At 33.5% G+C, this 115343-nt stretch carries 118 protein-coding genes and 1 tRNA gene (2 of these 119 cut by a window edge); 76 read left to right on the forward strand and 43 right to left on the reverse strand.

Annotated elements, in window-relative coordinates; translation table 11 throughout:
* The 4 genes in view from OLM57_RS16885 to OLM57_RS16900 are tightly spaced (at most 43 nt apart) and all read left to right on the forward strand, a layout consistent with a single transcriptional unit that may run on beyond the window.
* Positions 1-90, forward strand: the 3' portion of a protein-coding gene (locus OLM57_RS16885) for an EVE domain-containing protein (protein ID WP_264564856.1). It extends 366 nt beyond the left edge of the window; 90 of the gene's 456 nt are visible here — the last part of the coding sequence; the start codon falls outside the window, past its left edge; it ends in the stop codon at positions 88-90.
* A 6-nt stretch (positions 91-96) separates the two neighbouring features.
* On the forward strand, positions 97-552 hold the full coding sequence (locus tag OLM57_RS16890; protein ID WP_264564857.1) for a MarR family winged helix-turn-helix transcriptional regulator: 456 nt from the start codon (positions 97-99) through the stop codon (positions 550-552).
* A 43-nt stretch (positions 553-595) separates the two neighbouring features.
* Positions 596-1639 carry an MBL fold metallo-hydrolase gene (locus OLM57_RS16895; RefSeq protein WP_264564858.1) on the forward strand — a complete coding sequence of 348 codons (1044 nt, stop codon included), beginning with the start codon at positions 596-598 and terminating at the stop codon, positions 1637-1639.
* Between the two features lie 5 nt (positions 1640-1644).
* Positions 1645-2574 carry a polysaccharide deacetylase family protein gene (locus OLM57_RS16900; RefSeq protein WP_264564859.1) on the forward strand — a complete coding sequence of 310 codons (930 nt, stop codon included), beginning with the start codon at positions 1645-1647 and terminating at the stop codon, positions 2572-2574.
* 82 nt (positions 2575-2656) lie between these two features.
* On the opposite strand, the gene OLM57_RS16905 is transcribed toward OLM57_RS16900, so the two are convergent.
* The 4 genes from OLM57_RS16905 to rocD all read right to left on the reverse strand — a co-directional run bounded on the left by OLM57_RS16905 (position 2657) and on the right by rocD (position 7300).
* Positions 2657-3967: a M28 family peptidase gene (locus OLM57_RS16905; protein WP_264564860.1), complete on the reverse strand. Its 1311-nt coding sequence runs from the start codon at positions 3965-3967 to the stop codon at positions 2657-2659.
* An 81-nt stretch (positions 3968-4048) separates the two neighbouring features.
* Positions 4049-4864 (reverse strand): uroporphyrinogen-III C-methyltransferase, encoded by an 816-nt coding sequence (gene cobA, locus OLM57_RS16910; protein WP_264564861.1) that lies wholly within the window; start codon positions 4862-4864, stop codon positions 4049-4051.
* A 180-nt stretch (positions 4865-5044) separates the two neighbouring features.
* On the reverse strand, positions 5045-6007 hold the full coding sequence (rocF, locus tag OLM57_RS16915) for an arginase (protein WP_264564862.1): 963 nt from the start codon (positions 6005-6007) through the stop codon (positions 5045-5047).
* A 42-nt stretch (positions 6008-6049) separates the two neighbouring features.
* Positions 6050-7300, reverse strand: coding sequence for an ornithine--oxo-acid transaminase (gene rocD / locus OLM57_RS16920; protein ID WP_264564864.1), 1251 nt, complete (start codon positions 7298-7300; stop codon positions 6050-6052).
* A 239-nt stretch (positions 7301-7539) separates the two neighbouring features.
* Between rocD and OLM57_RS16925 the strand changes: the two genes are divergently transcribed.
* From OLM57_RS16925 to OLM57_RS16940, 4 genes are all read left to right on the forward strand, one after another.
* Positions 7540-7992, forward strand: coding sequence for an Lrp/AsnC family transcriptional regulator (locus tag OLM57_RS16925; RefSeq protein WP_264564865.1), 453 nt, complete (start codon positions 7540-7542; stop codon positions 7990-7992).
* A gap of 131 nt (positions 7993-8123) precedes the next feature.
* Entirely contained in the window at positions 8124-8897 is a 774-nt protein-coding gene (locus OLM57_RS16930) for a dienelactone hydrolase family protein (protein ID WP_264564866.1), read from the forward strand.
* Between the two features lie 22 nt (positions 8898-8919).
* On the forward strand, positions 8920-9936 hold the full coding sequence (locus OLM57_RS16935; protein ID WP_264564867.1) for a M28 family peptidase: 1017 nt from the start codon (positions 8920-8922) through the stop codon (positions 9934-9936).
* A 245-nt stretch (positions 9937-10181) separates the two neighbouring features.
* Positions 10182-11297, forward strand: a complete 1116-nt coding sequence (locus tag OLM57_RS16940) for a PAS domain-containing sensor histidine kinase (RefSeq protein WP_264564868.1) — start codon at positions 10182-10184, stop codon at positions 11295-11297.
* A gap of 41 nt (positions 11298-11338) precedes the next feature.
* On the opposite strand, the gene OLM57_RS16945 is transcribed toward OLM57_RS16940, so the two are convergent.
* The 5 genes from OLM57_RS16945 to OLM57_RS16965 all read right to left on the reverse strand — a co-directional run bounded on the left by OLM57_RS16945 (position 11339) and on the right by OLM57_RS16965 (position 14231).
* Positions 11339-11668 (reverse strand): YegP family protein, encoded by a 330-nt coding sequence (locus OLM57_RS16945; protein WP_264564869.1) that lies wholly within the window; start codon positions 11666-11668, stop codon positions 11339-11341.
* 145 nt (positions 11669-11813) lie between these two features.
* Positions 11814-11889 (reverse strand) — tRNA-His (locus tag OLM57_RS16950).
* A 76-nt stretch (positions 11890-11965) separates the two neighbouring features.
* Positions 11966-12682 (reverse strand): bacillithiol biosynthesis deacetylase BshB1, encoded by a 717-nt coding sequence (bshB1, locus tag OLM57_RS16955; RefSeq protein ID WP_264564870.1) that lies wholly within the window; start codon positions 12680-12682, stop codon positions 11966-11968.
* Positions 12683-12726: 44 nt separating this feature from the next.
* Entirely contained in the window at positions 12727-13845 is a 1119-nt protein-coding gene (locus OLM57_RS16960; RefSeq protein ID WP_319800254.1) for a chorismate-binding protein, read from the reverse strand.
* On the reverse strand, positions 13803-14231 hold the full coding sequence (locus tag OLM57_RS16965) for a PaaI family thioesterase (protein ID WP_264564871.1): 429 nt from the start codon (positions 14229-14231) through the stop codon (positions 13803-13805). Before OLM57_RS16965 ends, OLM57_RS16960 begins: the two co-directional genes overlap by 43 nt.
* 136 nt (positions 14232-14367) lie before the next feature.
* Between OLM57_RS16965 and OLM57_RS16970 the strand changes: the two genes are divergently transcribed.
* The 7 genes from OLM57_RS16970 to OLM57_RS17000 all read left to right on the forward strand — a co-directional run bounded on the left by OLM57_RS16970 (position 14368) and on the right by OLM57_RS17000 (position 26396).
* On the forward strand, positions 14368-15879 hold the full coding sequence (locus tag OLM57_RS16970; RefSeq protein ID WP_264564872.1) for a right-handed parallel beta-helix repeat-containing protein: 1512 nt from the start codon (positions 14368-14370) through the stop codon (positions 15877-15879).
* 187 nt (positions 15880-16066) lie between these two features.
* Positions 16067-19726 (forward strand): phosphoribosylformylglycinamidine synthase, encoded by a 3660-nt coding sequence (gene purL, locus OLM57_RS16975; RefSeq protein ID WP_264564873.1) that lies wholly within the window; start codon positions 16067-16069, stop codon positions 19724-19726.
* Between the two features lie 111 nt (positions 19727-19837).
* Entirely contained in the window at positions 19838-20707 is an 870-nt protein-coding gene (locus OLM57_RS16980) for a hypothetical protein (protein WP_264564874.1), read from the forward strand.
* A 116-nt stretch (positions 20708-20823) separates the two neighbouring features.
* Positions 20824-21264: a hypothetical protein gene (locus OLM57_RS16985; RefSeq protein WP_264564875.1), complete on the forward strand. Its 441-nt coding sequence runs from the start codon at positions 20824-20826 to the stop codon at positions 21262-21264.
* 292 nt (positions 21265-21556) lie between these two features.
* A complete protein-coding gene (locus tag OLM57_RS16990; protein ID WP_264564876.1) occupies positions 21557-23314 on the forward strand; it encodes a patatin-like phospholipase family protein in 1758 nt (585 codons plus the stop codon).
* Positions 23315-23466: 152 nt separating this feature from the next.
* Positions 23467-25248, forward strand: a complete 1782-nt coding sequence (locus tag OLM57_RS16995) for an AMP-dependent synthetase/ligase (RefSeq protein ID WP_264564877.1) — start codon at positions 23467-23469, stop codon at positions 25246-25248.
* A gap of 98 nt (positions 25249-25346) precedes the next feature.
* Positions 25347-26396: a proline iminopeptidase-family hydrolase gene (locus OLM57_RS17000; RefSeq protein ID WP_264564878.1), complete on the forward strand. Its 1050-nt coding sequence runs from the start codon at positions 25347-25349 to the stop codon at positions 26394-26396.
* A gap of 56 nt (positions 26397-26452) precedes the next feature.
* Here OLM57_RS17000 and OLM57_RS17005 read toward each other — a convergent pair whose 3' ends face one another.
* Positions 26453-28444 carry an AAA family ATPase gene (locus OLM57_RS17005; RefSeq protein WP_264564879.1) on the reverse strand — a complete coding sequence of 664 codons (1992 nt, stop codon included), beginning with the start codon at positions 28442-28444 and terminating at the stop codon, positions 26453-26455.
* Positions 28445-28846: 402 nt separating this feature from the next.
* On the opposite strand from OLM57_RS17005, the gene OLM57_RS17010 reads away from it, so the two are divergent.
* The 4 genes from OLM57_RS17010 to OLM57_RS17025 all read left to right on the forward strand — a co-directional run bounded on the left by OLM57_RS17010 (position 28847) and on the right by OLM57_RS17025 (position 34772).
* Positions 28847-29314, forward strand: a complete 468-nt coding sequence (locus OLM57_RS17010) for a MarR family winged helix-turn-helix transcriptional regulator (RefSeq protein ID WP_264564880.1) — start codon at positions 28847-28849, stop codon at positions 29312-29314.
* Complete coding sequence (locus OLM57_RS17015) at positions 29298-31688, forward strand: 3-hydroxyacyl-CoA dehydrogenase/enoyl-CoA hydratase family protein (RefSeq protein ID WP_264566922.1); 2391 nt, start codon at positions 29298-29300, stop codon at positions 31686-31688. Before OLM57_RS17010 ends, OLM57_RS17015 begins: the two co-directional genes overlap by 17 nt.
* 79 nt (positions 31689-31767) lie before the next feature.
* Complete coding sequence (locus OLM57_RS17020) at positions 31768-32949, forward strand: acetyl-CoA C-acyltransferase (protein ID WP_264564881.1); 1182 nt, start codon at positions 31768-31770, stop codon at positions 32947-32949.
* Between the two features lie 32 nt (positions 32950-32981).
* Positions 32982-34772: an acyl-CoA dehydrogenase family protein gene (locus OLM57_RS17025; protein WP_264564882.1), complete on the forward strand. Its 1791-nt coding sequence runs from the start codon at positions 32982-32984 to the stop codon at positions 34770-34772.
* A gap of 110 nt (positions 34773-34882) precedes the next feature.
* Here OLM57_RS17025 and OLM57_RS17030 read toward each other — a convergent pair whose 3' ends face one another.
* Positions 34883-35515 carry a CatB-related O-acetyltransferase gene (locus OLM57_RS17030; RefSeq protein ID WP_264564883.1) on the reverse strand — a complete coding sequence of 211 codons (633 nt, stop codon included), beginning with the start codon at positions 35513-35515 and terminating at the stop codon, positions 34883-34885.
* A gap of 467 nt (positions 35516-35982) precedes the next feature.
* Between OLM57_RS17030 and OLM57_RS17035 the strand changes: the two genes are divergently transcribed.
* The gene (locus OLM57_RS17035) at positions 35983-36435 is read left to right on the forward strand and encodes a DUF202 domain-containing protein (RefSeq protein ID WP_264564884.1); all 453 of its coding nucleotides are present in this window, start codon (positions 35983-35985) and stop codon (positions 36433-36435) included.
* A gap of 93 nt (positions 36436-36528) precedes the next feature.
* Here OLM57_RS17035 and OLM57_RS17040 read toward each other — a convergent pair whose 3' ends face one another.
* The 13 genes from OLM57_RS17040 to OLM57_RS17100 all read right to left on the reverse strand — a co-directional run bounded on the left by OLM57_RS17040 (position 36529) and on the right by OLM57_RS17100 (position 46649).
* The gene (locus OLM57_RS17040; RefSeq protein WP_264564885.1) at positions 36529-37389 is read right to left on the reverse strand and encodes a transporter; all 861 of its coding nucleotides are present in this window, start codon (positions 37387-37389) and stop codon (positions 36529-36531) included.
* 90 nt (positions 37390-37479) lie between these two features.
* Positions 37480-38499 carry a phospholipase D-like domain-containing protein gene (locus OLM57_RS17045; protein ID WP_264564886.1) on the reverse strand — a complete coding sequence of 340 codons (1020 nt, stop codon included), beginning with the start codon at positions 38497-38499 and terminating at the stop codon, positions 37480-37482.
* 156 nt (positions 38500-38655) lie between these two features.
* Positions 38656-39417 (reverse strand): hypothetical protein, encoded by a 762-nt coding sequence (locus tag OLM57_RS17050; protein WP_264564887.1) that lies wholly within the window; start codon positions 39415-39417, stop codon positions 38656-38658.
* 266 nt (positions 39418-39683) lie between these two features.
* Positions 39684-40172, reverse strand: coding sequence for a hypothetical protein (locus tag OLM57_RS17055; RefSeq protein ID WP_264564888.1), 489 nt, complete (start codon positions 40170-40172; stop codon positions 39684-39686).
* Between the two features lie 102 nt (positions 40173-40274).
* Positions 40275-41429, reverse strand: coding sequence for a BamA/TamA family outer membrane protein (locus OLM57_RS17060; RefSeq protein WP_264564889.1), 1155 nt, complete (start codon positions 41427-41429; stop codon positions 40275-40277).
* A gap of 162 nt (positions 41430-41591) precedes the next feature.
* Positions 41592-42167 (reverse strand): DUF4136 domain-containing protein, encoded by a 576-nt coding sequence (locus tag OLM57_RS17065; RefSeq protein WP_264564890.1) that lies wholly within the window; start codon positions 42165-42167, stop codon positions 41592-41594.
* A gap of 117 nt (positions 42168-42284) precedes the next feature.
* Positions 42285-43517, reverse strand: a complete 1233-nt coding sequence (locus OLM57_RS17070; protein WP_264564891.1) for a BamA/TamA family outer membrane protein — start codon at positions 43515-43517, stop codon at positions 42285-42287.
* 63 nt (positions 43518-43580) lie between these two features.
* Entirely contained in the window at positions 43581-43955 is a 375-nt protein-coding gene (locus OLM57_RS17075; protein WP_264564892.1) for a hypothetical protein, read from the reverse strand.
* Positions 43956-44027: 72 nt separating this feature from the next.
* Positions 44028-44807, reverse strand: a complete 780-nt coding sequence (locus OLM57_RS17080) for a hypothetical protein (RefSeq protein WP_264564893.1) — start codon at positions 44805-44807, stop codon at positions 44028-44030.
* A gap of 25 nt (positions 44808-44832) precedes the next feature.
* Positions 44833-45279 carry a copper resistance protein NlpE gene (locus tag OLM57_RS17085; RefSeq protein ID WP_264564894.1) on the reverse strand — a complete coding sequence of 149 codons (447 nt, stop codon included), beginning with the start codon at positions 45277-45279 and terminating at the stop codon, positions 44833-44835.
* Entirely contained in the window at positions 45269-45616 is a 348-nt protein-coding gene (locus tag OLM57_RS17090; RefSeq protein WP_264564895.1) for a DUF1622 domain-containing protein, read from the reverse strand. The genes OLM57_RS17085 and OLM57_RS17090 overlap by 11 nt, the downstream gene beginning before the upstream one ends.
* Before the next feature lie 73 nt (positions 45617-45689).
* On the reverse strand, positions 45690-46202 hold the full coding sequence (locus OLM57_RS17095; RefSeq protein ID WP_264564896.1) for a DUF4251 domain-containing protein: 513 nt from the start codon (positions 46200-46202) through the stop codon (positions 45690-45692).
* A gap of 57 nt (positions 46203-46259) precedes the next feature.
* The gene (locus OLM57_RS17100; protein ID WP_264564897.1) at positions 46260-46649 is read right to left on the reverse strand and encodes an META domain-containing protein; all 390 of its coding nucleotides are present in this window, start codon (positions 46647-46649) and stop codon (positions 46260-46262) included.
* 129 nt (positions 46650-46778) lie between these two features.
* Here OLM57_RS17100 and OLM57_RS17105 point away from each other — a divergent pair, with 129 nt between their 5' ends.
* The 4 genes from OLM57_RS17105 to OLM57_RS17120 all read left to right on the forward strand — a co-directional run bounded on the left by OLM57_RS17105 (position 46779) and on the right by OLM57_RS17120 (position 49767).
* Positions 46779-47303, forward strand: a complete 525-nt coding sequence (locus OLM57_RS17105) for a hypothetical protein (RefSeq protein WP_264564898.1) — start codon at positions 46779-46781, stop codon at positions 47301-47303.
* 72 nt (positions 47304-47375) lie between these two features.
* A complete protein-coding gene (locus OLM57_RS17110) occupies positions 47376-47903 on the forward strand; it encodes a superoxide dismutase family protein (RefSeq protein ID WP_264564899.1) in 528 nt (175 codons plus the stop codon).
* A 24-nt stretch (positions 47904-47927) separates the two neighbouring features.
* Complete coding sequence (locus OLM57_RS17115; RefSeq protein ID WP_264564900.1) at positions 47928-48497, forward strand: YdeI/OmpD-associated family protein; 570 nt, start codon at positions 47928-47930, stop codon at positions 48495-48497.
* Positions 48498-48564: 67 nt separating this feature from the next.
* The gene (locus OLM57_RS17120) at positions 48565-49767 is read left to right on the forward strand and encodes an LETM1-related biofilm-associated protein (RefSeq protein WP_264564901.1); all 1203 of its coding nucleotides are present in this window, start codon (positions 48565-48567) and stop codon (positions 49765-49767) included.
* Positions 49768-49852: 85 nt separating this feature from the next.
* Here OLM57_RS17120 and can read toward each other — a convergent pair whose 3' ends face one another.
* The 4 genes from can to OLM57_RS17140 all read right to left on the reverse strand — a co-directional run bounded on the left by can (position 49853) and on the right by OLM57_RS17140 (position 53342).
* The gene (gene can / locus OLM57_RS17125) at positions 49853-50494 is read right to left on the reverse strand and encodes a carbonate dehydratase (RefSeq protein ID WP_264564902.1); all 642 of its coding nucleotides are present in this window, start codon (positions 50492-50494) and stop codon (positions 49853-49855) included.
* 88 nt (positions 50495-50582) lie between these two features.
* Positions 50583-52238 (reverse strand): SulP family inorganic anion transporter, encoded by a 1656-nt coding sequence (locus tag OLM57_RS17130; protein ID WP_264564903.1) that lies wholly within the window; start codon positions 52236-52238, stop codon positions 50583-50585.
* Between the two features lie 212 nt (positions 52239-52450).
* Complete coding sequence (locus OLM57_RS17135; protein ID WP_264564904.1) at positions 52451-52759, reverse strand: hypothetical protein; 309 nt, start codon at positions 52757-52759, stop codon at positions 52451-52453.
* A 103-nt stretch (positions 52760-52862) separates the two neighbouring features.
* Positions 52863-53342, reverse strand: coding sequence for a Dps family protein (locus OLM57_RS17140; RefSeq protein ID WP_264564905.1), 480 nt, complete (start codon positions 53340-53342; stop codon positions 52863-52865).
* A 95-nt stretch (positions 53343-53437) separates the two neighbouring features.
* On the opposite strand from OLM57_RS17140, the gene OLM57_RS17145 reads away from it, so the two are divergent.
* On the forward strand, positions 53438-54379 hold the full coding sequence (locus tag OLM57_RS17145; protein ID WP_264564906.1) for a LysR substrate-binding domain-containing protein: 942 nt from the start codon (positions 53438-53440) through the stop codon (positions 54377-54379).
* Positions 54380-54441: 62 nt separating this feature from the next.
* On the opposite strand, the gene OLM57_RS17150 is transcribed toward OLM57_RS17145, so the two are convergent.
* From OLM57_RS17150 to mnmD, 3 genes are all read right to left on the reverse strand, one after another.
* A complete protein-coding gene (locus tag OLM57_RS17150) occupies positions 54442-54633 on the reverse strand; it encodes a hypothetical protein (protein ID WP_264564907.1) in 192 nt (63 codons plus the stop codon).
* A 212-nt stretch (positions 54634-54845) separates the two neighbouring features.
* On the reverse strand, positions 54846-55043 hold the full coding sequence (locus OLM57_RS17155) for a hypothetical protein (protein ID WP_264564908.1): 198 nt from the start codon (positions 55041-55043) through the stop codon (positions 54846-54848).
* A gap of 129 nt (positions 55044-55172) precedes the next feature.
* Positions 55173-55841, reverse strand: a complete 669-nt coding sequence (gene mnmD / locus OLM57_RS17160) for a tRNA (5-methylaminomethyl-2-thiouridine)(34)-methyltransferase MnmD (RefSeq protein ID WP_264564909.1) — start codon at positions 55839-55841, stop codon at positions 55173-55175.
* Positions 55842-56140: 299 nt separating this feature from the next.
* Between mnmD and OLM57_RS17165 the strand changes: the two genes are divergently transcribed.
* Entirely contained in the window at positions 56141-57208 is a 1068-nt protein-coding gene (locus OLM57_RS17165) for a branched-chain amino acid aminotransferase (protein ID WP_264564910.1), read from the forward strand.
* 75 nt (positions 57209-57283) lie between these two features.
* On the opposite strand, the gene OLM57_RS17170 is transcribed toward OLM57_RS17165, so the two are convergent.
* A complete protein-coding gene (locus tag OLM57_RS17170) occupies positions 57284-57664 on the reverse strand; it encodes a nucleoside triphosphate pyrophosphohydrolase family protein (RefSeq protein ID WP_264564911.1) in 381 nt (126 codons plus the stop codon).
* 81 nt (positions 57665-57745) lie between these two features.
* On the opposite strand from OLM57_RS17170, the gene OLM57_RS17175 reads away from it, so the two are divergent.
* Complete coding sequence (locus tag OLM57_RS17175; RefSeq protein WP_264566923.1) at positions 57746-57934, forward strand: hypothetical protein; 189 nt, start codon at positions 57746-57748, stop codon at positions 57932-57934.
* Between the two features lie 72 nt (positions 57935-58006).
* On the opposite strand, the gene OLM57_RS17180 is transcribed toward OLM57_RS17175, so the two are convergent.
* Positions 58007-60043 carry a dipeptidyl peptidase 3 gene (locus OLM57_RS17180; protein WP_264564912.1) on the reverse strand — a complete coding sequence of 679 codons (2037 nt, stop codon included), beginning with the start codon at positions 60041-60043 and terminating at the stop codon, positions 58007-58009.
* A gap of 284 nt (positions 60044-60327) precedes the next feature.
* On the opposite strand from OLM57_RS17180, the gene OLM57_RS17185 reads away from it, so the two are divergent.
* The 4 genes from OLM57_RS17185 to OLM57_RS17200 are packed head-to-tail and all read left to right on the forward strand — an operon-like array spanning position 60328 to position 63005.
* Positions 60328-61440, forward strand: a complete 1113-nt coding sequence (locus OLM57_RS17185) for an SRPBCC family protein (RefSeq protein WP_264564913.1) — start codon at positions 60328-60330, stop codon at positions 61438-61440.
* 60 nt (positions 61441-61500) lie between these two features.
* The gene (locus tag OLM57_RS17190; RefSeq protein ID WP_264564914.1) at positions 61501-62043 is read left to right on the forward strand and encodes an RNA polymerase sigma factor; all 543 of its coding nucleotides are present in this window, start codon (positions 61501-61503) and stop codon (positions 62041-62043) included.
* A gap of 33 nt (positions 62044-62076) precedes the next feature.
* Positions 62077-62493 (forward strand): hypothetical protein, encoded by a 417-nt coding sequence (locus OLM57_RS17195; RefSeq protein ID WP_264564915.1) that lies wholly within the window; start codon positions 62077-62079, stop codon positions 62491-62493.
* A gap of 53 nt (positions 62494-62546) precedes the next feature.
* Positions 62547-63005 (forward strand): sensor of ECF-type sigma factor, encoded by a 459-nt coding sequence (locus OLM57_RS17200; RefSeq protein ID WP_264564916.1) that lies wholly within the window; start codon positions 62547-62549, stop codon positions 63003-63005.
* Between the two features lie 59 nt (positions 63006-63064).
* Here OLM57_RS17200 and OLM57_RS17205 read toward each other — a convergent pair whose 3' ends face one another.
* The gene (locus OLM57_RS17205; RefSeq protein ID WP_264564917.1) at positions 63065-64129 is read right to left on the reverse strand and encodes a WD40/YVTN/BNR-like repeat-containing protein; all 1065 of its coding nucleotides are present in this window, start codon (positions 64127-64129) and stop codon (positions 63065-63067) included.
* 116 nt (positions 64130-64245) lie between these two features.
* On the opposite strand from OLM57_RS17205, the gene OLM57_RS17210 reads away from it, so the two are divergent.
* The 3 genes from OLM57_RS17210 to OLM57_RS17220 all read left to right on the forward strand — a co-directional run bounded on the left by OLM57_RS17210 (position 64246) and on the right by OLM57_RS17220 (position 68925).
* On the forward strand, positions 64246-65508 hold the full coding sequence (locus tag OLM57_RS17210; protein ID WP_264564918.1) for a hypothetical protein: 1263 nt from the start codon (positions 64246-64248) through the stop codon (positions 65506-65508).
* Between the two features lie 124 nt (positions 65509-65632).
* Positions 65633-67603 (forward strand): KUP/HAK/KT family potassium transporter, encoded by a 1971-nt coding sequence (locus OLM57_RS17215; protein ID WP_264564919.1) that lies wholly within the window; start codon positions 65633-65635, stop codon positions 67601-67603.
* A 104-nt stretch (positions 67604-67707) separates the two neighbouring features.
* A complete protein-coding gene (locus OLM57_RS17220; RefSeq protein WP_264564920.1) occupies positions 67708-68925 on the forward strand; it encodes an RsmB/NOP family class I SAM-dependent RNA methyltransferase in 1218 nt (405 codons plus the stop codon).
* 122 nt (positions 68926-69047) lie between these two features.
* Here the strand turns inward: OLM57_RS17220 and rho are convergent, their stop codons facing one another.
* On the reverse strand, positions 69048-70877 hold the full coding sequence (gene rho / locus OLM57_RS17225) for a transcription termination factor Rho (RefSeq protein WP_264564921.1): 1830 nt from the start codon (positions 70875-70877) through the stop codon (positions 69048-69050).
* A 183-nt stretch (positions 70878-71060) separates the two neighbouring features.
* On the opposite strand from rho, the gene OLM57_RS17230 reads away from it, so the two are divergent.
* The 3 genes from OLM57_RS17230 to OLM57_RS17240 all read left to right on the forward strand — a co-directional run bounded on the left by OLM57_RS17230 (position 71061) and on the right by OLM57_RS17240 (position 74044).
* Positions 71061-71474, forward strand: a complete 414-nt coding sequence (locus OLM57_RS17230) for a DUF4293 domain-containing protein (protein ID WP_264564922.1) — start codon at positions 71061-71063, stop codon at positions 71472-71474.
* Between the two features lie 157 nt (positions 71475-71631).
* Complete coding sequence (locus OLM57_RS17235; protein ID WP_264564923.1) at positions 71632-72294, forward strand: response regulator transcription factor; 663 nt, start codon at positions 71632-71634, stop codon at positions 72292-72294.
* Positions 72295-72355: 61 nt separating this feature from the next.
* Positions 72356-74044 (forward strand): tetratricopeptide repeat-containing sensor histidine kinase, encoded by a 1689-nt coding sequence (locus OLM57_RS17240; protein WP_264564924.1) that lies wholly within the window; start codon positions 72356-72358, stop codon positions 74042-74044.
* 6 nt (positions 74045-74050) lie between these two features.
* Here the strand turns inward: OLM57_RS17240 and OLM57_RS17245 are convergent, their stop codons facing one another.
* Positions 74051-74548 (reverse strand): metallophosphoesterase family protein, encoded by a 498-nt coding sequence (locus OLM57_RS17245; protein WP_264564925.1) that lies wholly within the window; start codon positions 74546-74548, stop codon positions 74051-74053.
* A gap of 238 nt (positions 74549-74786) precedes the next feature.
* Between OLM57_RS17245 and truA the strand changes: the two genes are divergently transcribed.
* The 6 genes from truA to OLM57_RS17275 all read left to right on the forward strand — a co-directional run bounded on the left by truA (position 74787) and on the right by OLM57_RS17275 (position 81741).
* Complete coding sequence (gene truA, locus OLM57_RS17250) at positions 74787-75521, forward strand: tRNA pseudouridine(38-40) synthase TruA (RefSeq protein ID WP_264564926.1); 735 nt, start codon at positions 74787-74789, stop codon at positions 75519-75521.
* A 42-nt stretch (positions 75522-75563) separates the two neighbouring features.
* Positions 75564-77318, forward strand: coding sequence for an ABC transporter ATP-binding protein (locus OLM57_RS17255; protein ID WP_264564927.1), 1755 nt, complete (start codon positions 75564-75566; stop codon positions 77316-77318).
* Between the two features lie 134 nt (positions 77319-77452).
* Positions 77453-78037 carry an NUMOD4 domain-containing protein gene (locus tag OLM57_RS17260; RefSeq protein WP_264564928.1) on the forward strand — a complete coding sequence of 195 codons (585 nt, stop codon included), beginning with the start codon at positions 77453-77455 and terminating at the stop codon, positions 78035-78037.
* 409 nt (positions 78038-78446) lie between these two features.
* Positions 78447-79835: a dihydrolipoyl dehydrogenase gene (gene lpdA, locus OLM57_RS17265; RefSeq protein ID WP_264564929.1), complete on the forward strand. Its 1389-nt coding sequence runs from the start codon at positions 78447-78449 to the stop codon at positions 79833-79835.
* 206 nt (positions 79836-80041) lie between these two features.
* On the forward strand, positions 80042-80956 hold the full coding sequence (gene cysK / locus OLM57_RS17270) for a cysteine synthase A (RefSeq protein ID WP_264564930.1): 915 nt from the start codon (positions 80042-80044) through the stop codon (positions 80954-80956).
* 257 nt (positions 80957-81213) lie between these two features.
* A complete protein-coding gene (locus OLM57_RS17275; RefSeq protein WP_264564931.1) occupies positions 81214-81741 on the forward strand; it encodes a hypothetical protein in 528 nt (175 codons plus the stop codon).
* Positions 81742-81745: 4 nt separating this feature from the next.
* On the opposite strand, the gene OLM57_RS17280 is transcribed toward OLM57_RS17275, so the two are convergent.
* Positions 81746-83017 (reverse strand): NRAMP family divalent metal transporter, encoded by a 1272-nt coding sequence (locus OLM57_RS17280; RefSeq protein ID WP_264564932.1) that lies wholly within the window; start codon positions 83015-83017, stop codon positions 81746-81748.
* A gap of 173 nt (positions 83018-83190) precedes the next feature.
* Here OLM57_RS17280 and OLM57_RS17285 point away from each other — a divergent pair, with 173 nt between their 5' ends.
* The 7 genes from OLM57_RS17285 to OLM57_RS17315 all read left to right on the forward strand — a co-directional run bounded on the left by OLM57_RS17285 (position 83191) and on the right by OLM57_RS17315 (position 88308).
* The gene (locus tag OLM57_RS17285; protein WP_264564933.1) at positions 83191-83649 is read left to right on the forward strand and encodes a hypothetical protein; all 459 of its coding nucleotides are present in this window, start codon (positions 83191-83193) and stop codon (positions 83647-83649) included.
* A gap of 55 nt (positions 83650-83704) precedes the next feature.
* On the forward strand, positions 83705-84337 hold the full coding sequence (locus OLM57_RS17290; protein ID WP_264564934.1) for an SGNH/GDSL hydrolase family protein: 633 nt from the start codon (positions 83705-83707) through the stop codon (positions 84335-84337).
* 160 nt (positions 84338-84497) lie between these two features.
* Complete coding sequence (gene epsC, locus OLM57_RS17295; protein ID WP_264564935.1) at positions 84498-85304, forward strand: serine O-acetyltransferase EpsC; 807 nt, start codon at positions 84498-84500, stop codon at positions 85302-85304.
* Positions 85291-86178 (forward strand): cysteine synthase CysM, encoded by an 888-nt coding sequence (cysM, locus tag OLM57_RS17300; RefSeq protein ID WP_264564936.1) that lies wholly within the window; start codon positions 85291-85293, stop codon positions 86176-86178. The genes epsC and cysM overlap by 14 nt, the downstream gene beginning before the upstream one ends.
* 97 nt (positions 86179-86275) lie before the next feature.
* Positions 86276-87262, forward strand: a complete 987-nt coding sequence (locus OLM57_RS17305) for an aldo/keto reductase (protein WP_264564937.1) — start codon at positions 86276-86278, stop codon at positions 87260-87262.
* 16 nt (positions 87263-87278) lie between these two features.
* The gene (locus OLM57_RS17310; protein WP_264564938.1) at positions 87279-87833 is read left to right on the forward strand and encodes a hypothetical protein; all 555 of its coding nucleotides are present in this window, start codon (positions 87279-87281) and stop codon (positions 87831-87833) included.
* Positions 87834-87876: 43 nt separating this feature from the next.
* Positions 87877-88308 carry a hypothetical protein gene (locus OLM57_RS17315; protein ID WP_264564939.1) on the forward strand — a complete coding sequence of 144 codons (432 nt, stop codon included), beginning with the start codon at positions 87877-87879 and terminating at the stop codon, positions 88306-88308.
* A gap of 67 nt (positions 88309-88375) precedes the next feature.
* On the opposite strand, the gene OLM57_RS17320 is transcribed toward OLM57_RS17315, so the two are convergent.
* Positions 88376-88786, reverse strand: coding sequence for an OsmC family peroxiredoxin (locus OLM57_RS17320; RefSeq protein ID WP_264564940.1), 411 nt, complete (start codon positions 88784-88786; stop codon positions 88376-88378).
* A 197-nt stretch (positions 88787-88983) separates the two neighbouring features.
* On the opposite strand from OLM57_RS17320, the gene OLM57_RS17325 reads away from it, so the two are divergent.
* From OLM57_RS17325 to OLM57_RS17360, 8 genes are all read left to right on the forward strand, one after another.
* Entirely contained in the window at positions 88984-90048 is a 1065-nt protein-coding gene (locus OLM57_RS17325; RefSeq protein ID WP_264564941.1) for an AI-2E family transporter, read from the forward strand.
* Positions 90049-90127: 79 nt separating this feature from the next.
* Positions 90128-90325 carry a hypothetical protein gene (locus OLM57_RS17330; RefSeq protein WP_264564942.1) on the forward strand — a complete coding sequence of 66 codons (198 nt, stop codon included), beginning with the start codon at positions 90128-90130 and terminating at the stop codon, positions 90323-90325.
* A 36-nt stretch (positions 90326-90361) separates the two neighbouring features.
* Positions 90362-90697, forward strand: a complete 336-nt coding sequence (locus OLM57_RS17335; RefSeq protein ID WP_264564943.1) for a hypothetical protein — start codon at positions 90362-90364, stop codon at positions 90695-90697.
* Positions 90698-90734: 37 nt separating this feature from the next.
* Positions 90735-91136, forward strand: a complete 402-nt coding sequence (locus tag OLM57_RS17340) for a hypothetical protein (protein WP_264564944.1) — start codon at positions 90735-90737, stop codon at positions 91134-91136.
* A 223-nt stretch (positions 91137-91359) separates the two neighbouring features.
* Entirely contained in the window at positions 91360-91824 is a 465-nt protein-coding gene (locus tag OLM57_RS17345; protein ID WP_264564945.1) for a hypothetical protein, read from the forward strand.
* A gap of 79 nt (positions 91825-91903) precedes the next feature.
* Positions 91904-93316 (forward strand): 23S rRNA (uracil(1939)-C(5))-methyltransferase RlmD, encoded by a 1413-nt coding sequence (gene rlmD, locus OLM57_RS17350; protein ID WP_264564946.1) that lies wholly within the window; start codon positions 91904-91906, stop codon positions 93314-93316.
* 12 nt (positions 93317-93328) lie between these two features.
* Complete coding sequence (locus OLM57_RS17355) at positions 93329-93868, forward strand: DUF6452 family protein (protein WP_264564947.1); 540 nt, start codon at positions 93329-93331, stop codon at positions 93866-93868.
* Entirely contained in the window at positions 93840-94652 is an 813-nt protein-coding gene (locus OLM57_RS17360) for a DUF6048 family protein (protein WP_264564948.1), read from the forward strand. Before OLM57_RS17355 ends, OLM57_RS17360 begins: the two co-directional genes overlap by 29 nt.
* An 86-nt stretch (positions 94653-94738) precedes the next feature.
* On the opposite strand, the gene OLM57_RS17365 is transcribed toward OLM57_RS17360, so the two are convergent.
* Positions 94739-94975, reverse strand: a complete 237-nt coding sequence (locus OLM57_RS17365) for a hypothetical protein (RefSeq protein ID WP_264564949.1) — start codon at positions 94973-94975, stop codon at positions 94739-94741.
* Positions 94976-95303: 328 nt separating this feature from the next.
* Between OLM57_RS17365 and OLM57_RS17370 the strand changes: the two genes are divergently transcribed.
* The 4 genes from OLM57_RS17370 to OLM57_RS17385 all read left to right on the forward strand — a co-directional run bounded on the left by OLM57_RS17370 (position 95304) and on the right by OLM57_RS17385 (position 99193).
* Positions 95304-96197: a hypothetical protein gene (locus OLM57_RS17370; RefSeq protein ID WP_264564950.1), complete on the forward strand. Its 894-nt coding sequence runs from the start codon at positions 95304-95306 to the stop codon at positions 96195-96197.
* 50 nt (positions 96198-96247) lie between these two features.
* The gene (locus tag OLM57_RS17375) at positions 96248-96655 is read left to right on the forward strand and encodes a hypothetical protein (RefSeq protein WP_264564951.1); all 408 of its coding nucleotides are present in this window, start codon (positions 96248-96250) and stop codon (positions 96653-96655) included.
* 100 nt (positions 96656-96755) lie between these two features.
* On the forward strand, positions 96756-98012 hold the full coding sequence (locus OLM57_RS17380) for a hypothetical protein (RefSeq protein WP_264564952.1): 1257 nt from the start codon (positions 96756-96758) through the stop codon (positions 98010-98012).
* Positions 98013-98083: 71 nt separating this feature from the next.
* Positions 98084-99193 (forward strand): hypothetical protein, encoded by a 1110-nt coding sequence (locus OLM57_RS17385; protein WP_264564953.1) that lies wholly within the window; start codon positions 98084-98086, stop codon positions 99191-99193.
* Between the two features lie 97 nt (positions 99194-99290).
* On the opposite strand, the gene OLM57_RS17390 is transcribed toward OLM57_RS17385, so the two are convergent.
* On the reverse strand, positions 99291-100463 hold the full coding sequence (locus tag OLM57_RS17390) for a THUMP domain-containing class I SAM-dependent RNA methyltransferase (RefSeq protein WP_264564954.1): 1173 nt from the start codon (positions 100461-100463) through the stop codon (positions 99291-99293).
* 122 nt (positions 100464-100585) lie between these two features.
* On the opposite strand from OLM57_RS17390, the gene OLM57_RS17395 reads away from it, so the two are divergent.
* The 14 genes from OLM57_RS17395 to OLM57_RS17460 all read left to right on the forward strand — a co-directional run bounded on the left by OLM57_RS17395 (position 100586) and on the right by OLM57_RS17460 (position 110308).
* The gene (locus OLM57_RS17395) at positions 100586-101350 is read left to right on the forward strand and encodes a class I SAM-dependent methyltransferase (protein ID WP_264564955.1); all 765 of its coding nucleotides are present in this window, start codon (positions 100586-100588) and stop codon (positions 101348-101350) included.
* 82 nt (positions 101351-101432) lie between these two features.
* Positions 101433-102101 carry a ZIP family metal transporter gene (locus tag OLM57_RS17400; RefSeq protein ID WP_264564956.1) on the forward strand — a complete coding sequence of 223 codons (669 nt, stop codon included), beginning with the start codon at positions 101433-101435 and terminating at the stop codon, positions 102099-102101.
* 271 nt (positions 102102-102372) lie between these two features.
* Positions 102373-102816 carry a hypothetical protein gene (locus OLM57_RS17405; RefSeq protein WP_264564957.1) on the forward strand — a complete coding sequence of 148 codons (444 nt, stop codon included), beginning with the start codon at positions 102373-102375 and terminating at the stop codon, positions 102814-102816.
* Positions 102817-102892: 76 nt separating this feature from the next.
* The gene (locus OLM57_RS17410; protein ID WP_264564958.1) at positions 102893-103342 is read left to right on the forward strand and encodes a GNAT family N-acetyltransferase; all 450 of its coding nucleotides are present in this window, start codon (positions 102893-102895) and stop codon (positions 103340-103342) included.
* A 156-nt stretch (positions 103343-103498) separates the two neighbouring features.
* Positions 103499-104314 (forward strand): N-acetylmuramic acid 6-phosphate etherase, encoded by an 816-nt coding sequence (gene murQ, locus OLM57_RS17415; protein WP_264564959.1) that lies wholly within the window; start codon positions 103499-103501, stop codon positions 104312-104314.
* Positions 104315-104348: 34 nt separating this feature from the next.
* Positions 104349-104567: a DUF6095 family protein gene (locus tag OLM57_RS17420; protein ID WP_264564960.1), complete on the forward strand. Its 219-nt coding sequence runs from the start codon at positions 104349-104351 to the stop codon at positions 104565-104567.
* Positions 104568-104593: 26 nt separating this feature from the next.
* A complete protein-coding gene (locus tag OLM57_RS17425) occupies positions 104594-104824 on the forward strand; it encodes a hypothetical protein (RefSeq protein WP_264564961.1) in 231 nt (76 codons plus the stop codon).
* A complete protein-coding gene (locus OLM57_RS17430) occupies positions 104809-105123 on the forward strand; it encodes a type II toxin-antitoxin system RelE/ParE family toxin (RefSeq protein ID WP_264564962.1) in 315 nt (104 codons plus the stop codon). Before OLM57_RS17425 ends, OLM57_RS17430 begins: the two co-directional genes overlap by 16 nt.
* The gene (locus OLM57_RS17435) at positions 105111-105683 is read left to right on the forward strand and encodes a pentapeptide repeat-containing protein (protein WP_264564963.1); all 573 of its coding nucleotides are present in this window, start codon (positions 105111-105113) and stop codon (positions 105681-105683) included. Before OLM57_RS17430 ends, OLM57_RS17435 begins: the two co-directional genes overlap by 13 nt.
* 2 nt (positions 105684-105685) lie before the next feature.
* Positions 105686-106261 carry a DUF1572 domain-containing protein gene (locus OLM57_RS17440; RefSeq protein ID WP_264564964.1) on the forward strand — a complete coding sequence of 192 codons (576 nt, stop codon included), beginning with the start codon at positions 105686-105688 and terminating at the stop codon, positions 106259-106261.
* A gap of 183 nt (positions 106262-106444) precedes the next feature.
* Entirely contained in the window at positions 106445-106819 is a 375-nt protein-coding gene (locus OLM57_RS17445; protein WP_264564965.1) for a DNA topoisomerase IV, read from the forward strand.
* Between the two features lie 49 nt (positions 106820-106868).
* Positions 106869-107645 carry a TerC family protein gene (locus OLM57_RS17450; RefSeq protein WP_264564966.1) on the forward strand — a complete coding sequence of 259 codons (777 nt, stop codon included), beginning with the start codon at positions 106869-106871 and terminating at the stop codon, positions 107643-107645.
* A 76-nt stretch (positions 107646-107721) separates the two neighbouring features.
* A complete protein-coding gene (locus tag OLM57_RS17455; RefSeq protein WP_264564967.1) occupies positions 107722-109641 on the forward strand; it encodes a DUF294 nucleotidyltransferase-like domain-containing protein in 1920 nt (639 codons plus the stop codon).
* 43 nt (positions 109642-109684) lie between these two features.
* Positions 109685-110308, forward strand: coding sequence for a PolC-type DNA polymerase III (locus OLM57_RS17460; RefSeq protein ID WP_264564968.1), 624 nt, complete (start codon positions 109685-109687; stop codon positions 110306-110308).
* 33 nt (positions 110309-110341) lie between these two features.
* Here OLM57_RS17460 and OLM57_RS17465 read toward each other — a convergent pair whose 3' ends face one another.
* The 3 genes in view from OLM57_RS17465 to OLM57_RS17475 are tightly spaced (at most 13 nt apart) and all read right to left on the reverse strand, a layout consistent with a single transcriptional unit that may run on beyond the window.
* The gene (locus OLM57_RS17465) at positions 110342-113065 is read right to left on the reverse strand and encodes a DNA gyrase/topoisomerase IV subunit A (protein WP_264564969.1); all 2724 of its coding nucleotides are present in this window, start codon (positions 113063-113065) and stop codon (positions 110342-110344) included.
* Positions 113066-114172, reverse strand: a complete 1107-nt coding sequence (locus OLM57_RS17470) for a PDDEXK nuclease domain-containing protein (protein ID WP_264564970.1) — start codon at positions 114170-114172, stop codon at positions 113066-113068.
* A gap of 13 nt (positions 114173-114185) precedes the next feature.
* Positions 114186-115343: the 3' portion of a DNA topoisomerase IV subunit B gene (locus tag OLM57_RS17475; RefSeq protein ID WP_264564971.1), read on the reverse strand. Its footprint extends 708 nt past the window's final position; the window shows 1158 of its 1866 coding nt (coding positions 709-1866); the start codon falls outside the window, past its right edge — the gene reads right to left on this strand; the stop codon is at positions 114186-114188.

A 115343-nucleotide genomic window follows, 5' to 3' on the forward strand; every position in this document is an offset into this window, starting at 1 on the left:
TTCTTTGAAATTAACGAAAATGATTTTAACTTTATAACTTCCAGAATGCTTCAAAATCAAGTAACTTTCCAGATTCCTTTAAATCAATAAATACAAATGAGTAAATCCACAGACAACACATTTAGTGTAGAAAAACCAGAAGAAAGTTCAGGCTTTTTATTATGGCAGGTTACCAACCTTTGGCAAAGACAAATAAAAAAAGCATTGGAACCTTATGGACTTACACATTCACAATTTGTATTATTGGCCAGCATTCATTGGCTATCCCTCCATCAACAGGAAGTAACACAAATAGTGCTATCCAACCACACCAAAATTGACCCAATGACAACTTCAACTGTTTTGAGAACTTTACAACAAAAAGGTTTTGTTCAAAGACAGGAACATTTGACTGACACAAGAGCGAAAACAGTTGGATTGACTGGAGAGGGAAAAGAAATCATCAAAAAAGCTGTGATAGCGATAGAAAAATTTGACACCGAATTTTTCTCCATACTCGGTTCTAAAACAACTGAATTGAATAAAAATCTAATAACGTTACTTGGAGAGTAATAGAAAATTAGGAATACAATAATAATGAGTCAATTTAGATAAGATGAGAAAACAATTTGGTGCAAAAGCGAAAAAATCCGACATTGAAAAATATTCCAAATCAAAGTATTGGAATGGAAAAATCTTCGAAAATTTAGAAGTAACCAAAATGAATATCAGTATTCAAACCTTACCAAAGTTGTTATACAAACAGTTTTGTAAAAAAGAATCTAGAGAGCCTCAAAAACCATTATCTATTATTCCATTCGATAAAGAACAATTTATTGAACCACATCAATCGATGAGAAGCATTTGGTACGGCCACTCGGCAATACTAATGCGATTGGACAATAAAACAATTCTAATCGACCCTATGTTGGGGTCAAATGCGGCACCTATTGCTCCTTTTGCTGTTCAAAGATTTAGTCAAAATACATTAGACCTCATAAATGAATTTCCAGAAATTGATTTAGTGTTAATTTCCCACGATCATTATGATCATTTGGATTATGAAAGTATTCTAAAACTTAAAAGCAAAACCAAACAATTTTATGTAGCCCTGGGAGTCAAAAGACATTTGGTCTCTTGGGGAATTCCAGAAGACACAATCACCGAATTCGATTGGTGGGACGAAATTCCATTTGGTGGAATCCAAATCACCTTTACTCCTACTAGACATTTTTCGGGCAGAGGATTAGCCGACAGAGCCAAATCACTTTGGGGTGGCTGGGCTTTAAAAACCGCAAAAGAAAATATTTGGTTCAGCGGTGATAGCGGTTATGGAGAACATTTCAAAGAAATAGGCACACGCTTAGGTCCATTTGATTTTGCATTTATGGAATGCGGTCAGTACAATGAAAACTGGCACCAAATTCATATGTATCCTGAGGAAAGTATACAAGCCTCAATAGACGCTAATGTAAAAAACATGATGCCGGTGCATTGGGCAGGTTTTGCCTTGGCTCAACACACTTGGACAGAACCGGTAGAACGTTTTATTCAAGAAGCAATTAACAAAAACAGCAACTATTCTTTACCTCAAATAGGTGAATTATTCGGTTCTAATCATTCACTAACTTCAACTTGGTGGGTAAATCTAAATAAGTAATACAAATGAAAACATCTTTATTATCCATTATTCTAATTGCCTTCCTCAACTCAGCCCACGCTCAAGTCAATCCTGAAATTACCAAAATCGGAATTCCAATAGAGATGCTTTTTCCGGAAGGAAAATCCAAAGCATTAATTCTAAGCTATGACGATGGTCGTTCCGAAGACAGACGATTGGTAAAACTAATGAACAAATACAATCTCATAGGAACTTTTCATTTGAATTCAAATAAATTGGGACTTACAAATTACCTCAACAAAGCCGAAATCAAAGAACTTTTTACTGGACACGAAGTTTCTGTTCATTCCGCCAATCATCCCTTTTTAACCACTTTATCCAAAATTGATATTGTGTACGAAATCGTCGAAGACAGAAAAGAATTGGAGCGACTGGTTAATATTCCCGTTAGGGGAATGGCATATCCCTTTGGCAATTACAACGATTATCTAATTGAGACGATCAAAGGCTTGGGTATCGAATATGCCAGAACGGTTTCTGACACTTATGCTTTTAAAATTCCGAAAAATTTTCTTCAATGGGATCCAACCATGCACCAATTTGGAAAAGCTTATTCTGAACCGAATAAACCTGAAAATGACAAAAAGGAATTGGATCTTTTTTATCAAACGATCAATAATTTTATTCAAACCAAAGAATTGGCTTTACTGGATGTTTGGGGACACAGTTATGAAATTGGTAATGATGAGAAAAAATGGAATGAAACCGAAAAATTTTTTAAAATGATTTCCAATAACCCTAATATCTATTATGCTAAACAAATTGACATAGTCGATTACATTAATGCTTTTAATAATCTCAAATTTTCTGTAGATAAGAGTATTGTTTTGAATCCTAGTTCATTAACGATATTTTTTAAAAAGGATGGAAAAACCTATTCCGTTTTATCAGGGAAGACTATTTTGGTAAATTAAAAAAAGTAGTTAATAGAAACGTTTGCAAACAAAAAAAGTCTCAAATTTTTAATTTTGAGACTTTTGCATTACTATTCTGGATTTACCTCAACTGAGAACTATCAACTCTTGATGGTGTATCTTTTCCGCTTATAATCGAAGAGGAACTTAAAGCAATAGCCTTGATTATTTCGGTCATGTTGTCAATATCTAAGGTCTCAATTTCGTCATCGGCTGTATGATAATTGGGTTCACTATCCATTTTTGATGTCGAAATGGTATGTGCTGGAACTCCTAATTTGGCCAAAGTAGCGTTGTCTGAACGGTAAAATAATTGTTGTTCCGGATACGGATCGGGATAAAATTTGAAAGCAGTACCAGTCAAATTCTTTTGCAAAATTTCTCCCATATTCGACTTTTCATATCCCGTAATATAAGCAGAGTTCTTTCCCCATTTTGATTCGGTTCCAATCATTTCCAAATTGAACATGGCTATCACTTTATCCGCAGGAAGTTGTTTAGAGAAATATTTGGCGCCAAAACCACCCAATTCTTCTGCTACAAATGTGGTAAAAATGATAGTACGTTCGTTATTATTCTGTTTTTTGAAATAGTTGGCCAAAATAATTACTGCTGTACTTCCTGCAGCATCATCATTGGCACCATTATAAATAGAATCGGTTGCTGGATGAGGCGCACCTTCTTCTGGAGAACCAACGCCAAGGTGATCATAATGACCAGAAAAAATCACATATTCATCCGGTTTGCTTTTTCCAGGCAACACTCCTACTACATTATTTAATGATTTTTTGGAGATTGTATTGGTTAATTCAACTGAAAAAGTAGTTGCTTCTGCAACCCCAAAAACAAATAAAATAGTATTATTACCAGGATTGGACGTGATTCTATCAATATGTTGAATATTGGGCAACACATTATCAAATGAAGCATCAACAAGTACCAAATAACTTTTGTCACTTTTGTAATACTCATTAAATTTTTGTCCCAAATTATCTCCTTTGTTGATTCTTACAACGGCTATATCACTTTTCTCCGTCAACGAAACTTGCGGCTGATAAGAGAAAGTAACCACTTTCGCATTATCAATTTCTTTCCCGTCAATAGTAATTTTTGAAGACTTTGCTTTAGACTCCGTCATAGTAAACTCTTGTCTAAAATTGGGTGCTCCCATAAAGGTTTGCAATCCCGCTTTTTTAAACTCAGATTCGATAAAAGCCGATGCTTTGTCAATACCGGGAGTGAAAGTTCTTCTCCCCTGCATATCGTCTGCAGAAAGTACTTTCTCTATTCGGGTAACTTCTTTGGTAGTTATTATTTTATCAATCGATTGCCCTTCAACAGCGCAACAAAAAACTAAACTTAAGGCAAAAAGACCTAAAACTTTTTTTTCCATACTAAATTTCTATTATATTCGATAGTATGACAGAAATTATAACACTTTGTTACACTTTAAACTAAAATATTATTTTTAAAATCAAAATCCCAAACTATCAAGATTTTGCAAAACAAATTCCTCTTCCAAAAACAGATCCTTTGACAATTTATTTTTCACGTAAGATTTTACTGCTGAAGCATTTTTCACCACTTCGCCAATTATGATAATAGCTGGAGAGGCAATTTCATTCTCTTTGACCAAAGTAGTAATAGAGCTAATGGTTCCAATCACTTTCTTTTCAGTTGTTTTTGTGCCGTTTTGGATAATTGCAATTGGTAAATCATCGGTTCTATTGTTTTGGTATAAAACAACAATCTCCTCCAGTTTATTCATTCCCATCAAAATAACAACTGTAGCCGAAGATTGTGAAGCCAAAGCCACATCTTTAGAAAGTTTGTGATCGGAAGTGGTTCCGGTAATTACCCAAAAACTCTCGGCGACCTTTCTTTGCGTCAGACTAATTCCGTTGCAAGCCGGCACACCCAATGCAGATGATATTCCGGGAACAATGGCAGTTTCTATTCCAAATTGCTGAGCAAAATCTATTTCCTCACTTCCTCTTCCAAAAACAAAAGGATCTCCGCCTTTTAAACGAACAACGTGCCCATATTTTTGAGCCATAGAAACAATAAGATCATTAATTTGATCTTGACTGTATGCATGACAACCAAAACGTTTTCCAACAAATATAATTTCAGCCTGTTTGGCGTACTGCAATAACTCTTCGTTAACCAAGGCGTCATACAAGACAACATCGGCATTTTCCAATGCTTTTATTGCTTTAAGGGTAATCAATTCAGCATCACCCGGTCCAGCTCCTACAATTGTCAACTTTGGTTTATTAATTTGTATCATGATATAATGTATGAAGCGTTTTTTTACAACTAAGTAAAAATACTTATGCAAATGTAAGTATTTAAAAGATTGAGTAAACAAAATTTCCTTATTATTTGTTCTGGAAAAAATACTTTTGACTATTAGACAAAAAAAAGCCCAAAACTTGAGATTTTGGGCAAATTATTATTCTTAAACTAATTATTCAATAGGCAAAATAAGTGTTGCCGTTATGGCTTCCAAAACCTCAAAAGCAGTTTCGGCCATTTTGTTTCCTTTGGTATCCAAAAGCGGATTTACCTCAACAACTTCAATACATACCACTTTTTTGGATTGAATGATTTGATTTATAATGTCAATAATCTCATATTGATCAAATCCTCTTGAAACAGGAGTTCCTGTTCCAAACGAAATCAAATCACAATCCATCGAATCTACATCAAATGAAACATACAAAACATCGCAATGTGCTAATTTAGCCAATGCTTCGTCGACACAAGTTTCTAGACCTCTATAGCGAATCTCATCAACTTTATAATTCCGAATTTGGAGTTTTTCTATTTGTTTGTTTTCTGCTTCTTCGGTATCCCGGACTCCAAAATAGACTAAATATTCAGCCAATACTTTTGGGCCATTAACACCAATATTTTTCATTTCGTTCCAATGAGCCTGAGTATCCTTGGCTACGTCATTGACTTGGCAATCTAAATTATCATTACCAAGAACAGCCGCCAATGGCATTCCGTGAATATTTCCGGATGGCGTAGTGTAAGGCGAATGCAAATCGGCATGGGCATCAATCCATATAACGCCAACTGTCTGGTCAGGATATGCCGCTTTAATACCGCTAATAGTCCCCAATGCAGATGAATGGTCACCTGATAAAACTATGGGAAAATAATTATTGCTTAAATTCTTCTTTACGCTGTTACACACGCGAGAACATTGTTCAACCACATGTTCAATCCTTTTGGCAACCGAACTACGGTATTTATCATAAATGGACTCGTTATGCGTTTTTACATCTTCAAATTCATATTCATTAAAATACTCACTATTCTTGTTTATGGCCGCAATTTCTATAGCATCAATACCCATATCAGATCCGCGAGTACCAGCCCCAATATCCGAACGGTTTTTTATTATTTTAATAGACTTTTGCATGAACAGATTATTAGATTACTAGACTCTTAGAAACTTAGATTCTTATTTAAAATCATTTAATGCTCTTTCGATAATAGCCAAACACTCTTGGATTTGAGCTTCTGTGATTACCAATGGTGGTGCAAAACGGATTTTGTTACCATGAGTAGGTTTTGCCAATAATCCGTAATCTCTAAAACGGAGACAGATATCCCAAGCCAAATCAGATTCCTCCCCACTGTTGATTACAATAGCATTCAACAAACCTTTTCCACGAACCAATTCGATTAACGGGTTTCTTTCTGCAATTTCATTAAGCCCTTTTCTTAATTGAATTCCTAATTTCTCTGCATTTTCAGATAAGTTTTCCTCACGCACCACTTCTAGCGCAGCAATAGCGACAGCAGCAGCAATAGGATTTCCACCAAAAGTAGATCCGTGTTGCCCTGGTTTGATCACATTCATGATTTCATTGTTGGCTAATACTGCTGATACTGGGTAAACACCACCTGAAATTGCTTTTCCCAAAATCAAAATATCCGGTTGAACATTTTCATGATGCACAGCCAATAATTTACCAGTTCTCGCAATTCCTGTTTGTACCTCATCGGCTATAAATAATACATTATGCGCTTCGCAAAGCACCTTGGCTTTGGCCAAATAACCTTCGCTAGGTACATAAACTCCTGCTTCACCCTGAATGGGTTCTACCAAAAATCCCGCAATGTTTTTTGAAGATTTCAAAACATTTTCTAAAGCCTCGGTATCATCGTAAGGAATTTTTACAAATCCTTCAGTGAAAGGACCAAAACTTTTTCTAGCACTTTCATCATTGGAAAATGAAATAATAGTGGTCGTTCTTCCATGAAAATTATTCTCACAAACAATAATTTGTGCTTGATTTTCCGGAATTCCTTTTACTTCATACGCCCATTTTCTACACAATTTCAAAGCCGTTTCTACAGCCTCTGCTCCTGTGTTCATTGGCAACACTTTATCAAAACCAAAATAATTAGTTATATATTCTTCATATACTCCCAATTGATCGTTATGAAAAGCACGTGATGTCAATGTCAATGTTTGAGCCTGTTTTACCATTGCACCTACAATTTTTGGATGACAATGTCCTTGATTTACAGCCGAATAAGCCGATAAGAAATCGAAATATTTTTTCCCGTCAACATCCCATACAAAAACACCTTCACCTCTTTCCAAAACAACCGGCAACGGATGGTAATTATGAGCTCCATATTTGTTTTCTTTTTCAATTAAAACTTCCGATTTGGAAGAAAGTTCTTGTGTTGTATGTGACATGATTAGTTCTTATTTAAAATTTGAAAAACAAAAGTAATTAAAATTTTTATTTTTAAGCTAAAAAAACTTATTTTTGACTTAAATATAACAATTTTAAATAAAAATATTTTTATTTAAACAAAAATTAAGTCATATTTTTAATTTAACATTTAAGCATCTTTATACTGAAAAATATCAATAAAAAAAGAATTACTTTTATAACTCCAAAAAAAGTGATTTTAACTTTAAAAAACGTAAAAATGGAAATATTAGATGAATTTGATATTAATATAATAAAAGAACTTGAAAAAGACGGAAGAATGGCGTTTTCGGCTATTGCATCCAACTTAAAAATATCAAATACAATGGTGCATCAACGCATCAATCGCTTGATGGAAAATGGAATTATTACTGGAATTAAACCCACTTTGAACGAAAAAAAAATAGGCTACGATTGGGGAGCTTTTACAGGAATTACATTAAAAAAAGACCAAGATTCGAGTAAAGTGATTGAGGCCCTAAAAAACATTCCCGAAGTAACAGAATGCTATTTTATAACTGGCTCTTACACGCTGTATATAAAAATGATTGCAAAAGATCATGAACATATGAGAAAACTACTTTATGAACAAATTGACAATATTCCCGGCATCGCTAAAACCGATTCTTTAATAGAACTGGGTTGCGCTTTTAAACGAAACATAAGTTTTTAACATATTTTTACTTGAAAAAATACTATTTCAAAAAAAAGCCTTTTTACAAACAAAATACAACCTCAAAAGATATCACTTTCGAGGTTTTTTTTATATCATTATTATTCAGATATTTGTAAAAACAGAAAGCCATGAAAAACTTAAAATTTATAATTTTCGGAATGGTATTAATTACAAATCAGCTACTTGCACAATTAAAACCGGTACAATACAAAGATGGAAGTCAGATTCTAAATGGTTTCAAGATAGCTCCTGTAAAGAAGAGTATCGAGAAACCCGGTGTTTTAATATTGCCCGCTTGGAAAGGTATTGATAACCTCTCTAAAGATACTGCTGACAAACTTTCAAAAATGGGATATTATGCTTTTATAGCTGATATTTACGGTGAAGGAAATTATCCCAAAGACAATAACGAAGCAGGAAATAATGCTGGGTATTACAAAAAAAACTTCGAAGCTTATCAAAAAAGAATCTCCTTAGCCTTACAACAACTAATTGCAGCAGGAGCCAATCCAGATAATATTGTTGTTATTGGGTATTGCTTTGGAGGAACTGGAGCACTTGAAGCAGCCCGCGGTCATCTCAATGTAAAAGGTGCTGTATCCTTTCATGGTGGTTTAGGGAAAGACGAGTTTCGTACAACAGAACCCATTACGGCAAAAATACTAGTCTGTCATGGTGCAGATGATCCATACGAATCTACCGAAGAAATTTTGAATTTCCAAAAAGAAATGCGGGACTCAAAGGCCGACTGGCAAATGATTTATTATTCTAATGCTGTGCATTCCTTCACCAATCCAGAATCGGGAACAGACAATTCCAAAGGGGCAGCTTATAATGAAAAAGCGGCCAAACGTTCTTGGGAACATTTAAAATTATTCCTTAACGAAACACTAAAAAAATAAACCCTAATATTTTAATTTATCAATGAAAAAAGTCTTAACCTTACTTGTAATTTTTACAACACTTTCTTGTATTGCCCAAAAGAAAGCCGTCAATAACGACGACCCAACAAAATTCATGAACTCCATTACGGCGGAGAAACTAAAAACCAAACTCACCATCGTTGCTTCTGATGAAATGGAAGGTCGCGATACTGGATCCAAAGGGCAAAAAAAAGCAGGCAAATACCTTATCAGTCAGTATAAAAAGAGTAAAATTTCTTTTCCTACAGGGGCGAAAAATTACTACCAACCCATTCCCGCAGCTTATCTTAATGCGAAACGCAATGAAAACCTACCTGATTCTGAAAATATTTGGGCTTTTATTAAAGGTTCTGAAAAACCAGATGAAATACTCGTAATTTCGGCACATTATGATCATGTTGGAATCAAAAATGGAGAAATTTATAATGGTGCAGATGATGATGGCTCCGGTACAGTTGCAGTTCTTCAAATTGCTGAAGCCTTTCAAAAGGCAAAAAAAGCGGGTCATGGCCCGAAACGTTCTATATTATTTCTTCATGTAACCGGCGAAGAACATGGCTTGCATGGTTCCCGTTTTTACTCAGAAAACCCTTTGTTCCCTATTGCCAATACAATTGCTGACATAAACATAGACATGATAGGCCGTCGTGATGTAGAACATGCCAATACCAATAATTACGTTTATGTAATTGGTGCAGACAGATTGTCTAGTGATTTGCATAACATTACAGTCGCTCAAAACGATAAATACACAAAAATAGATTTAGATTTTAAATTTAATGACCCCAAAGATCCAAACCATTTTTACGAGCGTTCCGATCATTATAATTTTGCTAAACACGGGATTCCTGCCGTATTCCTTTTCAATGGAGTACACGCAGATTATCATCAAAAAACAGACGAAGTTGACAAAATTGAATTTGATGCTTTAGCCAAAAGAGCGCAACTCGCATTTGTAATTGCATGGGATTTGGCCAACAGACCTGACAGAATTGTGGTTGACAAACCAATTCTGTAATTCGGTTGATACAATTCCATTAATTACCGTTTACCTCGTAAACAATAAAGAGCTTTGAAAAATTCAAAGCTCTTTGTTGTTTTAGTCTAAAGCCAAAAATATCTGCTTAAACAAAATTTTAATTTGCGCAAAAAAACTTCAAATTTTTACAGTATTTTTTTTTATTGTTTAACTTGCAATGGTTTTCAAAACAAAAGTGATTTTTTTTTAATTGAAATAAAAGAACACTACCAATCTTATTGACAATGACAGAAAAACACAATTCAGTTCCAAATTTGGAGAACAACTATATATTCGAACATTTCTTCGAATTATCAGCTGACTTGTTATGCATAGCAGGATTTGATGGTTTTTTCAAAAAAATAAATCCAGCCGTTTCACAATTATTAGGCTATACCAATGAAGAATTATTTTCAAAACCCATAAACTGGTTTGTTCATAATGATGACCAAGATTATACAGCAAAAGTTCGAAAAGAACTCCTTAATAATAAACCGTTGTTAAATTTTGAAAACCGATACTTGACAAAGAACGGCGATATTGTATGGCTATCCTGGACATCTATGCCAATAGCTAATGAAAAATTAGTCTATGCCGTCGCTAAAGATATAACACACAATAAAAAACTAGAAGAGGAAAGAAATTTACTTCTCGCGAAATTCACACAAACAAATAAAGAGCTCAAAAAATTAAGCTACACCAGTTCCCATGATTTGAGATCACCTGTAAATAATCTACTTTCCATTTTTAGCCTTTTAGATATTTCTAAAATTGAAGATACCGAAACATTACAATTTATTGAAATGCTGAAAACAACCAGCGAAAGTTTGAAACAAGCTTTAAACGATTATATAGACATTTTAATACTTAAGGACAATGCCATTATTCACGCTGAGGAATTAGACTTACATGCCTCTCTAGACATTGTAATACGTTCGATAGGCACCTTGATACAAAAGTCGAAAGCCACCATTAATATCAATGTTTCCGAATTAGAAAAAATCAACTTTAATAAAGAATACTTAGAAAGCATTTTCCTGAATTTAATAACCAATTCGATTAAATATTCCAAACCGGGTTGTGCACCAATTATTACCATTTATTCAAGAAAAAAAGATGGAATTGATCAGTTAATTTTTTCGGATAATGGCCTAGGTTTTGATATGGAAATTGTAAAGGACAAAATTTTCGGCTTGCATCAAAAATTTCACAACCATATTGACAGTAAAGGCATCGGACTTTATTTAGTAAACAATCATATTACCAGTTTAGGAGGCAAAATTGAAGTCGAAAGCAAAATTAATGAAGGAACAAAATTTATCATATCCTTCAAAAACGAATTAGTTTATAAAAAGCCTTGAATTTCTTCAAGGCTTTTTTTTTGTGAAATAATTATAATTTATTACAAATCTTCTTTTACATCTGCATCGGGAGCATTTCTCTTTACAGATTCAATCCCGTTATCACGTGCTGCAACCGATTCATACATTTCGCTACTTCCAATAATTTGACCATTAGTTGCTTTAAGATTAAAATAAGGTTTTCCGTTTTTGGCTTCCAATTTATCAAATCTTGCATCTACTTGAGAATTTTTTCTCACGGACTCGATTCCATTTTCGCAAGATGCTTTGGCTGTATAGCCCTCACTGGCAAGAATAACTTGTCCGTTTGCCGCTTTTAACACAAACTGAAATTCATCATTTTTTCTTTTACTAATTAAAAAAGTCCCCATAAATATTATTTTTTTTTTAAATTGATTAATTACAAGCAATTTAACAAAAACTAATTTATTTTAAATTAAGAAATTAATAATTATTTCATCACGAAACTTTACCCCACAAAAAAAGCCTTGAATTACTTCAAGGCTTTTGACTTTTGGGTGAATGACCGGGTTCGAACCGGCGACCCTCGGTACCACAAACCGATGCTCTAACCAGCTGAGCTACAATCACCATTTGCGCTTAGCGGTTGCAAATATAGAACAAATGTTTACTTCTGCAAACAAAAAATTAAAAAAAATTAAACAATTTTACCTCAAATCACTTAAACTATTGACTGCCAAACATCTTTCTACAGTAAAACCTTCGGCATGTTCTACGCCTGTTAGTCTCCCCAAATCCCTCGAACGGTAATTAAGGCTTTCCAAGAAGTTTTTACTGGATATTGGCGACTCTGGTTCTTTCGAATTTGGATCATAAAATTGAGAACGATAGGCCAAAATAGATTCTATTTTGGCATCTGTAAACCCTGTAATATCCACTACAAAATCAGGTTCTATGTTTTTCCACTGAATATAATGATATACCAATTTGGGTCTCCATGGTTTTTGAATTTCTCCATCAAGAACCGTTTCTGTTTTTAACAAACCAGATAAAAAACAAGCATCAGAAACCAGTTTGCTTCCCTTCCCGTGATCGATATGCCGATCATCTATTGCGTTACACAATACAATCTCGGGTTGGTATTTGCGAATCATTTTTATAACTTCCAATTGATGTTTTTCGTCATTTACAAAAAAACCATCACGCATGTTCAAATTCTCCCGAACAGAAACACCTAATATTTTCGCAGCATCATTTGCTTCCTGATCACGAATGGCGGCAGAGCCACGAGTACCCAATTCTCCTCGTGTTAAATCTATAATTCCAACAGTTTTTCCTAAAGAAATCTCTTTTAAGATTGTCCCGGAACATCCCAATTCTACATCGTCTGGATGTGCACCAAAAGCTAGTATATCTAATTTCATTTATTTTCTGTTTTCTGTTTTCTGTTTTTTATAAAATCTGTAATCTACAAAACTCTCTTCATTGTCATCGATTTATTGACGCTCTCCTCCCACTCTTTTTCGGGAATACTGTCTTTGGTTATTCCACAACCCATAAATAAATTGGCTTTTGTTTCAACATCAGAACCAAATTCAATTTGCATACAACGCAAATTAACAAAAAGATCTGTACTAGCTGAATCTGATGAAAAAATACAATTCAATTCGCCCAAATAGCCAGTATAAAAAGTACGTTCGTAATTTTCATTGTCTAAAATAAATTTTTTGGATTCCAATTTTGGCAAACCGCAAACCGCAGGAGTCGGATGCAATAAACCAATTACTTCTTTCAAATTGCGAGTAGAATTCAATTGCGCCGAAATATCAGTTTTTATATGCCAAATACTTCCCGCTTTCATGCTGTAGGGCTCGGAAACCAAAATAGACTTTGAAACTTTATTCAATTCAGAAACAATAAAGTCAGTTACAAATTGCTGTTCTTTCTTTTCTTTATCATGCCATACAACTTCCTCATAACCAGTATTTTTTTGCGTACCAGCTAAAGCCATGGTTTTAAAAGTATCTCCTTCTACTTTTACTAATTGCTCTGGTGTAGCTCCCATCCACATTCCAATCTTCGGGTGAAAAAAACAATATACAAAAGTCGCTGGATACAAACTCACCAATCTTTCAAAAGTTACAACTAAATCAAAATCAGGAACTGCAATAATTTCTTTTCGAGACAAAACCACTTTCTCAAATTTGCTCCCTTCAATCTCTTGAATCCCTTTGGCAACCAGTAATTCAAAATCTGATTTGATATTTTCATTTGGAGAAACAAATCCCTTTTCAATTTCGATATTGTCTTTTTTTTCAAATACAAAATGCTTTATTTCAGATTGCTTTTCAGGAATTAAAAAATTTTTATTTCCGTCAAATGAAGAAAAAACAAAACCACTTTCAGTAAAATCAACAACAGTATACAAAGTATCATTCTGCTGAAACATACCAATTATGGAATCCGAATTGGGTTTGCAATACAAAACAAAAGGCAAATTTTGCTCTTGTTGCTGAATCACTTTTTTAAAAAAATCATTCATAATTATTTCTTCTCTTTCGTCAAAACCATATTCGTCAATTTGCAAAGCGAAATTAAATTCCCTTCTTCATCTGTGATTTTAATTTCCCAGAGATGAAGGCTTCTTCCTTTATGAATAATCCTGGCCGTTCCAAAGACAATTCCTTCTCGGATACTTTTTAAATGATTGGCAGAAATCTCGATACCACGCACTTCTTGGTCTTTATCATTAATAAAAAAATGGGAAGCAGCACTTCCCACGCTTTCGGCCAAAGCCACCGAAGCGCCTCCATGTAACAATCCCATAGGTTGGTGTACTGACGAATTTACAGGCATTTTGGCAACAAGAAATCCTTCGCCTGCATCTATAAACTCGATATTCAGTGTTTCCATCAAAGTGTTTTTGGAAAAGTCGTTGCAATATTCGAGCATTTTATCTTTATCTATTACCATATCTTGATTTTAAAGAGTGTAAAAATACGCTAAATTGACAATTCAAAAAATGAAATACTAAAGAAACTAAAATCTAATCTCCTTGACAAACCTAAAAATCTAATTTATTCCTATTTTTACAAAAAAATAAATTCAAATGCATCGGATCACCTTATTAATTTTAATCGGAATCATGCTCTCTTTCTGTTCCTGTCGTTCCGATTTTGAAACTGTAGCCAGCACAGGTGATTTGACTTTTTCAAAAGATACTGTTTATTTGGATACCGTTTTTACTAATTTAAGTTCAAGCACTTACACACTAAAAGTATACAATCATTCGAAAAACGATATTACGGTTCCAATAATAAAATTAAAAAACGGTTTAAACTCAAAATACAGAATGACTGTTGATGGTTCTCAAGGAAACCAAGGCAAAATGTTCGAAAATGTTACGCTATTAGCAAAAGACAGTCTGTATATTTTTATAGAAACAACAGTAGAAAGTGACGCTACAACTCCAACCGAATTTTTATATACCGACCAAATTGAATTTGACAGTGGCGACAATCTTCAAAAAGTAGAATTAGTAACCTTGGTACAAGATGCCATTTTGTTATATCCCAATCGCAATGCCGATGGAACCACAGAAACCCTCCCAATTGGTGATAAAAAAATAAATGGATTTTATTTGGACAAAAACGATCCTATCCATGGTAATGAGCTGCTTTTTACCAATAAAAAAGCCTATGTTATTTATGGCTATGCCGCCGTTCCCGAAGGCCAAACCGTAACTTTTGATCCTGGAGCAAGGGTTTATTTTCATGCCGATTCGGGTCTTATTGTATCTAAAAACTCTTCAATACAAATTAATGGAACAACATCAACCACTGATAAATTAGAAAACGAAGTGATTTTTGGAGGTGATCGCCAACAACCTGATTTTGCCTATGTTCCTGGACAGTGGGGAACTATTTGGTTACAAGAGGGAAGCACCAATAACAAAATTCAGAATCTTACGTTGAAAAACGCAACTGTTGGATTATTGATCGAGGGCAATGACGGCACAACTGTTACTGTAAAAAATACCCAAATTTACAACTGTACTCATTACGGAATTCAAGCCAAAAATGCATTAATTGTGGGAGAAAATATAGTCGTTAATTATGTGGGTGAAGCCAGTTTAGCCTGTACTTATGGCGGAAATTATAAATTCACCAATTGTACTTTTAATAATAATTGGTCGAGTCCAGAACAGCTGTCAATATACATTAGCAATTACAGTACCGGTGCAATTCCAGAGACTAAAGACCTAACTGAGGCAACATTCAACAATTGCATTATTTATGGTTCGTATTCCAATGAAATGCTTTTGGATAAGAAAACAGGAGCAACTTTCGAATACCAATTCAACAATTGCCTGATTAAATCCAACAAGACTAAAGATCCCGATTATCAATTCGATACTGATCCTGTTCATTATAATGCCATCATTCTAAACAAAGATCCAAAATTCTTTAATCCCAATTTAAACAAATTCAATATTGACGATACTTCTGCCGCTTTCGCAAAAGGAAATTCGGCTTATTTAATTCCATTTGACATTGTTGGAAATTTGAGAACATTGCCACCAGACTTAGGTGCTTATCAGGATAAACCATTTCCTAAATAAATTTTATAAGATTAAAAGTCCGATACGAATTCACTGAATTTCATTTTTTATAAAAAATTCGGGCAAATTGGTAAAATCTGTGTTCTGTTTTTAGTTAATTATTTTTTTAAGACTTTGCTTTTCACATTTGCTCTTACTATATATTTAAACTAAATTTGCACCGTTCAATACAACAAACTACACAACAATGATCCATTTCTTTGAAAACCAAAGCAAAACTGTTTTTGCAGTACAGACGCAAAACGAAATTTCGGCTCAAGACATTTCAAAACTCAACTGGCTTTTTGCCGACGCAAATAAAGTAGAAAAATCCGTTTTGTCGGATTTTTTTGTTGGTCCTCGAGCCACTATGATTACCCCTTGGAGTACCAATGCGGTAGAAATCACCCAAAACATGGGTATTGCTGGAATCATTCGTATTGAAGAATTTCAAAAAGTAACAACTGATTTCCAAGATTTCGATCCTATGCTTTCTCAGAAATACACCGAGTTGAATCAGGATATTTTCACCATTCACATTCAACCGGAAGCGATTTTAGATATTGACGACATTGCTGCCTACAACAAATCAGAAGGTTTATCATTGAGTGTTGAAGAAGTGGAATATTTAGATAATTTAGCAACAAAATTAGGGCGAAAATTAACGGATTCTGAAATTTTTGCTTTCTCACAAGCCAATTCAGAACACTGTCGCCACAAAATTTTCAACGGAACTTTTGTTATTGACGGAGTGGAAAAAGAAACTTCTCTTTTTAAATTAATCAAAAAAACATCTCAGGAAAATCCTAATGATATTGTTTCCGCTTACAAAGACAACGTGGCTTTTGTAAAAGGACCAAGAGTACAGCAATTTGCTCCAAAAACTGCCGACAAACCAGATTTTTACGAAATAAAAGAATTTGATTCAGTTATTTCTTTAAAAGCAGAAACACATAATTTCCCAACAACTGTAGAGCCTTTCAACGGAGCAGCTACAGGATCAGGAGGAGAAATTCGGGATCGTTTAGCCGGAGGACAAGGTTCTTTGCCAATGGCTGGAACTTCAGTTTATATGACTTCTTATTCTCGTTTGGAAGAAAATCGTCCTTGGGAAGATGCGGTAACCGAAAGAAAATGGTTGTATCAAACTCCGATGGACATCTTGATAAAAGCTTCAAACGGAGCTTCCGATTTTGGTAATAAATTTGGGCAACCACTTATTACAGGTTCTGTCTTGACTTTCGAACACGAAGAAAATAACCGCAAAATTGGTTACGACAAAGTAATCATGCAAGCGGGTGGAATAGGTTACGGAAAATTAGATCAAGCTATCAAACACAAACCGCAAGAGGGAGACAAAATCGTTATTCTTGGTGGAGAAAATTATAGAATCGGTATGGGTGGAGCTGCCGTTTCATCAGCAGATACAGGAGCTTTTGGCTCAGGAATTGAATTAAATGCCGTACAACGTTCCAACCCAGAAATGCAAAAACGTGCTGCCAATGCCATTCGTGGTTTGGTAGAAAGCGACAACAATCCTATCGTTTCTATTCACGATCACGGTGCAGGAGGACACTTAAATTGTCTTTCTGAATTGGTGGAAGAAACTGGAGGATTAATTGATTTGGACAAATTACCTGTGGGTGACCCTACCCTTTCGGCAAAAGAAATCATCGGTAACGAGTCTCAAGAAAGAATGGGATTGGTTATTGGTAAAAAAGACATCGACATTCTACAAAGAATTGCAGACAGAGAACGTTCTCCAATGTACCAAGTGGGTGACGTAACCGGTGACCACCGTTTTACATTCGAATCTAAAACTACGGGATTAAAACCAATGGATTATGCTTTGGAAGATTTCTTTGGAAGTTCTCCAAAAACAATAATGACTGACAAAACCATCGATTACAACTATGGGGGTTTAAATTACGATAAAAATAATATTGCTACTTATTTGGAGCAAGTATTACAATTGGAAGCAGTTGCCTGTAAAGACTGGTTGACCAATAAAGTAGACCGTTGTGTAGGTGGAAAAGTAGCCAAACAACAATGTGCTGGTCCTTTACAATTGCCATTAAACAATTGTGGTGTAATGGCATTGGATTATCAAGGAATAGAAGGTGTAGCGACATCAATTGGACACTCTCCTATTGCTTCCTTAATTGACCCTGTTGCTGGAACAAGAACTGCAATTGCCGAATCTTTGTCTAACATTGTTTGGGCTCCTATAAAAGAAGGAATGAAAGGAATTTCTCTTTCAGCTAACTGGATGTGGGCTTGTAAAAACGAAGGTGAAGACGCTCGTTTATACGCTGCCGTTGAAGCTTGTTCTGACTTTGCAATCGAATTGGGAATCAACATTCCAACCGGAAAAGATTCACTTTCGATGAAACAAAAATATCCAAACGACGAAGTAATCGCACCGGGAACGGTAATTATTTCGGCTGGTGGAAACTGTACTGATATTAGAAAAGTTGTGGAGCCTGTTTTACAAAAAGACGGTGGTTCTATTTATTATATCAATTTGTCCCAAGACGATTTCAAACTTGGAGGTTCTTCTTTGGCGCAAACACTTAATGCAATCGGAAACGAAGCGCCAACAATTAAAGACGCTGTTTTCTTCAAAAATGCATTCAATATTCTTCAAGAATTGATTTTAGATAATCAAATTTTGGCTGGACATGATATTGGAAGCGGTGGTCTAATCACTACTTTATTAGAGATGTGTTTTGCTGATGTGAATTTAGGAGCTAAAATTGATTTCTCTGTTTTTGAAGAAAAAGACATTATCAAATATCTTTTCGCAGAAAACATCGCTGTTGTATTCCAAGCCAATTCAGATGAAGCTGTTGAAGCTAAATTGAAAGCAAAGGGAGTATCATTCTTCAAATTAGGAAATGCAACAACCGAAGCTACTTTAGACTTTGGTCCTTGTAAATTAGACATTGCAAAATACAGAGACATTTGGTTCAAAACCTCTTTCTTGTTGGACCAAAAACAAGCCAAAAACGGAACTGCTCAAGCACGTTTCGACAATTATAAAAACCAAGTATTAAACTATACTTTCCCAACTCATTTTACAGGAAAAAAACCTGTAATTGACGCTTCAAAACCAAGACCAAAAGCAGCCATCATCCGAGAAAAAGGAAGCAACTCCGAACGTGAAATGGCAAATGCAATGTACTTGGCAGGTTTTGATGTAAAAGACGTTCATATGACCGATTTGATTTCGGGACGTGAAAATCTAGAAGACATTCAGTTTATCGGAGCTGTTGGAGGATTCTCTAACTCTGATGTTTTGGGTTCTGCTAAAGGTTGGGCTGGAGCATTCAAATACAATGAAAAAGCAAATACAGCCCTGAAAAATTTCTTCAAAAGAGAAGATACTTTATCGGTTGGAATCTGTAACGGCTGCCAATTGTTTATGGAATTAGAACTGGTAAATCCTGAACATGAAGTTCATGGAAAAATGCTTCATAACGAAAGCCACAAACACGAAAGTATTTTTACTTCCGTTAAAATTCAAGAAAACAAATCGGTAATGTTATCGACTTTGGCTGGAAGTACGTTGGGAGTTTGGGTTTCACATGGTGAAGGAAAATTCAATTTGCCATATGCTGAAGACCAATACAACATAGTTGGGAAATACGGTTACGAAGGATATCCTGCCAATCCAAATGGATCTGATTTTAACACGGCAATGATGTGTGACAAAACTGGTCGTCACTTGGTAATGATGCCACATATTGAACGTTCTACTTTCCAATGGAATTGGGCACATTATCCAAAAGACAGAAACGATGAAGTTTCTCCGTGGCACGAAGCTTTTGTAAATGCAAAAAAATGGATCGACAATACCAATAAATAGGATTTTTATAATTTTATTTCTTTTATAACCCGTCTCTTTAGAATTATTGCGACGGGTTTTTTTTATGAAAAACTCCCCTCTTCAAACCATAATTAATCAAAAGCCCCACTTATGAATAATTTTACCAAATCTATTTTCTCATTATGTCTATTTCTTTTAATCAATCCCGTTTTTTCGCAAGTGAATGACGAAACATCGAAAGCGAATCCGATGCTAGAATTATTGGGATCCAATGCCAAAACTTTAGGCTTAAAAGGAAATGTAAAAGAAATGCAGGAGCAAAAATTCTCTTTAGATGCAAAAGGAAAAAAAATTGTCGATTCTGTACTATCCAATAATATTTATAAATTTGACAAAGACGGCTTGACGAAAGAGTTTGAGCAAAATTACAGCAATACGCAATCCAAAAAATATTTTTTTAGTTACACCAACAAAGGTTATATTTCACATATCGATATTGAAACTACAGATTTATCAAAAAACAAAGACACATCGGATACCTATTTAACCAATCAATATCTTGCAGCCGTTTTTTCAACAGTTGATTATAAATATGTAAAAAAGAAAAATATTTTATACAAAGGAGAAGATCAGACAGAAGGAAAGAAAAACATCCGAAACGAGTATTTTTATCATTTCAATGATGACAATCAAATTGTGCAAATTGATTACCAATCTACAGATTTAACTACAAAGTACATTTACGATTCTAATGGATTGATAAAAGAGATTTACAGTTTAAAATCAGGCATCATAACCAACAAGGCTGTTTGTAAATATGAAAAAAACATACTGATCAACATTCTGACAATTTCAACAGATAACAAAACAAAACTGCCAAATAACGAAACCGTAATAAATTACAAATTTGATACTAAAGGCAATATCACTGAAAAAAAAATAGTATCCTATCTCTATTCACCAAACGGAAACAAAGAATTTTTAGAAGGTAATTTATATCAATACGATTATATTTATTAGTCATTTTTATTATTTAAAATCAGTTTGTATCTTGCTCTAGAATAATAAAACCCAAATTTAGCCCGGCAATATCCCATTGCTATTTAGTCTTAAAAAAACCAAATTAACCTACATTTATGAGAATCATTACTTTACTCTTTACCGCATTTTTATTAAATGCAACACATTCTTTTGCCCAAATTAAAGTCACAAAAATTGTGGCACAAAACAAGGACATTTATATAGAAAATGTCATTGGTTATCCAATAACGGGAATCTACAATTATGTCAATCAACTCGAACCTGTTACTCTATTAAACGAAGACGGTACCGGAACAATCCAGAATGAAGATCTTACCAAAGAAAATATCATTTGGGGAATCGAATGTTCGGAATCGGGAATTCCAATTTTCAAAGAAGGTTTTAATAGCGCTTCCTATTCATTTTGGTATAAAAAGGACGAAAATATCAAATCCAAAAATGAAGAAAGTGACTGGACCCAAACGTCATTTACGATTCATTATGATAAAAAGAAAATTTTCATTTCGGGAGAAAGAGTAAAAGAATATATCGAATAGTTTTAATTCAAAAAAAATTAAATCCAGATAAGCGTTCATCAAAAATGAGCGTTTTTTTTTGTCTAAAAATCAACTGTAAATTAACAAAATTAAATAAAACGCTAACATTCAGAGACTTATATTTAAAATTTATTTTTTTAATGAAGCATTATTACTACATTTACAATGCTATTTATTTTTAATTCATTTTTTTAAAATAGAAAGTGTCAAAATCGCCATGACTTTAAATCAAACTCCCCAATAAAAATAATCATAGCGATACTTATTTCCGAAATTTAAATACCAACTATATATGAAAAATAAGACTTTCAGAATCGGAATATGTATGGCGGGCGCAGTATCTGCAGGTGCCTATACAGCAGGTGTAATGGATTATTTAATGGAAGCTTTGAATGAATGGGAAAAGAAAAAAGGTCAGCCAAATGTACCAAACCACAAAGTGGTAATACCAATAATGGGTGGAGCTTCAGCTGGTGGAATGACTTCTTTATTGACTGCCAGCACCATAAATAATGAGATTAAACCGGTCCTTTTGCCCAATAAAACCAATCTTCTGGACGAACATCCCGAAAACAAACTTTATCACAGTTGGGTTGACTTGGTTGACAAAGACATGTTTCAAAAAATGCTGGATACATCAGACATTTCATCTGGAAATGTAGTTTCGTTACTGAACTCCAATTTTATAGACGATATTGCAACAAAAATGCTTAAATCAGATACGTTAAATTGGAAAATAGCGCCTTCCTTTTTTGAAATGCCTGTAAAAGTATTTACCACGCTCTCCAACCTGAACGGATTCAATTACAACACCAATTTTAACGGAGGGATTCGAAAAGAAAAATACAATATGGCGGTTCATAATGACTATGCCTGTTTTGAACTTTATGACGAAAATACTCAAACTCCTCAAACCCCTGGATGGATGCCCTTGAATTTCAAAACCGGAGCTTTTATACAAACAGCAAGAGATGCTGCAATGGCAACAGGCGCATTTCCAGTTGGTCTCAAATCCAGAATTTTGGAAAGAGAGGCAACTTATATCAATGCTATTCCATGGCTGAAGGACATTTTTCAAAATACTCCAGTTAGCGAGAATAAATTAAAAACACTTAATGTCGATGGAGGAATGATTAATAATGAACCTTTCGAAAAAGTGAGATATTTGCTGGACGAAATTACAATAGAGCAAAGAAGCGCCGCATATAATGCTCTGAACAAGGATCAAAGACAAGAGTTTCTTAATGAGATTAACTCTCTTCATAAAAACTTCGAAAATACGGTCTTAATGATTGATCCATTCCCAAGTCAGGATAAAACCGAATTCGATTATAGCCAAAACCTAACCAATATTATATCTGAAACCTTTTCGGCAATGACAGCCCAAATGCGTGCAAAGCCAATAAATTACCGTAGCGCAATGGAACAGGATGATGCCAGTCAATTTATAATTTCTCCCTCCCGAAAAAGAGAAGATACAGATGGCATATTCAAAGATTTTTTTGGCGAAAAAGCAATAGCTTGCGGGACAATGGGCGGATTTGGTGGTTTTTTGAACAAAGAGTTCAGAATTCATGATTATTTTTTGGGAAAATACAATTGTGAAATGTTTTTGAGAAAGTATTTTACAATTCCGGAAGACGCTTTGCTGGCGAACCCAATATTTGCAGAAGGATACAGTGGAGTAGACAAAAGCGCTTATGTAGTTGTAGGTGCCGACGGAAAAAGAAGCTACCCAATCATACCCATTTTCAAGCCAGAAACTCCTACCGACTCATTTCCATTACCCGTTTTTTCTTGTGGAGGCAACTGGCCAAAAGTAGCTGAAAATTTTATTAATGCTTATGAAAAGCCAATAAAAAATAGGGTAGAAAAAATCATTTTAAATATTGTCAAATTAAGTTCCTCAACTCTTTTCTTTTTAAAAATAGGTTCTTTTGTAGTGCTGAATAAAGTAATAGGCAAAAAAGTGGTCAACTCAATTAAGGACTCTCTTCACAAATGGAATTTAATAGACAATTATTCACCAAACAAGGAGGAAACGTATTAAACACTGAGATAAAATAACTTTTTTTAGGAGTTTTAAGAAATCGATTTCGTTGATTGTCAATTCTGTAATTATATTTTTAATATTTATTATGCTAAAAAAAATAAATATTAATAATTTTTATTTAATTTGCGACCTAAACCAATAAATATACGATGACAACGATCACCCGTCTCTTTGATTTTCCATACTATCAGTTAGAAAATTATGACAAACAAGATGCTTTAGTAACCAAGCAAAATGGGATTTGGGTGAAAACCTCAACTCAAGAATATATTGATAATGCCAATACTGTTTCCAGAGCATTGCTGCGAATGGGTATTCAAAAAAATGACAAAATAGCTATTATATCTAGCAGCAATAGAACAGAGTGGCACATCATGGATATTGGTATTCTACAAACCGGTGCGCAAAACGTTCCTATTTATCCAACTATCGCTCAGGAAGATTATGAGTACATTCTAAATCATTCTGAAGCCATTTACGTTTTTGTTTCAGATATTGAAGTCCTAACCAAAGTAAATAATATAAAAGCGAATGTTCCTTCGTTGAAAGAAGTATTTTGCTTTAATGAAATAGAAGGCTGCAGAAACTGGACCGAATTATTAAAACTGGGTGAAGACAAAAGCAATCAGGATGTTGTTGAAGATAGAAAAAACAATGTAAAAGCGGATGATTTAGCGACCATCATTTATACATCGGGAACTACAGGAAGACCAAAAGGGGTTATGCTTTCGCACAACAATATTGTGTCAAATGTTCTGAATAGCGCACCAAGAATTCCTTTTGAAGCAGGAAAAAGTGTGGCACTAAGCTTCCTTCCTATCTGCCATATCTTCGAAAGAATGATTTTATATTTATACCAATACTATGGTGTTTCCGTCTATTTTGGTGAATCAATTGATAAAATCAGTGACAATCTAAAAGAAGTAAGACCAAATGTAATTACTGCAGTACCAAGACTTCTTGAAAAAGTATATGATAAAATCTATGCTAAAGGTTTAGAATTAAAAGGAATAAAAAGACTACTTTTCTTTTGGGCAATTAATTTAGGTTTGCATTATGCGCCTTATGGAGCCAATGGATTTTGGTATGAATTCCAATTAAAAATTGCCCGTAAATTAATTTTCAGTAAATGGAAAGAAGGACTCGGTGGTAATTTGGATTTAATGGTTTCCGGTAGTGCTGCGCTTCAAAAAAGATTAGCCCGTGTTTTTGCAGCTGCCGAAATTCCAGTTATGGAAGGTTACGGATTGACAGAAACCTCTCCTGTAATTACTGTAAACGACATGAGAAATAGAGGATTTCAAGTAGGAACCGTAGGAAAAGCCATTGATAATGTAGAAGTTAAAATTGCTGAAGATGGCGAAATTCTTTGCAAAGGGCCAAACGTAATGATGGGCTATTACAAAGATCCAGAAAAAACAGCTGAAGCAATTATCGACGGATATTTTCATACAGGAGATATCGGAAATGTTGATGCCAATGGATTCTTGACCATTACCGATCGTAAGAAAGAAATGTTCAAAACCTCTGGAGGAAAATACATTGCACCTCAAATTATCGAAAATACCATGAAACAATCTCGTTTTATCGAGCAGATTATGGTAATTGGTGATGGCGAAAAAATGCCTGGAGCTTTTATACAGCCTAGTTTTGAATTTATAAGAGAATGGGAAAAACTACACGGAATTGAAGTCGGTAAAACCAATGAAGAAGTAATTGCTCATCCAAAAGTAATTGCCCGTATTCAGGAAGAAATTGATCATCTCAATCCAAAATTCGGAAATTGGGAACAAATCAAACGTTTCGAATTAACACCAGATGTGTGGTCCATTGAGGGCGGACACCTTACACCAACCCTAAAACTAAGACGAAAAATTATATTGGAAATTTACAAAAACCTATACATAAAAATATACGGTCATTTCGAATAAAAATCCACTAAATCAAAAATTCACAAGTCCTGATAGCTACTATCGGGACTTTTGTATTTAAAAACTTCTTATCTTCACAATCACTTAAAAAACATCACATGAAAATAAAAATCTACTCCCTCCTTTTCATCAGCCTCTTTTTAATGGCAGGCTGTAAAGAAAAAACAGAAGACAGCGTAAAAGCCAATTATCTGAGTTTTGCCAAAAGAAACGATCAGTTTACCGGCGGGATCAAAATGATTCTGATTACCACTCCAAAAGGCACTTTCAAGGTTTGGACAAAAACGGTGGGCAACAATCCAACGATCAAAGTATTGTTGCTTCACGGAGGTCCCGGTCTAACGCATGAGCTGTATGAAGCTTTTGACGGCTATTTCCCAAACGAAAGTATTGAGTACATCTATTACGACCAATTGGGTTCCTATTACAGTGACCAGCCGAATGACAATAGTTTGTGGACCAACGAACGCTTTGTCGAAGAAGTAGAACAGGTTCGAAAAGCATTGGGTTGTGACAACACCAACTTTTATGTTTTGGGACAATCCTGGGGCGGAATCCTTGCGATGGAATATGCTTTGAAATACCAAAAGAATCTCAAAGGACTGATTATTTCCAACATGATGGCCAGCGCACCTGCGTACAACAAATATGCCGAAGAAGTTCTTGGACCCAAACTTCCAAAAGCTGTTTTTGACCAAATCAAAACATTCGAAAAAAACAAGGATTACACCAACCCAAAATACACCGAACTGCTGTTCAAATATTATTATACCGAACACATACTGAGAATGCCTGTTGATCAATGGCCAGAATCCATAAACAGGGCTTTCAAGCACATGAACCCGTCTGTGTATGTGTACATGCAAGGCCCGAGTGAATTTGGAATTACCGGAAACGCTACATTAAAAGATTGGGATGTCACTGCCCGACTCAAAACGATTACTGTTCCTACGCTGGTGATTGGTGCCAAATTCGATACTATGGATCCCAAACACATGGAATGGATGTCCCACGAAGTGCAAAACGGACGCTTTTTGTTTTGCCCGAACGGAAGCCACCTTTCGCAATACGATGACCAGAAAAACTATTTCAAAGGCGTGATTCAGTTTTTGAGAGATGTGGATAGCGGGGATTTTAAGAAAGGGTGAATAGATACAAACTCCTATAAACAAAAAATCACAACTATCGAGTCGTGATTTTTTGTTTATGTTTTTTGTGTTATAAAATCATAAATTTCAATGGTTAAGTTTTCAATTTCTTTATTCTTAGACAAGACTTCCCATGAAAAATTTTTATTAAAAACTAACTCGCTTAATTCACGTTTATTAATAATTGTTCCAAAGGAATCATTTGATTTCACTTCGTAATTAGATTGATTAAGAATCGATTTTTTCGAAATATTACCCATTTTTTTTCTTAATTCCTCTAGAAATTCCCCAACATATTTTTTCTCGAAATCTGAATAATTAACTTCGGATAATGCTTCATTAATTTTTAATAAAATATCAGTTTCATGTGACTTAATCAACGTTTTATTACAAAGATCAATTAGAATTCCTTTCCACATTTCATTAGTCAAAAGATTCTCTATTTCTCTAATATTCCAAACAACCTTAGGAATAAAATTATCTGTTTTTGCATCTTCCAACTCTTTTAATCTAATTCCTTTTTTACTACTTTGTTTAGATGCATCAGAATCTGCTAAAAGAAATATTCTGTTACTAATTGCCAAAGCTTTTATGTCATTTAAAACAATATCCACATCTTCCTTTTCTACTTTATCATCAAAAATATAATGATCAATATTTGAACCGGCGTATTCGAAAAATGCAAAATCTATATCTTCTTTTGGATATGATTTTTTAATTGAATTGCAATAGGATTTTAAAAATGCTTTAATATAGTTTCTATCAGATATCCCTTCTACCCAAATACTACAATTTGCCATAAAAACCGATGAATTATTCACCCCCAAATCCTTAAGTAATTTATTATCACCACGATTGACATTTTTAATTACAAATTGTTTTTCTCCACCTTTATCATTCTTTGGAGAAAAGGAATAAATCGATACATTATCTTTTTCGATAGTTAAATCTAAAAAATGATTAGAATGAGTGGTAATTATATAGTTTAATTTTTTACTCTTTAAATCTTTGTTAGTTGTAATTTGCTCCAAAAACAATCTTTGCATACCTGGATGTAGGTTAAGTTCAGGTTCATCAATAAATACAAAAGAATCTGGCTCAGCCATAAAGATTTTATACATTAAAATAATGATAGCCTGAATTCCATCTCCTAATTCATAAAGTTTACGAGTTTCTTTTTCTCCTTCTATATGAACACTTATTATTTCTAAATTATTATTCCCTTTTAAACTCTCATCTTTATCAAATTCAGCAACAATATCAATTTTTTTACCATCAAAAAAATTAATTCTAATAAACTCCTCGAATTTATCAAATTTGCTTCTTATTTCTCTTTTAGAGTTTCTTGTATTTAAAATTTCTTTATAAAGATGAACACCTGTAAAAACATCAATATTAATATTTTTTAATCCATAATAATTATCAAGCGTTTCTAAATAAATATCACTCTCAATTTTAGAGTATTTATCTAAATCAAAATTAAATAAAGAATGTGCTGTTCTTAATGTTGGTATATAATACTTTTTAAAATTTTTGAAAATTTTTATAAAGTCATTATTAATTTTCGAATAACCAGAAATAAAAATATTTGTTACATCAAAACTTCTTAAATTTTCTAGATTTGCTTTATTCTGTTTTATTATTTTCACAAGATCTTCAATATCATTAAAATTGAGTTCTGTCAGTCTATTTTCTAATAATACTTTTGCTTTTTGATCATCAACATTATCTCCACTGATATATATAGTCCTTTTAGAGTTTTCATCATAAGTATTATATTTTTCATCAATTATTGAATTAGTATTCGAAATTCTATAATTATATGCTCTAATTTCTGTTTCTAAAAAAAGTAAATCTTTAACTCCAACAAAGTAATTATTTGACATTAATTGTCTTATAAATCTACTTTTCCCACTATTATTTGCTCCTACAATAATATTAATAGAATTAAATTTTGGAAAAAAAGAAATAGACTTCTCTTCATCATTTAAAAAATAATCCTTAAATTTTTCACTTTCATTTAAAATCAAATCATGAACATTCTCCATAGTTTTCGTTTTATTAATTCATAAAAAAGGTATCTTTTCACTCATTAGCAAATATATTATCTAACAACTTTTTTCTCAAATATAATTATAATAAATTTCTTAGAATTACGGCAATCCGTAAAAAGTGAATAAATCGGTTTATCGGTTGTCTGTCAAATGTAAAAGGACTTGCAATAATGCCATTTTGTGTGCTCCAAATCAAAATTTCAATCCTTTTTATACAAAACTCAAAAAAGCATCCTTTTTGCTAAAATAAGAATATACTGCGCATGCATAATATTTTCTAAAGTCCTTATTTCAAAGGAGTTTTTTATCTATATTTATAAAATATTAAAAAAAAACGAAATTTATTATGCGTGCATAGTATTTTTTTTATTACTTTTGAAATCGATATAGTAGAATATGAAAAACAAAACAATAGATTATATCCTAAGAGCAACTTGGCAAGCCGTATCCAGAATGTACAACGAAGAAGCTCATAAATATGACGCGACAATGGCAACTGGATTTGCATTATTAAGTATTGACAGAGAAGAAGGAACACCGTCAACTGCATTGGGACCCAGAATGGGAATGGAAGCTACAAGTTTGACAAGAACATTAAAATCGATGGAAGAAAAAGGGCTAATCACCCGCAAGAAAAATCCTGAAGACGGCAGAGGCGTTTTGATTTACCTGACCGATTTTGGAAAAGAAAAAAGAGAGCTTTCGAAGAATACCGTTTTGAATTTTAATGACTCTGTAAGAAAACACATTTCGGAAGAAAAGATAAACACTTTCATTGAAGTAGCAGAAATAATCAACGAACTAATTCAGAATAAAAACATATTTAATCAACAAGAAAACAGTAATGATGAATCGAACCATTAAAAAAGTTGCAGTAATTGGATCCGGAATTATGGGTTCAGGAATTGCTTGTCATTTTGCCAACATTGGTGTAGAAGTCTTACTTTTGGACATTGTACCAAGAGAATTGACCGATGCAGAAGCCAAAAAAGGGCTAACGCTTGAGAGTAAAATTGTTCGCAACCGTGTGGTAAACGAACATTTGGCCAACTCCTTAAAATCAAAGCCCTCTCCTATTTACAGTCAAAAATTCGCCAGCCGAATCACCACTGGAAATACTACGGACGATATGGCCAAGATTGCCAATGTAGATTGGATTATCGAGGTGGTTGTGGAGCGTTTGGACATCAAAAAAATGGTTTTTGAGCAAATTGAAAAATTTAGAAAACCAGGAACTTTGGTAACATCCAACACTTCTGGTATTCCAATTCACTTTATGAGCGAAGGACGTAGCGATGATTTTCAAAAACACTTCTGTGGTACTCACTTTTTTAACCCGGCTCGTTACTTAAAATTATTCGAAATTATTCCTGGTCCACAAACTTCAACAGAAGTATTGGATTTCTTAACGATATACGGAGAAAAATTCTTGGGAAAAACTTCGGTTGTTGCCAAAGACACTCCAGCCTTTATCGGAAACCGTATCGGTATTTACGGAATTCAAAGTTTGTTCCACTTGGTAAAAGAATTGGGATTGACTATTGAAGAAGTAGATAAACTGACCGGTCCGGTTATTGGCCGTCCAAAATCGGCTACCTTCAGAACTGTAGACGTTGTTGGATTGGATACTTTGGTGCATGTTGCCAACGGAATCTACGAAAACTGCCCGACAGACGAACAACACGAGTTGTTCAAACTTCCGGAATTTGTTAACAAAATGATGGAAAACAAATGGTTGGGAAGCAAAACGGGTCAAGGTTTCTACAAAAAAGTAGACAAAGACATTCTTTCTTTGGACTTGGATACTTTGGAATACCGTCCAGCGAAGAGAGCCTCTTTCGCTACTTTGGAATTGACCAAAACGATTGACAAACCAATCAACAGATTTAAGGTTTTAGTTAAAGGAAAAGACAAAGCTGGTGAATTCTACAGAAAAAGTTTCTCTGGAATGTTTGCTTATGTTTCCAACCGTATTCCTGAAATCTCAGATGAATTATACAAAATAGACGATGCCATGAAAGCTGGTTTTGGATGGGAAAATGGTCCATTCGAAATTTGGGACGCCATTGGTCTTGAAAAAGGAATCGAAATCATGAAAGCCGAAGGTCTTGAACCTGCAGCTTGGGTTACCGAAATGTTAGCTTCTGGAAGTACTAGTTTTTATACTATTAAAGAAGGAGCAACTTATTTCTATAATATTCCAACCAAATCGCAAACTAAAGTTCCAGGCCAAGATGCATTCATCATCTTGAACAACATTCGCGAAAGCAAAAAAGTTTGGAGTAATAGCGGTGCTATCATCCAAGATTTGGGTGACGGAATTTTGAATTTAGAATTCCAATCCAAAATGAATACTATTGGAGGTGATGTTTTAGCTGCGATCAACAAAGCGATAGATTTGTCCGAAAAAGAATATCAAGGTTTGGTTATTGGAAACCAAGCAGCAAATTTCTCTGTTGGTGCTAATATCGGAATGATTTTCATGATGGCAGTGGAGCAAGAATACGATGAATTGAATATGGCTATTAAAATGTTCCAAGACACGATGATGCGTGTGCGTTATTCTGGAATCCCTGTTGTAGTTGCTCCTCACGGAATGACTTTTGGTGGTGGTTGCGAAATGAGTTTGCATGCTGATAAAGTGGTTGCTGCTGCAGAAACCTATATGGGATTGGTTGAATTTGGTGTTGGGGTTATTCCTGGCGGTGGAGGTTCGAAAGAATTGGCCTTACGTGCATCCGATTTATTCCGTAAAAACGATGTAGAATTGAATGTTTTACAAGAGTATTTCATGACCATCGCTATGGCAAAAGTATCAACTTCTGGTTATGAAGCTTTCGATACTGGACTTCTTCAACATGGTAAAGATATTATCGTAGTCAACAAAGATCGTCAGATCGCTGAAGCTAAGAAACATGCTTTATTAATGGCAGAAGCGGGTTATACCCAACCAATCCGCAGAACAGATGTAAAAGTTTTGGGTAAACAAGCATTAGGAATGTTCTTGGTAGGAACTAACCAAATGGTTGCTGGTAAATACATCTCAGAGCACGATCTAAAAATTGCAAACAAACTAGCTTACGTTATGGCTGGTGGTGATTTATCTGAAGCTACATTGGTGTCTGAACAGTATTTATTGGATATTGAAAGAGAAGCATTTTTATCACTTTGTACTGAGAGAAAAACATTGGAGCGAATTCAGTTTATGTTAACTAAGGGGAAACCACTCCGCAATTAATTTTAAATTATAAATTATGAATTTTAAATGTCCTTTGAATTAATTCAAAATTTAGAATTCAAAATTCAAAATAATAATTATGAAAACAGCATATATAGTTAAAGCGTATCGTACTGCGGTAGGAAAAGCACCAAAAGGAGTTTTTAGATTTAAAAGACCTGATGAGTTGGCTGCAGAAACCATTCAATACATGATGAATGAGTTGCCTGATTTTGACAAAACACGTATTGACGACGTTATGGTAGGAAACGCCATGCCGGAAGCAGAACAAGGTTTGAACGTAGGACGATTAATCTCTTTGATGGGATTAAAAGTAGATGATGTTCCTGGTGTTACCGTAAACAGATATTGTGCTTCGGGATTGGAAACAATTGGAATGGCGACTGCCAAAATCCAATCGGGAATGGCACACTGCATCATTGCCGGCGGAGCTGAAAGCATGAGTTATATTCCAATGGGAGGTTACAAACCTACTCCGGATTATGCTGTTGCAAAAGCGGGACACGAGGATTACTACTGGGGAATGGGATTGACATCGGAAGCGGTGGCCAAACAATTCAACATTTCTCGTGCGGATCAAGATGAATTTGCTTTTCAATCACACAACAAAGCTTTGAAAGCACAAGCAGAAGGTAAATTTGACAAACAAATTGTTCCAATTACGGTAGAGCAAACTTTTATCAATGAAAATGGTAAAAAAGAAACCAAATCGTATGTGGTAAACAAAGACGAAGGTCCAAGAGTTGGTACTTCTTTGGAAGGATTAGCAGGTCTTAGAGCTGTTTTTGCTGCAGACGGAAGTGTAACGGCTGGTAACTCTTCACAAATGAGTGATGGTGCTGCTTTTGTACTGGTTATGAGCGAAGAAATGGTAAAAGAATTAAACCTTCAACCAATTGCTCGTTTGGTAAACTTCGCCTCTGCAGGCGTTGAGCCAAGAATCATGGGAATTGGTCCTGTAAAAGCGATTCCAAAAGCGTTGAAACAAGCAGGATTGACCCTAAATGATATCGATTTAATTGAATTGAACGAAGCTTTTGCTTCACAAGCATTGGCAGTTACCCGCGAATTGAACTTGAATCCTGATATCATCAATGTGAATGGTGGAGCGATTGCCTTGGGTCACCCACTAGGTTGTACCGGAGCCAAACTTTCTGTTCAATTATTTGATGAAATGAAACGCAGAGGAAGCAAATACGGAATTGTGAGTATGTGTGTGGGAACTGGACAAGGAAGTGCGGGGATTTACGAGTTAATGTAATTAAAAAAGTCTATTACTTAAAAAAAAATAAAATGAGCGACAAAACAAGAGGTGGTCAATTCATCGTAAAAGAAACAAAATGTGAAGATATTTTCACGCCAGAAGATTTCAATGAAGAGCAGTTAATGATGCGTGACTCTGTAAAAGAGTTCGTTGACAAAGAATTGTGGGCACACAAAGATCGTTTTGAGAAAAAAGATTACGCATATACACAAGAGTGTATGAAAAAAGCAGGAGATCTTGGTTTCTTAAGCGTAGCTGTCCCTGAAGCTTATGGCGGAATGGGAATGGGATTTGTAAATACTGTTTTGGTATGTGACTATATTTCGGGAGCAACGGGTTCATTTTCTACTGCTTTTGGAGCTCACACTGGAATTGGAACAATGCCAATTACATTATACGGAACAGAGGAGCAAAAACAAAAATATGTGCCTAAATTAGCTTCTGGAGAATGGTTTGGCGCTTATTGCTTGACTGAACCAGGTGCTGGTTCTGATGCTAATTCTGGAAAAACAAAAGCTGTTTTATCTGAAGACGGAAAAACATATTCGATCACTGGACAAAAAATGTGGATTTCGAATGCAGGATTCTGTTCTGTATTCATCGTATTCGCAAGAATAGGTGACGACAAAAACATCACCGGATTTATCGTAGAAAACACTCCAGATAATGGAATCTCGATGAATGAAGAAGAGCATAAATTAGGTATTCGTGCTTCTTCTACTCGTCAGGTTTTTTTCAATGAGACCAAAGTTCCTGCTGAAAATATGTTGTCTGAAAGAGGAAATGGTTTCAAAATCGCAATGAACGCCTTGAACGTAGGTCGCATCAAATTGGCAGCAGCTTGTTTGGACGCACAACGTAGAGTAATCACTGGAGCGGTTCACTACTCTAATGAAAGAATCCAGTTTAATACTGCTATTTCTCAATTTGGTGCTATTCGTTCTAAATTGGCCGAAATGGCAACTTCTTGCTACGCAGGAGAAAGTGCTTCTTACCGTGCTGCCAAAGACATTGAAGATCGTATCACCGAGCGTGAAACTGCTGGTGCTTCTCACCAAGAGTCAGAATTAAAAGGTGTTGAAGAATATGCAATCGAGTGTTCTATCTTGAAAGTAGCTGTTTCTGAAGACGTTCAAAACTGTGCCGATGAAGGAATCCAAATCTTTGGAGGAATGGGATTCTCTGAAGACACTCCTATGGAAAGTGCTTGGAGAGATGCCCGTATTGCCCGTATCTACGAAGGAACAAACGAAATCAACAGAATGCTTTCTGTTGGTATGTTGATCAAAAAAGCAATGAAAGGTCACGTTGATTTACTAGGACCTGCTTCTAAAGTACAAGAAGAATTAATGGGAATTCCATCTTTTGAAACTCCTGATTATTCTGAATTGTTTGCTGAAGAAAAAGAAATGATCGGTAAATTGAAAAAAGCGTTCCTAATGGTTGCTGGTGGTGCCGTTCAAAAATACGGTCCAGACTTAGATGCTCACCAACAATTATTGATGGCAGCATCAGATATCTTAATTGAAATCTATATGGCTGAAAGTACCATCTTGAGAACCGAAAAATTAGCGAAAGCAAACGGCGCTGACAAAATCAAAGAACAAATCGCAATGGCACAATTATACTTGTACCAAGCAGTTGATATCATCACTCAAAAAGGAAAAGAAAGCATTATTTCTTTTGCTGAAGGTGACGAACAACGTATGATGTTAATGGGATTACGTCGTTTCACTAAATACACTAACATGCCAAATGTTGTTGGTTTAAGAGAAACAATCACCACAAAATTAGTTGCAGAAAACGCATACTGTTTCTAATACACCATCTTTTTTAGTTTTTATTTGTTAAAAAGCCGCTATTGTCCCTGAATGACAAAGCGGCTTTTTTATGGGATGCTAGTTCTGTTATTAAATAATGCTAAGCGAAGTTATTTCTCCTGAAGTTCTAATTTATCTATATCTGTATCTGTCAGGTTTTGAACATTTCTTGTAATTTTTTCAATTTCCCAATCCCACCATTTTAATTTTAAAAGCCTTTCGATAACATCATTGGTGAATCTTTTTTTGATTTCGGTTGCGGGGTTTCCACCAACTATAGTATAAGGTTCTACGTCTTTTATTACGGTTGCGTTTGTTGCAATAATGGCTCCGTCGCCAATGGTTACTCCTGCCATAATGGTTGCATTGTAGCCTATCCAAACATCGTTGCCAATGTGAATGTCGCCTTTTTGTGGATATTGCTTTCCTTCCATAGCATTTTCCCAGCCTTTCCCAAAAACTGCAAACGGATACGTTGTTAAAGCATTTGTAAGATGATTGGCTCCATTCATAATAAATTTCACATCGGAAGCTATCATACAAAATTTACCAATTATCAGTTTATCTCCAACAAAGTCAAAATGGTACTTTACATTTTTCTCAAAGTTCTCCACGTTTTCAAAATCATCATAATAGGTGTAATCGCCAACAATGATATTTGGATTTTCAACTATGTTTTTTAGAAAACAAAGTCGGTCATAATTTTGAAGTGGAAATTTTATGTTTTTATCTGGGGCTGTCATTGTTTATTACTTTTGAATCATTACCAAATATATTAAATAACACTTAAAAATCTCTGCTAAAATTTTGAATTAGTTCTCAAAAAAATTGGTCTTATAAAAAATAATTTCACGTTTTCCTTTAAGTGGTTAGGATTGCGTGAGGGATGGGCTAAGCTACCGAAGTAACAGCAACAGCCCAGCAGCATAAAGAAAACTAGCCGACTAACAAGTATTATAAGTTGGTTCCTTTTCTTTAGGGTGACACGCCCTTAGTATATTTCTGATTTAGGTTTATGCTACTGCGCTTTTATGATTGTTGTACATGCATGGGTTTAAATATTTGTGGAAATCATCATTATTTAGAAAAAATAGATGAAGAAATTCTACTCGAAAACAGAATTGCAAAAATTAAAAAAAAAACATATATTTGTTAGAGAGCACATTACTAACACTCTAAAACAAACCATTTAACTATAAATCCAATTAAAATGAAAGACGAAATTACATCTAACCCAGAGGCAATAGAAACTGAAAAAAAACTGCTAAAAGAAAAAAAAGACAGAGATAAAGAGCTGATCACTTTGGAACGTTTTAGGATTGCTGCAGAAAAAATGCAACTTTCTTGGATAGCAAGATCTATTACTATTTCGGCATTAGGATTTACCGTTTATCGTTTACTGGAGGATGAAGAAGCCAAAGGAATTGCAAATTCTGTTGGATCAATCAGCCCCAGTGAAGTGGGATTAATCATGCTGCTTATTGGATTTGTCGGATTGGTCTGGGCAACTATTGAACATACTAAAACTTTAGAAAAAGTAAAACGACAATACACTGTTTATCAAAAAATGCCTGTGTCTATTTCATTAATACAATCGTATGCAATAATTTTAGTTACATTAATTCTAGCTATTTCTTCTTGTCTGCGCTATTTTAAAATTTAAAAGCTTGCGAATGAATTTTAAACAAAAAAATCCAAAATTGATTGAATTTTGGATTTTTTTTTTTGAGCTCTGTATATATATTCTAGTAAAATCCTAAAAGAAAACATACTGATAGGAAAGCGATATTGAGTCATAATTCAGTCCAATATCTTTAAAGGTTCCTGTATTAACTTGCAATTTCATTGACTGACTTCTCGTAAATGGTACAGACCACGTTAGTCCTATTCTTGAACTGTTAATCAAACTTCCCGTAGGTAAATCATCAATAACGGTTTTTCCTCCGTTAAACCAGTTCATATTAAATCCTATCCACATTTGATTTTTAAAATAATAACTGGCATGCCCCTGAAAAGAAAGTACAGGTTTTTGCTGAAGATCTTTGTCTCCAAGGTATTCATCGTTTTGCGTATAAAACCAAACCCCAGAATAGAATTCAGCATAAACATGTGTAAACCGTTTGGATACACCTACCTCGGGTTTGAATCCCCAACGATTGGCTCCGATATTGATTCTTTTATCAGCGTAATAACGACCTGTAGGCACTGATGTAACCAAACTTACCCCAAATATTGTTTTTTGCTGATATTGGCTAAATTGCTTTCTCTCCAATGCTGGCGATCCTAATAAAATTATTCCAAATCGTATGCGCATATCGCCAAAACCAGTTCGATTTCCAGTTATTTCTTCACCATTTACTTTGGCTCTTCCATCCATTGTTACATATGGGAGGATGACTTGCACTCTTGCCAATTTATCGGCCAATCCAAAAGTATGCAAATAACCAACTCCAAAATTATTGCTTGAAATAACAAAATCCTCAATAGGCAAAGTGGGTTCAGAAACAACATTCCCTTTCAAAAAACCGTAACTAGCAACTACAACATTAGCACCTTTCGGCATATTGGCATAAGCTCTGGGCTCAAGATCTTGAGCAAAAGAAACAGTACTTATCAAAAAAAAGGTAATTAAATATACTATTTTATTTTTGTTGACAAGAAAAAAGAATAAAGATGCAACCATACTTATACGAGTATTATATAAAATCTAATGCTTTTTATGATGCTTTACAGCTTTGTCATCTACTTCTAATGCAAGACTTTCTGAACTCCCCAGATTATGATTTTCTAAATCGTTAAAAAGACCTTCATCTGAAAGATCAAGTGGTTTTGAATTTTCCCAATCGTGATTTGCAACTTCTTGCAAACGTTTAATAATTGCTTCATCATGAATTTCAATAGCCAATTCTCGCCTATCATCAAAACTCCCTGGAGCCAAGTTTATAGAACCTATAATAGCTCTTTCTCCATCAGCCAGAATCATTTTACCATGCAATTTGAGTTTTTTGAGTTTATGAATCTTTACACCCACATCTTCTAAAATACGCAATCCACCAACCCCTTCAACCAATTTTTGTTTTTTTAAGGAATGAGGCGATTTTGCCATTATATGCACTTTTACACCTCTTATGGCTGCCCTTACCAAATGTTCAACTATTACCTCATCTTGATAACGTTCGTTTTGTACAAATAAAGTATACTTGGCTTTGTCTATTAATTCAGCAATACGCAAACGACCATTCCCTGTACACCAAATAAGTTTAGCATCGGTTCCCGGTACAAATACAATCCGATTCCAATCAGCCTCAAAGCAGGATATGATTTCTTTTACTTCGTGTTTATGCGTTGTAATAATGGCATAATCTCGAGATAAATTAAGATTTTTGGTGTCCCAATTTAAAGAATGAATAATAGCTAATTCATCATCAACTACCATCGATTTCTCATGAGTAATTCCAAAAGACGGATTACTGTCTCTTACTTCTACACCAACTTCTTCCAGTAATTTTCTGACTTGATCATTTTCTTCTACACCGTTCCTTCTGGCAGGGTTAAGCATAATATCTATTTTAACTCCTCTTTTTTTGGCTTCAATAATCGCATTAATTAAATCCGGATCCGAAAAAATAAACATTTTTACGCGAATGGATTTCTTTGCTTTTTTAATTGCATCAATTATTTGTTTTCCAGTATCATCTGGGAGTACAATTAAAGAACGAGTAGACATGATAATAAATTTAAGGTTTAATTACGATATACAATTTAGCGCTTTACAAATATATAAGAAGCCATTAGCAAAAACTAATTTCAACCCATAAAAAAACCCCGAAAATATCGAGGTTTAAATTCTGAATAGCAACTTTAAAATTAAAATTAAAGTCAACTAAAATCTATATCCAATACTTATATTGTATCTAAAACCAACTGCTGTAAGAGACTGAACTCCTTTTTTTGTAATTCCCTCATCTCCAGTAATATTGCCTATGTTGGGGAATTTATCTCTCATCTTTTCAATTATTTTTTGAGCCAGTTCATTTTCATCCAATGAAGGGATATCTCCATCTACTTTTACATTGTATTTATAGGTTGTTACAGATGGCCCAAAAAGCACGCAATCAATAACCAATCGATCCCATAATACAAATTGATACCCTAATTCGCCTCCTACATTGTATAAATCTAATTTCATATTAAGATTGGCACTGTCAGTAACATTTGTATCAGGATCTGTATAATCAAACCCCCTGCTACTGTCAAAACTAAAATAGGACACAAAAGGAGCCAGATAAACACCACGTGGTCCACTATATTTGTTGATTTTTCCTAAATAAAATCTATAATCCAATCCTAACGAATAACCTGATCGGCTTCCCTTTGGCTGAAAATTAAACCCAGTAAGAGTTGGAATAAACTTTGGAAATTGTTGATACCCAAAAACAAAATTGATACTTTGATTCTCTTTTATCATCCTTTCATAAGAAAATTGATAAGATGCATCATACAAAAGCATGTTTGTCGCATTGAATTTTATAGAATTCTTAAAATCTTTAGGTGTTTGTCCGAATACAGATACATTTCCGACCAATAAGAGCAATAAAAAGACTATTACAAATTTAAATTTTAAAATTGTGGCTGAATTTATCATGACGTTTTAATTAAAAATTAAAGGATAATGTGGTATACATACAAATTTAACATTTTTTTCTGATTAATTAAAATAGAAAATTAAAATAAAGCAACTAAAGAATGGTAGTGCTTGATTATTAATTAATTGATAATTTAAATCTCCGAAAAATTACTTTTTTCAACTTAAAAAAATTTAATTTTAGGCATTTAAAATATAAAAAAAACGCAAAAAAAGAGCGTAATGAATTGTACATTACGCCCTTAAATATTCAGTAGCAAATAATTTTAGTTTGCATTTACTTTTGTCTTATCCAATTCGCCTATAAAAGGAATAGCATTTTGAATACTGCCTCTAATTTCAGTTTGCAAATAAATCTCCAATTGAATCCATTTTGCGGCATTTAATGCACCAGCAGCCTTTTTTGCTTTTTCATAATACGTTGAATACAACTTATCATATCCTAAATTATTTTTCAAAGTCCCTTTAACTATTGCATCGGCATTGGCATCAGTAAGATTTTGAAAATCGGCAGCATATTGATTGATTAATTGTATTTTGGTTTGACCCAAATTTTTACGTTCTACTTCGTAAGCATCGTAGACTTTTGCAAAATCAGTTGCCTGAACGCCCGACAAAGCCATGTATTGATTTACCAGTTCTGTTTTTGATTTACCATAAACAGACTGAACAATATCAACATCGTCTTTCATGGTTGATTGGGCAAAATTACTTGAAGAAATAGCAAGTAACATAAAAAGAATAAATTTTTTCATAATATAAGATTTAATTGTTAAAACACTCAAATTTAATAATTTAATGTTTATTTTAATAAAAAAACCTTTATTTTAAAGATAATATTGTTGAAAATATATTTTTTAAAACGCTTCACCAAAACTAAAATAAACCCCTCTTAAAGAACCTCCTTCTCCAAAACCACAATCAAGTCTCAAATTGGTTTGATGCTTACTGTCAACCATAATTCTCAATCCTCCACCATAAGAAACTCTCCAGGTTTCAAAAGACACATCCTTGTAACTCTCAAATACCCTACCCGTACCCACAAATCCTACAACTCCAAAAATATTCCAGACCGGCATACGGTATTCAATCTGTCCGTCAATAAGAACCTTATCTCGATACGCTCCTTGGTAATACCCTCTCATTTGATCAGATCCACCCATCAACGAAAGATCATAGAATGGTGTATCGCCAAATGCATTGCTGGTATATGCCTGAACTGCAATAATATGTTTAAGCCAAGGATTGTAATACTTACGCATGTCCAAAATAAAATTGGTAAATTGATAAGTACTTCCAAAGAATTTGGGATGAAAAACCAGACTTGACATACAATATTCTCCTTGTTGTGGATTGTACGGATTTTTTCTTGTGTCATATAAACCAGAAAAACCTGCCCCTACATCATAACCACCCGTCACTCCCGGTACATTATCTTGAATTAAAAAACTATCCGCAGGGATTTGCATGTTCCAATAATTGGCAAACTCAATGGGAATACCAACATATAAATTTTTTTCAATTTGCATCAAATTATTAGAATAAAATTTAACCCTGTCAAAATTTATTGCTTCTTCCGTTGCTTTTGTTACATCATTTCCTATTCCAAAAATGTATTGGGGTTGTTTTTGATAATAGACATAACTTTGAATTTGATATTTATTTTCCTTAAAAAACAATTGTCCGCCCAATACAACATTTACTCTCCCTTTTGATGAAAAAGTCACCAATTCGGTCAACTTAGAAGGTTTGGATATGGTATCTTTTTTTGACAGATTAAGAACATTGAATTTGGTCAAACCGTATATATTTCCAGCTTCAGTGGTATAGCCATAAATAGGCACTGGAAACACCCTAAAAAAAGCTTCCGCCTTTTTATTAAATGCATTGAATTTTGAAACTTCACTTTCTTTTGCAACAGTCGTATCCTTTTTGACGGTTGTTGCCGTTTGAGCAATTATAGAAACAGAAAATAAAAAAAACAGGATTGCAATTAATGTCTTTTGAAACATAAAATTTTATTTAAATAAGTTTACTTTAACAAAACTAATGTTAAAAAATATACTTTTATTCATTATCCTTTTCTATTTCAAAAAAAAAACATTGATCCTGGAATATGGTCAATGTTTTTTTTTTAAAATATTAAATTAAAAGTTTAGCCTGCAAAATTTTTATTATTGCTTTGGTGCTCCCGGAGGAAAACTAGCCATAATTTTAGTAACTGCATCCAAAACAGCTTGATCAGGATTATCCGATTGAGAGTAAATATCTTTACTACCTGTACCGGTCCATATAAGCGTTTTAGTAGAGGCGTCTATGATATCAATTACAAGAGAACCATCCGTATAATTCTGAACACTTACCGTAGTATTTGCCATACCTCCCATACCTCCATAACCACCACCCCAACCATAAGGGCGATACATTCCTCCTGCTCCGTAATAGTTAGTATTGGCGTTGTATTGTTTTTCTGCTTGCATTACTGTAGTTGCGTTTACCAACATATCCGGATTGCTTGTGTCTTCGGTAAAACCTTTACTAATCAAATTTGCTTTTACATCACTGATAATACGATTTTGATTGAGTTGATTAATTGTTTGCCCAGTTACATTTAATTGATAAAAAGAAAATGTTTTGTATTTTGAAAAATTAGCTGAATGATCATAATCCGATGAAACGGTAACCGATGAACAGCTAACGAATAAGGAAACCAGAAAAAGAAATAACGATGTTTTGATGATTGTTTTCATACTAAATTGGTTTAAAGTTTGTTTGTCTCGTAAAGTTATAAAAAAATATTGAAAATGTAAATAAATTACAAAAACAATCCTTGTTAATATAGACAGATTATAAGACTAAAATTCAACCTAAAAAGTTTCACCCGCATTCAGATAAAATCCTTTAGAATGGTTTCCTACTGCATAATCTATCACAAGATTGGTGCGGGTTGCTTTGTCAATCAACACCCTTAATCCAACCCCAAAAGCTGGCTGAACATAATCGAATAGCCTAACTGAATCCATTTTATTGCTTGCGGTTGTGAAACTGGTAAAGACAGTTCCGCTAAGAGCTTGATTACACGTAATTGGAAATCTTAATTCGGCTTGAAGATAGGCCAAATTATTGCCTCTAAATAATCCCTGCGTGTATCCTTCTCCACTCCTACTCCTTTGATCCCAACCTATAGCTGGCAAATTTAAATACGGAACATTTCCATGTGTTACAAATTGTCCGTACCCCCAAAATCCCAAAACAAAATTCTCCTTTTTTTGACTCAACGGAATAAAATAGCGAAACTCTGTAAAAAGTACATTACTCACTTGTTGCTCTTTAAACAGAGCAGGATTGATTCTATAATTTAGATTCGCAAACCAACCTTTCCTAGCATTAATCTGATTGTCTCTGCAATCATAAATAAAATTTAGACTCAAACCATTTACATAATATTCCAGCGGATTAAACCCGTTTTCTATCGAGTAATTGTAATGATAGGTATAGTCGCCATTGGCAACATCCAGATCTTTATCAACAATACTCGAATACCAATCTAAATCTATACCGCCTCCTATGTAGAAATGGTTGGAAAACTCCCAAGAAGCCGTTTGATGAAATTTAAAATAATTATAATCCATGGGTTCTGCAATCGACTCAATTTCAAAATCGGGATTGTCCTTATGGGTTGGAATTATATTTGTTCCCAATCCATAATTGGGTTGCGTAAAAATGTACAAACGATAATCACCGCTCAAAAAAAGCTTATTATTTTTTAATAAAATATTGTTTTTTACATTTATCAGTAACTGATTCTTGGTAGTAAAAACCACGCCTAGATTTGCCGAAGAATATTTATCTAATATATCGTACCCTTTAAAAGTATATTGGGCTGTTGCACCATAACTAAATCCCGTAGCCGGTTGTGCTCCAATGACAGGAATGATAAGAAAAAAACTATTCTTGAGAGGTTTTACAACCAGAAGAGAATCTTTTTTTTTAAATAATTCCAATACTGTTTTTGGAGGGCAATCTAAACCTACCTGTGCTTTTACATGACAAAAAACAAACATCAAAAGCAGTAAATAGCTATTTTTCAAATATCTCATTTATTATGATTTTGATATTCAGAATTTATATTCTTAGAAAGTAAAAAAAAATTAAATTGTCTTTTAAACAGTTTCCGATTTTTTAAGAAATAGAAGCAAACTCCATATTGAGAATATTGTATGGAAACCCACTATCAAATATATTCCGGGTCCTTTTACTCCATAATTGATTATACTATAGAGAACAATGGCAACAATAGAAATATTGTAAAACAAAAGGGTTTTAACCACAAATATCGCCGATTCCACTTCTTTCATAAGCCAACAAATGATAGCGATTGAAAGTATAGCTGCTCCGGCAATCATTCCCGCAATTTGCCCTCCAAATCCATCTAAAGTAACTTCAAACAATAATAGTATTACTAATTTTGGCACAAAAATTAATGCTAGTCCAGTTAATGCTTCAAAAAGAGCTGTGAGTTTTAAAAATGTTTTCATGTCGTATTTTTTTTAATCAAAAACGCCTTATAAACTTTTGTATAAGGCGTATTGTATTATTTTTTTTAAATGTTAAAAATTAAATCCAAATTTGATAACGGGTCCAAACGTATCCATATTATACAAAAACCGATCAGAACCACTTCCGTTTTCATAATCAAGTCCTATAACCCTGTAACCTCCCTGAATTTGGAATAATTCAGAGAAGCGGTATCCTGCATATGCCTGTACTTGCCATGCAAAATTAGTGTCTGCTCCAAGTCCAAAACCACCTATTTCACCACGAAACTTATAGATTATTTTTTTGCCAGGTTTATTGGTAAATACAGCTATAAACATTGGATCAACCCATCCTTCAGAAATCTCCCTTTTTCTATTAGTTGTTCCGCCACCCAAATTATTTTGATTAATGTCTACACCCGATTTTATTGAATTGTAAAGCAATCCCAACCCAAATTGCAAATTTGGTCTTACTTTGTACAGTCCAGCTACTTCCCAACCCAATTGCTTTGCCGAAACTTCCCCGTTACTTATTAATGCATTTCCTTTCACACCTTGCGCCAAATCCATATACAATAAATCTGAATTGACATTCCATTTTTCATTGGATGCCTCAAGATACAGCATTGCTCCCATTTGCAGATTACTAAAAATATCACTTGGAGTTACATCGGCAGTAACATCGGGAAGATTCCCCAGACCCACATCTCCTGCCATATTAGGAAACATTACATACGGTTCTGCAAGAAATGACCAACCAGCTTTTACAGGTATTGTTTTTTGAGCGTTGATTTGAAATGAATTAAATACAAACAGCATTAAAATTGAAAAATAACTGAATTTTAGTTTCATAGTTTTATAATTTAATTATTACTGATTATTTCTTTTTTAAAATATATAGATTTGCTGACTGACCCGTTATTGGATTACCTTGCATATCCAATTGCGTCAAGGTATTTTCGCCAACTTTGTATTGGCTTGGTCTATCCCTTGAGCCTTCAAGTGTTACCGAAGTTCCAGTTTTGTCCCAAGTAAAAGAACCTTTTTCTATAAAAACCTTACCTTCGCCTTTACCCAAATATTTTGTTGCCAACGAAAAAGTTTTATCTTTGTTTAAAGTTACTGTAGTTTCAATTCCTTCGCAATCTGCGCATGGCAAAACCCCTTTGTATATACCTTGCCAATCCAATGCATTTTCAGAATTATGACTATCCAAATCAACTGTTGTTGTTGAATCGGTAAACACCTCACTGCTTTTAATTTCTTTTTTACAACTTAAAACTAATAATGAAAAGCTAAAAATAATTATAATTTTATTTCTCATTTTGTTTTTCTTTAGATTCTTTCAATTCTCTTTCCAAAAAGTAATTCAAGGCGGTTCTCAAAGTGGCTATTGCCGCGAGTTGTCCTATTTCTGTCCAAGTTGGTGCTATGGCTGTTTTAAGAATATCGGCTCCCAATAATAATTCTAATGCGATTGCCAACGATTTCCCTAATGAAAGTCGGATATTGGTGTCTGGCAAATATCCAGCAGCCTTGGAAAAAGAATCTTTAAAATATTGAATTACCGCTTTCAAAGAAGAATACGCGATTATAATTGCCGATAAAAACTCAATAAATTGGGCAATTGTTTGAGTACTTATTTTTATAATTTCTTCCATAGAATTAAAATCAAACACTCATTTTTTTAATTAAATTACAATAAATCGAGTTTAAATAAATACCCTTTTTGTTTTACTTCGCTTTTTTTAGTTTGTAAATTTTACCTCGATACGAAATTGTCGAACGATTGGAAGCAGTAATAGTTAATGATGCATTGCCTTCTAAAAATACAGTTAAAATCATGTTATATGACACTGTTTTTTCATTAATAGAACATTTAATTACGTAGGATTTATCATCTTTAACGGAAGAATAATTTTGTATATTTCCTTTAAAGTAAAGACCTCCGTTGGTGCTATTATACCCAACACCACTGTAAGCTGTTCCAAAAAAAGGCATTTCGCTTTTTATAGAATCCTTTTCAAATTTTAAAAAATTAGGATTTGTTGTCAAATCTACACTTCTTGTGCCTTGAGGATATGCCATATTAGCCTCAAATTTAAACTCTTTTGATTCTAAAAGCGCAGCAATCTCATTTTGCTTTGCCAACTTTTGTTCTTCTTTCAATTGTTTTTTGGTTTTCTCCTGCGCAAAACCACTTACAATACTTAATGAAAGAAAAACAGTTAAAAATAATGTTTTCATCCCTTTAACTTTTAAATTACATTTTATGTGTAAAACGCATCATTACAATATTTCCGGTTATAAATTCAAAGTTTTTCCATCGTCAGTAATAGAATAGGAGTCAATTTTATCCAGTGTTGACATATATATAGTGTCTCCATTACCTTGACATGCCATCATAGTCATACCCATTTTGGCATCTTTAAAATTAATTTTATTTCCATCCACAATGAGAGTTCCGAAATACTGGTTACAGCTGTTATTTCCTCCAATTTTATTTGTTGCAACATCAAATACAATTGTCGGTTTCTTGTCTGGATACAAACCATCAAAAGCAATTCTTGGCCCCGTTATATAATTTAGTTCCCAAGTTCCTTCCAACGAAGTGGTTTTCATAGTTGCTTTTGTTGTTGAGCATGATACAAATGCTATGCAAATGAATACTATCAATAAAGTTATATTTTTCATGGTCATATATTTAAATATCTAAAATGTGTCTTGTAAAAATACTAAATATTAATAAGAAAAATGTTGTTTTGATTTCAAATTTGCTTTTTAAAAAGGGTATGATTATTTTCGTATAAAAAAGACAATAACATGGTATTACTAGGAATAGGTTCTCGAATTGAACACCCCGAATTTGGAAAAGGAGTTATAACAAACGTTTCTTCAAAAGAATATTGGGTGACATTTATAGAAAACGGTTTGGAGACTATACCGTTAAACGATGATTTCAAAGTTATAGAAGCTACTGTAGATGAAGTCGACACTGTAAGTTTTTCTGAGGTGGAACAAAGTTTGCGAGACCTTTTGAAAAAATGGTCCGATGTCTCTGAAATTGTTCCTATTGGGGATAAATGGAAAGGAGGCAAAATGATTCTTGAGCCAGGTCAAGCTGGTTTGGTGTCCAAAGAGATTCCAATTGATACTTTTTTTCATAAAATTATAATGGTTCGAGATCGTTTGCGCGTAATGGAACAAAAAATTAATACCAGCAAAATAGAAGAAATTGAAAAAATAGAATTGCAACAATACATCACTCGCATATATGGCAGTTTGACCTCTTTTAATATTTTATTCAAATCAACAACCAACCATTTTGTGGGCGAAAAGTCAAAATAGATTTTAAGAAACAATTAATTTTAATACGCTTTTTTATACGTAATTTTATAATCTAATTAAAAAATTAAAATCATGAAAAAAATAATCTTATTAATTGTCATTATTATCGGAGTTATTATTGGTTGTAAAACCAGTGGAAATTCAAGTGAATCCAAAAAATTAAATTTAGTATTCGAATCAAAAAGCAATAGCAAAGTTACCGGAACAGCCACTTTTGTAGAGAAAAATGGCAAAGTAACTTTTGTTGCCAAAATTGCAGGATTACAGCCAGGAATTCATGCTATTCACATACACGAAAAATCAGATTGTTCTGCTGCAGACGGAAGCTCGGCCGGAGGGCACTGGAATCCGACCTTCAAAAAACACGGAAAATGGGGTGTTGATGAATACCACAAAGGTGACATTGGTAATTTTACTGCTGACGGAAATGGAAATGGAACAATAACATTGACTACAGACGAATGGTGTATTGGCTGTGGAGATGCTACAAAAGATATCATTGGAAAAGGACTTATTGTGCATCAAGGTGCCGATGACTTTGTTACACAACCTTCAGGAAATGCTGGAGCAAGAGTAGCTTGTTCTGCCATTATTAAATAAATTCATAAAAGTCTTTTATTGCTCTTGAAAGAAAAAGAACATCATTATTTTAAAAATGCTGCCGATTGGCGAGAATGGTTGCACAACAATCATCATTCGTCAACTGGTGTGTATTTGATTTTTTATAAAGTGAACAGTCCATTTGAAAGTATGCGTTGGGAAGAAGCTGTACAGGTTGCCATTTGTTACGGTTGGATTGATTCGACAGTCAGAAATGTTGATGAACACAGCCGAAAACAAGTTTTTTCGCCTAGAAAAGACAAAAGTGTTTGGAGCAAACTCAACAAAACCTATATTGAGAAACTCATTGCTGATAATCTGATGCACGAAAGTGGATTGGCCAAAATAGAAAAGGCAAAGCAAAACGGCACATGGACTTCCTTGAATGCTGTCGAAGATTTAATAATACCAGAGGATTTAGAACTAGCATTCAATCAAAACCAAACTGCTTTTGAAAACTATCAAAATTTTAGTCCTTCCTATCGAAAAAGCTATCTATACTGGCTCAATCAAGCCAAAAGATCAGAAACCAGAAACAGTCGAATTGCCACGATAATTGAATTTTGCGAGCAAAATAAAAAATCAAGGGATTAGTTTATTTTATTATAATTCGAATTAAAAATTCATAAAAAAACATAGCTTTGCAAATTAAATCAAAGCAATGATTAACCCTTCGGCATCCGGTTGGATCGATAAATTTTTTTCAAAATTACCGTTATCAGAACAAAATGTTTCTGAAACTGAAGCTGTATTTTATCAAAATTTAAGGAATACTGGTTTCATCTACGGTCATATCATTTCATTTGACACTCCTTTTACTATAGACACCAAAGGATGGTTTAAAGAAGAAATATCTAAAATTGCTTTATTATATGCTTTATATGCTATTTATCGTTTAAACAATCAAGAAAATAATCCAACCCATTTTATAGAACAAACAAATGCATTTTATAAACAAATGCATCCCGAGGGTTTTAGTCTATTTAAAAAAATATTACCAAAAAACACTACTTCCTTAACACTCGAAAAAATAATTGATCAGCGAGTTCAAACGAATGAAAACATTATCAATAAAAACTTTTCGCATCTCGTTACCAATGCACTTTTATTCATAGATGTCTTGGCTTTTCGCCAATATTTAATTCACGGTGAAATTCCAGAAAAATATCTTAAAAAAATTGAAGAAACAGTTGTCAATATTGTAACTCTGGCCTTAAAAATCAAAACCAACAAGTCACAATATGACGATTTATTAATCAAATTATTTGAAGCCTCTATACGATACAGTAAGTTTTCCAAAAAAGAGAATATTACTTTAGAGAATTTAGAACTAGACTATTTTACCACCGAATTAGAGAAAAAATACCTCATTGATATGGCAGGAATGGCCTTGTGGAGCGATGGAGTTCTCGAAAACAATGAAGCCTACTTTTTACATACTTTAGCAAAAAATCTTACTATTGAAGATGAATTTGTATCAGAAAGCATTATAAGTACAGATGGATTTATTGCCAAACACAAAAAAGAAATCCCTTATTTTAATTATTCGAATCCTGTAAAACATTTTTACGATCAAACCACACAAAGTGTCATTACTTTAATTTCCCGTAATAAAACAAGATTATTAAAGGAGATTATTCAAAGTAAAGAATTGATGCTCTTACTAGCACATTCTACTCACAGAGATTTGGACGAAAAAGAAAAGAAAAAAGTAAAGAAACAAATTTTGGATATATGTAAAACAGTTCCTTCTTTGACTATATTTTTGCTCCCTGGAGGCAGTTTATTATTGCCTATTTTAATTAAGTTTATCCCAACACTACTACCATCGGCATTCAATGAAAATTTGAACAGTGACGATTAATCATAAAAAAAGGCTGTCTAAAACATAGACAACCTTTTTAATAATTTAAAAGAGATTACTTCATTCAGGACTAAACCGTATTATATTACTTATTGAAATTCAGTTGATACACTTCGTCCAAATCTTTATCCGAGCTGAAGTTTACCCCCAAATCGGTCACAAAACCTGAATTCAATCCATAAACCCATCCATGTAAAGTTACTTCTTGGCCATTTTTCCATGCAGATTGTATGATAGATGTTTTGGCCAAATCAAACACTTGCTCTTTTGCATTGATTTCTACAAAAGCATTAAAACGTTCGGTTTCATCAGCAATCGAATCCAAATATTTGTCATGCAAACGATATACATCTTTTATGTGTCGAATCCAGTTATCAATAATACCTATAGAGTCATTGCCCATCGCTGCTTTTACACCTCCACAACCATAATGTCCACAAACAATAACGTGTTTTACTTTTAATACATTTACAGCATAATCGAGTACACTTAACATATTCATATCCGAATGCACGACCATGTTTGCAATATTTCTATGCACAAATACCTCTCCTGGTTTGGCACCAATAATTTCGTTAGCCGGTACACGACTGTCCGAACAACCAATCCATAGTAATGGTGGAGTCTGACTTTTGGCAAGGTCTTTAAAATATTCTGGATCTAGATTCAACTGATCTTCAACCCACTTTTTATTATTGTCTAATATTTTTTTATAAAAATCACTCATTTTCGTTGTTTTTATTGGTCTATTTTTTTTAAGTTAAATATAATGCAAGATAACAGTATAAAAGATTTAATGCTTTTAAAATCAGAAATTATTCTTTAAAATCTTCTTTTACCACTGTCTTTTCTACCATTTCTCTTTTTACAAAATCATAATGATGCTCAATGGTTACATGATTTTGTGTTTCGGCACTATTTTCTAAATGATACTCTTTTTTAAATCCTTTTAGTTTTACCTTAATATTATTATCAATAGCCCTTGTAGTTTTAAATTCATGGATTAAATCCAAAATATCGTGAGCAATATAAACTGTATCGTGAGCATTAATAACAACTTTACTATTCTCTGGAATATTTGCCAATGTCAATTTTATTGCTGCTTTATTCAAGAAAGAAACCTCTTGAGCTAAATCGATGTGAATAACATCCCCATCAAGATATTCATCTTTTCTAAAGCTATACGCTCTTTTAAGATTTCCTCTTAATATAAATACAATACTAATCGCAATACCCAAAGCCACCCCTTTTAACAAGTCGGTAAATACTACACCCAAAAATGTAGCGATAAAGGGTAAAAATTGATATTTACCGTAGTGCCAAAAATGTTTGAAAGTTGCAGGTTTTGCCAATTTATATCCAACCAAAATTAATACAGCAGCCAAAGTTGCCAAAGGAATCTTATTTAAAATAAAAGGAATCGCAATAACAGATACCATTAACAATACCCCATGAATTATAGCAGATAATTTTGATTTTGCACCAGCTTCATTATTCGCCGAAGATCGAACTACAACAGATGTCATAGGCAATCCACCCAAAAGTGAACTCACAATATTCCCGATACCTTGCGCTTTTAACTCGACATTTGTATTGGTAAAACGCTTGTGAACATCCATTCTATCGGCAGCTTCTATACACAACAAGGTTTCAATTGAAGCAACAATAGCTATTGTCAAACCAACTACCCACACTTTTGGATTCATTATTCCAGCAAAATTTGGAGTAACAATAATTGCTTTAAATTCGTCTAAATTTGTCGGAATAGGCAACGAAACCAAATGTTCTTTTCCTATAGCTAAAGAACTACCAGAAGCGGTAAAGAATTCGTTTAGTAATATTCCGAGAATAACCGCTACAAGAGCTCCCGGAATGATTTTTAATTTTTTCAAAAAAGGTACTTTATCCCACAAAATTAAAATGGCTATTGAAACTGCAGCAATTATTATCGCACCTAATTGTAAGTGATTTAAAACTGCAAATAAAGAGGAAAAGGTATTGTCTCCATCAAGTTGAGAAAAAGATTCATTACCTTCAAAATCAGCATCGTACCCAAAAGCATGAGGCAATTGTTTCATAATAATTATGACTCCAATCCCTGCCAACATTCCTTCAATTACATTAGTTGGGAAATAATTTGAAATACTTCCAGCTTTCAAAAAACCCAATGCCAATTGAATTAATCCAGCAATAAAAACGGCAGTTAAAAAAACATCAAATGCTCCCAAATCAGTAATTGCTGTCAATATTATTGCTGTCAAACCTGCAGCAGGACCAGAAACACTAATATGTGATTGACTTAAATATCCTACTACTATACCCCCAACAATACCTGAAATAATCCCAGAAAACAAAGGTGCTCCGGAAGCCATTGCTATTCCTAAACAAAGTGGCAAAGCCACTAAAAAAACTACTAAACCAGAAGCAAAATCAGATTTGAAATACGTAAAAAGGTTTGTTTTTTTTGACATAATAAATTTATAAAGTTAATTTAAAAGATTAAATATAAAAATTTATCTCCATATAACATTATTAATCAACACAATAAGCCAGTCCATATCAAAATGACAACTTTGCGATAATCTCTTGGGGATTATTGAGAAAGTGACCTAATATGAAAAATTACTAGTGCTAATAAGTAAAATAGAGAATAGTATTTTTGACTATAAAAAATTAAAATAATCTATAAACGATTTGGGGGAGGAATAAATATTGATGCAGTAATAATATCATGTTTTGACAAATTCTCAGAAAGAATGAGACTGGAATTATTGATAAAAAATTGAGGTAATTCTAATAAAGGATGAGAATCAAATATAGCTTTAATTCCTTTTAAGGAATGTTCTTCTTCAGAAAAACTATAGAAAAAAGACGTATCGCTATCTTTCTCTATTAACCTAACAATTGTTGGAGTTATTAGAAAAGTTATAAAAACAAACAATAATACTTGTGCGACTACTTTCATTGCATCAAAAGTAGTTCTAAAGAGCAAAAATTAAAAACCACATCTTAAAATTTAAAAAAAAATTAACATACCCAAAAAAACCAGAATATAATTACAATTATTCTGGTTCACTTTTTATTGCATTAAAAAATTACAAACTCTCTTCTAACCAAGCTTTCATCATCCAAATTGTTTTCTCTTGTTCTACTATAAAATCACTCATCATAGAATTTGTTCCTTCATCATTTATTTGTGAAGCTTTGTCAAGAATATTTCTTTCATTTTTCAATAACTGTGATAACGAATCCACTATCAACTGAATTGCTTTTTCATCATTCGAAATATTTTTTCCGACCGTCAATTGATTGAATTTAATATAATCCTCAAAAGTATGCAAAGGTCTACCGCCTAAAGTAAGAACTCTTTCAGCAATTAAATCGATTTTTAATTGAGAATCATTGTATAATTCTTCAAATTTTATATGCAAATCAAAGAAACGTCTTCCTCTAATATTCCAATGCAACCCTCTTAAACTTTGATAATAAATTTGATAATTCGATAAAAGTATGTTCAATTCTACGATAATAACTTCCGATTCTTCTACGGGTAATCCTATTGTACTAAGTTTCATTTTTTTTATTTTATTCAAATTTAAGTAATAAAATCAAAAAATTATCTATAAATTAAATTGATTGTTTTTATATTTGCATAACAATCAATTATACAATGACAATTACACAACTCAAATACGTTTTGGCCGTCGCCGAACATAAAAATTTTACTCTTGCAGCTGAAAAATGCTTTGTTACGCAACCAACATTAAGCATGCAAATTCAAAAAATAGAAGACGAACTCAGTATTCAAATTTTTGACAGAACCAAAAAACCAATACAATTGACAGATATTGGTCAAAAAATTGTCAATCAAGCCAAGAATATTGTCAACGAAGCAGATCGCATTCAAGATATAGTAGAACAACAAAAAGGATTTATAGGAGGGGAATTTCGATTGGGAATAATACCAACGATTATGCCCACTCTTCTACCCATGTTTTTGAATAATTTTATAAAAAAATACCCAAAAGTTAAACTTATAATAGAAGAACTCAATACTGATGAAATCATTATAAAATTAAAAAACGGGAACCTTGACGCAGCAATTGCTGCAACACCACTGGAAGACGAAAAAATTAAAGAAATTGTACTCTATTTTGAACCTTTTGTAGCCTACATTCCTGAAAACAATGCTGTTTTTCAAAAAGAGGAAATTGAAATTTCAGATTTGAATATAAATGAAATTTTGTTACTCCAAGATGGACACTGCTTTAGAGATGGTATTCTTAATTTGTGTAAATACCGAAGTGAAACAGACCCGAAATCTTTTCAAATTGAAAGTGGCAGTTTTGAAACCTTAATAAAATTGGCTGATGAAGGATTGGGAACTACTTTATTGCCCTATCTTCATACCTTGGATCTTAAAGAAAAAGACAAGTTAAAGCTAAGACAATTTAAAGAACCCAAACCGGCCCGTGAAGTCAGTTTGATTTATCCAAAAAGTGAATTAAAAATTCAGATTATTGATGCTTTGAGATCTACAATCGCAGGAGTAGTAAAAGGAGCAATAGTTTTTCAAAATGTTCAAATTGTGAGTCCATTACCAAAAAAATAAAATAAAAATAGGAGCTAAAAATTAGCTCCTATTTTTTTGAGGGTGATTTGGTGCACATTCATTTATAAATATACCAAACAATCTTGAAGTTCTGGTTTTTCATTTGTAAAAAACAAAAGCCATTTCTTCAAATTTTCAATCTCATAAGGCAATAAATTTTTAATCGCTTTTTTAAGTTCTTTAGCAAAAAGCTCAGGATCAAAACTCACTCTTTCGAGTACCATTTTTGTGTAATCATAAATCATTCTGGACATAACAAAAAGGTTTAAAAATTTAAATTAGTAAGCATTAGCAAAAATATTAAAATATTTTATTTCTGCAAATAAAAAAATCTATTAAACACTATAAAAGCCGACAAAATACAAAAAAATTTCTTATAAAAAAGATAAAACTTACAAAAATACATTTCTTAAAATTCAAAAAAAACATAACAAAAAAAAAGAACCAAATAGTTGGTTCCTTTTTTTTATGGGTTTACAATTAGTAAACAATGCTTTAATTCTGGTTTTTCGATTGTGAAATTGAATAACCACTCTCGCAATTGTTCCATTTCAAATGGTAATAGTGTTCTAATTGCTTTTTCTAATTCTTTACAGAAAAGGATTGGATCAAAACTTACTCTTTCAAGTACAGATTTTGTATAATCAAACATTATTTTAGACATAATAAATTAAGATTTTTGGGGTTAGATCTTGATTTTAACGTGTTGTAAATGTACTTTATTTTTTGAATACAAAGTAAAAATTTAACATAGAATTTTTATATTTTTTAACTTTATCATTAAAAACCAACATTAAAAATCTCCCTTTCTTGCTCTAAACATTTCCCTCTTTCCAGGAGGTCCAGCGAGTTTTTCGACAGTAAATCCAACTTCTATCATGCTCCTCTTAACAACTCCTCGAGCGGCATAAGTGACTAAAATTCCGTTTGGTTTAAGAGCTTCAAACATTCTTTTAAATATTGCTGTACTCCACAATTCGGGTTGTACGCGATATCCAAAAGCATCAAAATAAATTAGATCAAACTTTTCGACATCATCAATTTCTTCAAAAAACTGTTTTCTTTTAGTCAATGAAAATGTTTCGGTTACAATAATTTTTTCTTCCCAATTTGCCTGATGCATTTTGTCAAAAACAGCTTTCGATTCTAAAGCATTTAATTCTGAAACATAATTCATTGCAACCAATTCGTCAGCCGAAATGGGATAGGCTTCTACTCCAACATAATCTATGTTTTGATTTAAATCTTTGGATTCTAAATAAGTAATAAAAGCATTCAAACCCGTTCCTAAACCAATTTCTAAAATAGAAACTTGTTTATTTGGCAACAAAGCCAATCCATTTTTTATAAAAACATGTTTTGCTTCCTGAATCGCTCCGTGTTTGGAATGATAACATTCTTTCCATTCTTTTATGTGAATTGTTGTTGATCCATCGAGTGTTTGTATAATTTCTCTTTCCAAAATATTTTTTTGTGGGATTTATATTTTCTGTGTTTCTTATCAAATTCAAAATTACTTTAAAACAATATCTTATAGTCCTATAAAACGAATCTTTTTTTAAATAATTCACACAATTCTGTCCATAATTTTAAATAAATTTTAACTATAAATAAATCACAATTAAATGCTGTAATTTATACCATTTTAGCAAGGATTTCTCTGATTTTTATTTAATTTTGCAATCAATAATTCTCCTTTAAAGAAATTTAAGCGTTTGGTTATTAACTATAAAAAATATCTTTTTAAAACAATACATTATTATGAGTACAACTCAAACTAACAAAATAGAAACTATAAAAGCGAAGACTTCAAAAATAAATGAAGTTGATTTTGATAATTTACACTTTGGATCTGTATTTACCGATCATTTATTTGAATGTGACTACACCAATGGAGAATGGCAAAAGCCTGTAATTAAGCCTTATGCACCTTTTTTATTAGATCCTTCTGCTAAAGTTTTTCATTATGGTCAGGCTATTTTTGAGGGAATGAAAGCCTACAAAGATGATAATAATGATTTATGGCTTTTCAGACCTGATGAAAACTTTAAACGTTTCAACACATCGGCAGTAAGAATGGCGATGCCTGAAGTTCCGGAACACATTTTTATGGATGGTTTGAACCAATTGTTGCAATTGGATGAGGCTTGGATAAAAAAAGGACTTGGAAACACTATGTACATCAGGCCTTTTATGATTGCAACCGGAGAAGGTGTGATTGCAAATCCTTCAGAAGATTATAAATTCATGATTATCCTTTCTCCTGCAAAAGCCTATTATTCTGGAGAGGTAAAAGTTTTAATTGCTGAACATTTCAGTAGAGCTGCAAATGGAGGAATTGGTGCTGCGAAAGCTGCCGGTAACTATGCCGCTCAATTTTACCCAACCACTTTGGCTAACAAAGAAGGCTTTCAACAAGTGATCTGGACAGATGATGCTACGCACACCAAGCTGGAAGAAGCTGGTACTATGAATGTATTTTTCAGAATAAACGATACATTATTGACTGCGCCGGTAAGTGAACGTATTCTTGATGGTATCACTAGAAAGAGTCTTATAGATATGGCCAAAAAAGAAGGAATTAAAGTAGAAGTTCGCCCAGTATTAGTTTCTGAACTTGTAGAAGCATCTAAAAATGGTTCTTTGAAAGAAATTTTTGGAGCTGGAACTGCAGCAGTTGTTAATCCAATAATTGGGTATTCTTATAAAGATGTATATTATGAATTGCCTAAAATAGAAAATTCTTTTGCAATTCAACTTAAAGAAAAACTTACCAACATTCAACATAAATTGGCTGAAGACACTTTTGGATGGACCGTTAAGGTATAGATTTCAGATTTCAATCAAATAAAAAAGCGGTTTTCATTCTGAAAATCGCTTTTTTGTTTCAAATCCAGACTAAAACTAAATCAATTTAGAGAAATCGGGTTTGAAATAATTTGGTCCTTTCATTACTTTTCCGTCTTCGCGATAAATAGGATTTCCATCTTCTCCCAATTTACTCATGTTAGAGCGTTGGATTTCATCAAAAACGGCTTCAATTTTGTGTTGCAATCCATGTTCGATAATAGTTCCGCAAAGAATATACATCATATCGCCAAGTGCATCGGCAATTTCGACCAAGTCATTATTTTGAACGGCTTCAAGATACTCTTCATTTTCTTCTTTCATCAAATTGTAACGAAGTATGTTTTTGGCTTCGCCCAAACTTGCTATTGGCATTTCGCTATGTCCTATCCTGAATGCCGTATGAAATTCCTTAACAGCGTTGATTTGTTTTTGCATCCTTTTTATTTTTTGATTTGAACTGGAAATTTAACAACAATTTCTAAACTAATGTCTAAATTTGTCGAAAAATATTTTAACATGTTTAGTCAAGGTCAATTAATATTTGCTGTTTGTTTTTTTATTGCTTTTGTCATTGCAATGGTATTTGCTTACCGTAAAGATGCTAATCTACATAAAGTTTTCTACAAAGGAAATTATAAAATCCTAATAGGTTTCCTTGTTTTTATTGGGCTCCTATTTGTAATCAAAATCTATTTTAAACATTAAAACATTCTTTATTCAAAAAAAAAAAACGCCCAACATCACTGTGGACGTTTTTGTATTATAATTGATTCGTTTTTAGTTTTTCAAAGGCAGAAAACCAAAGTCTTTTGAATATTCCAACATTTGTTCTGCAAATGATTTTGGTTGTTCAATTTCTATTGCTATAATTTCACCTTTGGCATTTAATTTAGGAACTAAAACAGGGTTTACAAATCCGCTGTAAGGTGCATCGGGAAATTGCTTATTACGTTCTAAAACCTCAGCGTGTATTTTTTGATCTACTTTTACACCATAAGTTTCTACCAAAGCTTTTCCAGCTTCATAATCCCCTTCCGATTTTATACGTTGTACTTCTTTCAATAATTGACCAAATAAATCATGAAGTTTATCATAATCAGTAATATTGAAATACGTTTTTCCGTTGCGGGTAATCATCTCAATTACATTGTCTTTTTTACCTTTTTCATACACCCAGGCACTCACCCATTGGCGGTTTCTCATGTGCGCCTCTTCAATATTGGCACCCAATTCCAATCGAACGAGCTGTGTCATCAAACCATTTCTGATATAGCTATCGTAACTTTGCATTCCTAATTCTTTCCAATTATCTGTAAGACCCAATTCTTGAATTTTTGGATTGTACAAATAATACAAACCTACTAAATCTGCTCTTCCTTCCTCAAGAGTCGATGCATAATTTTTCAACGTTTCTTTTGGAGTTCCAACACCCGGATTAATTTGTCCTGATGCATGACCAACCACTTCATGTAAAGATGTATGCAATTTACTTCCCAATTCACCATATTTTTCGGCCAATCGAATTTCTTCTTCATCATTGGCAAATTCTTGCAATCTTCCTTTTCCGCCAGATTTTGAATATGCGTCAATAATATTACCTAGAGAAACAGACTTAGAACCATATTCGGCACGAATCCAATCTGCATTGGGAAGGTTAACCCCAATAGGAGTACTAGGAGATGAATCTCCAGATTCTCCAGCAACCACAACCGTTTTATACGAGACACCAACTACATTTTTCTTTTTGTGTTCTGGAGCCAAAGGAGAATTGTCTTCAAACCATTGTGCGTTTTTGGAAACTACCTCCATTTTTTTAGACATATCAAAATCTTTTATTTGAACAACTCCTTCATAAGACCCTCTATATCCCAATGGATCATTGTATACCTCAATAAAACCATTGATATAATCGATGTTTCCATCGGTAGCCTGTAGCCATGCAATATTGTAATCATCCCATGTTTTAAGGCTTCCTGTTTTGTAATATTGAATTAAAAGACCAATAGCATCACCTTGCTTTTTATTTTCTGCGACTTTTTGTGCTTTTTCCAACCAATAAATAATTTTGTCAATTGCAGGTCCATACATGCCACCACTTTTCCAAACTTTTTCTTCCAATTGTCCTTTTGAATTGCGAACTAATTTTGAATTCAAACCATAAGAATAAGGTTTCTTTGGGTCCGGACTTGTTTTTGTAGCATAAAAAGCCTCAGCTTCTTTTTGAGTGATTCCTTTATCATAAAAATTAATAGCAGAGCCTTCCAATAGTCCTTTTGAAGAATCAAGATTCACTTTTTTGGAATCAACATCGTTAAAAAGTATTTCGATAATTTGCGGAGATAAAGTGGTTTTTGTCGATTTTAGCAAATTATTAAAATAGGCTATCGAAAAATCGGGTTTAATTTTTTCACTTGAATAATGGTGATGAATTCCATTTGAGAACCAAACTCTTTTTATATAGATTTCAAAATTCTTCCAATCGGCAGTGTTTTTATCACCTTTAAAATTTTGATAAATATGCTCTAAAGCACTTCTAATCTGTAAATTGTATTTATAATGCTGATCCCACATTATATCACGCCCTGAGGTCCCCGCCTGAGTGAGATAATACACTAATTCCTTTTCTTTTAACGTTAAATTATCCCAACCCGGAATCTGATAACGCAAAACTTTAATATCAGAAAATTGTTCTACAAAATAATCAAATGGAGCTTTATCAGAAGTTTTTACTGTTGCCAATTTGTCGTTTTGAGCCGAACAAACAACAGAAACTGCAATAGTCATAAAAACGCCCGCAATTTTAAGTAATTTCATTATTAATGATTTTTAGATGTTAAATAAATAAATATTCAACAAATATACATATTCTTTAAATAAATAATAAAAAACAGGCTTTTAAAAAACACAACAAAAGCAGATATTTTTACATCAATAAAAGATCAATCAAAACCAAAACCCCAAAAAAAAATTAAACCACAAGAAACAGAATTTGCAAAATACTATTGAAGTCGTCAGTAGTTTGACATTTTAAGGAATCTTATTATAAAATAATTAATTAAATTTCTAACTTTACAACAGAAAACTCAACCAAATCCATCATGAGAATTATTAAATATCTTTTTCTTCTATTTTTATTAAGCCTTGTAGCACTTACAATATTTATAGCCACACAAAAAGGAAATTTCACTGTTGAAAGTAGTAAAATAATCAATTCTCCGAAAGCCACCGTTTTCAACTACGTAAATGATTACAAAAACTGGCCTAAATTCAGTGCTTGGATAAAATCAGACGCGAACAGCAAACTGTCCTATTCTCCCATTTCAATAGGAGCAGAAAGTTCATTCAGTTGGGATGGAAACAATGATACAGGAACTATTACAACTTTATACACGAAAGGAAATGACAGTATTGTACAAAAAATGGACTTTAACGATCGCAGTTCAGACGTTTTTTGGAGTTTTAAAGATACTGTAGGAGGGACAAAAGTAACTTGGAAATCTAAAGGAAAAATGGATTTTATGATGAAGGTAAATTCCTTTTTGACAGGAGGAATTCAAAATTCGCAATCAAAAATATATGATAAATCCCTAGCAAATTTAGATAAATCGCTCAATTTAGAAACCAATACTTACAGTACCAAAGTAAATGGAATTGTAAAAAAACTGGAAACTTTCTATTTGAGACAGTCATTTACCAGTAAATTAGCTGATATCACCAGAAATGCAAATGCAGTTTTCCCAAAGATTATTACTTTTTGCAATCAAAATAATATCATTATGAATGGAAAACCATTTGTGATTTACCATACTTATGACACCATTCAAAATATAGCGAAAGTCTCTTTTTGTGTTCCTATAAAAGAGCAAATCTTTACCAGCCAGGGAAGTGATATTTTGTCCGGTAAATTAAATGCCTTTAATGCTGTAAAAACAACCTTAAATGGAAATTATACCTACACCAAAGAAGCTTTGGATAAATCACACGCTTTTTTTAAGAATAACAATCTTATTGCCGACCCTAAATTTTCACATTTAGCCATTTATACTGTTGGAAAAAGAGAATCAAAAACCCCTTCAAAATGGGTTACCGAAATTTATTTTCCTATAAAACCCAAAGACATTCCCGTTACCTATAAGCGGGTTGTAAAAGACAGTTTGGCGACTCCTCCTCCTACTACTCCAATTAAAAAAGAAGATCAATCTGAATTTTAATTTTTGAATATGGATTAAACCTTTTTAATTCATTGCTGTCTAATTTTAAAAATATAGAAATTGCAGGAAGAAAAGGAATTCATTGGTAGTTTATTGAACCCAAAAACGCAAAATGAAGCGTTTCAAAAACTCCTACGCGAATTTCAAAAACCGTTGTACAATCATATTCGAAATATTGTTTTAAATCATGATGATGCTAATGACGTTTTGCAGAATACATTTGTAAAAGTCTTTCAAAATTTAAAAAATTTCAAAGGTGAAAGCAAACTTTTTTCATGGATGTATCGCATTGCTACTAATGAAGCTCTAACATTTTTGAAACAAAAAGCTAGAAAAAGTGGCATCTCTTCTGTAGAATTACAGAACAAAACAATAGACAATTTGAAAGCAGATGTCTATTTTGATGGAAATGAAATTCAAATTAAACTCCAAAAAGCAATAACATTATTGCCGGAAAAACAACAATTAGTCTTTAAAATGAAATATTTTGAAGAGTTAAAATACGAAGAAATCTCAGAAATATTAGGCACATCGGTTGGAGCTTTAAAAGCCTCTTATCATCATGCAGTAAAAAAAATAGAAGCATTTGTCACCACCAATTAAACCTTTTATATCCGATTAAGTCTTATACACATTATGAAAACATTTAAATTAGACAGCGAACCAAAAATAGAAACAGGATTTAAAACTCCTGAAAATTACTTTGAAAATTTTTCTGCTCAATTTTCAGAAAATTTTCCAAAACAAGAGGTTAAAGTAATTTCTATTTTCAGAAAAAGAAGAACCATTCTTATGGCAATTGCCGCTGTTTTGGTACTTGCGTTAATGATACCAATAGTATATACAGCAGAATCGAAAAGCAAAGAACTTGATTCGGCAACTTTAGAAAATTATCTGGCGGAAGAATCAAATATAAACCAATACGAATTGATTGGAGAAATTGAACCTGAAACAAAAATAAGTAACACAAGCAAAAACGAACCAGAAGCCGAAACATTAGAAGATATTTTGGCTACCAATCCAAACATTGAAAATCTAGTAATCGAAAATTAAACACAAACATCAAAGCATCAACACAAAAAAGCAACAATACAAAAATAAACACCATGGACTTTAAAAAATTATATCCCATACTATTTTTATTTATATCCTTTAGTTTTTATGCCCAAGGCGAAAGATTTAAAGAAAAAAAAGAACAAATTAAAGCAATGAAAGTGGCTTTTTTGACTACCGAATTAAATCTTACTGCAAGTGAAGCCGAGAAATTCTGGCCCATTTATAATACTTATGATGACAAGCAATTTGAATTGAGACATCAGAAAATGAAAAGTTATTTTAAAAGAATGGAGGATGACGAACTCGATAAATTATCTGAAAAAGAGGCAAACACCCTTTTGACACAAATTGAAACCAATGACGAAGAACTATTTAATTTAAGAAAAAAATGTACAAGTGATTTAAAAGGAATTCTACCTTCAGTAAAGATCATAAAACTAAGAAAAGCCGAAGAAGATTTCAACAGAAAATTACTTCAACAGTATAGAGATAAAGGTTTGAGGAAATAACATACAATTAATTCGATTTAATTCCTGTTTTATAAAATCCATTATAAAACAGGAATTTTTTATTTAAAACGAATTCGAATCACTGTATTATGTCCTGCAGCAATTGCGGTATTTTTATCAATAAACCGAATGGTAAACAAATTGGGATTTGGATCAAACAATACCCAGGAAAAACCGCCATCCGAAGAATAATAAAGCCCCGAAGCTCCAAAAACTACAAGTCCTTTACCATTAGAATCCGGAACGTACTGAACACAGGAAGCATATCCAAATCCCTGATTATCGCCGATGAGTTTCCAAGTTTTACCTCCATCAGCTGTGATTGCTTTGTTTTCAAAATTTTGAGTTAGAACTTCATAATTACCTCCTGCAATAAAACCGGTTTTTTTATCATAGAAATCGGCAGTAAAAATTCCCGTCATTTGTTTTCCTTGCACAATTGGCGTTTCAAAAACTTGCCACGAATTTCCTTTATCCGGAGAATAAAAAACCCTGGATTTGATTCCTCCCGAGACAATCCATGTGTCATTTTCTTTTACAACAATATTAGTATTGCTGGCGGCAAAATGAGCTTCACCTTCAAAAATTTTAGGTAATTTAGTATTAGGAATCTTGCTCCAGGTGTTACCGCCATCTTTGGTTGTAATTATCGAAAGACAATCTGCAGTTGGATCGCCAATTGCTATTCCTTCTTTGTCATTCCAAAACTGCATGCTATCATAGAACACTTTTTTATCATTTTCCTGATACACTAATTTGTTTTGGGTTCCATTTTTATTTATTTGATACAACAATGCCGGATTTGCCACATTCAAAACATAAATAAATTTAGACGTTTTTGCTATACTTCTAAATTCAATTTTCAAGGTATCTTTTGAAATAACATTTTCTGTCTTTTTTTTGGATTTAAAATCATAAAAACCAAATCTTCCTTTGTCTCCTGCATACCATACTTTATCGTTATCAATCAAAAGAGCCCTGATATTTATTTTATCTTGAAATAACGTATCAATTTGAATCGTCGTAAAACCAGTTGCTGCAATTTTATTCTTTTCTGAATTTTGAGCAACAGCACAATACAACCCATTAAAAAACAGCACACTTACAAGAAAATTTCTCATCATAACTTAATTATTTCTGACAAATATATAATTTTATTCAACATCTATTAACGGTTTAATTTATTTCTGGCATAATTGTTGAACATATATTAAAACAAAACAATTAACTAAAATTAGCCATGAAAACAAAAATACAAATAGCCGCAATTATCTTTACTTTTTTTGCTTCACAAGCAAATGCACAAGATATAACAACAGTAAATGCAATGAATTCTGAAATTAGCGATAATTTAGACCTAAAAGCAGTATCATCTATTTTTGGAGACTCAGAGAATTTAAAAGAATTTGAAAGACGATTGAATGATCCCAAAATACAAATTTCAAATTTAGACTTAAACAACGACAATAGAGTTGATTACTTAAGAGTAATTGAATCTGTAGAAAAAAGAACACACGTAATAATTATACAATCGGTTCTTGGACGCGATTTATACCAAGATGTGGCTACAATTGAAGTAGAAAAAGACAAACGCAACAATATTTCGATTCAAATCGTAGGAAACACTTACTTGTATGGACAAAATTATATTTATGAGCCTGAATATTGCTACACTCCACAAATCTACACAACTTTTTGGGCTAGTTATTACCAGCCCTATTATTCTTCTTGGACCTGGAATTTTTATCCAACTTACTATTATTCATGGAATCCATATCCTATTTACAGATACAGACAAAATGTTTACGGATGTGTAAATTACTCCAACAATTATAATTATGTAAACTACAGAAGAAGCAACAGAGCTATCGTAATTTATAAGTCAAACAGCTGTAACGGCTATGAAAGACAACATCCAGAATATGCGTTTTCTAAAAGAAATTATCAAATCTCAAATCGATATGAGTTAGATCAAAAAAGATACAATACCAGCAACTCCAGAAATGAGATTGCTTACAACCGTAATAATTCAAACTACTCTGGAAATAAGTCAAATTCACAAAGGGATTATTCGCAAAACAGAACCAGTACTACACGAGATAATTATACTCAAAAGGCAGAAACTCAAAGAGATTATTCGCAAAACAGAACGAGTACTACAAGAGAAAATTATACTCAAAAGGCAGAACCTCAAAGAGATTATTCTCAAAATAGAGCAAGTTCAACAAGAGAAACAAGTACTCAGAGAACAGAACCTCAAAGAGATTATTCCCAAAACAGAGAGAGTTCGTCAAGAGAAGCAAGTACTCAGAGAACAGAACCTCAAAGAGATTATTCTCAAAATAGAGCGAATTCATCAAGAGAAACTAATACTCAAAGAGCAGAACCTCAAAGGGACAATTCTCAAAACAGAACAAGTGCTCCAAGAGAGAACAACACACAACGAACTGAATCACAAAGCAGTAACAACAACTCTTCCAGAAGTTCAAACAGAAGAGCATAAATCATAATAAAATCAAAAGAAAGGCTTTGTAACAACATACAGAGCCTTTTTTGTTATTTTAAAAAATAAGTCTCTCTTTTTTATTTTAAAATAGTAAATTTGACAAGTTTTTTAAAAATTTTAAATGAGCGCAACGCACAAAGACCTCCACAGTAAATTAACGTTAGGTGGACTATTAGTTTCTTTAGGAATAATTTATGGAGATATCGGGACTTCTCCATTATACGTAATGAAAGCCATATTAGGCGATTATATAATAAATGCAGATGTTGTTTTAGGCGGAATTTCAGCAGTTTTTTGGACATTGACTCTTCAAACTACTATTAAATATGTACTAATTACTTTGAGTGCTGATAATCACGGTGAAGGTGGAATTTTTGCATTGTATGCTTTAGTAAAAAAAACAAAAATCAAGTGGCTCATTGTCCCTGCAATTATAGGAGGAAGTGCATTACTTGCCGATGGAATTATAACACCACCGATCTCAGTGTCTTCAGCAGTAGAAGGAATGAGGACTTACTTTCCGCATATTAATACCGTTCCGATTGTAATTGGAATATTGTTTGTATTGTTTACTATACAACAATTTGGAACCAAGTTAGTAGGTAAATTTTTTGCTCCAATGATGTTAATTTGGTTCGGAATGCTAGCCGTATTGGGAATTTATCAAATCTCTATACATCCTGAGGTTTTCAAGGCCATTAATCCTTATTATGCCTACCACCTATTATCCATTCATCCAGAAGGTTTTTTTGTTCTTGGTTTTGTTTTCCTTTGTACAACCGGGGCTGAAGCTTTGTACTCTGATATGGGGCACTGCGGTAGAAAAAACATTCGAATAAGCTGGATTTTCGTAAAGACTGCATTGGTTCTTAATTATTTTGGGCAGGCTGCCTATTTAATACATCATGAAGGAGTTACATTACAATCATTAGGAGGTGATTTTGCTAATCCTTTTTACTTAATAATGCCAGAATGGTTCAAACCCTTTGGAATTGTAATCGCTACTGTAGCCACAGTAATTGCATCTCAAGCCCTTATTTCAGGCTCATTTACCTTGATAAATGAGGCAATGAGATTGAGTTTTTGGCCGAAAGTCAAAATTAAATATCCTACCGAATTAAAAGGGCAATTGTACATTCCATCCATAAATTGGTTGTTATTTATAGGTTGTGTTGGTATAGTTTTACACTTTCAAGAGTCTAGCAATATGGAGCATGCCTATGGTCTTGCCATTATACTTTGCATGATAATGACCACTATTTTGCTTAACTTTTATTTAATTATGAAAAGAGTAAAATGGTATTTTTTTGTGCCACTGATTACTATTTACTTAGCAATTGAATTGAGTTTCTTGGCTGCTAATATTACCAAATTTGCTGAAGGAGGTTATGTAACACTTTTTATCGCGTTAGTATTAATTGGTGTAATGACCATTTGGTACAGAGCCAAACAAATTAATAAAAGCTATACCAAATTTGTAAAAATTGATGATTACAAAAAAGTACTTGCCGAATTAAGTGCTGATTTATCTATTCCTAAGTATGCTACACATTTAGTTTACATGACCAATGCCAACCGCAGCGATGAAATAGAAGAAAAGGTAATGTTCTCTATTTTGCAAAAAAGACCAAAAAGAGCCGATATCTATTGGTTTGTCCACGTAAATATCTTGTCTGAACCTTATAAAACTGAATACAAAGTAAAAGAAATCCTTAAAGACGACCTGTATAGAGTTGATTTTAATTTAGGATTTAGAGAGCCTACCAAAATAAACCTTATGTTTAGAGAAGTAATCAGAGATATGGTAAAAAATGGAGAAGTGGATATCACCAGTAGATACGAATCATTAAATAAAAACAATATTATTGGAGACTTTAAATTTGTTTTGTCTGAAAAATTCCTATCCAATGACAGCGATTTATTATGGCACGAAAAACTAATAATGAATTCTTATTTCTTTATTAAAAAACTAAGTTTATCCGAAGAAAGTGCTTTTGGCTTGGACAGTAGTTCCGTTAAAATTGAAAAATTCCCTATGGTACTCCATCCTCCAGAAAATATTGGATTAACGAGAGTCTATTCAAAAAGCTAAAATAAATACATAAAACACTGTTTAAAAGACAGTGTTTTTTTTGATTCTAATATAAATATTAGTTTTAACCAATAAATAGTACCTTTGCACTTCAATTATTTAAAATGAGATTACACAGAAATTTAGTTTATACTACTATCGACGCCCTAAACGCTATTTTTAACGAAGGAGAATATGCCGATAAAGTAGTAGCAAGATCCCTAAAAAAAGACAAACGTTGGGGAAGTTCAGATAGAAAATTTGTTGCCGAAACCATCTACGAAATTGTACGTTGGAAAAGATTATACGCCGAAATAGCCGAAGTAAAAGAACCATTTGACAGAGACAATCTTTGGAGAATGTTCTCGGTTTGGGCTGTATTAAGAGGATATCCAATACCCGATTGGAGACAATTGGAAGGAACACCTGAACGCAAAATAAAAGGCCGTTTTGACGAGCTTTCAAAAATAAGGGCTTTAAAAGAATCCATTCCGGACTGGATGGATGAATTGGGGGTAAAAGAATTAGGCGAAAAAGTTTGGGCTACCGAAATAGCAGCACAAAACCAACCTGCCAAAGTTATTTTGAGAGTAAACACCCTTAAAACCACTAAAGAAAATCTTAGAGCTATTTTGATGGATTTAAACATCGAAACAGAATTCTTAAAAGACCAACCAGATGCATTAGTTCTAAAAGAAAGAGCCAATGTTTTCTTGACTGATGCTTTCAAACAAGGTTTTTTTGAAGTACAGGATGCCAATTCACAATTGGTTGCACATTTCCTTGATGTAAAACCCGGAATGAGAATAGTTGACACTTGTGCCGGTGCGGGAGGAAAAACACTTCATATTGCTGCTTTGATGGAAAACAAAGGACAGTTAATAGCCATGGATCTTTACGAAAGCAAATTGAAACAACTCAAATTAAGAGCCAAAAGAGATGGAGCTTTTAATATAGAATACCGCATTATTGACTCCACAAAAGTGATCAAAAAACTACACGAACGAGCCGATAGAGTTTTGATTGATGCTCCCTGTAGCGGATTGGGTGTACTGAAAAGAAATCCAGATGCAAAATGGAAATTACAACCTGAATTCATCGACAATATCAGAAAAGTGCAGGCGGAAGTTTTGGAAAATTATTCCAAAATTGTAAAACCAGGCGGAAAATTAGTTTATGCAACCTGTTCTATTTTGCCTTCTGAAAATCAAGAACAAGTCGCACGTTTCTTAACAACAGATATTGGCAAACAATTCAACTTTATTAAAGATCAAAAAATATTGGCATCAGAATCTGGTTTTGATGGTTTTTATATGGCTTTATTCGAGAGAAAAGAAAGTTAGAAAAACAAATAGTTCGCACAAAAAAAGTCCTTGAAAAATCGAGGATTTTTTTTTGTGCATTTTTTTAGAATCCTTTTTAAACAAATTAAACTCTTATACTTTTAAACACTCAAACCTTCGTCCTAATCATTCATAGAAATAAGGAACTCATCGTTATTTTTGGTTTTTTTGAAACGGTCATTAATAAAATCCATTGCTTCTACAGGGTTCATATCCGACAGGTATTTTCGCATAATCCACATTCTTTGTAGTGTCTTTGGATCTAATAACATATCGTCACGTCTTGTACTTGAAGAGGTTAAATCGATAGCAGGAAAAATACGTTTATTGGCAATTTTTCTATCCAATTGTAACTCCATATTACCGGTACCCTTAAATTCCTCAAAGATAACTTCATCCATTTTTGACCCTGTTTCGGTCAATGCTGTAGCTATGATACTTAAAGACCCACCGTTTTCAACATTACGTGCAGCTCCAAAGAAACGTTTTGGTTTTTGCAATGCATTGGCATCCACACCACCGCTTAATACTTTTCCCGAAGCAGGTTGTACCGTATTATAAGCTCTGGCCAAACGCGTTATTGAATCTAAAAGTATAACTACATCATGACCACATTCTACCAAACGCTTTGCTTTTTCGAGAACGATATTAGCAATTTTCACATGCTCCTGTGGTTCTCTGTCAAATGTAGAAGCTATTACTTCTCCACGTACACTTCGCTGCATATCGGTAACCTCTTCCGGACGCTCATCAATCAACAATACTATTAAGTAAACTTCGGGATGGTTTGCAGCTATTGCATTGGCAATTTCCTTAAGCAACATTGTTTTTCCGGTTTTGGGCTGTGCAACTATCATTCCACGCTGTCCTTTTCCTATCGGAGAAAACAAATCAATAATGCGAGTTGAAATAGTACTTTGTTTTTCGGCCAATCTGAATTTTTCAGAAGGAAAAACAGGGGTTAAATGTTCGAAAGAAACCCTATCGCGAACAACTTGCGGATCGTGACCATTTATTTTTAAAACTCTAACAAGCGGAAAAAATTTCTCCCCTTCTTTTGGAGGTCTAACCACACCTTTTACAGTATCGCCCGTTTTGAGACCAAACAATCGCACTTGAGAGGTTGATAAATAAATATCATCGGGTGAAGCCAAATAATTATAATCTGAAGAACGTAAAAAACCATATCCGTCAGGCATCATTTCCAGAACCCCTTCACTTTCTATAATTCCATCAAATTCAAAATCAGAGTCTTTGAAATTGCTTTTCTTGTTTTTGAAATTTGGATTTTGATTTTGATTGGGGTTAGAATTTCCGTTTTGATTTGGATTTTGATTCCCATTTTGGTTTGGAATCTTTTTATTTAATTGATTAACTTCGTCAGTTCGCTTTCGCTCGTGTGGAATTATCTTTTTTTGTGGAATACTTGATTCAGAGCTTTCTGTGACTACATCTGTTGTATCATCTGTTGTTGCAACATCAGAAGTTATACTCTCATTATCAATTGCATTAGCGGCTTCTTTTAATGCTTCTTTTTCTCTTTGCAAAGCCATTTTTTTCTCATAGGCCGATTTACTGAACTTTACAATCTTGCCTTCTTTTTTCTGAATCGGTGCCGAATTCTCTGTATTGACTATTGCTGGTTGCTCAACAGTTTCAGATTCAATTGCAACTGGGATATCATTCTGAATTTCTTCACTATTTAATGACTGAGAATCAGCAATGACTTTGGCAACCGAGCCTTTTTTGGCAGGTGTGATACGAGCTCTTTTGGGTTTTTCCTCATCTACAACTTTTTCAATAGTTGGTTCTGAAGTAGCAACTTGATGTTCTAAAATTTGACTGATTAAAGTGTCTTTTTTTACGCCGTTGAACTTAATGGTTTTAGCTGTTTTAGCTATTTCTTGAAGCTCAGAAAGCTTCATTTCTTTTAATACAGAAATATCAAACATGAATGTTCTATTTGTTTAATTAATTTGGAAATAATGCAAAAGATTTTTTAGGAGTATCTTCATTTAAATCAACCGCAGTATGAAGTGCTTACGGTATTGTTATGCAATAATACAAATAAAATTTATCATACAATAGCTTTTATTAAAAAGAAAATATATTTTTGTAAAACATTTTTCAAGAACATGATACAAAGAATTCAAACTATATATTTATTTCTTGCTTTTTTAGCCGTTGGCGTTTTGCCTTATATTTTCCCCTTATGGGTTTTAAATAATGGGAAAGATTATTATTTTATGCAAAACCAATTCTATGTTATTTTATTAGGATTGAGTACTGCAATAACGGTTTACAGCATTATATCTTTCAAAAAAAGACAAACTCAATTTGTATTAAACAGATTGAACATCATATTAAATTTGATTTTATTAGGATTGTTTGTATATCATTCACTAAATATATCTGGAGAAGCAGTTGCTGTTTCTAAGAAAGGTATTGGGATGTTTCTACCTATCTTTGCTATTGTAGTATTAGTTTTTGCTAATAAGGCTATCAAGAAGGACGAGGATCTTGTAAAATCTGTGGATCGGTTGAGATAAACCTATAAAATTAATTTATTAATGTGCGAAGAAAACCCGACTGAAATAGCTCGGGTTTTTTTATGAAACATTGTTTCATCTTTATTTAAAAATAATAAAAATTAGTACAGTCAAAGAAACTTTTTTTTTCATAAATTTGAATACAGTAATAGAAAATATGACAAAGAATATTAGAATTCATCTAGCAGACGATCATCAAATAATTATTCACGGAATTCAGACATTACTTCATACCGTACCTAATTTTAAGGTTGTTGGTTCTTCATTAAATGGCACTACCATATTTGATGATGTCACAAATAATCACGCTGATGTACTTGTTTTGGATATAAGTATGCCAGAAAAAGACGGAATTGAAGTAGTCAAAGAATTTGCAGAAAAAGGATTTCCCTGCAAAGTCATTATTCTATCTAGTTATGATGATCTAAAACTAATAAAAGAAATCATGGATTTGGGCGTTAGCGGCTATTTGACCAAACAATGTGCCGGTGATAATATTATTGAAGCTGTGCATGCTGTCTCCAATGGTGAAGAATATTTTTGCGAATCTATTCGAGCAAAAATATTTACCAATGCAACCAAAAACAACCCAAAACTAAGTACATACAAACCCAATGTAAATCCGTTACTGACAGAACGCGAAATAGAAATCATTATATTGATTGCTTTAGAATACAGTGGTAAAGAAATAAGTGAAGAGCTTTTTATAAGTATAAATACCGTAGAAACTCATCGAAAAAATATCATGAAAAAACTTAAAGCAAGGAACACAATTGGCATTGTCAAATATGCCATGAACAATCACTTGATTATTTCTTAATTTTCAATAAAAAAATCAAATCTGTACACTATAATTTTGAATACAGTTTGCACTATAATATATGATTCAAAATAGATATTACTTTTTATTTATATTTCTAATCTATTTTAGTCATCAATCGCTTGCTCAAAACAAAACGCTTTCAAAAAAAGAAATCTCTCGATTAATAAATGATGCCAGTATAAATAGGAAAACTGGTGAATATGAAAAATCATTATTAAAATCAAGAGTTGCTCTAGAACAAGCTAATAAAAATAAGGATAATGATTTAATTGCCAATTGCTATTTAATCATAGCGGCCAATTTTGACGAATTAACAGAACCCTTAAAAGCATTACACTATTACAACCTTGGTCTTTACTATGTTAAAAAAACAAATAATAACATTTTAAAAAACCAGTTTTATAATAATTTAGGCAACATCTATTGTTTTGATAAAAAGCAATACAATAAAGGAATTTATTATTATAAAAAATCACTACAACACAGTCAAAAAATACTAGACAGAAAGCAAATATTCCTAACCAACCTTAATATTGTCTGGGCCTATTTTGATAATGGAAATTATGAAGAAGGATTGCCTTATTTGGAATACATCAACAAATATCAAATTTTAGATGGTGACGACTCAACCATTGTAGCTTTAAACATGCTCAATGGCATGTATTATAGCTATACAAACGACATAGAAAAAGCAACTTCCTCTTTTGAAAAAGCCATAGAACTTGGCACTATTGGAAATGAAAAATCCGACCTATCCTACTCTCACTTAGAATACTCAAAATTTTTAAATAAGATTAAAAAACCTCAAAAAGCGTATGAAAATCTTATATTATATAACAAAATTACCGATGAACTTCACATTGACGAAAAGCTAAACAAAGCCAACATAGTAGGTATTAATCTAGAAATTGATCATTATAAAAGAGAAATTGATAAAATTGAAACAACTTATAAAACAAAACAAAACAAACTCATTGAAGAACAATCCAAAAATAAAAAAATTGTCATTGTTGTTCTTTTTCTTTTAATATGTATAATAATTTTTCTCTATTTTTTCTTCCAAAACATTCGTTTGAAACAAAAAAACAAACTCAAAGACTTCCAGAGTAAAATACAAGAAAACATCATCAATGCGTCGATAGACGGTCAAGAATTGGAAAGAAAAAAAATTGCCGCATTTTTGCATGACAACATAAGCTCCTTACTTTCTTCAGCAGGGTTGCATCTTAATGTTTTTACCTCTCAAAACGTTACCCAAACAGAAGAAATAAGCAAAACCAAAGAAATTCTTGAAGAAGCCCATAACCAAATCAGAAATTTGTCCCACGAATTAATGCCTTCACTATTAGTAAGATTTGGCCTTCTTTATGCACTAGAAGACTTATGCGAAAAAACATCCAATTCTAGAATCAAAATCGAATTCAGTTCCCATATCGATATAAAAAAACGTTACAATGAAGATTTTGAAATGAAACTCTATTTTATAATCACCGAATTAATCAATAACATCATAAAACACAGTAATGCAACCAAAGCAAAAATCATTATAGAGGAAAACGAAAATAAATTGCAAATAATCACGACAGACAATGGAAATGGCTTTATAGATAACGAGTTCAGACTATCTGAAGGGTTTGGAATCAATCAAATCAGAGCAAGAATTAATAACATGAAAGGTGAATTTATCATTAATTCTATTCTAAATAAAGGAACCACAATTACATTAAAAATTCCAATTGTAAAATAATTGGAATCATCCTTTTTTATCTATTTCAATAATTTCCAAATTTTTAATTGCCTCTCCATCAATCTCAAAACGAAGCATCGTTCGCACTTGATGAAAACCACTTTTCCCCGCTGCACCTGGATTCATGTGCAATAGATTATTCTTTTTATCAAAAATTACTTTCAGAATATGCGAATGCCCACAAATAAACAACTTTGGAGGATTACTCGCTATTTCAGCCTTCAATGCCGGATTGTATTTTCCGGGATAACCGCCAATGTGCGTGATCCAGACATCGACGCCTTCACAAAAAAAACGGTTGTGCAACGGAAATTCCAAACGCGCTTGACTATCATCAATATTACCATAAACACAACGCAACGGTTTCAGCTTTTTAATCGTATCAGTAACTATTAAATCTCCTATGTCTCCAGCATGCCAAACCTCATCGGCTTGATGAACATATTTCAAGATCGTGTCATCTATATGACTGTGCGTATCAGAAAGCAGAAGAATCTTTTTCATATTTTTAGGAGCTACTTCCTGCTTTACACTTCAATCTTTTTATTTTTAAAGAAAAAATAAAAAGGATTTCCGTTTCAATCAGGGCTATGGCATTTGAGCAAAAATAGACATTCTAGTTTTAAATAAAAAACAACCAACCAAGATACATTCTTTGTAAATTTGCCGATATTAACTCTTTCAATGGACACTTTTCAGCATTATTGGCTGAATACTGAACACTGAATACTGTACACAAGCCTTGAGGTATTTTATAAAACTAGCATACAACGGAACAAATTATCACGGTTGGCAATACCAACCCAATGCAGCTTCTGTTCAGGAAACGATGAACAAAGCTTTTTCGGTAATTCTAAATACTGAGATTAATCTTATGGGCGCCGGAAGAACCGATACCGGTGTTCATGCCAAAGAAATGTATGCCCATTTTGATTTGGAAACTGCATTTGACATTCCGAATACAATACACAAACTCAATTCTTTTTTACCGAAAGACATTGTTGTATATGCTATTTTACCTGTTGCCGACGAAGCACATTGTCGTTTTGATGCTACCAAAAGAACTTATGAATACCACATAAATACTTTTAAGAATGCCTTTCTTCAAGAGCAAAGCTGGTATTTTCATCAAAAGCTGGATTTGGATTTAATGAATGAGGCTGCAAAATCATTACTGAACCATACCGATTTTCAGTGCTTTTCTAAAGTCAATACCGATGTAAACACATTTGATTGCAGTATATTTGAAGCGTATTGGAAGAAAGTGGATGATAAATTAATTTTTACCATTTCGGCCAATCGTTTTTTACGAAATATGGTTCGATCCATAGTGGGAACCTTAATCAATATTGGCTTACACAAAATTACTTTGGATGATTTTGAGAAAATTATAGAAAGTAAAAATAGAGACAAAGCCGGATTTTCGGTTCCGGCACATGGGTTATATTTAACCAAAATAGAATACGATTATTTATAGCTTTAGGCAATAAGCTTAAAGCTTAAAGCACAAAACAAATAAATGAAAGCAAAAGCATTTGATACCCGCTTATTCAAGAGAATATTAAAATATACCAAACCCTATCAATGGCGTTTTAATGGTGTGATCATTTTCGCCATTTCATTATCCGTTTTTGCAGCACTTCGCCCTTATTTATTGAAACAAACGGTGGACAGTTACATACAACCCAAAGATCAAAATGGGTTATTGGTTTATATTACATTAATGGGAATTGTGCTTTTATTGGAAGTTTTCTCCCAATTTTTCTTTGTGTATTGGGCCAACTGGCTGGGACAGGATATTGTGAAGGACATTCGGGTAAAACTATTCAAGCACATTTTAAGTTTTAGAATGAAATATTTTGATTTGGTTCCTGTGGGCCAACTCGTAACGCGTTCTGTATCTGACATTGAAGCGATTGCCCGTATTTTCAGTCAAGGATTATTTATGATTATAAGTGATTTGATGAAAATGCTAGTAGTCCTCATTTTCATGTTTTATATGAACTGGAAACTAACATGGATTGTGATTGTTGCGATGCCTATTTTGGTTTTTATCACTCGAATTTTTCAAAAAAAGATGCAAGTTGCCTTTGAGGAAGTACGAACTCAAATTGCCAACATGAACTCATTTGTGCAAGAAAGAGTAACAGGCATGAAAATAGTTCAGCTGTTTCATCGAGAAGACATTGAAGCCGAAAAATTTAGGATAATCAATGACAAACACAATAGAGCATGGATAAAAACCATTTTGTACAACTCGATTTTCTTCCCCATTGCCGATATTATTTCGTCATTAACCCTAGGATTTATCGTTTTATATGGAGGTTTTCATATTTTAGAAGGTGATACTTCGACTACTTTTGGGGATTTATTTTCGTATACCATGTTCATCGGAATGTTGTTTAACCCGTTGCGTCAAATTGCGGATAAATTTAACGAAATGCAATTGGGAATGATTGCCGCCAACCGTGTTTTTGACATATTGGACACCCAAGACCAAATTCAGGACACGGGAACAATCGAAGCGCCTTTATTTGACGGAGAAATCCGTTTTGAAAACGTACATTTTGGCTATATCCCAAATGAAGAAGTGATAAAAGGAATCAATCTTGAGGTAAAAGCAAGCCAGACTATTGCCATTGTGGGCTCTACAGGAGCAGGAAAATCAACCATCATTAATTTATTGAATCGCTTTTATGAAATCAATAGTGGTTCAATATTCATCGATAATCACAATATAGAGAATTATACTTTGAGTTCGTTACGTAAGCAAATTGCAGTGGTTTTGCAGGATGTTTTCCTTTTTGCCGATACCATTTATAACAATATAACGCTCAACAATCCAGAAATTACTAGAGATCAAGTTTTGAATGCAGCCAAAAAAATAGGCGTTCATGAATTCATTATGAGCTTGCCTGATAATTATGACTTTGATGTAAAGGAACGCGGTGTAATGCTGTCGTCGGGACAACGCCAGCTTATTGCTTTTTTGCGTGCATTTGTAAGTAATCCAAGTATTTTGATCCTTGATGAAGCAACATCATCAATCGATACCTATTCGGAAGAATTAATCCAACGAGCAACCGAAACCATTACCAAAGGCCGAACTTCAATTGTAATTGCACATCGATTGGCAACAATTGTCAATGCTGATAAAATTGTGGTTATGGACAAGGGACTCATTGTAGAACAAGGAACGCATCAGGAATTAATAAACCAAGAAAAAGGATATTATAAAAACTTATATGATTCGCAGTTTTCAGTTACAAATTAATTTTAAATTAAAGAAAATTATCACAATATCTGTAATTATATTGTCAAAATCACAAAGAAACACCTTAAAAACACTCAGTTAACACATTAAATACATTTATTTGAATATCTTTGGACATCTAAATTCAAATTCAAATGCCACAAATTAGAATTTATCCAAACGAACAATTTAAAGAAATACAACTCGATTACTCTTTAAAACTTCGATATGCCATTTCAAACAAAGGCCGATTAATTAGTTTTTCAGAGAACATAGAAGATTGTCGTCTATTGAAAGGATCTTTAAGTGATGGTTATCCAACTTTTTCATTCCGAATCAAAAAAGACGGTAAAACCGTTAGCAAATGTTTATTTCTTTATAAACTAGTAGCTCAATATTTTATACCGAAACAGTCTGAGGAACAAACGTATGTATTACATTTAGATTATAGTCGAAATAACGATGATGTCAATAATTTACGTTGGGCTACTAGAGCTGAAATGATTGACCATAGGAATAAAAGTCCAAATATAATTCAAGCCAGAAAAAATCTAATCGAACACAACTTAAAAGCTGACGGAAGAAAATTAACAACAATTAGAGTCATGTTAATCAAAAAGATTTTAGCCCGGCCAGAACAAAAAACACGCCTAAAAATGATTGCCAAACAATTTGGTGTAAGCGAAATGCAAATCAGACGTATTGCAACTGGTGAAAATTGGGGACATGTAAAGATTTAATTATTAGTTTTTAAACAATTAACAATCCCTATTATCTCCCCTAGCAACCGATAGTTTTTTTTTGAAAAAAAAAGACTTCGCTATTCATATAATTTTATAAGCATCTAATTAATTTAATTTGTAACCAATAGCATATTTCACTCTTCCTGAAAACCAATTCTACTACTTATTCTAAAATTAAAAATCAAAGTCAGATCTATCACAAAATAGAGTAAAACTTTGTTCTTCCTAAATTTTTCCATAATCAAATAAATCCTTAAATTCGCAATCTCAATTTATTATTACAATAAGCATTAAAATGAAACATGGTTTTCATGTTCCATTTTTATTAATTAATAACAAATACAAAAAAAATGACACGAGCATTAGCGACTGCATTTTGTACAAATAACAAATAAACAAATACAAAATGAAATACGATATTATAGTTTTAGGAAGTGGTCCTGGAGGATATGTTACAGCAATTAGAGCCTCTCAATTAGGATTTAAAGTGGCTGTAGTAGAAAAAGAAAACCTTGGTGGTGTGTGTTTGAACTGGGGATGTATTCCAACTAAAGCATTATTAAAATCAGCTCAGGTTTTTGATTACTTAAAACACGCTTCTGATTATGGATTGACTGTTTCATCATTTGACAAAGACTTTCCAGCAGTGGTTCAACGTAGCCGTGGGGTTGCTGAAGGAATGAGCAAAGGAGTTCAATTCTTGATGAAAAAAAATAAAATAGACGTTATTGATGGTTTTGGAAAACTGAAAGCCGGAAAAAAACTAGACGTTACCGATAAAGACGGAAAAGTTACTGAATACAGTGCTGATCACATTATCATTGCTACTGGAGCCCGTTCACGTGAGTTACCAAACTTACCTCAAGATGGTGTAAAAGTAATTGGATACCGTCAAGCAATGACATTGCCAACCCAACCAAAATCGATGATTATTGTAGGTTCTGGAGCTATTGGAGTAGAATTTGCACATTTTTACAATTCAATGGGAACAGATGTAACCATTGTAGAATTTATGCCAAATGTAGTTCCTGTAGAAGACGAGGATATCTCAAAACAATTTGAGCGTTCTTTGAAAAAAGCAGGAATCAAAATTATGACCAACTCATCTGTTGAAAGAATTGATACAGCTGGCGCAGGAGTAAAAGCATTTGTTAAAACGGCTAAAGGTGAAGAAGTTCTTGAAGCGGACATTTTATTGTCTGCTGTTGGAATCAAAACTAACATCGAAAACATCGGATTAGAAGAAGTTGGAATCGCTGTTGATAAAGATAAAATCTTGGTAAACGCTTACAACCAAACTAATATCCCAGGATACTATGCCATTGGTGACGTAACTCCAGGGCAAGCATTGGCTCACGTAGCTTCTGCTGAAGGAATCAATTGTGTGGAGAAAATTGCAGGATTGCATGTAGACCCTATCGATTACGGAAACGTTCCTGGATGTACCTATGCTACACCAGAAATTGCATCTGTAGGTTTGACTGAAAAACAAGCTAAAGAAAAAGGATACGAATTAAAAATTGGTAAATTCCCATTCTCTGCTTCAGGAAAAGCCAAAGCTGCTGGAACTCCAGATGGTTTTGTAAAAGTAATTTTTGACGCAAAATATGGCGAGTGGTTAGGATGTCACATGATTGGAGCTGGTGTTACCGATATGATTGCAGAAGCAGTTGTTGCTCGTAAACTGGAAACTACTGGACACGAAATCTTAAAATCGATTCACCCTCACCCAACAATGAGTGAAGCAGTTATGGAAGCTGTTGCTGATGCTTATGGAGAAGTGATTCACTTGTAAAAAAGTTTTTTTTTTGAAAGTCATCACATTGAAATTTAATCACATAACATTATAAACACATAAACAAATGACACCCCGATAGGAATTATTTCAAATCGGGGTTTTATTATAAGTATATCTCTATAATTTTTATAGAATTAATATATTATATAATTTTGAAAATAACATTTTCTATCTTATATTTACTCGAATAAAATTTACAAGTCATGGTACACAACAACATATTAGAAACTATTGGTAATACGCCTCATGTAAAAATCAATAAATTATTTGGAACCGATGCGAATGTTTGGGTAAAACTAGAAAAAACAAATCCAGGGGCCAGCATCAAAGACAGAATTGCTTTGTCTATGATAGAAGATGCAGAGCAAAAAGGATTGTTGCAAAAAGGAAGTACCATAATCGAAGCTACTTCTGGAAACACAGGAATTGGACTTGCTATGGTTGCCGCAGTAAAAGGCTATCGACTAATCTTGGTGATGCCAGAATCCATGTCTGTAGAAAGACGCCGATTGATGAGTATTTATGGCGCCGAATTTGTTCTTACTCCTCGCGAAAAAGGAATGAAAGGAGCCTTAGAAAAAGCCCAAGAATTGACATCCGAAATTGCTCAGTCTTGGTCACCGCTACAATTTGAAAACCCTGCAAATATCGAAATTCACAAAACCACTACTGCACAGGAAATCATAAAAGCTTTTCCAAATGGCTTGGATTATCTCATTACAGGAGTTGGAACTGGTGGCCATATCACTGGTTGTGCCGAAATACTAAAACAACAATTTCCAAATCTAAAAGTTTTTGCTGTAGAGCCTGAAGCTTCTCCAGTTATTAGTGGTGGAGCACCCTCCCCTCACCCTATTCAAGGCATTGGAGCCGGATTTATTCCAGCCAATTTACATACTGAAATTCTTGATGGAGTGATACAAGTAAGCAAAGATGAAGCATTTGAATATTCTCAAAGAGCCGCTAAAGAAGAAGGTATTCTTCTAGGAATTTCATCCGGTGCATCATTGGCTGCTGTTGCCAAAAAACTTAAAGAGATTCCTTCCGATTCCAAAATACTTACTTTTTGTTATGACACTGGAGAACGTTATTTGAGCATTGAAGGTCTATTTGAATAAAATTAGCTTTCCAATAAACAACCCACCGATTTGTGAGAGCAAGTCGGTTTTTTTATTTGGGCTTTTCATTGGAAAACCAAAAAACGAATTTAGAGAACAAAGCTGGTTACAGAGAATTCTTTTCTACATGAAAACTTTCAATTAAATTCAGCAAATAATAGTTTAAGATGCTATAAGATGTTAATAGAAATAAGTACTTTTGAAAAGAGTCTTCTAGTCAAGTTAACTACTTTTATGTTTTAAAACTAAAATTTAAAATGAAAAAAATTATACTGCTCTTTTTAATTACAACTTTATATTCTAACAAAAGTAATGCCCAAGAAATTAAAAACGAATTGGTAAGCGAATCACAATTAAAAGAAGTTCTGGAAACCTATACTAATTCATTAATCAAAAAAGACAGTCTTGCCTATTTTAATCTTTTTAATGAGAATCCGATTCCTTTTGTTCGCATTTACAATAAAAACCCACAGGATGGCTTGATTCAGAAAAAGAATAAAATCAAAGCCGATTACTATAATGAAGATTACAAAAAATACTTTAGAGCAATAACAAAAAACGGATTTACCGAAAAAAAAACGAGTACAATTATCTACAAACAAGATGATTATTCGGCTACAATCGATTTTGACTACAGCTATTGGAAAGAAGAAAAAAAAATAAATTGGGGCAAAGAAACTTGGGGATTAATCTACAAAAACAGATCTTGGAGAATTACTCGTGTATTTTATTCTATGGAACTAGAAAAAGACAATCCAGAACCATCTATGGCAACAAAGAAATAAATTTCTAATTGCTTACAAATTGAAGATATAGTAATAGCCCAGCAGCCAAAGTCATTATAATCAAAGCAATAAATCCCAGAACATTAGCCAGCCAACCATTTACAAATTCACCCATAATTTTTTTATTATTGGAGACATGCAAAATGATAGCTATCAAAACAGGAGCTGTTAATCCATACAAAATTGCTGTGTAAATCAATGCTTTGACAGGCGAAATTCCAATATAATTAAGTGATAAACCAAGTAATAATGATATCGCAATAATGATGTAAAATCCTTTTGCTTCATGAAATTTTTTATCCAACCCTTCTTCCCAACCAAAGGTTTCGGTAAAAATATATGAAAGAGAACCACTCAATACCGGAATAGCAATAAGTCCCGTCCCTATAACACCTATTGCAAAAAGCAGGTAAGCCATATTTCCAGCCAAAGGTTTTAAAGCTTGTGCAGCTTGCTCTACTGTTTCAATTTGATGAACTCCGCCGTTGAATAAAACCGTACCCGTCGTTAGAATTATAAAATACATCACCAATCCAGAGAAAGTCATTCCAAAATCGACATCCTGCTTCATTTCATGGATGATTTTTTTATTCACCATCAAATGTTTTCTCTTATGTTTCATTTCCTCAACCTCAACCGAAGCTTGCCAGAAAAATAGATACGGCGAAATAGTTGTTCCCAAAATACCTACCAGGATTGCGATAAAATCTCTATTCCATTGAATTGTTGGAACAAAAGTCGCTTTCATAATAGCCATAAAATCTTGTTTGTACAAAAAGGGAACTATAAAATAAACCAACATTACGATACATAAATATTTAAGCACAGAAGCAATTTTTTGGTAAGGCAAATAGATAATGAGCCCCAAAAGTAAAATCGTAAAAAAGACGCTAAAAAAAGACGCATCAACAGAAGGAAAGAGCAAGTTGCCGACAGCTCCCATACCAGCAATGTCGGCACCAATATTCATAATGATAGCGGGAAAACTAAACAAAAGCATCAAATATAATATGGGTCTTGGGTAACTTTTCTTTAAAGTTCCCGTTAAACCCTGACTGGTTACCAAACCAATCCTCGCACACATTTGCTGTATGGCTGCCATCAAAGGGAAAGCAACGATCGAAGTCCATAAAGTTGTGAGTCCATAAGCCGCACCCGCTTGAGAGTAAGTCGCAATTCCCGAAGGATCGTCATCACTGGCCCCTGTTACGAGTCCTGGCCCTAATAATTTCCAAAAATGAGTGATTCTTTTTCTCAATACACTTTTATTGTTCATTCTTCGATTTTAAAATTATTAAAAAAAGACACAAACCCTCTTTAAGGAATTCGTCATCAAGAATACCTTACTAATTTACATATTTTATATCATTGTTTTGATTTTAAAGAAATCTAAATGCGAAATTAATTGTATTTTAGATTTTTTTTATTTTCAACAACTAAAGCCTAAAAATGAAAATCAAACTTTCTTTATTATTTATTACAATAATCAGTTACTCCTGTAGTGTTAACCAAAATAAAACCAGTCGAAGCGATTTGCCAATTATTGGAACTTGGGAACTCATTTCAGCAACAACTACTCAAAAAGATTCCACTTTTTCAACTTTTGACCCAAAAGGAAAAATGATAAAAATCATCAATCCAGATCATTTTGCTTTTTTTCAACATGACTTGACGATGGGAAAAGAAGCCAATCCAAAGTTTGCTGCTGGAGCAGGAAAATACACTTTGGTCAACGATAGTTACACCGAATATTTAGAGTATTTCTCTAACAGACAATGGGAGAATAATAAATTTGAATTTAAAATTTCCATCAAAAATGATACACTTACACAACAAGGTGTTGAAAGAGTAGAAAAACTAGGCGTTGACAGAATAATCACTGAAAAATATAAGCGCTTAAAAAACTAATCAGATAAAGTATTTATTAAAAATTCGATACGCTTTATTATTGGAACAAACTATTATGGAAGGAAAAATAAAAGCTCCCGATTGGGCTTACTTAAACAAATACAAAGACGAAAATAAGCAATTTGCTCCTCCAACTTTAGGAGAAAAACGAATTGTGCTTTTTGGCGATTCCATTATAGCGGGTTGGGGAACAATTCACCCCGAATTTTTTATTGGTAAAACATACATCAATAGAGGAATTAATGGGCAAACCACTTCCCAAATGCTCGTTCGTTTTAGACCAGATGTTATTGAGCTAAAACCAAAAATTGTTATGATTTTGGCGGGAACCAATGATATTGCAGGAAATACAGGGCCAACAACACTCGAAACGATTCTGGGAAATCTTATTTCAATGTGCGAATTGGCCAAAGCAAATAACATAAAAGTGGTACTATGCTCCGTACTTCCTGCTTATGATTACCCATGGAAACGTGGAATCGAACCCGCTGATAAAATTGAAACTTTAAATGAAATGATTGTAAAATATGCTAACGAAAATAACATCGCCTATGCTGATTATTATTCGGATATGGTGGATGATCGAAAAGGATTAAAATCTATTTATTCCGAAGATGGTGCGCACCCTAATAAAGAAGGGTATCATATTATGGAGCATATCACAGAAACAATCATTTGCAATTTATAATTTATGTGATATAATTCCCAAAAAACAACAATTCTGTTATATCCTTTCAAACCCAATTGTCTCAATGGTTATTAACCTAATTCTTTAGTTAATCATTGTTATTTTTTCTGAAAAACGCCTTACTTTTATCCTTTCAAAATAACAACTCAATTTCATAATCATGACCAAAGATCTGATTGTTCAAAATATTAGCACTTCAAAAAGTCATTTTACTATCAATTATAGCATAAAGACCAAAACCGAAGCCTTTACCGAAAAACTATTTTACACTTTATTTGATTCTAATGCACCACTAGACGAAAGTATTGATGAGTTAGAAAAACAATTCAAAGAAATAGCTTCTATTGCCTGCAAAAAAGCACATGATTCGTGTGATTCTGCTTGGGATAAATTTTTAGAAAAACTTCCATCGGTACTCGAAAGTTTAAATAAAGATGCATTTTACATCTTAGAAAATGACCCCGCATCTAATGGTATTGAAGAAATTTATCTTGCTTATCCAGGGTTTTATGCCATAGCAATTTATAGATTAAGCCACGAATTATATCTTTTGGATTTAATGCTTTTTTCGAGACTAATGAGCGAATATGCCCATCGCATTACTGGTACTGATATACACGCCGGAGCTACTATTGCTTCACCTTTCTTTATCGATCACGCTACCGGAATTGTAATTGGGGAAACCACTGTTATCGAAAAGCATGTAAAAATATACCAAGGGGTAACTTTGGGCGCATTGAGTGTGAGTAAAGACATGAAAAACTCAAAAAGGCATCCTACCGTAGAAAAAAATGTTTGTATTTATGCCAATGCAACCATCTTAGGAGGAACCACAGTTATTGGCAAAAATAGTGTTGTAGGCGGAAATTCATGGGTAACCAAATCGATTCCAGCGGATTCAATAGTATTGAATACTACTACAACAGAAGTTAAAATAAAAGAGAAAAAGAAAAATGAGAACCTATAAATTAGTAGAATTAATCGGGAATACGCCTTTGGTAGAAACAACCCGTTTAATTAAAAACAAAAACGTAAAACTCTTATTGAAACTCGAAGGAGATAATCCTGGAGGAAGTGTAAAAGACCGTGCCGCTTACAATATGATCGCCTCTGCTGTTGAAAGAGGAGATATTAAAAAAGGAGACAAATTAATTGAAGCTACAAGTGGCAATACCGGAATTGCATTGGCCATGATAGCGCAATTATTCAACATAGAAATCGAATTGGTTTTACCCGAAGACTCCACTATTGAGCGAACACAGACCATGCAGGCTTATGGCGCAACGGTTATTCAAACTCCTGCCAGTTTAGGAATAATAGGCTCCAGAGATTATGCCGATAAAAAAGTAACCGAAGGTGGTTATATAATGCTGAATCAGTTTGCGAATGACGACAACTGGAAAGCGCATTACAAAACCACGGGACCTGAAATATGGAATGACACTGATGGGACTGTAACCCATTTTGTATCGGCAATGGGAACAACGGGAACCATTATAGGTACCTCAACATACTTGAAAGAAAAGAATCCAAATATTCAAATCGTTGGTGCACAACCCAGCGAGGGATCTCAAATTCCGGGTATTCGAAAATGGCCACAGGAATATTTACCTAAGATTTTTGATGCCTCAAAAGTAGATGTGACTGTTGATGTCAGCGAAAAAGAAGCTCGTGAAATGACCAAAAGATTAGCGCAGGAAGAAGGTGTATTTGCAGGAATGAGCAGTGGTGGATCGGTGGCCGTTGCTGTTAAAATTGCCAATCAATTGGAATCTGGTGTGGTAGTAGCCATTATCTGTGACCGCGGAGACCGTTATTTGTCTTCGGATTTGTTTGATTGATAAAGATGCTAAGATACTAAGTTTCTAAGATTTTGAAAACTTTAAAAAACTTCGCATCTTAGAGTCTTAGAAACTCAGAAACTTAAAAAAATAATAAATGAATTATCGTAAACTAGGAAAAACCAATTTCAACATTTCAGAAATTGCACTTGGTACTTGGCAAGTGGGCGGGAAATGGGGTTCTCCCTTTAATGACAAAACCGCAGATGAATTGATTAACACCGCCATTGATAACGGTGTCAATTTTATTGATACTGCCGATGTTTACGAAAATGGACTAAGCGAAACTGCAGTAGGCCGAGTGGTTCGCTCCCGTTCCGAACGTATTTATGTAGCGACAAAATGTGGTAGACACATCAATCCACATATAAATGAAGGATATCAGCCCAAAGTTCTTCAAAAATTTGTAGAAGACAGTTTGAAAAGAATGGGATTGGAAACACTTGATCTTATTCAGCTACATTGTCCTCCCAACCAAGTATTTTATCGTCCCGAAATTTTTGAATTGTTTGACCGTTTAAAAGATCAAGGCAAGATTTTGAATTTGGGTGTTAGTGTAGAAAAAGTGGAGGAAGGTTTAAAAGCTATTGAATATTCAAATGTGACTACCGTTCAAATCATATTCAATCTTTTTCGTCAACGCCCATCCGAATTATTTTTTAAAGAAGCTCAAAAAAATGATATAGGAATTATTGCCAGAGTACCATTGGCCAGCGGATTATTGACCGGTAAATTCGATGCTAAAACTACTTTTGGAGAACAGGATCATAGAAATTTTAATCGTGAAGGTGCTGCTTTTGACAAAGGAGAAACGTTCTCCGGAATTAATTATGAGTTGGGATTAAAAGCAGTTGAAGAATTAAAATCACTATTTCCTGAAGCAACAAATTTGGCTCCTATTGCGCTGCAATGGATTCTGAGTTTTAACGAAATTAGCTGTATTATTCCAGGCGCATCAAAGCAAAGTCATGTTTTATCCAATCTTTCCTTGTATGATTTACCAAAACTAACTCCAGAAAAAATCACTGCAATGAACGCCATTTATGAGCAATATATAAAACCGCAAGTGCATCAGCTTTGGTAATTCATTAATTTAGAAGATGAGAGAATTTATCAAAAGAAATATAAATGGTAAGACCGTATTGTCTTTATTTATACTTTGCAACATAGTCTATGCCCTTATGCTTAGTGTTACCATACCAGAAGTGATGCACTATTCTGATGGAATGAAAATTTTGGATATGATGCCAACTGGTTATGATGTTCAATATGTCAAAACTCTATTTAACACTTTGGGAACAGCCGGAAGAGATTTGTATTTATACCATCAGCTTCCATTAGATTTGATATATCCTTTCCTTTTTGGAGTTAGTTCGTGTTTGGTCCTAGCTTATTTTATAAACCAATTAGGAAAACTAGATGGAAAATTATTCTATTTGTGTTTGCTGCCTTTATTTTCAGGCTTATTCGATTATGGAGAAAATATTGGAATCATAACTATGCTAAAAGATTATCCCGATATTAGTGAATTTCAAGTTCAAATTACAAGTACTTTTACGGTTATAAAGAGTGTATTGACAACTATTTATTTCATTATTCTTATCATTACTTTATTGGCATTAGCCAATAAAAAATTATTTATTAGAAAGGTTTAAAAACTAAAGCCTTAATTCTAATTCTCTAAAAAAACACAAATAAATGTTCAATAAAGCAAATTTCAAAGAGTGGTTCGATCGCTACAAATATTCGGAACTGGCAGCTACTAGCGCCGCTTTGATTGCATCACAATTTAGTAGAATTTTTAGTGGATTGGTTACAGCGTATCTAATAACATTTGCCGAATATTTTGCATTTTATGGTGTTATGATATACCGATCTTACAAAAGACATCAACTTCAGCATGGAAAAACGACTCTAAAGGGTATCTTATACTTAATTCGTAATTTATTTCTAGAATTTGGCTATCCTGCGGCTTTGGATTTCTTTTTTATTCGTCCATTTTGCATGTATTGGATGCCAATCCTGACAGGAAATTATTTTGTTGGAATTATTTTAGGAAAAATAACAGCAGATAGCTTTTTTTACTTTTTATCCATTGTCAACTACGAATTGATTAAGAAGAAAGAATAGTAGGTTAAAAGAGAAAAGGTTCGACTTGTTAGCAAACCGAACCTTTTCTCTTTTATTTTCATTATGATTACAGTAGTGTTGCTGTTGTTGTAATTTCGGCTGTGAATAATTTTGAAATTGGACAATTTTTCTCTGCTTTTGTAACTAATTCCTGGAACGTTTCATTTGAAATACCACTTATTTTAGCATTCACTGTTAAGTGAGAACCAATAATTGTTCCTTCTACCAAATTGATATCGCATTTCGTTTCTATACTTTCAATTACTGCACTCGTTTCACCGATAAAAGCAGTAAGCTGCATGGTAAAACATCCCGCGTGTGCAGCAGCAACCAATTCTTCGGGATTGGTACCTACTCCTTCTTCAAATCGGGATTTGAATGAATATTGAGTATTGTCTAAAGTTTTACTTTGTGTCGTTAATTTACCGGCTCCTTCTTTTAGTGAACCATTCCAAACTGCGGTTGCATTTCTTTTCATAACTATCTTTTTTTAGTTTACTCAAATTTAGCCAATTAGTAAAAAACTTACTTTAGGAACTGATTTATTTAACTAAAATTTAATAATGATTGCCTCCAAACAAAATTGTCTCCATATTTTTTTGTATCTTGTATGTCAGTTATTTAAACAACTACTAAGCGATTAATTTAACCTCAACAGTTAAAAACAAAAATCAAATGGTAAAAATTCCAATATATCCATCCAAAAAGGCGACTCCCCTTGAAATTTTTCAGTACTTATTTATTGTAATAGTGATTTTGTATTTTGGAAGATCGTTATTCATCCCATTGAGTTTTGCAATGCTTATTAGTTTTATACTCTATCCTGTCTGTAAATGGATGGAACAAAAAGGTGTAAATTTTAATATAGCGATTGGGCTTTCATTAATTGCAGTAGCGCTCCTATTTGCAACCATACTTTTTCTCCTTGTTTCACAAATTTTAGAATTTTCTAATGAATGGCAAACTTTGGAAACAAAACTAGAAGAAACGATAAACCAACTAAGTTTATTTTTAAATAATCAATTTGGAGTAAACGAAGAAAAACAGTTGAACTATATAAAAAATGCACTAAACAACTCAAGTTCTCAAATATTTACTTTCCTCAAAGACACACTGTATTCGTTCACTGAATCACTATTTTATCTCTTAATCGTTCCCATTTTTTCGGCACTGATATTATTTTATCGCCAATTATTGGTTCAGGCATTGTACCATATTTTCCCTTTGGACAAAAAAGAAATCATCCACGAGATTATTGTTGAAACGATTCATGAATATTACAAGTTCATAAAAGGAATGCTTGTTGTTTATATGATAGTTGGCCTTTTGAATAGCATCGGACTTGCTATTATTGGTATTCCTTATCCCTTTCTTTTTGGGTTTACCGCTTCCATTCTTACTTTTATTCCTTATGTTGGCATTATGGTTTCGTCACTATTGCCAATTACAGTTGCTTGGATTACGTTTAATTCCATCTGGTATCCATTGGGAGTGATTGCAGTCTTCTCATTGGTACAAGTGCTGGAAGCTTACATCATATTTCCTTATGCGGTAGGAAGCCGCTTGAAGATAAACACACTTGCTATGTTGGTTATGGTCATTGCTGGTGGAATACTTTGGGGAGCTGCTGGAATGATACTATTTATTCCGTTTATAAGCATTCTAAAATTAATAGCCGATCGAACAGAAAGCCTTAAATCGCTATCGTTGTTACTGAGTGATGGGGCAAAATTTCAATAGCACTACTTAAATTATTATTATTTTTAAAATAGACGCAACCTTTCATTAAAATAGCCATCTATTTACAAAACAAACAATTATGAAAAACACAATACTTCTTATTGCTTTTTTTATCATCGCTTTAACTAGCTGTAGTTCTAATGAAGATGAAATTCCTCAAACTGGTGAACCTTTTGCTCGAGCAAATCAATTACAACTTTATTACAGTAGTGACACTAAAACTGACTTATTGGACTTAAACAATAATACAATTTTACCGATCACTTATGAAGAATGATACATTCCTCCTATTTTGCCTCTTATAACTAATTCATTGAGATATATCTATGCAGGAGGTGTAATTGAATACAACTCGGAAATAAAAAAGTACTATTGGAATACTGTTATAACAGGAAAACAAGGCTATCAAAACAATAAAATTTTTGTTAGAATTTCAGAAAAAGATACGGATACATTGGAAGTGAAATTTAAATTCAAAAGAGAAGCTATGAACGGTGGTAATGGAATTTATGCCTATATAGAAAAGTTGTATTATAATGGAACTTTAATTCTGGAAGAAAACTCAAAACCTGGTGCTTCAATAGAATACAATAAGAGAGTTTATATTCAAAAGAAAGAGAAAAAAACATTGATATCACTAACAAATTAGTTTCATATAAATGACCTTTTACTAACTACAATCACCTATGAAAAATATAAAGTTTTTATTTATCGCTTTTAGCATACTATTCTTCAGTTGCAATAACGATGACTCTTCTTCGCAGCAAACGGAAATGCGAAATCTGACCAAAATGTATGAAGAAATTATTTCGATTTCTATGGTCAATAATAGCCCTTGCGTTAACCCTGCCGAATGGTCTTTTACAGCCATTGGTTCAAAAGCATGTGGAGGTTCAACTGGATACATTCCGTATTCTTTAAAAATTAATGTGCCTGAATTTTTAAAAAAAGTAGAGAATTACACCAATGCACAAGCAGCATTTAACAAAAAATGGGGAATCATGTCTACTTGTGAAATAATATTACCTCCAACTGGAGTTGATTGCGTTAATGGAAAACCAACATTGATTTACTCCAATATCCCATAATAAGAATTAAGACAAAACTCATTTCATCTCAGAATTAAATTCTTAAATAATTTTAAATCTCAAATCGTTCTGTTCTTGCCTGCCCCCGATTACTTCACTACGCTATTATTTTCATTGGAGTTCAGTGAACTTCGTTTGCAGCGAAAAGCGGGATTAGTCCCTAATAATCAGAAAACTATACTTTAATTCACTAACTTACGTTCTTATAGAAACTTATAATATTATGAAGAACGTAATTATAGTAGGCTGTCTTTTCTTGTTGATCGGCTGCAAAACCAAAACAGTAAATGGAAAATCAATAGGAAAAAGTGTTGGGACAACAGAAATGAGTCCAGAGCAAGAAGCTCAAAAAGCCAAAGCTTATGAGTTGGGAAAAAGGATCTTGACAACCTGCAACAATGTAAAATTTAAGCCTTTTACACAAAGTGAAGCTACAGCCAAAGTAATTGCCAAATCTACACCAGAAAACATCAAGCAAATCTGTGTGAAATACAACCTAAAATATGGTCTTTTCAAAGATCTAGAATTTGTTGAAATGGTTCCAAATAAAACTGACAATACAAATATCTTCCGATTTAAAGCCCTTTTTGAATATGCTAAAGCCAATAAGGAACTTCGGGTAACGATGAATTCTGATAATCAAGCCTCGGCTATCACGACCAAAGACTGGAAGGATGAATTTGAGTAAACTGCTACATCACTTGATTTTTATTAAAAAAAATTAGAATTAAAATCTATAAATAAATCCAAAGCCTTATTTTTGCGCTATGGCTAAGAAAAATACAGACAAAGTTGTCTTTCATCAAATAAAAGTCCTTGATGCTGGTGCAAAAGGCGTTTCGGTGGCAAAAGCTCCCGATGGAAAAGTAGTTTTTATTCCAAATGTAGTTCCCGGAGATGTCGTTGATGTGCAAACATTCAAGAAACGTAAGGCGTATTATGAGGGAAAAGCAATTCATTTTCATGAATTATCAGAATACCGTGTAGATCCCATTTGCGAGCACTTTGGTGTTTGTGGCGGTTGCAAATGGCAAAACATGAATTATAACCAACAATTGGTCTTCAAACAAAATGAGGTAAAAAACCATTTGCAACGCATTGGAAAAATAGAACTACCTGAATTTGAACCCATCTTAGGTTCTGAAAAACAATTTTTTTATAGAAACAAAATGGAATTTTCGTTTTCGAATAGCCGTTGGTTGACCGAAGATGAAATAGGAAGTGAAGAAGATTTGGGCAACCGAAATGCGCTTGGTTTTCATATTCCGAAAATGTGGGACAAAATTCTGGACATCAACAAATGTCATTTGCAGGAAGACCCATCCAATGCGATTCGAAATGAAGTTCGCGCCTTTGCCAACGAGAATGGTTTGACTTTCTTCAACCCGAGAGCTCACGAAGGTTTACTAAGAACCTTAATGTTGAGAACCGCTTCAACAGGAGAAATCATGCTTTTGATTCAGTTTTTTGAAAACGACAAAGCCAACCGAGAATTAATTTTAGATCACTTATACGAAAAATTCCCTCAAATTACTTCGTTGCAATATGTAGTTAATAATAAAGCGAACGATACTTTGTATGATACCAATATAAAATTATACAAAGGAAGAGATTATATTCTCGAAGAAATGGAAGGTTTAAAATTTAGCATTAATGCCAAATCTTTTTACCAAACCAATTCGGATCAAGCATATGAATTGTACAAAATAACTAGAGATTTTGCCGGACTCACAGGGAATGAAGTGGTTTATGATTTATATACAGGAACGGGAACAATTGCCCAATTTGTATCTAAAAATGCTAAAAAAGTAGTTGGTGTAGAAAGTGTTCCTGAAGCCATTGTTGATGCGAAAGCCAATGCAAAACGCAATGAAATTACCAATTGTGAGTTTTTTGTTGGAGATATGAAAGTGGTTTTCAACGAAGAATTTATTGCACAACACGGCAAACCGGATGTGATTATTACCGATCCTCCAAGAGACGGAATGCACAAAGATGTAATTGAACAAATCCTGAAAATAGAGCCTTCAAAAGTAGTTTATGTGAGTTGTAATTCGGCTACACAGGCCAGAGATTTGGCGTTAATGGACGAAAAATACAAAGTATCGAGAGTGCGACCTGTGGATATGTTTCCGCAAACGCATCACGTTGAAAATGTTGTACTTTTGGAAAGACGATAAGCCCCTCTATACATGAAAAAAATAATTGCTCTTATATTAATTCTTGGTTTCGCCTCATCCAGTTGCGAACCCGATGACATTTGTGACCCTACTACTCCTACTACTCCAAGAATGCTCATTCAATTTTATGACATTTCGAATCCATCTGTACAAAAAAATGTAACCAATTTAAAAGTAATTGGCGAAGGCATGACCGAAGGAGTGGTATTGAATCCAACCGGAATTGATGCAGCAAAATATGTTACCAATGGAAACAATATATTGCTTCCGCTAAAAACAGATGCCGATATTGTAAAATACAAGTTTATTCTAAATTATGGCAACAAAAATCCAGTTCTTGTAAATGAAGACAATCTAGAGTTCAATTATACTCGTGAAAATATTTATGTTTCCAGAGCCTGTGGTTATAAAACCGTTTTTAATTTGGCACCAAACAATCCATTTGCCCTTACGGACTCAACAATTCCTGATGGTTTTTGGATTCAATATGTATTAGTAGAAAAAGATAACATAACAAATGAAAATGATACAATCATTAAAATATTTTTTTAGTATTTGCTTTTTGTTGTCTCTGTTTTTTGCGAAAGCACAAGAACCTAATACGACCAACAGCATCAAAAAAACTGAGGTGACAAAAGCAACGCCTCCAAACAAATCAGAAAAAAAACTCGAAGCGGTCACAAAGGATACCATAAAACCAAAAACAGATCGTTACGGAATTATTGTAGGCGTGGATTTGAACAAAGTGGTTCGCTCCCTTTATGATTCTGATTACAAAGGAATTGGATTTGTTGCCGATTATAGATTGACAAAAAAAATCTATTTATATGGCGAAATTGGGAATGAAAATGTCACAACCAATGATACACAACTTAGCAGTACTGCCAAAGGAGCTTATACCAAGCTAGGTTTTGACTATAATGTCTATAACAATTGGTTGGATATGGAAAACCTAATCACTTTAGGTTTACGATACGGTTTCAGCACTTTCAGTCAACAGTTGAATAGTTACGATATCTACAATCCCAATCCTTATTTTGGACAAGTCCCACCTATAGAATCCGGCAAAGTATACAATGGTCTAACCTCGAGCTGGGCAGAAGTTGCAGCTGGTGTAAATGTAAAAGTATTCAATAATATATATGTTGGTTTTAGTTTACAATTAAAAATATTAGTAACAAACAAACAACCAACCAACTTCGAAAACTTATATATACCAGGCTTTAACAGGACTTATGATGGGAATTTTGGAGCAGGATTTAATTATACGGTTTCCTACTTTATTCCAATTTACAAGAAGAAGGTTACTCCAGTAAAAACTACACCAAAAAAATAAATATAAATAATTGTAATAAAAAAGGATTAAAATTGAATTTTCGAAAATTCAATTTTAATCCTTTTACTTTTTATTGATCATTCGCATTACCCAATTTCCTTGACCCCTTTTATAAACAACCAAGACATAAATAGTTTTTCACCATCTTTGGTTTTGGCAGCTTGAAATTTTGGAGCCAAAAGCGTACCTGCAATAAAAGCAGTCATTGGAATCCAAAAACCTGTTAAATTGGTATATTGTTCAACCAAAAATCGAAAAGAGATAAACAATATTGCAAAACAACCCAGATTGTATAGAAATGCTCTTACTTGTAATTTTGACATTTTTTTTAGATTTAAAATATAAATCCAAAATTAACTGAAAATCTAGATATTTTTCTAGAAAACTATTTTTTATTTCTTCATTAGTACAAAACTTAAAAAAGTATTCATTTGATAGAGAAATTTACTCCACTAAAAAAAAATGTTTTTTGTATTGTTTTTTGTATTAATTTTATCAAACCCAAAAATACCACGCTTACAATAGTCTAAACAACAACACAATACATTTATGTCTCTGTTTTTTTTATTTAGACCACCTTCAATTTCATGCGGCAATAAATTAAGATTAGTAACGAATTAAGCTTACAAATAATTTTAAAAATTTAAAGCTATGGCAATTGATTTTTCTATCACAAGCACAATTACCCCAAAAGGAAGAACAACCTACAATGCACAACGCCTAAATTCTAACGAAGACAAATTCAATATTGGAAGCAAAACCCTATATGATGGGAATTTTGGATTATTCAACACTTCGGTTACCACGGGACAGGTTTACAATCCAGAAGATTATGTGGCCAAATATGGATTTTGGGCCTATTTTATTTATCCAACCGCCATGGCAGAAAGTTCCGGTTCTTTCAAATGCCTGAACACTTATGACAGAGCTCAATTTACATTTAGTTTTATGCAATATGGAGCACATGTTCCAAATGGTGATTTTGTAAAATTCTTCAGAAAGCTATTGCAATTACCAAATGCGTCTGAATATTTTCCGAAATTAGTTTTATCCAATAATAGAATTTTTTACAAATCGAATGAAACACTTTCACCCTTAGAAAATGATTCGAGTTCACAAGCTTTGATGGATTATCTGAATCCAACACTCAATGATATAGAAAATCAAGAATTAATATCGGCAGCGCGATTTGTTCACTGGGCAACAAATGACCCTAATCACAGAGAAACACAAGTCGCTACAGCAATAGCAATGTATAAAGAAAATATGAAAGCGTATCATCAACGCTACGGATTAGATCATGCTCCCGCCAATGTATGCCAAATGATTTGTGACATTCGGCACCAAGGAAGGGCAAAGAGTGATCGAATTGCTCTGGCCCTAAACACCAATGGCGATTATAACAAAGCCTTTTTGAACTTATGTATAATAGGCGATACCAATTATCAAACAAGAATCAATACCGTTCGGAGTACCATAAAAAAACTAACTGATATGGGAAAATTTTCTTTGAAATACAATGCCACCACCGGCGAATTTGTATAATTTTTTGAACGTGTAAAACAATGTGCCAATTATTTTAGATCTAATACATTATGGAAAGCGAAAAATATTTTATTGGAAAAGAAGGAAAAGAAATTTTTATTACCATAACCGTTTCTACTCATGGCATTGCTACTACAGAAGTAAAACTATTTCAAGATGGTAATATTAATAACAAAGGCACTTCGACCAATGGCGCTGGGTTAATCAGCAAAACCAGTCTAGGAATTGACTCAAAATTAGATGGTGCAACGTTAAAAATCGAGACTGATATTGTATTGACAAAAGTCCCAAAATCGGTATGGGAAAATTGTTTTAAAAATTTAGAAATCAATTATTTTTTAGAAGGTGGCAAACCCAACCAAAAATCCCCCTTAGAAGTTCTTTCATTCGAAAAAAAGAAAAGCACAAGCGGTGAAACAATTGTAGTTACCAAAAGAATTGATTTACTTTTTGAATAAAAATTAAAATCGACAATGCTTTATATTCTAAATACAAAAATGGAATAAACTTAGATTCTTCAAATTACTGCTAAAATTTAAAACAATTAGAATTTTATAAATGAAATATACCTATACCTTCGTAAAAACAGTAATATTCTTAAGCTTTTGTACTTTGAGCGCTCAAGAAATTGAGATTAAAGATTTAAAATCATTAAATGCTCCTGGTTTTCAAATTCTTGATATAGCTCCAAATACTATAGATAAACCCGCCAATCCAAAAGCCTTTGCAGCAAGTTTAATGAGTCTAACAAGTAGCGGAACGGCTCTGCCGCAAAACTTTGCATTGGAAATTGCTCCTTATTGGTTTTTTAAAACTAAAAACGCTACTGTTTCTCAATATCTGAATATAAAGGAAGATAACAAATCAAACACCTTTTCAGGAATATTCAATAAAATGAGTATTTCTCTGGCCTCAGTTTATAGCGATTCTACTTCTGGAAGTTTAATTGAAAATACAAATTACATTTCTTTTGGTGTACGAACAAATCTCGTGACATACAGAAATGAACAGCAGAATCATAAATTAAAAATGGCTCTTGAAAATTTTTCAAAAAGAATAATTCAATTGCGTCCCAATCAAAAAAATGTTGATTCTCTTGAAATAGCGCTCAACGCCACAAAAAATAAAATAAGAAAGTTATTTACCGAATTGACGAATGAGAAAAATGATTCCATAAAAAAAATCATCAATGAAAATTACGTTAATGCAATTACAAGGAAAGTTGTTATCACACAACAACTAGATGATTTTGAAAATCAAGCTCCCGATTTACTGGAAGCAAACATTAAAAAAGATACACTCATTCAAAACTATCTGAAAGAACTGGATGATCTTCCGCTGTTTCAGGTTGATGCTGCATTTGCATATTCTGAAGCCTTTTCAGGAAACCAAACCGAGAATAAACGCTTTAACAGAAGCGGTTTGTGGATGAATGCCACATTGAATGCCTTTAGTATTAACAAAGAGGAACTCAATGACAATCTGACTTTAATGCTGTACTCCCGATTTATTAGTGATAACGTATTAGTCCCTAACACAACCAATACATTCGAAAGACAAAATGCATTTGATATTGGTTTCAAAATGGAATATTCCATTAAAGGTCTATCCATTTCTTTTGAATATTTAAAAAGAGATTATTCGAATGACAGTAGTTTAAACAGCGAACGAAGAGTTGGAACATTACAATACAAAATCAGTGATGCCTTGTATCTAACGGGTTCTTATGGAACCAATTTTGGGAATACCAATAATTTATTTACACTATTTGGCATCAATTATGGATTTGGTAAAGCCGCCCTTAAGCCAATGTAAAAACCACGATATTAAAAAAAACAGCGAAACCGAAAACTGTGAGAGTAGGTATAAATTTTAATTTTTTGATTATGAGTAGAAAAGTAGTTCATTTCAAAATAGTTGCACTTTTTGTGTTTTCATTATTTTCATTACATACATATTCACAGGAATCTTTGACTACACTAGATACTGATTTAGAAATTCAATCGTACAAGAAAATGAAAGTCCCCAGTACTTTTTCCAATGAACTTCGTGATGACGACGACAAAGCAAATTTTAAAAAATTACGGGATTTCTTGAACCGGAAAAAGAACTTGTTGAATTTATTAAACAATGCTGAACTTGACACTTATGTAAATCCAGCAGACATGACTGACAATGATGAATTTATAAAAACAATAAGCAGATATATTGAGGGTAAACCAGATAATTTTTTAATACCATTAGAGGACCTTAATGATATCTATAATTATAAATATGATTCGTCGTATGATAAAAAATACAAAGTAAAAGAGCTCAAAGAAAATTTGGAGGCATTACAAAAAAAGAAAATTGATTATGCCAATAAAAATAAAGAGCATGAATACCTAGTAAAAAATATAGAAATTGTAAATCAAGACATTAATGTTTGCCAGAATCAAATCGATACGGCATTGGATCCCGAAAACAGAAAACAAGAATTTAAAACTACTATGAGCATTTGTTTTGTTGGCCTTATTGGTATTTTATTGGTTTCATTTTTCTTGATCGTATATTTAAGATCCGACAATACGTTGTCTAAGGATTTATTGGGTGGTTATGGCTTACAATTTATTACGCTGTTTGTTTTGATTATTGCCATAATTCTCTTCGGAATATTAGACATTCTCAAGGGAAGTGAATTGGCAGCAATGTTGTCCGGTATTTCGGGATACATTCTTGGAAAAGGGATTCAAGACAAAAAACTTATACCAGACCCAACAAATACAACTGTTGTGACGCCATCGGCCCAAGATTCAAATCTTGTTATTCCTGTTACTCCTATTACTGATCCTATTCCCCCAAATCCTGGATCTCCGGATCCAATTATTCCAGACCCACCTGCTCCAGATACTTCGGTTCCCGACCCCAATACTGCTAACTTAAATACTCCCGATCCGAATGATGCTGACCCAAATGTTTCTGATCCAAATGTTTCTGATCCAAACAACCCAATTTAGCTTTTGAAAGCATAAATTTTAGGAATGAAAATACCACAAAAAAATCCCGATAATTTCTTAAATAGAAACTATCGGGATTGTATTTTTAAAAATTTCTCTATTCAGCTCCGTCTGGAACCGTTTGAAACTTCGTTCTCTTACTTCCTTCGTACATTTCGTATTTTACCAAACGAGCTTCAAGACTTGCATTAAAAAGTTTGATTTTTCGAGAAGGTTTTAGCCCTACATATTTCAATGCCTCAAGGTTTGCTGTAATAAACCAGGCATTTGTTCCCGGATAATTTTTCTTCAACGTATCACCAATGCTTTTATAGAATTCTTCCATATGAATGTCCAAACGCTCATCATAAGGCGGATTGAAAACAATATGCAATTTTCCTTCAGATGTTTTTTCTGTATCAAAGAAGTTCTTTTCCTCTATCTTTATATATTCATCCAGATTGGCATTCTTGACATTATCTTTGGCTTTCTGAACTGCAGATGGTGCTTTGTCATAGCCTTTTATCGTATAATGAAATTCGCGGACACGCTTCAACAAACTGTCCTGAATACTATCAAACAGATCATTGTCCCAATCATTCCATTTTTCGAAAGCAAATTCTTTGCGGTTAATGTTTGCCGGAATATTACATGCAATCATCGCTGCTTCTGCCAAAAATGTTCCAGATCCACACATCGGATCCAAGAAATCCGTCTGACCGTCCCAACCCGAAAGCAACAAAATACCAGCTGCCAAAACCTCGTTAATTGGAGCTATATTCGTAGCTGTTCTGTAACCACGTTGATGCAATGAATTACCAGAAGTGTCTAATGCTACCGAAACCTGATCTTTATCAATATGAATATTAATTCTTAAATCCGGAAAAGCCTTATCAATACTCGGACGCTGACCTGTTCTTTCACGAAATTGATCCACAATTGCATCTTTACATTTTTGAGACACAAACTCAGAGTGGTTAAAATACTCCGAATGCACCGTTGCATCAATCACAAAAGTCTGATTGGCATTGATATATTTAGACCAATTGGTGCCTCTTATCCCTTTGTATAACGATTGTTCGTCTCTTGCTTTAAAAAAATAAATTGGTTTCAAAATCTTCAAGGCGGTACGCAAAGACAAATTTGCTTTGTACATAAAACCTTTATCTCCCTTAAAACTGACCATTCTCACCCCCTGCTCCACATCCTGTGCGCCCAGCATTGTCAACTCTTTTGCCAGTATTTCTTCAAAACCGAAAAAGGTTTTGGCAATCATCTTAAAATTCTCCATCTGTCTTTATAAATTCCAATATTAAAATTGCGTATTTCAAACATCCTAAACGGTTTGAAATAGTATATTTTCTGCAAAAATACACTAAATTTGCGGGACTTAAATTAATTGAAAAAGAATAAATGTCCGATTCTACAAATAACAAAACACAAATTACCAATTCAAATCCAGAAAATTGGTTTGCCTCATGGTTCGACAGTCCCTATTATCATATACTTTACAAAGAAAGAAACTATAGAGAAGCGCAGTTGTTTATGGACAATCTAACGCATTACCTCAATCTACCCGAAAAAGCCAAAGTGCTTGATCTGGCTTGCGGAAAAGGCCGTCATTCCATCTACTTAAACCAATTGGGATTCAACGTTATTGGTGCCGATTTATCAGAGAACAGCATTTTGGAGGCTCAAAAAAATAGCAACGAAACACTGCATTTTCAAGTACACGATATGCGAGAAACATTCGAAGATAAATTTGATGCTATATTCAATTTGTTTACCAGTTTTGGTTATTTCGAAAACGACGAGGACAATCTCACCACACTAAAAGCCATCAAAGAGAGTTTAACCGAATATGGCTTTGCCGTAATCGATTTTATGAACGTGACCAATGTTCTCAATACTTTGGTACCCGAAGAAATAAAACAGGTCGATGGAATCGATTTTTATATCAAACGTTATTTAAAAGAGGGTCATATTTATAAAGAAATTGATTTTGAAGATCAAGGTCAGAAATATCATTTTATCGAAAAAGTAAAAGCGCTTACGCTAAAAGACTTTGAAGAAATGATGGAAGAAGCCGGTATCTTTTTATTGGATATTTTTGGTGATTACAAACTAAAAAAATTCCACAAAACCGAAAGCGAAAGATTAATTATGATTTTTAAATAATGTTCAATCGTGTAATTATTTAACCGATTAAATAATTACACGATTAAACATTTAAACCACCAAATAAACGATCAACAAAAAAATGAATTACCTTTTACCCTTACTTTCTGTACTTCTTGGTTATTTCATCGCTTTATTTTTGAAACCAAAAAGCAAAACCAACCTTAAACTATTACTGGCGTTTAGTGGTTCGTTTCTGCTTTCGCTTACGGTAATGCACCTTTTGCCTGAAGTCTACAAAAGTAAAAACCACAACATCGGACTTTTTATAATGTTGGGGATTTTGTTCCAAATCATATTGGAATTTTTCTCCAAAGGTGCCGAGCACGGTCACGTACACGGCCATGCCAAAATGTACCAAATTCCGTGGTTGCTATTCATCAGTCTTTGTATTCACGCCTTTCTCGAAGGATTTCCGGTTAGCCATCATCATGATTTAGCGATAGGGATAGCAATTCATCATTTACCGATTGCTATTATTTTGACCTCGTTTTTCGTCAGTTCCAGTCTTAACAGAAATGCAATCTTTTTGTTCATGATCACTTTTGCCGTTATGACTCCTCTTGGCACTGTTGTATCCGACTTTATACCGCAATTGAACGATTATTATTCAGAGATTACCGCCGTAGTTATTGGTATATTATTCCATATTTCATCTACTATTATTTTTGAAAGCAGCGAAGGTCACAAATTCAATATCGCCAAAGTATCAATGATTGTGATAGGAATTTTTCTGGCTTATTTCCTGTAAAACATTCAACTTTATTGTTCTAACATTGACACACCTCGTTAGAATTTATAATTAAATAAATAATTTACTATTAAAATAAAATTAGCTGTCAGTTCAAATACTTTATTTGCCCTTAGTCTATATTATTTGCAAGTTTAATGACAATACAGTTTATTTGTGCAAAGATATTTTTTCAATAATTATCTGTATTAAAATAAATACAATCAAATTATATTTAGAAGAAAATTTATGGAAAAGTCATCATCAAAAAACCTGACATACAATTTCCTCCATGTTTAATTTTTTCAAAAGAAAACCCAAAGAATATTCCAAAATCGAAAGTCATATTTTCGGAATAATTACTGAGTTGCTAAAAATAAGTGGAACGGATATCAATTGTGATGAGTTAGGCGCAAAATACTATTTAAGTAACGAAGAACAGCACTTTAAAGTTACCATATTAGGTAATGATTCTGTAATACGATTGACAAATACCCGTGATTCTGTTGCAGAGAAATATGATAAATTTTTTGTTGAAGATGTTTTAAAAGCGGTAAAAGAAGAGAAACATCGCAGAATGGAATTGGTATACGAATCAATTACCAACAGCATCGAAAAGATGGCCGAGCGTTTGCACAATGTCCTTATTGAGAACAATGAAGAGGAAGAACACAAAAAGGACGAAATCTATAAAATTCATAAAATCGAAGAAGAACAAAACACTAAGATTGTTTAATTTTTAATTTTATTATGGATTCTGCTGCATAGAAAACAGTTTTCGTTTATCTATAAATTTACTGGAATTGTAAAAAATGAAAATCGAAAAAGCAAACAGTAATGACAATGAAATTTTGACTGAAATAACTAAAAGGTCAAAAGCCTATTGGGGATATTCTGAAGAACAAATTTTACAATGGAATGACAATCTTACCATTTCAAAAGATTATATCGAAACCAATTTTACATTCAAATTAGTAAGTGACACTAAAGTTATTGGTTACTATTCTTATGTCATTGAAGGAGAAAAGAATGTAAAATTGGATAACTTGTTCCTATTACCTGAATATATTGGAAAAGGATTTGGAAAATATTTAGTCGATGATTTTTTGAAACGAATGAGAAATGAAAATTTCGAAAAAATACTACTCGATTCAGAACCATACGCAGAAGCATTTTATCTTAAATTTGGATTTAAAAAAATTGGAGAATTTGAAACTTCAATAAAAAATAGGTTTATGCCAATTTTGGAAATGAATCTTTAAAATTGAACCAAATATTAACTACTACCAAAAATCACTTGAATAAATTGATATTTAATTAACACAATCCATTACATTTTTCTTTTATCAGAGAATAGTAAGTTTTAAAATTCCCTAACTTTGCGAAGCTGCAAAAGTTGTCAATTTTAAAACAAAACAATGACCTTTACCAAAACTACGGAACAATCTTCCAAATACGAACATTTAGAAAAAATGTCCGTTCAAGAATTACTTACAAATATCAATCGAGAAGACCAAACTGTCCCTCATGCTGTTGAAAAAGCGTTACCACAAATAGAAAAATTGGTTGCCGAAATTGTTTCCAAAATGAAATTGGGTGGACGATTATTCTACATAGGAGCTGGAACTTCTGGTCGTTTGGGAATCTTGGATGCTTCCGAATGTCCTCCCACTTTTGGAGTTCCTTTTGATTTGGTTGTTGGAATCATCGCAGGTGGAGACACTGCGATTCGCAAAGCCGTAGAAAATGCCGAAGACAATGCCACACAAGCTTGGATTGACTTACAGGCGTTTGATGTAAATGAAAATGATGTTGTAGTAGGAATCGCAGCTTCGGGAACAACTCCGTATGTTATTGGAGGCTTACAGGCCTGTAACGAGAAAAAAATTAGTACCGGAAGTATTTCCTGCAATGCTGGAAGTCCGCTTTCGCAAACAGCAAAATTCCCGATCGAAGTTATAGTGGGACCAGAATTTGTAACAGGAAGTTCAAGAATGAAAGCCGGAACTGCACAAAAATTGGTTCTGAATATGATTACGACTGCCACGATGATTCAGCTTGGAAAAGTGAAAGGCAACAAAATGGTCGATATGCAATTGAGCAACAGCAAACTGGTAGATCGCGGCGTAAAAATGATAATGGGAGAAATCCCAGTTACCTACGAACAAGGTTCCGAATTGTTAAAAACACACGGAAGCGTGAGAAAAGCAGTTGATTTTTACAATAACAAATAGAAAATAGTTTTTAGTAAAACTTTAAAATATAAAAATGGCAAATAAAGAACACCTTGCAAAAGGAATAAAATATTTAACGGGCGCTTTACCGCTTATGTTCATTGGACCATCTGTGATTTATAATGCATTTATGAATCAAAAAAATGACTGGCATTATTTGGTTTTGGCCATTGGAATCATTGCTTGTCTTGGTTCAATGTTTTTAATGTTTGTGGGTTTGAAAATAATAATGAAAGGCATATTTAACGACTAATTTGTATCTTTACAAAAAATGAAATTATGGATATTCAAGCCGAAATAAACTGGATTCATCAAGAAATCGACAAAGTAAAAGACCCAACTTTTATAGAAAAAATGAAACATCTGTTGCAGTCTATCAATTCTACTTCGGAAGACACAGACCTTGAATACAATCTTGATATTGATAATGCATTGGAAAGTATTAAAGACGGACGTTTTTATTCAGAAGAAGAAGCTAAAGAAATTTCGAAAAAATGGGGAAGAAAATAATCTGGTCTTATGATGCATTAGAACAATTGGAGGACATTCATTTTTATATTTTTTTTGAAAGTAAATCAATACGTATTGCAGATAAAGTAACTGACACTATCTTCGAAAGTACCGAAATCCTTAAAACTAACACAGAAATTTACAAACTCGACAAACAAAAAATCAATAACGACGGGAGTTTTAGAGTTTATTACATTTTCAACTATAGTATTTCTTACCGAATTACTGATAGTTCCATTCAAATTCTCCGTGTGAGACATACTGCACGCAAATCCAAAAAACTCCCATGGAAGACCTGATACACATTCAAAAAACATTTGACAAAGTCATATACATTGACAAAAAAATAAACAATCGCGAATTTGAGGATTGCATTTTCAAAAACTGTGATTTTTCGAATAGCGATTTTTCGAACAATACTTTTATGGATTGTGAATTTATAGATTGCAATTTATCAATGACCAGCTTATCAGGAACAAGTTTAAAAACGGTAAGTTTCAAGAACTGCAAACTTTTGGGAATTCAATTTCAATCGTGTCAGGATTTTTTATTTAACGTGTACTTTCAAGATTGCATTTTGGATTATAGTTCTTTTGCGAATAAAAAAATGCCAAAGACCAAATTCAATTCCTGTTCGATTAAAGAAGTTACTTTTATAGGAACCAATTTAACCCAATCGGTTTTTGAAAACTGTAATTTGGATAATGCCATTTTTAACGATACTCTTTTGGCTGGTGTCGATTTCACAACAGCTTATAATTATAAAATAGATCCCGAATTCAACCCGATGAAAAAAGCCAAATTTTCGAGTCAGGGAATCGTTGGGCTTTTGGACAAATATGATATAAAAATTGAATAATCATGAACGCAACCACATCTTATCTTGAAAGTGTAAAAAAGCAGTTTCTCTACTATAAAATGTTGGGAGAAAAGGCAATGGAGCAGTTGGAGCCAGAACAACTTTTTGTTGCTGTAAACGATGACACCAATAGTATTGCCGTGATTGTAAAACACCTTTCAGGGAATATGTTATCACGCTGGACCGATTTCCTAACCACAGATGGCGAAAAAGAAACGAGAAACCGCGATGCCGAATTTGAAAATGATTTACAGACCAAAGAGCAAGTTTTGATTTTATGGAATTCTGGTTGGGAATGCTTTCTAGGAGCTTTGGACAGTTTACATCCCGAGCAACTTTCGGAGATAATTTATATCAGGAATGAAGGACATACGGTTATTGAAGCCATCAACAGGCAATTGGCTCATTATCCATACCATGTTGGACAAATAGTTTTTTATGCCAAACAACTGAAAAATAGTGAATGGAATAGTTTGTCAATTCCAAAAAATAAATCGAAAAATTATAACGCTGAAAAATTTGCACAAGAGAAATCAATCAAAAATTTTACCGAAGAAGAATTTAGACGATTGAAATAATAAATACACGAATCACATTGCCCCAGATGATAGTGAAAACCCCACAGAACTAAACCTTATTTTTTCTTGTCACAAAAGAGCGACCAACGGAAGCTCCTTTTATGACATTAGAAAAAAAAGGATAGACCGAGGAGTTGTAACGGACAGCTGGAAAAGGCACAAATGAAAAAACAATATACACAAATGAAAAAATTAATACTGCTCTCTCCTTTATTGCTGTTAATGTCCTGCTATGATGTAGAGCGCAACTGCAAGGACTTCAAAACCGGAAAATTTAAGTTTGAATACGAAATTGATGGAGTTAAAAAAACGACGGTTTTTGAACGCAACGATAGTATTGAAATTGAGACTTTTGAAGGAAAAACAGATACTTCGACTGTTCGTTGGGTGAATGATTGCGAGTATGTTTTGCAAAAAAAACATCCAAAAAACAAGTCTGAAGAGAAAGCTATTGACATGAAAATTTTGACAACTTCAAAAAATTCGTATACCTTTGAATTTGGAATGATTGGCGTTGACAAGAAGCACAAAGGAACAGTTATCAAGATTGCAGATTAGAAAATTCAGATTACAAAAACAAATAATTTAAACCCCATAATAAAATAGAATGGAAGTATTTTTGAACCCAGATGCATGGATTGCCTTATTGACATTGACCTTTCTTGAAATTGTTTTAGGTATTGACAACATCATTTTTATCTCTATTGCAACTGGAAAATTACCAATTGATGACCGCAAAAAAGCGACCAAAGTCGGAATGTTTTTGGCCATGTTTATGCGAATTGCTCTTTTGTTTGGTATCAATTTTTTAACCCAAATGAAAAAACCTTGGTTTACAATTGATTGGAGTTGGTTGCATGCAGGAATCACAGGGCAAAGTGTCATTTTGTTATTGGGGGGGCTATTCTTAATTTATAAAAGCACCAATGAAATTCGCGAAAAAGTAGATGAAAAAGGGCATGAAGAAAAAGAATTGGGTAAAGCTGCCGCAAAATCTTTTCAAAATGTAATTCTGCAAATTATAATGATTGATTTGGTTTTCTCTTTTGACAGTATTTTGACTGCTGTGGGGATGACAAACGGAGTAGAAGGAGCATTAATCATCATGATTACTGCTGTGGTAATTTCTGTTTTGATTATGATGCAATTTGCAGTTCCAGTCGGAAATTTTGTCAACAAACATCCATCGATTCAAATTTTAGGGTTGTCGTTTTTGATTTTAATTGGATTCATGCTATTGACTGAAAGTGCCCATTTGGCCAACGCCCTTATTTTTGGTAGCCATGTGACACCAGTGCCAAAAGGGTATTTATACTTTGCCATTTCGTTCTCTTTATTTGTAGAAATATTAAATATGAAAATGACCAAAAAGAAAAAATCATAATAGGATTCAAAAGAGTCCAGTTACTGGAAAGTAGCTGGATTTTTTTTTTAAATAAATTTATTATCATACCAATAAAATGAAAAATACCATTTCGCATAGAGTTGCTGATTTTTTAAAAAGCTTCCCTCCTTTTACTTTTTTAAATCAAAAAGATATTGAAGTCCTTTCGGAACAAATATCGATTATCTACAAAGAAAAAGACAGTGTGATTTTTGCCGAAAATGAAGAAACACATAGCTCTTTTTATGTAGTTCACAAAGGAGCTGTTGCATTGAGAAAAGGTCAAAAAACTGACATATTAGACATGTGTGACGAAGGCGACGTGTTCGGATTGAGACCGCTCATTGCCAACGAAAATTACAAAATGGAGGCCAGAACTTATGAAGAAAGTATTCTTTACGCCATTCCAATTGCGATTTTCAGGCCATATGCGCTGGAGAACAAAGATGTTGGCAATTTTTTGATTCAAAGTTTTGCATCCAATACCCGAAATCCATATTCTAAAAGTCACAGAGGAAAACTGTACGGAGAAACTTTAGCTGGAGAAATTTTGGATACCGATACCAAATTATTCGACATTCAGCCCGTAAAATATTCTAAAAAAATAGTCACTTGTTCGTCTATCACTACGGCAAAAGCGATAGCTGAAATGATGACCAAAAAAAATGTAGGAGCAATACTCGTTGTGGAAGACAAACTGCCCATTGGAATTATCACCGATAAAGATTTAAGGAACAAAATTGTAACTGGTCAATATCCCATCACAACAGCAGCATCTGTGATAATGACAACGCCTGTTATTACCTATCCCAAAAAACTGACCACAACACAAGCACAAATGGCCATGATGAAAAGTAACATCAGCCATATATGTCTTACTAAAGATGGTACTCCAAATACTAAAGCAGTCGGCATCCTTTCCAAACACGATGTAATGGTTTCATTGGGAAATAATCCGGCTGTATTGATAAAAGCAGTAAAAAGAGCCAAAAAATACAAAGATATAAAACCCATACGAACCAGTATCATGCATTTGTTGCAAGGTTATTTGGATCAAAATATTCCAATAACGCTCACTTCAAAAATTATCACTGAACTGAACGATGTTTGCATTCAACAAGTTATCGAAATAGCATTAAAAAAAATGAGTACTCCGCCTCCCACTAAATTTGCATGGTTAGCAATGGGAAGTCAAGGGCGTAGCGAGCAATTATTGCAAACCGATCAGGATAATGCCTTAGTATATGAAGATGTTCCAGAAGAATTAAAAGAGAAAACAAAAAAATATTTCTTGGAATTGGCCACTCATGTCAACAAAGGATTATTTGAAATTGGATATGATTATTGCCCTGCCGAAATGATGGCGTCAAACCCTAAGTGGTGCTTAAGCCTTGGCGAATGGAAAAAACTCGTACACCATTGGATAACAAATACCGGAAAAGAAGAAGTATTATTGTCTTTCATATTTTTTGATTACAGCCTCACTTATGGTGATAGTGAACTTGTAAACAAACTGTCCGATTATATTTTGGAAAATATAAAAGCAAACCCCGTATTCTACCTTCATTTGGTAAGCGGTGCTTTGCAAAGTCCCTCTCCTACTGGTTTCTTTAGAGATTTTTTATTGGAACAAGACGGTGCAAACAAAGATTTCTTTGACATTAAAAGAAGAGCTCTAATGCCTTTGAGCGATGCCGCAAGAGTATTGATTTTATCCCATGCCGTAAAATCCATCAGTAATACCCCAGAACGATTTGAAAAACTGGCAGAACTGGAACCTCAAAATAGAGAATTGTATTTGGCCTGTTCCTATTCCTACCGAGCTTTATTGAAATTTAGAACAAAACAAGGACTTTTGCATAATGATTCCGGTCAATACATTGCCTTGGAACATTTAACCAAATTAGAAAAAATAAAGCTCAAAAGTACTTTTAAAACCATCAAAGAAATACAAGAAATTATTTCCATACGTTTTAATCCATCAAATATATTGTAATGGAAAATTTATTTATACAGATTAAAACATTGGGAACTTTTTTTTGGATTTTTTCAAAAAAAAACCGATTGATGAATCACTTTTAAAATCTGTTGAAAGTACTCGTTTTGTAGTTTTGGATACAGAAACAACCGGTTTTGATTACGACAATGACCGAATACTTTGCATAGGTGCCATCACTTTACAAAACGGAGTAATTGCAATTCCTGAGAGCTTTGAAATTTACATACACCAAGATCATTACGATAAAAACAGCGCCCAAATTCATGGCATTTTGAAAGATTGGGTTATGAACAAGCCCACAGAATTAGAAGCATTACAACAATTTTTGACTTTTTTGGGAGATGCCATTATCATTGCGCATCACACCATATTTGATATAACAATGATTAATCGTGCACTTGAACGAAATGGACTCCCAATTCTAACTAATAAAACATTGGACACGGCATATCTTTATAAAAAAACACTGATAATGTCCAACTTATTGGAACGCAAGGAAAAATACGCCTTGGATGATCTCGCCGATAAATTTGATATCTCCAAGAAAGACCGCCATACCGCAATGGGTGATGCTTATATTACTGCAATTGCTTTCTTGAAAATTGTAAAAAAATTAAAAGATTTAAAAGGTAAGACCGAATTTACTTTAAGAGATTTGTTTTGATAAAAAAAAAGCTCCAAAAGGAGCTTTTAAATTCTAAAACAAAACGACCTGTCCGTCGTCATCCAACTGAATATCAGTATCATCGGCATTGGTTTCTCCTTGTACTTCTATTTCTTCGGGAATAATTTCCTCGGGAGCTTCATACGGCAAAGGTTCCAATAGATTCACCTGTTTCAATTTGTCCGTTGTTAATTGATTACCGAGTGCTTTAAATCCTTTTACGGCAATAAAAGACTCAATATCTACGGTCATATTCTCTTTTTGAACTCCTTTTACTTTTGTAAAAACTAACTCAGCTACAGGACGATAATCTGTTGCTACAATTTCCAATCTTGAGTTCGGATGTTCTGTAATAAATGATTCTTCCTTATTTTCGGTTTCTACCAAGAAACGTTTGATATAATAACGCTCTTTCTCACCATCATAATAAATGGCTGAAATTGGTTTTTTAGGAACCCATTTTTCCAAAACAATCATATCACCATCAAAATGTGTGGTCAATTCTGGCGTAATGACTTTTATTTTTCCTGCTTGCGAAATCACTAGAATTTTGTCACTCGGTCTAAATTCGCCCAACAATTCTCCTCTTGCATCAACATTCAATCGTTGCACGGTATCATCAAACCAAACCTTTCTTGGCAATAAAGTAGAAATCCCTTTCTCTTTCAATTCGATTTTCTTGATTGGATATTTAGAAACCAAATTCCCTTTGGAAGCTCGGCCTTTAATCGCTAAAGCCGCAAAATCAATGTCGAATTTTAATTTCTTAATACTTCCAACCTGACGCAGTAAAATGGTGATGACCTCGGCTTCTCCATTAGGGTTACATGAAAAATACAGAGTTTGCGAGCCTGCAGTTTCATTGGTCAAATCATACGGTTTGTCACGGGTAACTCCCGAAACATTGAATCGTTTGATATAAGATGGTCCGGATTTTCCATCGCGGTAAATCATATTGTAAATGGTGCGCTTGTCACTTTTGTCAAAAATAGCAACATGGATAATGTCTTTCCCAACGAATGTTTTAGCATCGACTTTGGTAATCATCATTTTTCCATCTCTTAGAAAAACAATTACATCATCGATATCGGAACAATCGGTAACATATTCGTCTTTTTTCAAGCTAGTTCCAACGAAACCTTCTTCCCTATTTACATATAATTTGGTATTTCTTAAAACCACTTTTGTGGCTTCAATATCATCAAAAATACGTAACTCGGTTTGGCGTTCCCTGCCTTTTCCGTACTTCTCTTTTAATTTTGTAAAATAGGCAATGGCAAAATCAATGATGTGCTCCAAATCGTATTTTACCTGTTCAATACTTCCTTCTAAAGCTTCGATTTTGTCCTGTGCCTTATTGCTGTCGAATTTGGAAATACGCATGATTCGGATATCCAATAATCGTAGAATATCTTCTTCGGTAACAGCACGTTTCAAATTTTTGGTAAACGGTTTCAATCCATCGTCAACGGCTTGTATTACATCTTCCCGAGTCGTTTTATCCTCAATGTCACGGTAGATTTTATTTTCGATAAAAATTCGTTCCAATGACAGGAAATGCCATTGCTCTTCGAGTTCGCCCAATTGGATTTCGAGTTCACTTTTCAAAAGCTGAACGGTTCGGTTAGTCGAAATTTTCAACATATCGGAAACCCCTATAAACAACGGTTTATTATCCTCAATCACACAACCCAATGGTGCTACCGAAGTTTCGCAGGCAGTGAATGCAAACAAGGCATCGATAGTTTTATCCGGAGAAACTCCTGGAAAAAGATGAATTAATATCTCTACTTCAGCGGCTGTATTGTCTTCAATTTTTTTGATTTTGATTTTGCCCTTATCATTGGCTTTCAAAATACTGTCAATCAAAGTCGTTGTATTGGTCGAAAACGGAATTTGGGTAATCACCAACGTATTTTTGTCGAGTTGACCAATTTTGGCACGAACTCGAACACGTCCGCCACGCATTCCGTCATTATAATTAGACACATCGGCAATACCTTGCGTCAAAAAATCTGGATATAAGGTAAATGGTTTTCCTTTCAGAATTTTAATCGAAGCATCTATCAGCTCATTAAAGTTATGCGGCAGTACTTTGGTCGAAAGACCTACCGCGATTCCCTCAGCTCCTGATGCCAGTAATAACGGGAATTTTACCGGTAAGTTATTTGGTTCAGCACGACGCCCATCATAGGAAACTCCCCAATCGGTAATTTTTGGAGAATACAAAACTTCCAAAGCAAATTTTGACAAACGCGCCTCAATATAACGGGAAGCCGCAGCTCCGTCACCCGTTAAGATATTTCCCCAGTTTCCCTGACAGTCAATCAATAATTCTTTCTGCCCAATTTGTACCATTGCGTCACCAATACTCTGATCTCCGTGTGGGTGGTATTGCATGGTATGACCAACTACATTGGCAACTTTATTGTAACGACCGTCATCCAACTCTTTCAAAGAGTGCATGATTCTTCGTTGCACGGGTTTGAAACCATCCTCAATCGCGGGAACGGCTCGCTCCAGAATTACATAAGAAGCATAATCCAAAAACCAATCTTTGTACATTCCTGTAACTTTGGTTATGGTATCATTTTCATCCTCTGTATTCTCGTAAAAATGCTGCCCTTCAAAATGTTTGGCATCCACATCAATAATTTCATCGGAATCATTTTCGTCTTTATTGTCATCAATAGAATGATCTTCCGAATTATTTTCTTCGTTGTCTGAAATTATGTTATCGTCTTCTTCGTCTTTCATTTATTTTGATTCCGATATTAATTGTATTAAATCTTCTCTGCTTGGCAGAATTGTTTTGTATTTACTGGCAAATATTTGCTCGTTATTTTCAGGTAAAGTGTATTCTACAACCAAATCACTTTTGTTTTGGCAAAGGACAATTCCAATGGTTTTGTTCTCGTCTTCCAAACGCATTTCTCTGTCGTAATAATTGACATACATTTGCATTTGTCCTAAATCTTGATGCTTTAATTCTCCTATTTTTAAATCAATTAGAACAAAACATTTCAATATTCGGTTATAAAAAACCAAATCAATTCGAAAATGTTTATCATCAAAAGTAATTCTGTTTTGTCTGGCTACAAAAGTAAAACCGTGACCCAATTCTAATAAAAAATGTTCTAATTTATTGATAATTTCTTCTTCCAACTCCGATTCAGAATATTGATGCAATTCAGGCAATCCTAAAAACTCCAAAATATAGGGGTCTTTGATAATATCTTTTGGTTTCTCTATAATCTGGCCTTTTTCAGAAAGTTTCAAAATCCCTGCTTTATCTCGGCTTAAAGCCAATCGTGTATAAAGTGCCGAATCATATTGGCGTTTTAATTCCCGAACACTCCAATTGTATTTTTCGGATTCTATTTCATAGAAACGTCTCTCGCTTAAGTCATCAATTCGTATTAAGAAAACATAATGTGTCCAAGTTAGTTTGAAAAACGAAATCAGCGACTGCGTTTTTTGATTTTCAGAAAACCCAGTCACTGACTGAGATATATTAGTATTGAATTCCCCAGTCGCTGACTGGGATTTTTGAATTTGTAAAATCCGAGACACTGTCTCGGAAATTGAGTAAGTCAAATAAAACTTCCTCATACTCTCTAAATTAACTACAGAAAACCCTTTTCCAAACTTATTATTCAACTGTTCAGAAAGCCCTTTTAATAATTGCTTCCCATATTCGGCTCTGTCTTTTCCGTTTTGTTCTTCTTCCACAATCATTCTTCCTATTTCAAAATAGGTATAAACCATTGTTGAATTTACGGTACGTAAAACCTGTTGTCGAGCATTTTGCAATAATTCGACTACTTGAGAAAACAAAGCTTTATTTTGAAGATTTTCTGACACTACCAAATCTATATTATTTCACTTCTTCCAAAACATCAATCTCTACCTTCAGATTCTTTATGATAAAATCTTGTCTGTCGGGAGTGTTTTTACCCATATAAAAAGACAATAACTGCTCGATAGAAGTATTTTTATCCATCATAATAGGATCAAGGCGAATCGTTTCTCCAATAAAATTCTTAAACTCATCTGGCGAAATCTCTCCCAATCCCTTAAATCGGGTGATTTCCGGTTTTGGTTTTAGTTTTTCTATAGCATCTTTTCGTTCTTCTTCCGAATAGCAATAAATGGTTTCTTTCTTGTTTCGAACTCTAAAAAGTGGTGTTTGCAAAATATACAAATGCCCTTCTTTGATTAATTCCGGAAAAAACTGCAGGAAAAAAGTAATCAACAACAAGCGAATGTGCATTCCATCGACATCGGCATCGGTCGCGATTACGATGTTGTTGTAACGCAATTTTTCCAATCCATCTTCGATATCCAAAGCCGCCTGCAATAAATTGAACTCTTCATTTTCATACACAATCTTTTTACTCATTCCGTAGGAATTCAAAGGCTTACCACGCAAACTAAACACCGCCTGAGTATTTACATCACGAGATTTGGTAATCGACCCGGAAGCCGAATCTCCCTCGGTAATAAACAAAGTACTTTCCAAACTCTTTGGGTTTTTTGTATCTGGAAGATGTGCACGGCAATCCCTTAATTTTTTATTGTGAAGATTGGCCTTTTTGGCACGATCTGTGGCTAGTTTTCGAATTCCCGATAATTCTTTACGCTCGCGTTCGGCTTGGAGAATTTTTCGCAATAAAGCATCGGCTGTTACTGGATTCTTGTGTAAATAATTGTCTAATTTTGTTTTTACAAAATCATTTACAAACGTACGAACCGAAGGCATTCCTGGTTCAGAACCCATGTCAGTCGAACCCAGTTTGGTTTTGGTTTGTGACTCAAAAACAGGTTCCATTACTTTGATGCTTATGGCACTCACAACCGATTTACGAACATCTGAAGCTTCAAAACTTTTGTTGTAAAACTCTCTTATCGTTTTGACAATTGCTTCACGATAAGCCGCGAGATGCGTTCCTCCCTGTGTGGTGTTTTGTCCATTCACAAAAGAGTGGTATTCTTCGCTATATTGGGTTTTACTGTGCGTCAAAGCCATTTCGAT

This window comes from Flavobacterium sp. N3904, assembly GCF_025947305.1.
Classification (GTDB): domain Bacteria; phylum Bacteroidota; class Bacteroidia; order Flavobacteriales; family Flavobacteriaceae; genus Flavobacterium.

Excerpts from the sequence above, each read along its gene's own strand:
- OLM57_RS16890 (WP_264564857.1), top strand. The coding sequence starts at position 97 with ATGAGTAAATCCACAGACAACACATTTAGTGTAGAAAAACCAGAAGAA.
- OLM57_RS16895 (WP_264564858.1), top strand. The coding sequence starts at position 596 with ATGAGAAAACAATTTGGTGCAAAAGCGAAAAAATCCGACATTGAAAAA.
- OLM57_RS16900 (WP_264564859.1), top strand. The coding sequence starts at position 1,645 with ATGAAAACATCTTTATTATCCATTATTCTAATTGCCTTCCTCAACTCA.
- OLM57_RS16905 (WP_264564860.1), bottom strand. The coding sequence starts at position 3,967 with ATGGAAAAAAAAGTTTTAGGTCTTTTTGCCTTAAGTTTAGTTTTTTGT.
- cobA (WP_264564861.1), bottom strand. The coding sequence starts at position 4,864 with ATGATACAAATTAATAAACCAAAGTTGACAATTGTAGGAGCTGGACCG.
- rocF (WP_264564862.1), bottom strand. The coding sequence starts at position 6,007 with ATGCAAAAGTCTATTAAAATAATAAAAAACCGTTCGGATATTGGGGCT.
- rocD (WP_264564864.1), bottom strand. The coding sequence starts at position 7,300 with ATGTCACATACAACACAAGAACTTTCTTCCAAATCGGAAGTTTTAATT.
- OLM57_RS16925 (WP_264564865.1), top strand. The coding sequence starts at position 7,540 with ATGGAAATATTAGATGAATTTGATATTAATATAATAAAAGAACTTGAA.
- OLM57_RS16930 (WP_264564866.1), top strand. The coding sequence starts at position 8,124 with ATGAAAAACTTAAAATTTATAATTTTCGGAATGGTATTAATTACAAAT.
- OLM57_RS16935 (WP_264564867.1), top strand. The coding sequence starts at position 8,920 with ATGAAAAAAGTCTTAACCTTACTTGTAATTTTTACAACACTTTCTTGT.
- OLM57_RS16940 (WP_264564868.1), top strand. The coding sequence starts at position 10,182 with ATGACAGAAAAACACAATTCAGTTCCAAATTTGGAGAACAACTATATA.
- OLM57_RS16945 (WP_264564869.1), bottom strand. The coding sequence starts at position 11,668 with ATGGGGACTTTTTTAATTAGTAAAAGAAAAAATGATGAATTTCAGTTT.
- bshB1 (WP_264564870.1), bottom strand. The coding sequence starts at position 12,682 with ATGAAATTAGATATACTAGCTTTTGGTGCACATCCAGACGATGTAGAA.
- OLM57_RS16965 (WP_264564871.1), bottom strand. The coding sequence starts at position 14,231 with ATGGTAATAGATAAAGATAAAATGCTCGAATATTGCAACGACTTTTCC.
- OLM57_RS16970 (WP_264564872.1), top strand. The coding sequence starts at position 14,368 with ATGCATCGGATCACCTTATTAATTTTAATCGGAATCATGCTCTCTTTC.
- purL (WP_264564873.1), top strand. The coding sequence starts at position 16,067 with ATGATCCATTTCTTTGAAAACCAAAGCAAAACTGTTTTTGCAGTACAG.
- OLM57_RS16980 (WP_264564874.1), top strand. The coding sequence starts at position 19,838 with ATGAATAATTTTACCAAATCTATTTTCTCATTATGTCTATTTCTTTTA.
- OLM57_RS16985 (WP_264564875.1), top strand. The coding sequence starts at position 20,824 with ATGAGAATCATTACTTTACTCTTTACCGCATTTTTATTAAATGCAACA.
- OLM57_RS16990 (WP_264564876.1), top strand. The coding sequence starts at position 21,557 with ATGAAAAATAAGACTTTCAGAATCGGAATATGTATGGCGGGCGCAGTA.
- OLM57_RS16995 (WP_264564877.1), top strand. The coding sequence starts at position 23,467 with ATGACAACGATCACCCGTCTCTTTGATTTTCCATACTATCAGTTAGAA.
- OLM57_RS17000 (WP_264564878.1), top strand. The coding sequence starts at position 25,347 with ATGAAAATAAAAATCTACTCCCTCCTTTTCATCAGCCTCTTTTTAATG.
- OLM57_RS17005 (WP_264564879.1), bottom strand. The coding sequence starts at position 28,444 with ATGGAGAATGTTCATGATTTGATTTTAAATGAAAGTGAAAAATTTAAG.
- OLM57_RS17010 (WP_264564880.1), top strand. The coding sequence starts at position 28,847 with ATGAAAAACAAAACAATAGATTATATCCTAAGAGCAACTTGGCAAGCC.
- OLM57_RS17015 (WP_264566922.1), top strand. The coding sequence starts at position 29,298 with ATGAATCGAACCATTAAAAAAGTTGCAGTAATTGGATCCGGAATTATG.
- OLM57_RS17020 (WP_264564881.1), top strand. The coding sequence starts at position 31,768 with ATGAAAACAGCATATATAGTTAAAGCGTATCGTACTGCGGTAGGAAAA.
- OLM57_RS17025 (WP_264564882.1), top strand. The coding sequence starts at position 32,982 with ATGAGCGACAAAACAAGAGGTGGTCAATTCATCGTAAAAGAAACAAAA.
- OLM57_RS17030 (WP_264564883.1), bottom strand. The coding sequence starts at position 35,515 with ATGACAGCCCCAGATAAAAACATAAAATTTCCACTTCAAAATTATGAC.
- OLM57_RS17035 (WP_264564884.1), top strand. The coding sequence starts at position 35,983 with ATGAAAGACGAAATTACATCTAACCCAGAGGCAATAGAAACTGAAAAA.
- OLM57_RS17045 (WP_264564886.1), bottom strand. The coding sequence starts at position 38,499 with ATGTCTACTCGTTCTTTAATTGTACTCCCAGATGATACTGGAAAACAA.
- OLM57_RS17050 (WP_264564887.1), bottom strand. The coding sequence starts at position 39,417 with ATGATAAATTCAGCCACAATTTTAAAATTTAAATTTGTAATAGTCTTT.
- OLM57_RS17055 (WP_264564888.1), bottom strand. The coding sequence starts at position 40,172 with ATGAAAAAATTTATTCTTTTTATGTTACTTGCTATTTCTTCAAGTAAT.
- OLM57_RS17060 (WP_264564889.1), bottom strand. The coding sequence starts at position 41,429 with ATGTTTCAAAAGACATTAATTGCAATCCTGTTTTTTTTATTTTCTGTT.
- OLM57_RS17065 (WP_264564890.1), bottom strand. The coding sequence starts at position 42,167 with ATGAAAACAATCATCAAAACATCGTTATTTCTTTTTCTGGTTTCCTTA.
- OLM57_RS17070 (WP_264564891.1), bottom strand. The coding sequence starts at position 43,517 with ATGAGATATTTGAAAAATAGCTATTTACTGCTTTTGATGTTTGTTTTT.
- OLM57_RS17075 (WP_264564892.1), bottom strand. The coding sequence starts at position 43,955 with ATGAAAACATTTTTAAAACTCACAGCTCTTTTTGAAGCATTAACTGGA.
- OLM57_RS17080 (WP_264564893.1), bottom strand. The coding sequence starts at position 44,807 with ATGAAACTAAAATTCAGTTATTTTTCAATTTTAATGCTGTTTGTATTT.
- OLM57_RS17085 (WP_264564894.1), bottom strand. The coding sequence starts at position 45,279 with ATGAGAAATAAAATTATAATTATTTTTAGCTTTTCATTATTAGTTTTA.
- OLM57_RS17090 (WP_264564895.1), bottom strand. The coding sequence starts at position 45,616 with ATGGAAGAAATTATAAAAATAAGTACTCAAACAATTGCCCAATTTATT.
- OLM57_RS17095 (WP_264564896.1), bottom strand. The coding sequence starts at position 46,202 with ATGAAAACATTATTTTTAACTGTTTTTCTTTCATTAAGTATTGTAAGT.
- OLM57_RS17100 (WP_264564897.1), bottom strand. The coding sequence starts at position 46,649 with ATGAAAAATATAACTTTATTGATAGTATTCATTTGCATAGCATTTGTA.
- OLM57_RS17105 (WP_264564898.1), top strand. The coding sequence starts at position 46,779 with ATGGTATTACTAGGAATAGGTTCTCGAATTGAACACCCCGAATTTGGA.
- OLM57_RS17110 (WP_264564899.1), top strand. The coding sequence starts at position 47,376 with ATGAAAAAAATAATCTTATTAATTGTCATTATTATCGGAGTTATTATT.
- OLM57_RS17120 (WP_264564901.1), top strand. The coding sequence starts at position 48,565 with ATGATTAACCCTTCGGCATCCGGTTGGATCGATAAATTTTTTTCAAAA.
- can (WP_264564902.1), bottom strand. The coding sequence starts at position 50,494 with ATGAGTGATTTTTATAAAAAAATATTAGACAATAATAAAAAGTGGGTT.
- OLM57_RS17130 (WP_264564903.1), bottom strand. The coding sequence starts at position 52,238 with ATGTCAAAAAAAACAAACCTTTTTACGTATTTCAAATCTGATTTTGCT.
- OLM57_RS17140 (WP_264564905.1), bottom strand. The coding sequence starts at position 53,342 with ATGAAACTTAGTACAATAGGATTACCCGTAGAAGAATCGGAAGTTATT.
- OLM57_RS17145 (WP_264564906.1), top strand. The coding sequence starts at position 53,438 with ATGACAATTACACAACTCAAATACGTTTTGGCCGTCGCCGAACATAAA.
- OLM57_RS17150 (WP_264564907.1), bottom strand. The coding sequence starts at position 54,633 with ATGTCCAGAATGATTTATGATTACACAAAAATGGTACTCGAAAGAGTG.
- OLM57_RS17155 (WP_264564908.1), bottom strand. The coding sequence starts at position 55,043 with ATGTCTAAAATAATGTTTGATTATACAAAATCTGTACTTGAAAGAGTA.
- OLM57_RS17165 (WP_264564910.1), top strand. The coding sequence starts at position 56,141 with ATGAGTACAACTCAAACTAACAAAATAGAAACTATAAAAGCGAAGACT.
- OLM57_RS17170 (WP_264564911.1), bottom strand. The coding sequence starts at position 57,664 with ATGCAAAAACAAATCAACGCTGTTAAGGAATTTCATACGGCATTCAGG.
- OLM57_RS17175 (WP_264566923.1), top strand. The coding sequence starts at position 57,746 with ATGTTTAGTCAAGGTCAATTAATATTTGCTGTTTGTTTTTTTATTGCT.
- OLM57_RS17180 (WP_264564912.1), bottom strand. The coding sequence starts at position 60,043 with ATGAAATTACTTAAAATTGCGGGCGTTTTTATGACTATTGCAGTTTCT.
- OLM57_RS17185 (WP_264564913.1), top strand. The coding sequence starts at position 60,328 with ATGAGAATTATTAAATATCTTTTTCTTCTATTTTTATTAAGCCTTGTA.
- OLM57_RS17195 (WP_264564915.1), top strand. The coding sequence starts at position 62,077 with ATGAAAACATTTAAATTAGACAGCGAACCAAAAATAGAAACAGGATTT.
- OLM57_RS17200 (WP_264564916.1), top strand. The coding sequence starts at position 62,547 with ATGGACTTTAAAAAATTATATCCCATACTATTTTTATTTATATCCTTT.
- OLM57_RS17205 (WP_264564917.1), bottom strand. The coding sequence starts at position 64,129 with ATGATGAGAAATTTTCTTGTAAGTGTGCTGTTTTTTAATGGGTTGTAT.
- OLM57_RS17210 (WP_264564918.1), top strand. The coding sequence starts at position 64,246 with ATGAAAACAAAAATACAAATAGCCGCAATTATCTTTACTTTTTTTGCT.
- OLM57_RS17215 (WP_264564919.1), top strand. The coding sequence starts at position 65,633 with ATGAGCGCAACGCACAAAGACCTCCACAGTAAATTAACGTTAGGTGGA.
- OLM57_RS17220 (WP_264564920.1), top strand. The coding sequence starts at position 67,708 with ATGAGATTACACAGAAATTTAGTTTATACTACTATCGACGCCCTAAAC.
- rho (WP_264564921.1), bottom strand. The coding sequence starts at position 70,877 with ATGTTTGATATTTCTGTATTAAAAGAAATGAAGCTTTCTGAGCTTCAA.
- OLM57_RS17230 (WP_264564922.1), top strand. The coding sequence starts at position 71,061 with ATGATACAAAGAATTCAAACTATATATTTATTTCTTGCTTTTTTAGCC.
- OLM57_RS17235 (WP_264564923.1), top strand. The coding sequence starts at position 71,632 with ATGACAAAGAATATTAGAATTCATCTAGCAGACGATCATCAAATAATT.
- OLM57_RS17240 (WP_264564924.1), top strand. The coding sequence starts at position 72,356 with ATGATTCAAAATAGATATTACTTTTTATTTATATTTCTAATCTATTTT.
- OLM57_RS17245 (WP_264564925.1), bottom strand. The coding sequence starts at position 74,548 with ATGAAAAAGATTCTTCTGCTTTCTGATACGCACAGTCATATAGATGAC.
- OLM57_RS17255 (WP_264564927.1), top strand. The coding sequence starts at position 75,564 with ATGAAAGCAAAAGCATTTGATACCCGCTTATTCAAGAGAATATTAAAA.
- OLM57_RS17260 (WP_264564928.1), top strand. The coding sequence starts at position 77,453 with ATGCCACAAATTAGAATTTATCCAAACGAACAATTTAAAGAAATACAA.
- lpdA (WP_264564929.1), top strand. The coding sequence starts at position 78,447 with ATGAAATACGATATTATAGTTTTAGGAAGTGGTCCTGGAGGATATGTT.
- cysK (WP_264564930.1), top strand. The coding sequence starts at position 80,042 with ATGGTACACAACAACATATTAGAAACTATTGGTAATACGCCTCATGTA.
- OLM57_RS17275 (WP_264564931.1), top strand. The coding sequence starts at position 81,214 with ATGAAAAAAATTATACTGCTCTTTTTAATTACAACTTTATATTCTAAC.
- OLM57_RS17280 (WP_264564932.1), bottom strand. The coding sequence starts at position 83,017 with ATGAACAATAAAAGTGTATTGAGAAAAAGAATCACTCATTTTTGGAAA.
- OLM57_RS17285 (WP_264564933.1), top strand. The coding sequence starts at position 83,191 with ATGAAAATCAAACTTTCTTTATTATTTATTACAATAATCAGTTACTCC.
- OLM57_RS17290 (WP_264564934.1), top strand. The coding sequence starts at position 83,705 with ATGGAAGGAAAAATAAAAGCTCCCGATTGGGCTTACTTAAACAAATAC.
- epsC (WP_264564935.1), top strand. The coding sequence starts at position 84,498 with ATGACCAAAGATCTGATTGTTCAAAATATTAGCACTTCAAAAAGTCAT.
- cysM (WP_264564936.1), top strand. The coding sequence starts at position 85,291 with ATGAGAACCTATAAATTAGTAGAATTAATCGGGAATACGCCTTTGGTA.
- OLM57_RS17305 (WP_264564937.1), top strand. The coding sequence starts at position 86,276 with ATGAATTATCGTAAACTAGGAAAAACCAATTTCAACATTTCAGAAATT.
- OLM57_RS17310 (WP_264564938.1), top strand. The coding sequence starts at position 87,279 with ATGAGAGAATTTATCAAAAGAAATATAAATGGTAAGACCGTATTGTCT.
- OLM57_RS17315 (WP_264564939.1), top strand. The coding sequence starts at position 87,877 with ATGTTCAATAAAGCAAATTTCAAAGAGTGGTTCGATCGCTACAAATAT.
- OLM57_RS17320 (WP_264564940.1), bottom strand. The coding sequence starts at position 88,786 with ATGAAAAGAAATGCAACCGCAGTTTGGAATGGTTCACTAAAAGAAGGA.
- OLM57_RS17325 (WP_264564941.1), top strand. The coding sequence starts at position 88,984 with ATGGTAAAAATTCCAATATATCCATCCAAAAAGGCGACTCCCCTTGAA.
- OLM57_RS17330 (WP_264564942.1), top strand. The coding sequence starts at position 90,128 with ATGAAAAACACAATACTTCTTATTGCTTTTTTTATCATCGCTTTAACT.
- OLM57_RS17340 (WP_264564944.1), top strand. The coding sequence starts at position 90,735 with ATGAAAAATATAAAGTTTTTATTTATCGCTTTTAGCATACTATTCTTC.
- OLM57_RS17345 (WP_264564945.1), top strand. The coding sequence starts at position 91,360 with ATGAAGAACGTAATTATAGTAGGCTGTCTTTTCTTGTTGATCGGCTGC.
- rlmD (WP_264564946.1), top strand. The coding sequence starts at position 91,904 with ATGGCTAAGAAAAATACAGACAAAGTTGTCTTTCATCAAATAAAAGTC.
- OLM57_RS17355 (WP_264564947.1), top strand. The coding sequence starts at position 93,329 with ATGAAAAAAATAATTGCTCTTATATTAATTCTTGGTTTCGCCTCATCC.
- OLM57_RS17360 (WP_264564948.1), top strand. The coding sequence starts at position 93,840 with ATGATACAATCATTAAAATATTTTTTTAGTATTTGCTTTTTGTTGTCT.
- OLM57_RS17365 (WP_264564949.1), bottom strand. The coding sequence starts at position 94,975 with ATGTCAAAATTACAAGTAAGAGCATTTCTATACAATCTGGGTTGTTTT.
- OLM57_RS17370 (WP_264564950.1), top strand. The coding sequence starts at position 95,304 with ATGGCAATTGATTTTTCTATCACAAGCACAATTACCCCAAAAGGAAGA.
- OLM57_RS17375 (WP_264564951.1), top strand. The coding sequence starts at position 96,248 with ATGGAAAGCGAAAAATATTTTATTGGAAAAGAAGGAAAAGAAATTTTT.
- OLM57_RS17380 (WP_264564952.1), top strand. The coding sequence starts at position 96,756 with ATGAAATATACCTATACCTTCGTAAAAACAGTAATATTCTTAAGCTTT.
- OLM57_RS17385 (WP_264564953.1), top strand. The coding sequence starts at position 98,084 with ATGAGTAGAAAAGTAGTTCATTTCAAAATAGTTGCACTTTTTGTGTTT.
- OLM57_RS17390 (WP_264564954.1), bottom strand. The coding sequence starts at position 100,463 with ATGGAGAATTTTAAGATGATTGCCAAAACCTTTTTCGGTTTTGAAGAA.
- OLM57_RS17395 (WP_264564955.1), top strand. The coding sequence starts at position 100,586 with ATGTCCGATTCTACAAATAACAAAACACAAATTACCAATTCAAATCCA.
- OLM57_RS17400 (WP_264564956.1), top strand. The coding sequence starts at position 101,433 with ATGAATTACCTTTTACCCTTACTTTCTGTACTTCTTGGTTATTTCATC.
- OLM57_RS17405 (WP_264564957.1), top strand. The coding sequence starts at position 102,373 with ATGTTTAATTTTTTCAAAAGAAAACCCAAAGAATATTCCAAAATCGAA.
- OLM57_RS17410 (WP_264564958.1), top strand. The coding sequence starts at position 102,893 with ATGAAAATCGAAAAAGCAAACAGTAATGACAATGAAATTTTGACTGAA.
- murQ (WP_264564959.1), top strand. The coding sequence starts at position 103,499 with ATGACCTTTACCAAAACTACGGAACAATCTTCCAAATACGAACATTTA.
- OLM57_RS17420 (WP_264564960.1), top strand. The coding sequence starts at position 104,349 with ATGGCAAATAAAGAACACCTTGCAAAAGGAATAAAATATTTAACGGGC.
- OLM57_RS17425 (WP_264564961.1), top strand. The coding sequence starts at position 104,594 with ATGGATATTCAAGCCGAAATAAACTGGATTCATCAAGAAATCGACAAA.
- OLM57_RS17430 (WP_264564962.1), top strand. The coding sequence starts at position 104,809 with ATGGGGAAGAAAATAATCTGGTCTTATGATGCATTAGAACAATTGGAG.
- OLM57_RS17435 (WP_264564963.1), top strand. The coding sequence starts at position 105,111 with ATGGAAGACCTGATACACATTCAAAAAACATTTGACAAAGTCATATAC.
- OLM57_RS17440 (WP_264564964.1), top strand. The coding sequence starts at position 105,686 with ATGAACGCAACCACATCTTATCTTGAAAGTGTAAAAAAGCAGTTTCTC.
- OLM57_RS17445 (WP_264564965.1), top strand. The coding sequence starts at position 106,445 with ATGAAAAAATTAATACTGCTCTCTCCTTTATTGCTGTTAATGTCCTGC.
- OLM57_RS17450 (WP_264564966.1), top strand. The coding sequence starts at position 106,869 with ATGGAAGTATTTTTGAACCCAGATGCATGGATTGCCTTATTGACATTG.
- OLM57_RS17455 (WP_264564967.1), top strand. The coding sequence starts at position 107,722 with ATGAAAAATACCATTTCGCATAGAGTTGCTGATTTTTTAAAAAGCTTC.
- OLM57_RS17465 (WP_264564969.1), bottom strand. The coding sequence starts at position 113,065 with ATGAAAGACGAAGAAGACGATAACATAATTTCAGACAACGAAGAAAAT.